The 112,713-nt window shown below is 66.5% G+C and carries 100 protein-coding genes and 1 tRNA gene (1 of these 101 running past the window's edge); 33 read left to right on the top strand and 68 right to left on the bottom strand.

The window, feature by feature from the left end; all coding sequences use genetic code 11:
• The first annotated feature begins 95 nt into the window (after positions 1–95).
• The gene (locus tag AC3WVS_RS01740; protein WP_492317107.1) at positions 96–1,001 is read left to right on the top strand and encodes a LysR family transcriptional regulator; all 906 of its coding nucleotides are present in this window, start codon (positions 96–98) and stop codon (positions 999–1,001) included.
• Positions 1,002–1,022: 21 nt separating this feature from the next.
• On the opposite strand, the gene AC3WVS_RS01735 is transcribed toward AC3WVS_RS01740, so the two are convergent.
• On the bottom strand, positions 1,023–1,586 hold the full coding sequence (locus AC3WVS_RS01735; protein ID WP_492317106.1) for a hypothetical protein: 564 nt from the start codon (positions 1,584–1,586) through the stop codon (positions 1,023–1,025).
• Between the two features lie 180 nt (positions 1,587–1,766).
• Between AC3WVS_RS01735 and AC3WVS_RS01730 the strand changes: the two genes are divergently transcribed.
• Positions 1,767–2,273 (top strand): GNAT family N-acetyltransferase, encoded by a 507-nt coding sequence (locus AC3WVS_RS01730; RefSeq protein WP_492317105.1) that lies wholly within the window; start codon positions 1,767–1,769, stop codon positions 2,271–2,273.
• An 11-nt stretch (positions 2,274–2,284) separates the two neighbouring features.
• Here AC3WVS_RS01730 and AC3WVS_RS01725 read toward each other — a convergent pair whose 3' ends face one another.
• Both AC3WVS_RS01725 and AC3WVS_RS01720 read right to left on the bottom strand, forming a co-directional pair.
• The gene (locus AC3WVS_RS01725) at positions 2,285–4,627 is read right to left on the bottom strand and encodes a cytochrome P450/oxidoreductase (protein WP_492317104.1); all 2,343 of its coding nucleotides are present in this window, start codon (positions 4,625–4,627) and stop codon (positions 2,285–2,287) included.
• Positions 4,628–4,698: 71 nt separating this feature from the next.
• On the bottom strand, positions 4,699–5,685 hold the full coding sequence (locus AC3WVS_RS01720) for a Bug family tripartite tricarboxylate transporter substrate binding protein (RefSeq protein ID WP_492317103.1): 987 nt from the start codon (positions 5,683–5,685) through the stop codon (positions 4,699–4,701).
• Positions 5,686–5,866: 181 nt separating this feature from the next.
• On the opposite strand from AC3WVS_RS01720, the gene AC3WVS_RS01715 reads away from it, so the two are divergent.
• Entirely contained in the window at positions 5,867–6,703 is an 837-nt protein-coding gene (locus AC3WVS_RS01715; RefSeq protein ID WP_011617123.1) for an IclR family transcriptional regulator, read from the top strand.
• A gap of 186 nt (positions 6,704–6,889) precedes the next feature.
• Here the strand turns inward: AC3WVS_RS01715 and AC3WVS_RS01710 are convergent, their stop codons facing one another.
• The 7 genes from AC3WVS_RS01710 to phnG are packed head-to-tail and all read right to left on the bottom strand — an operon-like array spanning position 6,890 to position 12,768.
• Positions 6,890–8,107, bottom strand: coding sequence for an alpha-D-ribose 1-methylphosphonate 5-triphosphate diphosphatase (locus tag AC3WVS_RS01710; RefSeq protein ID WP_492317102.1), 1,218 nt, complete (start codon positions 8,105–8,107; stop codon positions 6,890–6,892).
• 24 nt (positions 8,108–8,131) lie between these two features.
• The gene (gene phnL, locus AC3WVS_RS01705; RefSeq protein ID WP_492317101.1) at positions 8,132–8,860 is read right to left on the bottom strand and encodes a phosphonate C-P lyase system protein PhnL; all 729 of its coding nucleotides are present in this window, start codon (positions 8,858–8,860) and stop codon (positions 8,132–8,134) included.
• 5 nt (positions 8,861–8,865) lie between these two features.
• Positions 8,866–9,642, bottom strand: a complete 777-nt coding sequence (gene phnK / locus AC3WVS_RS01700) for a phosphonate C-P lyase system protein PhnK (RefSeq protein WP_492317100.1) — start codon at positions 9,640–9,642, stop codon at positions 8,866–8,868.
• Positions 9,639–10,541, bottom strand: a complete 903-nt coding sequence (locus AC3WVS_RS01695; RefSeq protein ID WP_492317099.1) for an alpha-D-ribose 1-methylphosphonate 5-phosphate C-P-lyase PhnJ — start codon at positions 10,539–10,541, stop codon at positions 9,639–9,641. Before AC3WVS_RS01695 ends, phnK begins: the two co-directional genes overlap by 4 nt.
• Complete coding sequence (locus AC3WVS_RS01690; RefSeq protein ID WP_492317098.1) at positions 10,538–11,662, bottom strand: carbon-phosphorus lyase complex subunit; 1,125 nt, start codon at positions 11,660–11,662, stop codon at positions 10,538–10,540. The genes AC3WVS_RS01695 and AC3WVS_RS01690 overlap by 4 nt, the downstream gene beginning before the upstream one ends.
• A gap of 1 nt (position 11,663) precedes the next feature.
• Complete coding sequence (gene phnH, locus AC3WVS_RS01685) at positions 11,664–12,281, bottom strand: phosphonate C-P lyase system protein PhnH (RefSeq protein ID WP_492317097.1); 618 nt, start codon at positions 12,279–12,281, stop codon at positions 11,664–11,666.
• A 1-nt stretch (position 12,282) separates the two neighbouring features.
• Complete coding sequence (phnG, locus tag AC3WVS_RS01680; RefSeq protein ID WP_492317096.1) at positions 12,283–12,768, bottom strand: phosphonate C-P lyase system protein PhnG; 486 nt, start codon at positions 12,766–12,768, stop codon at positions 12,283–12,285.
• A gap of 179 nt (positions 12,769–12,947) precedes the next feature.
• Here phnG and phnF point away from each other — a divergent pair, with 179 nt between their 5' ends.
• From phnF to phnN, 3 genes are all read left to right on the top strand, one after another.
• Positions 12,948–13,682 (top strand): phosphonate metabolism transcriptional regulator PhnF, encoded by a 735-nt coding sequence (gene phnF, locus AC3WVS_RS01675; RefSeq protein ID WP_492317095.1) that lies wholly within the window; start codon positions 12,948–12,950, stop codon positions 13,680–13,682.
• 130 nt (positions 13,683–13,812) lie between these two features.
• Entirely contained in the window at positions 13,813–14,538 is a 726-nt protein-coding gene (locus AC3WVS_RS01670; RefSeq protein ID WP_492317094.1) for a DUF1045 domain-containing protein, read from the top strand.
• The gene (phnN, locus tag AC3WVS_RS01665) at positions 14,535–15,125 is read left to right on the top strand and encodes a phosphonate metabolism protein/1,5-bisphosphokinase (PRPP-forming) PhnN (RefSeq protein ID WP_492317093.1); all 591 of its coding nucleotides are present in this window, start codon (positions 14,535–14,537) and stop codon (positions 15,123–15,125) included. Before AC3WVS_RS01670 ends, phnN begins: the two co-directional genes overlap by 4 nt.
• Positions 15,126–15,166: 41 nt before the next feature.
• On the opposite strand, the gene AC3WVS_RS01660 is transcribed toward phnN, so the two are convergent.
• The 6 genes from AC3WVS_RS01660 to AC3WVS_RS01635 form a co-directional block, all read right to left on the bottom strand.
• Positions 15,167–15,631: a GNAT family N-acetyltransferase gene (locus tag AC3WVS_RS01660; RefSeq protein WP_492317092.1), complete on the bottom strand. Its 465-nt coding sequence runs from the start codon at positions 15,629–15,631 to the stop codon at positions 15,167–15,169.
• Complete coding sequence (locus tag AC3WVS_RS01655) at positions 15,628–16,164, bottom strand: phosphonate degradation HD-domain oxygenase (protein WP_010809362.1); 537 nt, start codon at positions 16,162–16,164, stop codon at positions 15,628–15,630. The genes AC3WVS_RS01660 and AC3WVS_RS01655 overlap by 4 nt, the downstream gene beginning before the upstream one ends.
• 4 nt (positions 16,165–16,168) lie before the next feature.
• Positions 16,169–16,981 carry a phosphonate ABC transporter, permease protein PhnE gene (phnE, locus tag AC3WVS_RS01650; RefSeq protein WP_013952925.1) on the bottom strand — a complete coding sequence of 271 codons (813 nt, stop codon included), beginning with the start codon at positions 16,979–16,981 and terminating at the stop codon, positions 16,169–16,171.
• An 80-nt stretch (positions 16,982–17,061) separates the two neighbouring features.
• Positions 17,062–18,054: a phosphonate ABC transporter substrate-binding protein gene (phnD, locus tag AC3WVS_RS01645; protein WP_492317091.1), complete on the bottom strand. Its 993-nt coding sequence runs from the start codon at positions 18,052–18,054 to the stop codon at positions 17,062–17,064.
• A gap of 55 nt (positions 18,055–18,109) precedes the next feature.
• Positions 18,110–18,964: a phosphonate ABC transporter ATP-binding protein gene (gene phnC / locus AC3WVS_RS01640; protein ID WP_492317090.1), complete on the bottom strand. Its 855-nt coding sequence runs from the start codon at positions 18,962–18,964 to the stop codon at positions 18,110–18,112.
• A 128-nt stretch (positions 18,965–19,092) separates the two neighbouring features.
• On the bottom strand, positions 19,093–19,857 hold the full coding sequence (locus AC3WVS_RS01635; RefSeq protein ID WP_492317089.1) for an SDR family oxidoreductase: 765 nt from the start codon (positions 19,855–19,857) through the stop codon (positions 19,093–19,095).
• Positions 19,858–20,023: 166 nt separating this feature from the next.
• On the opposite strand from AC3WVS_RS01635, the gene AC3WVS_RS01630 reads away from it, so the two are divergent.
• The 6 genes from AC3WVS_RS01630 (at position 20,024) to AC3WVS_RS01605 (ending at position 27,853) form a co-directional block, all read left to right on the top strand.
• On the top strand, positions 20,024–20,956 hold the full coding sequence (locus tag AC3WVS_RS01630; protein WP_492317088.1) for a LysR family transcriptional regulator: 933 nt from the start codon (positions 20,024–20,026) through the stop codon (positions 20,954–20,956).
• A 168-nt stretch (positions 20,957–21,124) separates the two neighbouring features.
• The gene (locus AC3WVS_RS01625; protein ID WP_010809356.1) at positions 21,125–21,604 is read left to right on the top strand and encodes an Lrp/AsnC family transcriptional regulator; all 480 of its coding nucleotides are present in this window, start codon (positions 21,125–21,127) and stop codon (positions 21,602–21,604) included.
• Positions 21,605–21,769: 165 nt separating this feature from the next.
• Positions 21,770–24,466: an alpha-ketoglutarate dehydrogenase gene (gene mdeB / locus AC3WVS_RS01620; RefSeq protein ID WP_492317087.1), complete on the top strand. Its 2,697-nt coding sequence runs from the start codon at positions 21,770–21,772 to the stop codon at positions 24,464–24,466.
• A gap of 179 nt (positions 24,467–24,645) precedes the next feature.
• Positions 24,646–25,836 (top strand): class C beta-lactamase, encoded by a 1,191-nt coding sequence (gene ampC / locus AC3WVS_RS01615; protein WP_492317086.1) that lies wholly within the window; start codon positions 24,646–24,648, stop codon positions 25,834–25,836.
• 157 nt (positions 25,837–25,993) lie between these two features.
• On the top strand, positions 25,994–26,437 hold the full coding sequence (gene copM / locus AC3WVS_RS01610; RefSeq protein WP_492317085.1) for a CopM family metallochaperone: 444 nt from the start codon (positions 25,994–25,996) through the stop codon (positions 26,435–26,437).
• 36 nt (positions 26,438–26,473) lie between these two features.
• On the top strand, positions 26,474–27,853 hold the full coding sequence (locus AC3WVS_RS01605; protein ID WP_492317084.1) for a YncE family protein: 1,380 nt from the start codon (positions 26,474–26,476) through the stop codon (positions 27,851–27,853).
• A 35-nt stretch (positions 27,854–27,888) separates the two neighbouring features.
• On the opposite strand, the gene chrA is transcribed toward AC3WVS_RS01605, so the two are convergent.
• Positions 27,889–29,118, bottom strand: a complete 1,230-nt coding sequence (chrA, locus tag AC3WVS_RS01600; protein ID WP_492317083.1) for a chromate efflux transporter — start codon at positions 29,116–29,118, stop codon at positions 27,889–27,891.
• A gap of 556 nt (positions 29,119–29,674) precedes the next feature.
• Between chrA and AC3WVS_RS01595 the strand changes: the two genes are divergently transcribed.
• Positions 29,675–29,926 carry a hypothetical protein gene (locus AC3WVS_RS01595; protein ID WP_492317082.1) on the top strand — a complete coding sequence of 84 codons (252 nt, stop codon included), beginning with the start codon at positions 29,675–29,677 and terminating at the stop codon, positions 29,924–29,926.
• Between the two features lie 207 nt (positions 29,927–30,133).
• Positions 30,134–30,280: a DUF3096 domain-containing protein gene (locus AC3WVS_RS01590; RefSeq protein WP_010809333.1), complete on the top strand. Its 147-nt coding sequence runs from the start codon at positions 30,134–30,136 to the stop codon at positions 30,278–30,280.
• A gap of 109 nt (positions 30,281–30,389) precedes the next feature.
• Here AC3WVS_RS01590 and AC3WVS_RS01585 read toward each other — a convergent pair.
• The 8 genes from AC3WVS_RS01585 to AC3WVS_RS01550 all read right to left on the bottom strand — a co-directional run bounded on the left by AC3WVS_RS01585 (position 30,390) and on the right by AC3WVS_RS01550 (position 42,040).
• A tRNA-Met gene (locus tag AC3WVS_RS01585) sits at positions 30,390–30,465 on the bottom strand.
• Between the two features lie 242 nt (positions 30,466–30,707).
• On the bottom strand, positions 30,708–31,631 hold the full coding sequence (gene kce, locus AC3WVS_RS01580; protein ID WP_492317081.1) for a 3,5-dioxohexanoate:acetyl-CoA acetone transferase: 924 nt from the start codon (positions 31,629–31,631) through the stop codon (positions 30,708–30,710).
• Positions 31,632–31,676: 45 nt separating this feature from the next.
• Positions 31,677–35,138: an indolepyruvate ferredoxin oxidoreductase family protein gene (locus AC3WVS_RS01575; protein ID WP_492317080.1), complete on the bottom strand. Its 3,462-nt coding sequence runs from the start codon at positions 35,136–35,138 to the stop codon at positions 31,677–31,679.
• Positions 35,139–35,250: 112 nt separating this feature from the next.
• Positions 35,251–36,576 (bottom strand): OmpP1/FadL family transporter, encoded by a 1,326-nt coding sequence (locus tag AC3WVS_RS01570; protein ID WP_492317079.1) that lies wholly within the window; start codon positions 36,574–36,576, stop codon positions 35,251–35,253.
• A gap of 71 nt (positions 36,577–36,647) precedes the next feature.
• Positions 36,648–37,613: a fumarylacetoacetate hydrolase family protein gene (locus AC3WVS_RS01565; RefSeq protein WP_492317078.1), complete on the bottom strand. Its 966-nt coding sequence runs from the start codon at positions 37,611–37,613 to the stop codon at positions 36,648–36,650.
• 13 nt (positions 37,614–37,626) lie between these two features.
• Positions 37,627–38,223, bottom strand: coding sequence for a VOC family protein (locus AC3WVS_RS01560; protein WP_492317077.1), 597 nt, complete (start codon positions 38,221–38,223; stop codon positions 37,627–37,629).
• Entirely contained in the window at positions 38,220–40,154 is a 1,935-nt protein-coding gene (locus tag AC3WVS_RS01555; RefSeq protein WP_492317076.1) for an FAD-dependent monooxygenase, read from the bottom strand. Before AC3WVS_RS01555 ends, AC3WVS_RS01560 begins: the two co-directional genes overlap by 4 nt.
• On the bottom strand, positions 40,151–42,040 hold the full coding sequence (locus AC3WVS_RS01550) for an FAD-dependent monooxygenase (protein ID WP_492317075.1): 1,890 nt from the start codon (positions 42,038–42,040) through the stop codon (positions 40,151–40,153). Before AC3WVS_RS01550 ends, AC3WVS_RS01555 begins: the two co-directional genes overlap by 4 nt.
• A 223-nt stretch (positions 42,041–42,263) precedes the next feature.
• On the opposite strand from AC3WVS_RS01550, the gene AC3WVS_RS01545 reads away from it, so the two are divergent.
• On the top strand, positions 42,264–42,992 hold the full coding sequence (locus tag AC3WVS_RS01545; protein ID WP_492317074.1) for a TetR/AcrR family transcriptional regulator: 729 nt from the start codon (positions 42,264–42,266) through the stop codon (positions 42,990–42,992).
• A gap of 448 nt (positions 42,993–43,440) precedes the next feature.
• On the opposite strand, the gene AC3WVS_RS01540 is transcribed toward AC3WVS_RS01545, so the two are convergent.
• From AC3WVS_RS01540 to AC3WVS_RS01525, 4 genes are all read right to left on the bottom strand, one after another.
• A complete protein-coding gene (locus tag AC3WVS_RS01540; protein ID WP_492317073.1) occupies positions 43,441–45,153 on the bottom strand; it encodes a CocE/NonD family hydrolase in 1,713 nt (570 codons plus the stop codon).
• A gap of 200 nt (positions 45,154–45,353) precedes the next feature.
• Positions 45,354–46,667, bottom strand: coding sequence for a fumarylacetoacetase (fahA, locus tag AC3WVS_RS01535; protein WP_492317072.1), 1,314 nt, complete (start codon positions 46,665–46,667; stop codon positions 45,354–45,356).
• Positions 46,668–46,674: 7 nt separating this feature from the next.
• Entirely contained in the window at positions 46,675–47,478 is an 804-nt protein-coding gene (locus tag AC3WVS_RS01530; RefSeq protein WP_492317071.1) for a cyclase family protein, read from the bottom strand.
• Positions 47,479–47,583: 105 nt separating this feature from the next.
• Positions 47,584–47,790 (bottom strand): hypothetical protein, encoded by a 207-nt coding sequence (locus AC3WVS_RS01525; protein WP_492317070.1) that lies wholly within the window; start codon positions 47,788–47,790, stop codon positions 47,584–47,586.
• A gap of 175 nt (positions 47,791–47,965) precedes the next feature.
• On the opposite strand from AC3WVS_RS01525, the gene AC3WVS_RS01520 reads away from it, so the two are divergent.
• Positions 47,966–48,691 carry a TetR/AcrR family transcriptional regulator gene (locus AC3WVS_RS01520; RefSeq protein WP_492317069.1) on the top strand — a complete coding sequence of 242 codons (726 nt, stop codon included), beginning with the start codon at positions 47,966–47,968 and terminating at the stop codon, positions 48,689–48,691.
• 523 nt (positions 48,692–49,214) lie between these two features.
• Here AC3WVS_RS01520 and AC3WVS_RS01515 read toward each other — a convergent pair.
• The 9 genes from AC3WVS_RS01515 to paaA all read right to left on the bottom strand — a co-directional run bounded on the left by AC3WVS_RS01515 (position 49,215) and on the right by paaA (position 58,199).
• Positions 49,215–50,879 carry a cation acetate symporter gene (locus tag AC3WVS_RS01515; RefSeq protein ID WP_492317068.1) on the bottom strand — a complete coding sequence of 555 codons (1,665 nt, stop codon included), beginning with the start codon at positions 50,877–50,879 and terminating at the stop codon, positions 49,215–49,217.
• On the bottom strand, positions 50,876–51,184 hold the full coding sequence (locus AC3WVS_RS01510) for a DUF485 domain-containing protein (RefSeq protein WP_492317067.1): 309 nt from the start codon (positions 51,182–51,184) through the stop codon (positions 50,876–50,878). The genes AC3WVS_RS01515 and AC3WVS_RS01510 overlap by 4 nt, the downstream gene beginning before the upstream one ends.
• A gap of 156 nt (positions 51,185–51,340) precedes the next feature.
• The gene (paaK, locus tag AC3WVS_RS01505; protein ID WP_492317066.1) at positions 51,341–52,690 is read right to left on the bottom strand and encodes a phenylacetate--CoA ligase PaaK; all 1,350 of its coding nucleotides are present in this window, start codon (positions 52,688–52,690) and stop codon (positions 51,341–51,343) included.
• Between the two features lie 80 nt (positions 52,691–52,770).
• On the bottom strand, positions 52,771–54,435 hold the full coding sequence (gene paaN, locus AC3WVS_RS01500; protein WP_492317065.1) for a phenylacetic acid degradation protein PaaN: 1,665 nt from the start codon (positions 54,433–54,435) through the stop codon (positions 52,771–52,773).
• A 58-nt stretch (positions 54,436–54,493) separates the two neighbouring features.
• Positions 54,494–55,570, bottom strand: a complete 1,077-nt coding sequence (paaE, locus tag AC3WVS_RS01495; RefSeq protein WP_492317064.1) for a 1,2-phenylacetyl-CoA epoxidase subunit PaaE — start codon at positions 55,568–55,570, stop codon at positions 54,494–54,496.
• A gap of 19 nt (positions 55,571–55,589) precedes the next feature.
• On the bottom strand, positions 55,590–56,105 hold the full coding sequence (gene paaD, locus AC3WVS_RS01490; RefSeq protein ID WP_492317063.1) for a 1,2-phenylacetyl-CoA epoxidase subunit PaaD: 516 nt from the start codon (positions 56,103–56,105) through the stop codon (positions 55,590–55,592).
• 5 nt (positions 56,106–56,110) lie between these two features.
• Positions 56,111–56,866, bottom strand: a complete 756-nt coding sequence (gene paaC, locus AC3WVS_RS01485; RefSeq protein WP_492317062.1) for a 1,2-phenylacetyl-CoA epoxidase subunit PaaC — start codon at positions 56,864–56,866, stop codon at positions 56,111–56,113.
• A 10-nt stretch (positions 56,867–56,876) separates the two neighbouring features.
• Positions 56,877–57,158 (bottom strand): 1,2-phenylacetyl-CoA epoxidase subunit PaaB, encoded by a 282-nt coding sequence (gene paaB, locus AC3WVS_RS01480; protein WP_010809321.1) that lies wholly within the window; start codon positions 57,156–57,158, stop codon positions 56,877–56,879.
• A 54-nt stretch (positions 57,159–57,212) separates the two neighbouring features.
• A complete protein-coding gene (gene paaA / locus AC3WVS_RS01475; RefSeq protein WP_035818085.1) occupies positions 57,213–58,199 on the bottom strand; it encodes a 1,2-phenylacetyl-CoA epoxidase subunit PaaA in 987 nt (328 codons plus the stop codon).
• Between the two features lie 131 nt (positions 58,200–58,330).
• Between paaA and paaX the strand changes: the two genes are divergently transcribed.
• The 4 genes from paaX (at position 58,331) to AC3WVS_RS01455 (ending at position 62,604) form a co-directional block, all read left to right on the top strand.
• Positions 58,331–59,272: a phenylacetic acid degradation operon negative regulatory protein PaaX gene (paaX, locus tag AC3WVS_RS01470; RefSeq protein WP_492317061.1), complete on the top strand. Its 942-nt coding sequence runs from the start codon at positions 58,331–58,333 to the stop codon at positions 59,270–59,272.
• A 614-nt stretch (positions 59,273–59,886) separates the two neighbouring features.
• On the top strand, positions 59,887–60,435 hold the full coding sequence (locus tag AC3WVS_RS01465; RefSeq protein ID WP_492317060.1) for a DUF3304 domain-containing protein: 549 nt from the start codon (positions 59,887–59,889) through the stop codon (positions 60,433–60,435).
• Entirely contained in the window at positions 60,432–62,042 is a 1,611-nt protein-coding gene (locus tag AC3WVS_RS01460) for a T6SS phospholipase effector Tle1-like catalytic domain-containing protein (protein ID WP_492317059.1), read from the top strand. Before AC3WVS_RS01465 ends, AC3WVS_RS01460 begins: the two co-directional genes overlap by 4 nt.
• Positions 61,924–62,604 (top strand): hypothetical protein, encoded by a 681-nt coding sequence (locus tag AC3WVS_RS01455; protein WP_492317183.1) that lies wholly within the window; start codon positions 61,924–61,926, stop codon positions 62,602–62,604. The genes AC3WVS_RS01460 and AC3WVS_RS01455 overlap by 119 nt, the downstream gene beginning before the upstream one ends.
• Before the next feature lie 377 nt (positions 62,605–62,981).
• Here the strand turns inward: AC3WVS_RS01455 and AC3WVS_RS01450 are convergent, their stop codons facing one another.
• Positions 62,982–63,998 carry a 1-aminocyclopropane-1-carboxylate deaminase gene (locus AC3WVS_RS01450; protein WP_492317058.1) on the bottom strand — a complete coding sequence of 339 codons (1,017 nt, stop codon included), beginning with the start codon at positions 63,996–63,998 and terminating at the stop codon, positions 62,982–62,984.
• Between the two features lie 192 nt (positions 63,999–64,190).
• On the opposite strand from AC3WVS_RS01450, the gene AC3WVS_RS01445 reads away from it, so the two are divergent.
• The gene (locus AC3WVS_RS01445; RefSeq protein WP_422696042.1) at positions 64,191–64,706 is read left to right on the top strand and encodes an Lrp/AsnC family transcriptional regulator; all 516 of its coding nucleotides are present in this window, start codon (positions 64,191–64,193) and stop codon (positions 64,704–64,706) included.
• 151 nt (positions 64,707–64,857) lie between these two features.
• On the opposite strand, the gene AC3WVS_RS01440 is transcribed toward AC3WVS_RS01445, so the two are convergent.
• A complete protein-coding gene (locus AC3WVS_RS01440) occupies positions 64,858–66,024 on the bottom strand; it encodes an acyl-CoA dehydrogenase family protein (protein WP_492317057.1) in 1,167 nt (388 codons plus the stop codon).
• Between the two features lie 255 nt (positions 66,025–66,279).
• On the opposite strand from AC3WVS_RS01440, the gene AC3WVS_RS01435 reads away from it, so the two are divergent.
• The 6 genes from AC3WVS_RS01435 (at position 66,280) to AC3WVS_RS01410 (ending at position 74,216) form a co-directional block, all read left to right on the top strand.
• Positions 66,280–67,584, top strand: a complete 1,305-nt coding sequence (locus AC3WVS_RS01435) for an acetyl-CoA hydrolase/transferase family protein (protein ID WP_492317056.1) — start codon at positions 66,280–66,282, stop codon at positions 67,582–67,584.
• A gap of 41 nt (positions 67,585–67,625) precedes the next feature.
• On the top strand, positions 67,626–68,834 hold the full coding sequence (locus AC3WVS_RS01430) for an acetyl-CoA C-acetyltransferase (RefSeq protein ID WP_010809314.1): 1,209 nt from the start codon (positions 67,626–67,628) through the stop codon (positions 68,832–68,834).
• Between the two features lie 119 nt (positions 68,835–68,953).
• Positions 68,954–69,940: a Bug family tripartite tricarboxylate transporter substrate binding protein gene (locus AC3WVS_RS01425; RefSeq protein WP_492317055.1), complete on the top strand. Its 987-nt coding sequence runs from the start codon at positions 68,954–68,956 to the stop codon at positions 69,938–69,940.
• A gap of 48 nt (positions 69,941–69,988) precedes the next feature.
• A complete protein-coding gene (locus AC3WVS_RS01420) occupies positions 69,989–71,146 on the top strand; it encodes an acyl-CoA dehydrogenase family protein (RefSeq protein WP_492317054.1) in 1,158 nt (385 codons plus the stop codon).
• Between the two features lie 96 nt (positions 71,147–71,242).
• Positions 71,243–72,541: a CaiB/BaiF CoA transferase family protein gene (locus AC3WVS_RS01415; RefSeq protein WP_492317053.1), complete on the top strand. Its 1,299-nt coding sequence runs from the start codon at positions 71,243–71,245 to the stop codon at positions 72,539–72,541.
• Positions 72,542–72,683: 142 nt separating this feature from the next.
• The gene (locus AC3WVS_RS01410; protein ID WP_492317052.1) at positions 72,684–74,216 is read left to right on the top strand and encodes a class I adenylate-forming enzyme family protein; all 1,533 of its coding nucleotides are present in this window, start codon (positions 72,684–72,686) and stop codon (positions 74,214–74,216) included.
• Between the two features lie 13 nt (positions 74,217–74,229).
• Here AC3WVS_RS01410 and AC3WVS_RS01405 read toward each other — a convergent pair whose 3' ends face one another.
• The 5 genes from AC3WVS_RS01405 to AC3WVS_RS01385 form a co-directional block, all read right to left on the bottom strand.
• Positions 74,230–75,132 carry a LysR family transcriptional regulator gene (locus AC3WVS_RS01405; RefSeq protein ID WP_011617192.1) on the bottom strand — a complete coding sequence of 301 codons (903 nt, stop codon included), beginning with the start codon at positions 75,130–75,132 and terminating at the stop codon, positions 74,230–74,232.
• Between the two features lie 149 nt (positions 75,133–75,281).
• Positions 75,282–75,878: a helix-turn-helix transcriptional regulator gene (locus tag AC3WVS_RS01400; RefSeq protein WP_492317051.1), complete on the bottom strand. Its 597-nt coding sequence runs from the start codon at positions 75,876–75,878 to the stop codon at positions 75,282–75,284.
• 304 nt (positions 75,879–76,182) lie between these two features.
• Entirely contained in the window at positions 76,183–78,357 is a 2,175-nt protein-coding gene (locus AC3WVS_RS01395; RefSeq protein WP_492317050.1) for a xanthine dehydrogenase family protein molybdopterin-binding subunit, read from the bottom strand.
• Between the two features lie 9 nt (positions 78,358–78,366).
• Entirely contained in the window at positions 78,367–78,825 is a 459-nt protein-coding gene (locus AC3WVS_RS01390) for a (2Fe-2S)-binding protein (protein ID WP_492317049.1), read from the bottom strand.
• Positions 78,822–79,592 carry a hypothetical protein gene (locus tag AC3WVS_RS01385; protein ID WP_492317048.1) on the bottom strand — a complete coding sequence of 257 codons (771 nt, stop codon included), beginning with the start codon at positions 79,590–79,592 and terminating at the stop codon, positions 78,822–78,824. The genes AC3WVS_RS01390 and AC3WVS_RS01385 overlap by 4 nt, the downstream gene beginning before the upstream one ends.
• Before the next feature lie 237 nt (positions 79,593–79,829).
• Between AC3WVS_RS01385 and AC3WVS_RS01380 the strand changes: the two genes are divergently transcribed.
• Positions 79,830–80,735, top strand: coding sequence for an adenylate/guanylate cyclase domain-containing protein (locus AC3WVS_RS01380; RefSeq protein WP_492317181.1), 906 nt, complete (start codon positions 79,830–79,832; stop codon positions 80,733–80,735).
• Positions 80,736–80,801: 66 nt separating this feature from the next.
• Here AC3WVS_RS01380 and AC3WVS_RS01375 read toward each other — a convergent pair whose 3' ends face one another.
• From AC3WVS_RS01375 to AC3WVS_RS01305, 15 genes are all read right to left on the bottom strand, one after another.
• A complete protein-coding gene (locus AC3WVS_RS01375) occupies positions 80,802–80,999 on the bottom strand; it encodes a hypothetical protein (RefSeq protein ID WP_010809303.1) in 198 nt (65 codons plus the stop codon).
• A gap of 44 nt (positions 81,000–81,043) precedes the next feature.
• Positions 81,044–83,818, bottom strand: a complete 2,775-nt coding sequence (locus AC3WVS_RS01370) for an ATP-dependent Clp protease ATP-binding subunit (RefSeq protein ID WP_492317047.1) — start codon at positions 83,816–83,818, stop codon at positions 81,044–81,046.
• Positions 83,819–83,947: 129 nt separating this feature from the next.
• Positions 83,948–86,221 carry an FdhF/YdeP family oxidoreductase gene (locus tag AC3WVS_RS01365; RefSeq protein WP_492317046.1) on the bottom strand — a complete coding sequence of 758 codons (2,274 nt, stop codon included), beginning with the start codon at positions 86,219–86,221 and terminating at the stop codon, positions 83,948–83,950.
• Between the two features lie 143 nt (positions 86,222–86,364).
• The gene (gene fba / locus AC3WVS_RS01360) at positions 86,365–87,402 is read right to left on the bottom strand and encodes a class II fructose-bisphosphate aldolase (protein WP_479942420.1); all 1,038 of its coding nucleotides are present in this window, start codon (positions 87,400–87,402) and stop codon (positions 86,365–86,367) included.
• Between the two features lie 42 nt (positions 87,403–87,444).
• Positions 87,445–88,686, bottom strand: coding sequence for a phosphoglycerate kinase (locus tag AC3WVS_RS01355; protein ID WP_492317045.1), 1,242 nt, complete (start codon positions 88,684–88,686; stop codon positions 87,445–87,447).
• Positions 88,687–88,695: 9 nt separating this feature from the next.
• Positions 88,696–89,706, bottom strand: coding sequence for a type I glyceraldehyde-3-phosphate dehydrogenase (gene gap, locus AC3WVS_RS01350; protein WP_114133664.1), 1,011 nt, complete (start codon positions 89,704–89,706; stop codon positions 88,696–88,698).
• A 59-nt stretch (positions 89,707–89,765) separates the two neighbouring features.
• Complete coding sequence (gene gph, locus AC3WVS_RS01345; RefSeq protein ID WP_492317044.1) at positions 89,766–90,461, bottom strand: phosphoglycolate phosphatase; 696 nt, start codon at positions 90,459–90,461, stop codon at positions 89,766–89,768.
• Positions 90,461–92,470, bottom strand: a complete 2,010-nt coding sequence (tkt, locus tag AC3WVS_RS01340; protein ID WP_492317043.1) for a transketolase — start codon at positions 92,468–92,470, stop codon at positions 90,461–90,463. The genes gph and tkt overlap by 1 nt, the downstream gene beginning before the upstream one ends.
• A 40-nt stretch (positions 92,471–92,510) precedes the next feature.
• Positions 92,511–93,389 (bottom strand): phosphoribulokinase, encoded by an 879-nt coding sequence (locus AC3WVS_RS01335; protein ID WP_492317042.1) that lies wholly within the window; start codon positions 93,387–93,389, stop codon positions 92,511–92,513.
• Between the two features lie 11 nt (positions 93,390–93,400).
• On the bottom strand, positions 93,401–94,495 hold the full coding sequence (locus AC3WVS_RS01330; protein WP_492317041.1) for a class 1 fructose-bisphosphatase: 1,095 nt from the start codon (positions 94,493–94,495) through the stop codon (positions 93,401–93,403).
• A 55-nt stretch (positions 94,496–94,550) separates the two neighbouring features.
• Positions 94,551–95,276, bottom strand: a complete 726-nt coding sequence (gene rpe, locus AC3WVS_RS01325; RefSeq protein WP_492317040.1) for a ribulose-phosphate 3-epimerase — start codon at positions 95,274–95,276, stop codon at positions 94,551–94,553.
• Between the two features lies 1 nt (position 95,277).
• The gene (locus tag AC3WVS_RS01320; protein WP_492317039.1) at positions 95,278–96,042 is read right to left on the bottom strand and encodes an HAD family hydrolase; all 765 of its coding nucleotides are present in this window, start codon (positions 96,040–96,042) and stop codon (positions 95,278–95,280) included.
• A gap of 3 nt (positions 96,043–96,045) precedes the next feature.
• Complete coding sequence (cbbX, locus tag AC3WVS_RS01315) at positions 96,046–96,987, bottom strand: CbbX protein (RefSeq protein ID WP_492317038.1); 942 nt, start codon at positions 96,985–96,987, stop codon at positions 96,046–96,048.
• Positions 96,988–97,147: 160 nt separating this feature from the next.
• The gene (locus AC3WVS_RS01310) at positions 97,148–97,567 is read right to left on the bottom strand and encodes a ribulose bisphosphate carboxylase small subunit (RefSeq protein WP_010809290.1); all 420 of its coding nucleotides are present in this window, start codon (positions 97,565–97,567) and stop codon (positions 97,148–97,150) included.
• 56 nt (positions 97,568–97,623) lie between these two features.
• Positions 97,624–99,084 carry a form I ribulose bisphosphate carboxylase large subunit gene (locus AC3WVS_RS01305; RefSeq protein WP_035826739.1) on the bottom strand — a complete coding sequence of 487 codons (1,461 nt, stop codon included), beginning with the start codon at positions 99,082–99,084 and terminating at the stop codon, positions 97,624–97,626.
• Between the two features lie 167 nt (positions 99,085–99,251).
• On the opposite strand from AC3WVS_RS01305, the gene AC3WVS_RS01300 reads away from it, so the two are divergent.
• Entirely contained in the window at positions 99,252–100,205 is a 954-nt protein-coding gene (locus AC3WVS_RS01300) for a LysR family transcriptional regulator (protein ID WP_492317037.1), read from the top strand.
• A 233-nt stretch (positions 100,206–100,438) separates the two neighbouring features.
• On the opposite strand, the gene AC3WVS_RS01295 is transcribed toward AC3WVS_RS01300, so the two are convergent.
• The 5 genes from AC3WVS_RS01295 to AC3WVS_RS01275 all read right to left on the bottom strand — a co-directional run bounded on the left by AC3WVS_RS01295 (position 100,439) and on the right by AC3WVS_RS01275 (position 105,599).
• Complete coding sequence (locus tag AC3WVS_RS01295) at positions 100,439–101,449, bottom strand: transketolase family protein (protein WP_492317036.1); 1,011 nt, start codon at positions 101,447–101,449, stop codon at positions 100,439–100,441.
• Positions 101,446–102,291, bottom strand: a complete 846-nt coding sequence (locus AC3WVS_RS01290) for a transketolase (protein ID WP_492317035.1) — start codon at positions 102,289–102,291, stop codon at positions 101,446–101,448. Before AC3WVS_RS01290 ends, AC3WVS_RS01295 begins: the two co-directional genes overlap by 4 nt.
• A 44-nt stretch (positions 102,292–102,335) precedes the next feature.
• Positions 102,336–103,664, bottom strand: a complete 1,329-nt coding sequence (locus tag AC3WVS_RS01285) for an MFS transporter (RefSeq protein ID WP_492317034.1) — start codon at positions 103,662–103,664, stop codon at positions 102,336–102,338.
• Positions 103,665–103,789: 125 nt separating this feature from the next.
• The gene (locus tag AC3WVS_RS01280; protein ID WP_492317033.1) at positions 103,790–104,539 is read right to left on the bottom strand and encodes an SDR family NAD(P)-dependent oxidoreductase; all 750 of its coding nucleotides are present in this window, start codon (positions 104,537–104,539) and stop codon (positions 103,790–103,792) included.
• A gap of 172 nt (positions 104,540–104,711) precedes the next feature.
• Positions 104,712–105,599, bottom strand: a complete 888-nt coding sequence (locus tag AC3WVS_RS01275) for a LysR substrate-binding domain-containing protein (RefSeq protein ID WP_492317180.1) — start codon at positions 105,597–105,599, stop codon at positions 104,712–104,714.
• A gap of 222 nt (positions 105,600–105,821) precedes the next feature.
• Between AC3WVS_RS01275 and AC3WVS_RS01270 the strand changes: the two genes are divergently transcribed.
• Positions 105,822–106,010: a hypothetical protein gene (locus AC3WVS_RS01270; RefSeq protein ID WP_492317032.1), complete on the top strand. Its 189-nt coding sequence runs from the start codon at positions 105,822–105,824 to the stop codon at positions 106,008–106,010.
• Between the two features lie 180 nt (positions 106,011–106,190).
• On the opposite strand, the gene AC3WVS_RS01265 is transcribed toward AC3WVS_RS01270, so the two are convergent.
• From AC3WVS_RS01265 to AC3WVS_RS01255, 3 genes are all read right to left on the bottom strand, one after another.
• A complete protein-coding gene (locus AC3WVS_RS01265; protein WP_492317031.1) occupies positions 106,191–108,488 on the bottom strand; it encodes a xanthine dehydrogenase family protein molybdopterin-binding subunit in 2,298 nt (765 codons plus the stop codon).
• Positions 108,485–108,952: a (2Fe-2S)-binding protein gene (locus tag AC3WVS_RS01260; protein ID WP_492317030.1), complete on the bottom strand. Its 468-nt coding sequence runs from the start codon at positions 108,950–108,952 to the stop codon at positions 108,485–108,487. The genes AC3WVS_RS01265 and AC3WVS_RS01260 overlap by 4 nt, the downstream gene beginning before the upstream one ends.
• A gap of 308 nt (positions 108,953–109,260) precedes the next feature.
• Complete coding sequence (locus AC3WVS_RS01255; protein WP_114130898.1) at positions 109,261–109,713, bottom strand: MerR family transcriptional regulator; 453 nt, start codon at positions 109,711–109,713, stop codon at positions 109,261–109,263.
• A gap of 218 nt (positions 109,714–109,931) precedes the next feature.
• Here AC3WVS_RS01255 and AC3WVS_RS01250 point away from each other — a divergent pair, with 218 nt between their 5' ends.
• The 3 genes from AC3WVS_RS01250 to AC3WVS_RS01240 form a co-directional block, all read left to right on the top strand.
• Entirely contained in the window at positions 109,932–110,762 is an 831-nt protein-coding gene (locus AC3WVS_RS01250) for an alpha/beta fold hydrolase (protein WP_114130897.1), read from the top strand.
• A 310-nt stretch (positions 110,763–111,072) separates the two neighbouring features.
• Positions 111,073–112,308 (top strand): NADH:flavin oxidoreductase/NADH oxidase family protein, encoded by a 1,236-nt coding sequence (locus tag AC3WVS_RS01245; RefSeq protein WP_492317029.1) that lies wholly within the window; start codon positions 111,073–111,075, stop codon positions 112,306–112,308.
• Positions 112,301–112,713 carry the 5' portion of a type 1 glutamine amidotransferase domain-containing protein gene (locus AC3WVS_RS01240; RefSeq protein ID WP_492317028.1) on the top strand. Its footprint extends 106 nt past the window's final position, so the window shows 413 of its 519 coding nt (coding positions 1–413); the start codon lies at positions 112,301–112,303; its stop codon lies beyond the right edge, outside the window. The genes AC3WVS_RS01245 and AC3WVS_RS01240 overlap by 8 nt, the downstream gene beginning before the upstream one ends.

Genomic DNA, 112,713 nt, shown 5'->3' with positions numbered 1-112,713 from the left:
TCGCATTCCATTCATGATTTAATATTGGTCTTTCCATTCCCTTTGTTCATGGATGGCGAAACTGGCCTGCCGGCAGCCCGCCGTCCCTCAGCACCATGCCCATCGATATCCGCGCGCTGCGCTATTTCGTCGAGACTGCCCGGCTGCGCAGCTTTACCCAGGCCGCGGCCTCGCTGTTTGTCACCCAGTCGACCATCAGCAAGATGGTCAAGCAGCTGGAGGACGAGGTCGGCCAGCCGCTGCTGATCCGTGAAGGCAAGAGCGTGCGGCTGACCGACGTGGGCCGCGTGGTCTACGAGCGCGGGCAGGAGGCGCTGGGCGTGGTGCACCGGCTCACGCTGGAGGTGTCCGACCTGTCCTCGCTGGGCCGGGGGAAGCTGACCGTGGGGATCCCGCCGATGGTCAACCTGTTCTTTTCACCGGCGGTGAGCGCGTTCCGGCAGCGCTATCCCAACCTGTCGCTGACGCTGGACGAGCACGGCGGCCAGGTGGTGGAGCAGCTGGTGGCAAGCGGCGAGCTGGAGGTCGGCGCCACGGTGCTGCCGGGCGACAGCGGCCTGGCGCTGGAAACGCGCCAGTTCGGCCGCTACCCGATCTGGGCCGTGGGGCCGCGCAAGGCCGCCTGGGCGCGCGGGCGCACCGTCACGCTGGCGGCGCTGCGCGATGAGCCGCTGGTGATGCTGACCGATGACTTCTCGCTGACGCGCATGCTGCGGCAGGCATTTCTGGAGGCACGCATCGAGCCGCGCGTGGTGGCGCACAGCGGGCACTGGGATTTCCTGGCATCGATGGCGGCGGCGGGGCTGGGCACTACCTTCCTGCCGCAGCCGCTGGCTGAGCGCCTGCAGGGCCAGGACGCACTGGCCATGGCGCGGCTGACCGCGCCGGCAATGGACTGGACCATGGCGCATATCTGGTCGCCGGGACGCTACCTGTCGCATGCGGCGCGGGCATGGCTGGCGGTTTGCGAAGAGGTGCTGGGGGGCGGAAAGGGATCTTGAACCGGCGCGCTTGCGGCGGCCTCACTTCTTCAGGCACTGGTCCGGCGGGATATCGAGCAAGACCAGCGATTTCTGCCCGGCTACGTAGTGGTAGCGCAGCCTGACCCCCAGCTTGCCGAGCACCGGCACATCCGGGTTGCGGCAGATGCCGCGCTCCAGGATAGGCTTGGCCGTCGCCATGAACTCGCGGGTATCGTCGCGCGCCGCATCCACTCCCGAAACCTTCAGCTGGAATTCGACGATCTTGCCCGGACGCGTCATGCAGCCGTCGAAGCGGGTGGTGTCGTCCAGGTCGACCGGACCGGCGCGCATCAGCTCCTGGCAGGCCATGCGCAGCTCACGGTCGACATCGCCCGCGGTCAGGCGGGTCACGCCGTTCATGCCCGTAGGCTTGCCGCGCACCGTGCCCAGCAGCAGCGTGGCCAGCCCGGACAGTTGCGGGGACGGCGCAGGCGCGGCGGCCACGGTGGCGGAAACGGCAAGTGGCCCGGCCAGCAGGGACAGGCCCAGGCACACAGCGGCATTGCGCAAAGGATGGTGATCGGGGACGGCGGGGGCAGCGGGGGCAGCGGGGGCAGGGCGCATGACGCAACGGGAACAGGATTGCTTGGGGTTCGCGCTGCTACTTTAGCCTTGGCGCCTTGCCGCCGTTGTCAGGCGTTGTCCTACGGCGCAACGGTGGCTTGCCCTGGCGGCCGCGGCATGCCAGTGAAGGGGAGCGTAGAATTCGGGTTCCCAAGACCTGATCGAAGTCCGAGTCCCGCCATGTCCGTGCAGATCCGCCCAGAGTCGCCGTCCGACGCCGACGCCATCGCCCGGCTGACCACCGCCGCCTTCCTGACGGCGCCGCATACCAGCCACACCGAGGCGTTCGTGGTCAATGCGCTGCGCCGCGCCGGCCAGCTGACGGTGTCGCTGGTGGCACAGGCAGGCGATGAGCTGGTGGGACACGTGGCGATTTCGCCGGTTACGGTCTCATCCGGCGCGACCGGCTGGTACGGACTGGGCCCGATCTCGGTGGCGCCGGACCTGCAGGGGCAGGGCATCGGCTCGCAACTGATGCGCGCGTCGCTGGACCAGCTGCGCCGCCTTGGCGCCGCCGGCTGCGTGGTGCTGGGCGATCCCGGCTACTACGGCCGCTTCGGCTTTGCCGTTCGGCCCGGGCTGGTGCTGGACGGCGTGCCGCCCGAGTACTTCCAGGCACTGGCGTTCGACGGCGGCTATCCGGCGGGCAGCGTGCAGTACCACGACGCCTTCAACGCCACCGCCTGACGGGCGGGCGCTCAGAGCTCCAGCACCAGCCGGCCGCCGCCACAGGCGCGCGAGCAGCACGCCATCATGCGCTGGTTGGCCTCGCGCTCGCTGCGCGTGAGCACCACGTCGCGATGGTCGACCTGGCCGGCCAGCACGCGCACCTCGCAGGACCCGCACAGGCCTTCCTCGCAATCGCTCTGCACGTCGATATTGGCGCCGCGCAGCGCGCTCAGCAGGGTCTGGCCGGCCGGGACTTCCATGACCAGGCCGGAGTCCTTCAGCTCGACGGTGAACGGCAGTTCCTTCGACGCATCCAGCGTGCCCAGCTTCGATACGAAGTGCTCCACGCGCAGCGCATCTTCCGGCCACGCCGCGCAGCACCCGGCCAGCGCATCCAGCATGCGCTGCGGGCCGCAGGCGTAGATCTGGGTGCGCGGGTCCGGCCGCGCCAGCAGCTTGCCGAAGTCGGCGCGCTGGCCTTCATCGCTGGCATGGATGTGCAGCCGTGCACCGTGCAGGGCCTGCAGTTCATCCAGCATCGCCATGGCCTGGCGCGAACGGCCGCAGTAGTGGAATTCGTAGTCGATGCCAAGCGCACGGGCGCGCCGCGCCATCGCGCTGACCGGCGTGATGCCGATACCGCCGGCGATAAAGATGGCGCGCCCGCAGCTTTCATCGAAGCGGAAGTGGTTGCGCGGCCCGCGGATGCGCAGGCGGTCGCCGGCCTGGACGCTGCCATGCACCCAGGCCGAGCCGCCGCGGCTGTCGGGGTCGCGCAGCACGGCAATCTCAAGCGCCGCGGCGTCGTCCGGATCGCCGCACAGCGAATATTGGCGCGACAGCCCGGTATCGCCGCATTCCACGTCGATATGCGAGCCCGGGGCCCAGCGCGGCAGTGGCTTGCCGTCAGGCGCCGCCAGCCGCAGCCGGACCACGCCGTCGGCGGCGGGCGTGACGCGCTCGACCACCACCGTGCGGGCGATGGTGTGCGCGGACGGCTCGCCGATGCGCACCGGCTGGTGCACCTCGAGCAGGGCCGGGTCGCGGCGCTCGGGGTTCTGCGCGGGGTTCCATTCCACCAGCAGGTGCTCGGGGCCGCGGAACGAGGTGTTGGGCACGTAGGTGAAGGTCTGCCCGGCCAGGCGCATATGCGGCAGCCGGCGTGTCAGTTCCTCCAGGAAGACCTGCATCTCCATGCGCGCCAGGTTCTTGCCCATGCACTGGTGCGAGCCGTAGCCAAAGGTCAGCTGCTCGCTGGCGTTGTCGCGGCGGATGTCGAACAGGTCGGCATCGGCAAAATGGCGCTCGTCATGGTTGGCCGAGGACGTGACGATCAGCAGCTTGCTGCCCGCCGGCAGGCGGATGCCGCCGACCTCGGCGTCGCGCGTCACCAGCCGCCGCCATGCGGCGACGGAGCCGTTGTGGCGCAGGCATTCTTCCACCGCGTTGGGGATCAGCGATGGATCGTCGCAGATCTCGCGCCATGCATCCGGATGCTGCAGCAGCAGCTTGATGGCATTGGCCGAGGCATTGGCGGTGGTCTCGTGCGCGGCGACGATGCCGGCCATCATCATCGAATGCAGGTAGGAGTCGGTGACGACATCGGGTAGTTCTTTCTGCTTGCGCAGGCCGTACTGCATCCAGCCCGGGCCGGACGGGTCCTCGCGCATCTTGTCCAGGATGCGGCCCGCCAGCTGCCAGAAGTTGCCCACGGCATGCGCCACCGCCACCTGTTCCTCCGGCTTTGGCCGGCCCCAGGTGTTGACGGTATGGGCGATGGAGTACTGGCGCAGCAGGTCCATGTCCTCTTCGGGCACGCCCAGGAAATGCAGGGCCACGGTCAGCGGCACTTCCCACAGCATCTGGTCGACCAGGTCGGCGCGGCCATCGTCGATAAAGCGGTCGACATACTCGCGTGCCAGGCGGCGCACCAGTGGCTCATGGTGCGCCAGTTCCGCGGGCGTGAAGGGCGCCATCAGCGCGCGCCGGCGCGGCATGTGGGCGGGCTCGTCCTCGTTGACCAGCGTGCGGTTCATGGCATAGCCATAGGAGGCCAGCACGGCATTGGCCTCGTCGCCGGTGGGCGTGATCTTCTCCAGCGCGATCGACGGGCTGAAGGTCAGGTTGTCACGGAAGATCGCCTTGATGTCTTGATAGCGCGTGACCACCCAGTAGCCCAGCCTGGGGCTGTAGAACACCGGCTCCTGCTCGCGCGACCAGCGCACGTATTCGGGCGGGTCCTGCTGGTAGCCGTCGCCGAAGGGATCGAATTGCGCCGCGTTGTGGCTGACCGGGCAGCCGTTGGGCGCGGTCAAGGCGCTGTGGTCGATCGGGCAGCCGCTGCGCGCGGCGCTGGGGGAGGGGTTGGCCATGCTGCGTACTCCTGGCGAAAAACAGGGCCGTCCGGTCAGGGCCGGACGGCCATTCGGTGTTGCGGCCGGGCTCAGTTGTCCAGCGTGATCTTCAGGTCGCGGATCAGCTTGGTCCAGCGGGTGGACTCGCTGCGCAGCAGCTCGCTGAACTGAGCCGGCGAGTTGCCGACCGGCTCCACGCCGAAGTCCACCAGCCGCTTGTTGACAGCGGGCTCGCGGATTGCCGCGACCACATCCTTGTTCAGCGTGTTGACCACCTCCGGCGGCGTGCCGGCCGGCACCACCATGCCCACCAGCGCGGCAGCTTCCACGCGCGGGTAGCCCAGTTCGGCAAAGGTCGGCACGTCGGGCAGCTGCGGCAGCCGGGTGGCATTGGCCACCGCCAGCGGCCGGACCTTGCCGCCCTTGATAAAGCCGGCGCCGGCGGCGTAGTCCACCATCATCGCCACCACCTGCCCGGCGGCCACGTCCGACAGCGCCGGCGCGGCGCCGCGGTAGGGGGCATGCGTCATCGACAGGCCGGCTTCCACCTTCAGCAGCTCCATCGCCAGGTGGTGCGGGCTGCCCGCGCCGGCCGAGCCGTAGTTGATGCCGCCCTGGGTGGCCTTGGTCTGGGCGATGAATTCCTTGGCGCTCTTGACCGGGCTGGTCGCGCCCACCACCAGGATCATCGGGAAGCGGCCCAGCAGCGTCACCGGAGCCAGGTCCTTGCCAGGGTTGTAGGAGAGCGATTTGTACAGCACCGGGTTGAACACCAGCGTGCCGTTGTCAGCCGACAGCACGGTATAGCCGTCGGCGGCCGAGCGCGCCGTCTCGGCCGCGCCGATGGCGGTATTGCCGCCCGGCTTGTTGTCCACCACCACCGGCTGGCCGACCTTGGCCGACAGCCCCTGGCCGATGGTGCGCGCCAGGAAGTCCGAGCCGCCGCCGGCGGCGTAGGGGACGATCCAGCGGATCGGCTTGGCAGGGTAGGCGTCGGCGGCGTGCGCGGGGGCGGCGGCCAGCATCGGCAGGGCCAGCGCGCCAATGGCCAGGCGCTTGAAGTTGAGGCGGGGCATGGGGGCTTGTCTCCTTGTTGGTCAGCCCGGTGTACGGCACCGGTGTTTCTATTTTGCGTAAATCATATACGCATTGCGTAATGATTGAATGCGGGTTAACCTTGAACTGTCCTGCGGCGGCCGCATGGCTTGATCCGCCTTCCATGTGATGACCGCTCACCGTTTGCCGGATCTTCCCGCCATGCCCCGACCGAAAGCTGCCCAACCTCCGATCGAACCCGCCGACGCGCCCCGCACGCGCGAACGCCGCCAGCGCGTGCAATCGGCGGTCACCGGCATGGCCGTGCTCAAGGGACTGGCCCGGCTGGGCGGACGCGCCAGCCTGACCGCGCTGGCCGCGCATATCGACGAAAGCCCGGCCAAGGTGCACCGCTACCTGGTCAGCCTGGTGGAAGAGGGGCTGGTGGCGCAGGAGACGGGCACGCAGCAATACCACCTGGGCTTCGAGGCGCTGCAGATCGGCATGGCGGCGATGCGCCAGGCCGACCCGATCCGGCTGGCCGAAGCCTCGTTGGTACGCCTGCGTGAAGCGCTGGAGGTGACCTGCTTTGTCGCGGTGATGGGCAACAAGGGGCCGACCATCATGCGCTTTGAGGAACCGGGTTTGCCGGTGACGGTGAACGTGCGCGCGGGCTCGGTGATGCCATTGCTGTGGTCGGCCACCGGGCGCGTGTTCCTGGGCCTGCTCGATGAAAAGCGCGTGCATGCCCAGGCCGAGGAGGAACTGGCCGCGGCAAGTCCGGCGCGGCTGGCGCTGCTCGATGGCAAAGACCCCATCGGCGCGCTGCGCCGCGCGGTGCAGGCCGACGACTGCGCCTGGGTGCGCGACACCAACCTGACCGGCATCAGCGCCGTGGCGGCGCCGGTGCGCGACTACACCGGGCGCGTCTGCGCGGTGCTGACGGCGCTGGGCGCCACCGGCGGCTTTGATCCCGCCATCGACGGGCCCATCGGCAGCGCCGTGCGGCGCGAGGCGCGCGCGGTCAGCACGGCGTTGGGGTTCAACCCCGGGGCCTGATCCGATCGCTCAGCCGGTGAAGCCGCCATCGGCCAGCAGCGAACGGCCGTAGCCAGCGCTACTGTGTTGCCGGACTGACCGGCGCTGGCTCGTCCAAGCGCTGATCGAGATTGCGCTCGATTTCCTGTTCAAATCAGCAGTCTGGCGGAGGCGCAGCGGAATTTTACGAATCCCGGCCAATCCTCCTTATGCCACCTCGCGCAGCGCGGTTTCGCGCAGCAAGGCGGCATCGCCAACGTGCCGCACCGACGGATACCCCGCCGCAAACACCAGCCGCCCGCCAGACCAGGTATGCGTGACCATCGGCTGGCCTGCCACGCCGGACACGGCGATCACGTCCGCGCGCAGCCCCGGCGCCAGGCGCCCGCGGTCGTCCAGCAGGCAGGCGTCGGCCGGATTGGCGGTGACCAGCGCCAGCGCCTGGTTCAGCGGCAGGTCGGCCAGGCGCGCGGCGGCATACGCGGCGGCGATCAGCGTGGACGGCTGGTAGTCCGAGCACAGGATGGTGCCCACGCCGGCGTGAATGGCGTCGATGGCGCGCATCGAGCCGCTCTGGCTCTTGCCGCGCAGCACGTTGGGCGCGCCCAGGATGGTCGGCAGCGCCTGGGCGCACGCGGCTTGCGCGGTTTCCAGGTTGATCGGGAACTCGCTCATGCGCACGCCCAGCGCGCGCATGGCGGCGATGCGCTGCGGAGAATCGTCGTCATGGCTGGCGGTGGGGATGCCCAGCGCATGCGCGCCGGCCACCAGCCGGTTGACGCGCTCATGCGCGCCTTCCAGCGCGGCGGCCTTCTTGTCGGCCGCATCGGCGGCTTGCTCGCGGCTCATGCCGTGGTTGCCCATCATGTAGGCCAGGTAGGCATCCATGGTCTTGAACTGGCCCTGGCCCGGCGAGTGGTCCATCACGGACAGCAGGTCGACCACGCCCTCGGCCATCAGCGCTTCCAGCACCGGCACGGCGCTGGAATCGGTGACTTCGTAGCGGCAATGGATGCGGTTGTCGACCAGGCTGTGGCGGCGATACGCGGCCAGGGTGCGCACCAGCGTGGCCGCGGTGTCGACATTGCGCACGCCGAACTGGTTGCCCGCGAACGACAGCGCGTGGTACGGCGTGGTGATGCCGGCCGCGGCGTTGCGGCGGTCCACCTGGGCCACGGCAAAGTCCAGCGGGAACAGCACGCTGGCGCGCGGTTCGACTTCCTTCTCGATGGCGTCGCAATGCACGTCGACCAGGCCCGGCATCACCGTGTGGCCATGCAGGTCGATCACGGCGGCATGGGCGGGGACCGCTGCGGGTGCCGGTTCGATGGCGGCGATGCGGCCATCCTCGATCAGCAGCGCGCTGTCGTGCAGCACGCGGTCCGGCAGCACCAGGGTGGCGTGCGTCAGGTAGGTAGCAGACATGTCCGGCTCCGTTCTGGGATCAAATCAGGCGAGGGCGCTAGCGGGTTGCAGCGGCAGCAGGCGCGTGGCAACGGCATCGCGCACGGCTTCATCGTGGAAGATGCCGATCAGCGCGCGGCCTTCGGCCAGGGCCTCGCGGATCAGCTCGACCACCACGGCGCGGTTGTCGGCGTCCAGCGAGGCGGTGGGCTCGTCCAGCAGCAGGATCGGATGGCCGCCGATCAGGCCGCGCGCGATGTTCACGCGCTGCTGCTCGCCGCCGGAGAAGGTGGCCGGCGGCAGGTCCCACAGCCGGCGCGGCAGGTTCAGCCGTGCCAGCAGTTCTGCCGCGCGGGCACGGGCTTCCTCATGGCTGGCGCCGCGCTGCTGCAGCGGATCGGCCACCACGTCGAGCGCGCCGACGCGCGGAATCGCGCGCAGGAACTGGCTGACATAGCCGATCACGTCGCGGCGCAGCTTCAGCACGCGTTGTTCGGGGGCGTGGGTCAGCTCGACCCACGGCTCGTCTTCGGCGCTGGTATCGCGCAGGCGGATGCTGCCTTCGGTGGCCACGTAGTTGCCGTACAGGCAGCGCAGCAGCGTGCTCTTGCCGGTGCCCGAGGGCCCGGACAGCACCAGGCATTCGCCGCGGGCGGCATCGAAATCCATCGCGCGCAGCACCGGCAGGCGGATGCCGCCCTGGTTGTGCAGCGTAAACATCTTGCCGAGGCCGCGAACCTCGACCAGTTTCTGTGGGTGGTGTTCTGCGTGCATCGTCGTCAGCCCTGCAGGATGGAAGAGACCAGCAACTGCGTATACGGGTGCTGCGGGTCATCGAGGATCTGGTCGGTCAGGCCTTGCTCCACCACGCGGCCGCCTTGCATGACCAGTGTGCGGTGCGCCAGCAGGCGCGCCACGGCCAGGTCGTGCGTGACCAGCACGGCGGCGAGGCCAAGGTCCGCCACCAGGCGGCGCAGCAGGTCTAGCAGGCGGGCCTGCACCGACACGTCAAGCGATGCGGTGGGCTCGTCCATGAACACCAGGCGCGGGTGCGTGACCAGGTTGCGCGCGATCTGCAAACGCTGCTGCATGCCGCCGGAGAAGGTGCCGGGCACGTCGTCCAGCCGGGCCAGGTCGATCTCCATCTTCTCGAGCCAGGTGGCGGCGACTTCGCGCAGGTTGCCGTAGTGGCGCTCGCCCACGGCCATCAGGCGCTCGGCGATATTGGCGCCGGCGCTGACCTGCATGCGCAGGCCGTCGCGCGCATGCTGGCGTACGAAGCCCCAGTCGGTGCGGTCCAGCAGCCGCAAGCGCGCGCTGGACAGCGTGGCCAGGTCGGTCAGGCCGGACTCGCGCATGTCGTAGCTGACGCTGCCGCGCTGTGCCGGCGCCTGCATCGACAAGGCCTGCAGCAGCGTGCTCTTGCCGGAGCCCGATTCGCCCACCACGCACAGCACCTCGCCCGGGTACAGGTCGAAGCTGACGTCATGGCAGCCGTGCAGGCCGTCCCAGGTGCGCGTCAGGCCGCGCACCGACAGCAGCGGGGTGGCGCTCATCGGGCACCTCCGGCAGCGGCCTTGACGGCCTGGGCCGCCTGGCGGTCGGCGCAGTATTCGGTGTCGGAGCACACGAACAGGCGCGTGCCGGCGTCGTCGGTGATGATCTCGTCCAGGTAGCTGTCGGTGGCGCCGCACTGGGCGCAGCAGCTGGACCACTTTTCCACCGTGAAGGGATGGTCGGCGAAGTCCAGGCTCTTGACCGCGGTGTACGGCGGCACGGCATAGACGCGCTTCTCGCGCCCGGCGCCGAACAGCATCAGCGCGGGGCTGCGGTCGAGCTTGGGATTGTCGAACTTGGGGATCGGCGACGGCCGCATCATGTAGCGCTGGTTGACGATCACGGGGTAGTCGTAGGTGGTGGCGATATGGCCGTGATGGGCGATGTCCTCATACAGCTTGACGTGCATTGCGCCGTACTCGGCCAGTGCATGCATGGTGCGGGTCTCGCCCTCGCTCGGCTCCAGCCAGCGCAGCGGCTCGGGGATGGGCACCTGGAACACCAGGGTCTGGCCCGCGCGCAACGGCGTTTCCGGAATCCGGTGACGGGTCTGGATGATGCTGGCCTCGGCGGTGCGCTCGGTGGTCTGCACGCCGGTGACGCGGCCGAAGAAGCGGCGGATATTGATGGCGTTGGTGGTGTCGTCCGAGCCCTGGTCGATCACCTTGAGCACGTCATCCTTGCCGATGATGGCGGCCGTCACCTGGATGCCGCCCGTGCCCCAGCCGTAGGGCAGCGGCATTTCGCGGCTGCCGAAGGGCACCTGGTAGCCGGGAATCGCCACGGCCTTGAGCAGCGCGCGGCGCAGCATGCGCTTGGTCGACTCGTCCAGGTAGCCGAAGTTGTAGTGGTCGTCGCGGGCAATGCCCGTGGCCATGGTGGTGTCGGGGGTGGTCATGCCAGCGTCTCCTCTTGCGGCTGCGGTTGCGCCTGCACGGTAGCGGTCACGGCGCCATCCTGTTCCGCGCGCAGCCGGCGCAGCAGTTCCAGGTTGGCCTGGAAGTCCACGTAGTGGGGCAGCTTCAGGTGCTGCACGAAGCCGGAGGCCTCGACGTTGTCGCTGTGATACAGCATGAATTCGATATCGTTGGCCGGGGCGTCGGCGGCCTCGCCCAGTTCTTCGGCGCGCATGGCGCGGTCGGCCAGCGCCATCGACATGGCCTTGCGCTCGTTGTAGCCGAACACCAGCCCGTAGCCGCGCGTGAAACGCGGGGCTTCGTCGGCATTGCCGGCGAACTGGCTCACCATCTGGCATTCGGTCAGCTCGATCTCGCCGATGGTGACGGCGAAGCCAAGCTCTTCCACGAACAGTTCGACCTCGGCCGCGCCATAGCGGATTTCGGCCGCGAACGGGTGCGAGTTGCCGTAGCCGCGCTGGGTGGAATAGCCCATCGACAGCAGGAAGCCTTCATCGGCGCGCGCCAGGTTCTGCAGGCGCGCGGCGCGGCTGGCGGGGAAGGTCAGCGGCTCGCGCGTCAGGTCGGGCGGCGCGGGGTCGCCCGCGGGGATCTGGTCGGCTTCGACCAGTTCATCCGCTTCCAGCAGGCCGGTCACGCGCGGCATGCTCGCGGCGAGCGGTTCGGGCGAGGGCGGCAGCGGCTCGGGGTCGCGGCCGGCTTCGAGCGTGAAATCCAGCAGGCGCTGGGTGTAGTCGTAGGTCGGCCCCAGCACCTGGCCGCCCGGCACGTCCTTGAACGTGGACGAGATCCGGCGCTGCAGGCGCATCGAACCCGTATCCACCGGCTGGGTATAGCCAAAGCGCGCCAGTGTTGTGCGATAGGCGCGCAGCAGGAAGATCGCCTCGATCTGGTCGCCGGCGGCCTGTTTCAGGGCCAGCGCGGCCAGGTGCGGATCGTACAGCGAGCCCTCGGCCATCACGCGCGACACCGCCAGCGGCATCTGTTCGCGGATCTGCGCCAGCGTGAGTTCCGGCACCGCGGTATCGCCGCGGCGATAGGCATCGAGCATCCGGTAGGAATTGAGGATGGCGCGCTCGCCACCTTTGACGGCTACATACATGTCAGTCCTCCACCAGCGTGGTGCGCGTCAGGGCGCAGAATCGGTCGCCGCTGGCCAGCAGCAGGTCCACGCCGAGCGGGAAGCCGGCGTTGTTGGCGCGCCAGCCGGCGCGGAAGTCCGCGGGCAGCCCGGCCACGCGCAGCACCTGCGTGGTTTCGATGCCGGGGCCGCGCAGCGTGAGGGTGTCGCCAGCGGCAAGCGAGGCCACCTCCACCAGCAGCGTGGCCGAGCGGTCGGGGAAGGCCGGGTCGCCTTGCGCGCAATCCGCCAGTGCCGGCACGGCATAGCCGGCGGGCACGCAGACAAAGGCGGCGGCGCGGAGATCGTCGGTCAGCGGGCAGCCGCAATGGAAGCGCAGGAACGCGCGCGCCGCGGCCGGCACGCCGGCAGGCAGCCAGACCGGGGTATCGGGATCGGCCAGCGTCAGCAGCAGCGCGGCCAGCGCGGGCGACAGGCCGTCGGGCAGGCCGCTGGCCACGGGCAGCGTCTGCAGCCGGCCCGGATGGGCAAACGCCTGCAGCGCGGCGCGGAAGACCAGCTGGGCGTCGTCGACCGGGTTGTTGAAACCCGGCAGCAGCGAGGCGGCCGGGGTGGACAGGATCGGTTGCATGGCAGTCATCTCAGTCCTCTCCCCGGACCATGGTGAAGAATTCGACGCGGGTCTGGGCGGCGGTGGCCGCTGCGTGTGCGGCGCGCTGCGCCTGCGTGCTTGCCAGCGGCGCCAGCACGAGCTCCTGCACGCGCTGGTGCCAGGCCGGGCGCTGCAGCAGCGCGTCCAGCACCGCGGCCTGTTCGGCGTGGCGGGCGCTGCGGCCCTGGATATAGGCCACGCCTGCAGCGGCCCCGGCAGCGCCGTCTTCGAGCACGACCGCGCAGCGCGTGACCGTGATTTCCCCCAGGTTGAACTGGGCACCGGTACCGCCTGCGCGGGCCCGGACCATGGCCATGCCGGACTCCGGCTTGCGCAGCAGCCGGTAGGCCGGCAGCGCTTGCGCCTGGCCAAGCCGCTGGTAAGCGCCGTCGAGCGCGTCGGTGGGCGCCGTCGCCAGGATCCGGAGCCAGGCGGCGCGGGCGGCATGGGCCTGCGCGGTTTCGCTTTGCATCATCACCCCTATACGTCTATACGTTTAGATGTCACTGCTTGAACACGCAGCTACTAGACCACAGGCAGATGAACGTTTCATGACGGGGGCGGGGCATTGCTCGGGCACCCCGCCATGGCGGCGCGGTTGAGGCACAATCGCATGGCAATGGTGAACGCTTGATGACAAGAGGGCAGCGCGAGATGTCTGATCGAGAAGTGGAACGGGGTTCCGGCGTGGCGGTATGGCGCCAGATTGGCGAGGCGCTGGCGGACGACATCCGCAAGAAGCTGTACCTGCCCGGCGAGCAGCTGCCCCCTGAGCCTGAACTGGCCACGCGCTTCGCGGTCAACCGCCACACCATCCGCCGCGCCATGGGCGAGCTGGAGCTGAGCGGCCTGGTGCGGATCGAGCAGGGCCGCGGCACTTTCGTGCAGGAGCATGCGATCGACTACGCGATCGGGCGCCGCACGCGCTTCTCGCAAAACCTGGCCGCGCAGGGCATGCGCGGGCATACCGAGATCATCGACAGCCAGGTGGTGCGCGCGCCGGAAGTGGCAAAGCAACTGGGCCTTGCGCGCACGGCCGAGATCCTGCACGTGCAGATGATCGGCAAGGCCGAAGAGCGCACCATCGACGTTGCCGAGCACTACTTCGACCTCAAGCGCTTCCAGGGCATCGACGAGGTGCTGCGCACCAGGCAATCGGTGTCGCGCGCGCTCGCGCATTTCGGCATTGCCGACTACACGCGCAAGTGGTCGCGCATCACGGCGGCCATGCCCAGCGCCCCGGTGGCGCGCCTGCTGAACCAGCCGAAGACGCGCCCGGTGCTGCAGGTTGAGGCGCTGAACGTCGATATCGACGGGGCGCCGGTGCAGTACAGCGTGGTGCGGTTTGCCGGGGACTGGGTGCAGCTGACGGTTTCCGACGGTGACTGAGGCGGGGCGCCGCGGCATTGGTCTAGACATCCGGCTGTCATCTGCCTGCGCTAAGGTGTCTGCGGTCCAGACCACAAAACCAGCACAGTCGCCGCCGCCGGGCGTCAGGCGCCGCTGGTAACCTTGCCGCATGACCTTGCCAGCGCACCGTTACGCCATCTACCTGGCGCCCTCAGATCCATTCCGCACGTTTGGCAGCCAGTGGCTCGGCCGCGACGCCGATACCGGCGCCGCGCTGTCCGCGCCGGCGGGCATGACGGCGCCGCCCGCCGAATGGGTCCAGGCCCCGGCGCACTACGGCCTGCATGCCACGCTGAAGCCGCCGTTCCGGCTTGTGCAGGGCAGCAACGGGCCGATGCTCGACGCCGCCGCACGGGACTTCGCGCGTAGCCGCGAGGCATTCGACGCACCGCTGGCGCTGCGTGCGCTGCGGGGTTTTGTGGCGTGGTGCCTGGCCGATGGCGGATCGCCACCGATGCAGGCGCTGGCCGATGCGTGCGTACTGGCATTCGAGCGCTTCCGCGCGCCGCCCACGGCCGAAGAACTCGGCCGGCGCAAACCGGACCAGTTGACCGATGAAGAGCGCCGCATGCTCGACAAATGGGGCTACCCGTATGTGTTCGGCACCTTCGTCTTCCATATCACGCTGACCGGCATGCTTGACGCTGCCAGCCAGCGCGCCGCCCTCGAGCGCCTGGGGGCCGCGAGCGGCAAGCTGCTGCAGGCGCCGCTTCATGTGGACGGGATCAGCGTATTCGTGCAGCCGGCGCCGGGCGACGACTTTATCGTTGCCCGCCACTACGGTTTCAACGGCAGCACCACCGACGGCGCCGGCGCGGCGTACCTGGACGCATGAACGCACATGGCGCGGCCGACGGACACGGCCTGTTCTACCTGATGGGGCCGTCCGGCAGCGGCAAGGACTCGCTGCTGCGCGCGCTGCGCGAGCGCCTCGGGTCGGACCACCGCATCGTCATCGCGCATCGCTATATCACCCGCGAGGCCGATGCCAACGAGGCCTCCGTTGCGCTGACCACGGATGAATTCCGGCGCCGCCAGGCGCTCGGCTGCCTGGCGCTGGACTGGCACAGCCACGGGCTGCATTACGGCATCGGCATCGAGATCGAGCAGTGGCTGGCCAGGGGCCTGACGGTGATCGTCAATGGCTCGCGCGAGTACCTGCCGCAAGCCGTGGCGCGCTACCCGAAGCTGTGCGCCGTGCATGTGCGCGTGCGGCCGGAGGTGCTGGCCACGCGGCTGCGCCAGCGTGGCCGCGAGTCGGAAGAAGCGATTGCCCGGCGCCTGGCGCGCGCGACGCAGGCCTTCACCGTGCCGGCAGGGTGCCGCCTGGTCGAGTTCGACAATAGCGGCGCCCTGGAAACCGCGGCGGAAGCGTTCGCGCGGCTGGTTGGGGCTACCTCCGATAGCGCAACGTTGAGCTGATAAACCCGTGCCGAAGCGAGGCCTCCGGCACGGCCTTGCCATCAGAGTTCAATGCTGAAACTGATGCCGTGCTCGGTGAACCCGAGCCGGCGATAGAACTGGTGGGCCTGCAGGCGCCGCGCGTTGGACGACAGCGCCAGCTTGGCCGCCCCGGCCTCGCGGGCCAGGCGCATCGCTTCGCGCATCATCGCCTTGCCGACGCCCATGCCGCGCGCGGACGGCGTCACCACCACGGCCTCGACAATCGCCTCGGGACGCCCGTCGTGAACCATCACGGGAAATACCAGCAGGCTGAAGGTGCCCAGCGGCACCTCGTCCTCGTCCACCATCATGTAGCAGCGGTAGTCCGGATAGCGGCGCATGGTCGCGTAGCGCTCGCGCATGGTGGCCAGCGGCAGCGGCGCTTCATCGTCCATCGCGGCCAGCAGCGCGGACAGGTGCCTCAGTTCCGCGTCGGAACCGCGCACTTCACGCAGGGTAAGCACGGCTTCAGCGATGGTGTTCATGCGCCAGTCCGCGCGCAACGCGCGGCCATGTCCAGGTAGTGCGCCAGCCGCGGCGTGGCCAGGCCGACCACCTTGGCCAGGTCGTCGTAGCGGCGCAGCCGCACCGCGGCAGCGGCGTGGCGGCTGGCGGTGAACGCTTCGGCCTGTGCGGCGCCGAACGGTCCGCCTTGCAGCGCCAGGCTTTGCGCTGAAGCCGGTGACAAGGTGGCGAAGTACGCCGGATCGGCCGCGCACAGATAGCGCTTGGCCGCTACGTGCAGCCGCACGGGTTCTGTCACTTCGTCACCGAACAGTTCTGCCAGCGCATCGGCTGCGGCCTCCTGGTGGCGCATGTCGGTGGTGGTGCTTTCGGCCAGCAGCAGGTGGCCAACGTCGTGGAGCAGGGCCGCGACGATCAGCGGCTCGGGCTCGCCGGCCTGCTCGGCCAGTTGCGCGCATTGCAGCGCGTGCGCGGTCTGGCTGATGGCTTCGCCGCCGTACCAGGCGTTGCCATGGTCGGCAAACAGCGTTTCGATGCGGGACAGGTTCAGCATGATGTCAGACCAGTACCTTGCGGATTTGCGCGGAGATGATGTCGATGGCCGAGACGAACAGGATGATGATGATCATCACGGCACAGGTCTGCCCGTACTGGAAGCTGCGGATGATCTCCCACAGCACGGTGCCGATGCCGCCGGCGCCGACGATGCCCACCACCGAGGCCGAGCGCACGTTGGACTCGAAGCGGTACAGCGCGAACGACAGCCACAGCGGCAGCACCTGCGGGATCACGCCGTAGACGATCTCCTCGATCGGGCCGGCGCCGGTGGCGCGCACGCCTTCCACCGGGCGCGGGTCGATGGCCTCGACGGCTTCGGCGAACAGCTTGGCCAGCACGCCGGTGGTGTGGATCCAGATCGCCAGCACGCCGGCAAACGGGCCCAGGCCGACCGCCACGATGAACAGCATGGCGAACACCATCTCATTGATGGCGCGGCAAGCGTCCATGATGCGGCGTGCGGGCTGGTAGGCCCACGCCGGGACGATATTGGCCGAGCACAGCAGGCCCAGCGGCACCGCCATCACCACGGCCAGGGCGGTGCCCCACAGCGCGATCTGCACGGTGACGAGCATCTCGTCCAGGTAGTGCCGCCAGTCGCGGAAGTCGGGCGGGAAGAAATCGGCGGCAAATTTCGCCATATTGTCCGAGTCGCGCAACAGGTCCAGCGGGCGCATGTCGGCCCCCTGCCAGGACAGGGCGAGCATGGCCAGCAGGACTGCCCAGGTCAGCATCACGGCAAGGGAAGTGCGCGGCGGGCGCACGTTGCTTCGGGGCGTGGGAGGCAGGCCGGGCCTGGCGGTGACAGTCATGGGGCAATCCGGAATCAAGCGGGGGAACGGAAGCGATGCGGGGCCGGCGGCGGGGGGCCGCCGGCCTCGTCGGGGTGGGCTTATTGCGTGCTGGTGGCGTTGCCGGCGGCCTTGTCCAGCTCGGCCAGGCGGCGGGTCACCTCGGCCAGCCGCTTTTCCTTGTCGGCAGCGGCCAGGGTGGTGTCCGATTCGATCTTCGCCTTCTCGCGGGCCAGTTCGATCTGGCGGATCGGCACCAGCTGCGCATCGCTGGCGCTGCGGAAGCCCTGGTAGGTCAGGGTGGCCAGCACCTGCTTTTCACGCGCGGCGTCTGCGCCCTTGCCGTAGTTGACGAAGAAGGCCTGGATCTTCTTCTTCACCTCCGGCGGCAGGTCCTTGCGATAGACCATCGGATCGGCCGGGATCAGCGGCGACTTCCACAGCACCCGCACCTGGTCATAGGCGTTCTTGCCGGTGTTGATGCGATAGCGCTCCATGTTCTCGGTGTTGTTCACCGCCACATCGACCTGCTTGTTCAGCACCGACAGCAGGTTGGTCTCGTGGTTGCCGATGCGCACGGCCTTGAACAGCGTCTTGGGCTCGACCTTGTTGGCGGTCCACAGGTAGAAGCCCGGCACGGCCGTGCCCGAGGTGGAGTTGGGGTCGCCGGCGCCGTAGCTGAGGTCCTTGCCGCGCTTGATCACGTCTTCGACGCTCTTCAGGTCGCTGTCCTTGTTGACGATCAGCACCGACCAGTAGCCCGGGTTGCCGTCCTTGTCGATCACCGAGGCAAAGACCTCGCCGTTGGCACGGTCCACGGCCTCCATGGCCGACTTGTTGCCGAACCAGGCGATCTGCACCTTGTTGAAGCGCATGCCCTCGATGATGCCGGCGTAGTCGGACGCAAAGAAGGGCTTGACGGGTACCCCCAGCGTCTTGCTGAGATCGTCGATCAGCGGCTGCCAGGCGGACTTCAGGTTCGACGACGATTCGGTCGAGATAAAGCCGATGTTCAGGCTCTTGGCATCCTGCGCGAAGGCGGGCAGGGCGACCACGCCCGAAGCCACGACGGCGAGAAAGGTTCTGCGAAGCATGGACAACTCCGGTGGGAAGCGGTTTTGGGATAAAGCGGTCTGGACAGGCGGCCGTTCAGGCGGCCGCCAGGTTCATCGTGACCATCGCCGGTGCCGGCATGGCCGCAGTGGATACGTCTTCGTCGGGCACGGAATCGAGCAGCAGCTCGTCGGCTTCGGTGCCGTAGAGATCGCGCAGCATGCCGGGCGTGAGCGCGGCTGAGGGGCCGTCATAGACCACCTTGCCGTGGCGCAGCGCCACCACGCGGGGGCAGTAGCGCATCGCCACGTCCACCTGGTGCAGCGACACCAGCACCGCGACCTTGCGCGTGCGGTTGATCTGCCTGAGCAGCGACATCACCCGGCGCGACGATTCCGGGTCGAGCGAGGCGATCGGCTCGTCGGCCAGGATCACGCTGGCGTTCTGCACCAGCGTGCGGGCGATGGCGGCGCGCTGCTGCTGGCCGCCCGACAGCGTCGAGGCCCGTTGAAACGCATAGTCGTCTATACCAACTTGCGCAAGCGCATCGAGCCCGCCCTGGACTTCATCGGCCTTGAAGATGCGCAGCAGGCTGCGCCACCTGGGCACGCGGGCCAGCATGCCGACCAGCACGTTGGTGATGACCGGAAGACGGCCCACCAGGTTGAACTGCTGGAACACAAACCCGATCTCGCCACGCACCTTGCGCACGTTGCGGGCCAGGCGGCCGTTGCGCTGCACATGGCGGCCGTTGACGAGGATTTCGCCGGCGCCGGCATCGCCCGTGATGAATCCGGCCACGTGGCGCAACAGCGTGGACTTGCCCGATCCCGATGCACCCAGCAGGGCGACCATCTCGCCTGGCGCGATGTGCAGCGTGACATCGTCAAGCGCCTTGCGGTCCGCGCGGAACGATTTGGAAAGCCCGCGGACTTCAATTGCGTGCGTCATGTCGACTCCCTGACGTGAATGACCTGCGCATTCTGGCCGGGGCGGATGACAGAACGATGACTTGAGCGGAAGGTGGCTGAAACCGGGTGGCAGCGCCGGCGGCCATGCTGGCCGCCGGCGCCGGTGGGTCAGGTGCGCGTGATCGAGACGCCGCCATCCACCAGCGACGCCGTGCCGGTGACGAAAGCCGAATCGTCCGATGCCAGGTACAGCACCGAGCGCGCCAGTTCTTCCGGCGTGGCCACGCGCTTGAGCGCATGCAGGTTGGTGATGAACGCCTGTGATTCCGCGGTGTCGTTCATGGTGCGATACATGTCCGTGTCCACGGCGCCCGGCAGGATCGCATTGACGCGGATGCCCTGCGGCCCATACTCGGCCGCAAGCGCCTGCGTCAGGCCGATCAGGCCGGACTTGCTTGCCGCATACGCGGCCACGCCGGGAAAGGCGACGGTGTAGCCAACGAAGGTCGATGTGAAGATCACCGAACCGCCGCCGTCCTTCAGCATCTGTGCAAGCTGGTGCTTGGCGCCGAGGAATGCGCCGGTGAGATTGATGGCAAGGGTGTCGTTCCAGCCCTCCGCCGAAACCCCGGTGCTGGGCCCGCCCTCGCCGAGCGTGCCGGCGTTGTTGAAGGCGATATCCAGGCGGCCATAGCGCTCGACCGCCAGCGCCACCAGCGCGCTGGCGTAGTCCTCGCGCCGCACATCGCCGGCGAGCGCCACCGCGTCGCCGCCGGCGTCACGGATCTGCGCCACCAGGCTGTCCAGTTCGGACTGGCGGCGCGCACCGACTACCACCCTGGCGCCCTCGGCGGCAAACAGCAAGGCCGTGGCGCGGCCAATGCCGGCACTGGCGCCGGTAATGATGGCAACTTTTCCTGACAAACGTCCCATGATCGATCTCCGGTCTGGCGCGCGGGGCAACTTGCTGGTCCCCGGCGCCGGTTTTGCGGGTAGGGCAGCAGGAACCGTCCCGCTGCCTCGTGAAACCAGTATCGGCACCGCGCGCGGTTCGCACTAGACTGAAGACCGCGGAACAACTTTCCGGATATGCCGAACAATGTTCAAGCTAGAGGGTGTCGCCAGCTTTGTCGCCGTGGTGGAGGCAGGCTCCATCAGCGAGGCCGCGAGGCGGCTCAACTTGTCCAAGTCCGTTGTCAGCGAACGCCTGGCCGAGCTTGAAAAGGCGATGGGTGCCAACCTGCTGCGCCGGACCACGCGGCGGCTGTCGCTGACCGAGGACGGCGCCGCCTTTCTGGAGCGGGCCACGCGCATCCTGCATGAAGTGGAGGCGGCGGCAACCGATGTTGCCGAGCGGCGCGGCACCCTGGCGGGGTCGTTGCGGATTTCCGCGCCGGTCACATTTGGCCGGATGCACCTGGGGCCTGCCATCTATCCGTTCCTGGCCCGGCATCCGGAACTGGAGCTGAGCCTGGACCTGGACGACCGCCGCGTGGACGCGGCCACCGACAGCTATGACGCCGTGGTGCGGCACGGCCCGCTGGAGAGCTCGCGCCTGGTGGCATGGGAGCTTGCCCCCAGCCACCGCCTCCTGGTCGCATCCCCGGATTACCTGGCGCAGATGGGCACGCCGGCAACGCTGGCGGAGCTGCAGCAGCACCGTGGCATCTTCTACGCCAACCGCGGCGCGGCTGACTGGCGCCTGCACGGCCCCGACGGCACCGAAATCGCCCGTGCCGCCGTTGCGCTGCGCGTCAACAACGGCGACATGATGCGCGATGCCGCCATCGCGGGGGTCGGTATCGCGTTGTTGCCGACCTTTATTGCCGGTGATGCCATCCGGCAGGGGGCGCTGGCCGTGATCGAGGTCGGCCTGCGGGCCGAGCCGGAATCCATCTATATCGCCCACCCGGAAGGCCGGCGGGTGTCGGCGCGGCTGCGCGCGTTTGCGGAGTGCGTGCGCACGGCCATCGGCAGTCCGCCGTACTGGGACGCATGGGCGCAGGCACGCGGGGAGGGCGCGGGAACCTGATGCCGGCTGCTGGCCGGATTCCACGATCGCCATGTGGCAGCCCTGCAAGCCTGGAGGATTGCCGCCCGCGCCGCGCGGCCTGTATTCTAGTGCTGTGCCCGGCGCCCCGTTTCCGCAAGGAGGCAGGGCGCCATGCACTTCACATCGAGCCGGCCATACAGGAACCCCATGCAGGAACCCGAACTGGATGAAATCAATATCCGGATCCTCGAGGCGTTGCAGCGCGACGCCAGCCTGACCAACGTCGAGCTGGCCGCGCGCGTCAACCTCTCGCCGTCGCCCTGCCTGGCGCGCGTGCGCGCGCTGGAGCAGCGCGGGATCATCCGGCAGCGCGTGACGCTGCTCGATCCGCAGAAGCTTGGCCTCAACGTCAACGTCTTTATCCACGTGTCGCTGGAGCGGCAGGCGCGCGAGGGGCTGGATGCCTTCGAACGCGCCGTGCGCGCGCTGCCCAACGTGATGGAGTGCTACTTGATGACGGGCGACGCCGACTACCTGATCCGCGCCGTGGTGGCCGACGTCCAGGCCGTGGAGCGGCTGATCGTCGACGAGATCACGCGCATCCCCGGCGTCGCCAACATCCGCAGCAGCTTCGCACTCAAGCAAGTGATGTACGACACAGCCTTGCCGCTGCGCAATCCTCGCTAGCCTGGCGTTCGGCGTGGGATATGCCGCAGCCTCGGCATTTTCGAGTGGTTTTTATGGTGAGCGGCAGTGGATTGTGCTGCCACCTGCCGGATAGGCAGTCAACTTCAGCACCTCATGCGGGAGGGCACTCCATAGAATGGGACAAAACCCATTGGAGACTTCCCCATGACCGACCTTGCCTCCCCACACGCCCGCCTGCTCGCCCAGGCCACGCCCGGCGGTGACGACGATCCGCAGGAGACGCGCGAATGGCTGGACGCGCTGGAGGCAGTGGTGGCGCAATGCGGGCAGGAGCGCGCGCGCTTCCTGCTCGGCCGGCTGCTCGATGCCGCCCCCGCGCTGGGTGTGTCGACCACGGCGCAGAGCAACACGCCTTACCTGAACACCATCCCGGTCGAGCGCCAGCCGCCTTATCCGGGGGATCTGGCGATGGAAGAGCGCATCACCGGCATCGTGCGCTGGAATGCCCTTGCCATGGTGGTGCGCGCCAACCAGGCCTACGGTGAGCTGGGCGGGCATATCTCCAGCTATGCCTCGGCGGCGGACCTGTTCGAGGTCGGCTTCAACCACTTCTTCCAGGGCGCCGATGCCGGCAACGGCGGCGACCTGGTCTACTTCCAGCCGCACTCGGCCCCGGGCGTGTACGCGCGCGCCTTCCTGGAAGGGCGCCTGTCCGAAGCCCAGCTCGACAACTTCCGCCGCGAGGCGGGCGGGCAGGGCCTGTGCTCGTACCCGCACCCCTGGCTGATGCCGGACTTCTGGCAATTCCCGACCGGCTCGATGGGGCTGGGCCCGATCCAGTCGGTCTACCAGGCGCGCTTCATGCGATACCTGGAGCACCGGGGGCTGCAGGCCACTTCGGGCCGGCACGTGTGGGGCGTGTTCGGCGACGGCGAGATGGACGAGCCCGAATCGATCGCCGCACTGCCGCTGGCAGCGCGCGAGAAGCTCGACAACCTGACCTTTGTCATCAACTGCAACCTGCAGCGCCTGGACGGTCCGGTGCGCGGCAATGGCCAGATCGTGCAGGAGCTGGAAGCGCTGTTCCGCGGCGCGGGCTGGAACGTGATCAAGGTGCTGTGGGGCAGCGCCTGGGACCCGATCTTCGCGCGCGATCACTCCGGCGCGTTGCTGCGCGCCTTCGCCTCGACCATGGACGGCCAGTTCCAGACCTACAAGGCCAAGGACGGCCACTACGGGCGCGAGCATTTCTTCGGCCAGAACGAAGCGCTGAAGGCGCTGGTCGCGCATATGACGCCGGATGAGGTGGCGGCGCTGAACCGCGGCGGGCATGACCTGCGCAAGCTCCATGCGGCCTTTGCCGCGGCACGCGCGCACAAGGGCCAGCCCACGGTGATCCTGGCCAAGACCATCAAGGGCTATGGCATGGGCAATGCCGGCCAGGCGCAGAACACCACGCACCAGCAGAAGAAGCTCGACATCGAGGCGCTGAAGGCATTCCGCAGCCGCTTCGGCCTGGAGCTGTCCGACGAGGACCTGGAATCGATGCGCTTCTATCGCCCGGCCGAGGACAGCGCTGAGCTGCGCTACCTGCGCAAACGCCGCCAGGCGCTGGGCGGCTACCTGCCGGCGCGCCGGCGCCAGGCCGACGCCGTGGCGGTGCCGCCGCTGGCGCAATACGGCCAGTTCGCGGTGGACGCCGGCCAGAAGGAAATGTCGACCACCATGGCGATGGTGCGCATGCTGACCGGCCTGCTCAAGGACAAGACGCTCGGCCCGCGCGTGGTGCCCATCGTCGCCGACGAGGCGCGCACCTTCGGCATGGCCAGCCTGTTCCGCCAGGTCGGGATCTATTCATCGCAGGGCCAGCTGTACGAGCCCGAGGACGCCGGCTCGATGCTGTACTACCGCGAGGACATCCGCGGCCAGATCCTGGAAGAGGGCATCACCGAGGCCGGTGCGATGTCGTCGTGGATTGCCGCGGGCACCGCCTACAGCAACCATGGCACGGCCATGCTGCCGCTCTATATCTACTACTCGATGTTCGGCTTCCAGCGCATCGGCGACCTGATCTGGGCCGCCGGCGACCAGCGTGCGCGCGGCTTCCTGGTGGGCGCGACGGCCGGCCGCACCACGCTGTCGGGCGAAGGGCTGCAGCACCAGGACGGCACCAGCCACATCATTGCCGCCACCATCCCCAACTGCCGCGCCTATGACCCGGCCTATGCCTATGAACTGGCGGTGATCGTCGACGCGGGCATGCGCGCGATGATGGAGCGCCAGGAGGACGTGTTCTATTACCTGACCGTGATGAACGAGAACTACGCCCAGCCGTCGATGCCGGCGGGCGTGGAGCGCGACATCGTGCGCGGCATGTACCGGCTTGCGCAGGTGGAAGGCGGCGGGCGCGCCAGGGTGCGGCTGCTCGGCAGCGGCACCATCCTGCGCGAGGTGGAAGCCGCGGCGCGGATGCTGGCCGAGGACTGGCAGGTCGACAGCGAGGTGTTCAGCGTCACCAGCTTCTCCGAGCTGGAGCGCGAGGCGCGCGAGACCGTGCGCCAGCGCCTGCATCATCCGCAGGACAGCATCGCCCCCAGCCATGTGGAAGCGCTGCTGGCCGGCGACGCCCCGGTGGTGGCGGCCACCGACTACGTGCGCGCCTACCCGCAACTGATTGCGCCCTATGTGCCGGCTCCCTTCACGGTCCTGGGCACCGACGGCTATGGCCGCAGTGACAACCGGCCGTCGCTGCGCCGCTTCTTCGAGGTCGATCGCGCCTATGTCTGCGTGGCGGCGCTGCGCGCGCTCGCGGTGCAGGGCGCGGTGCCGGCCTCGGTGGTGGCCGAGGCGATCACGCGCTACGGCATCGACACGGAAAAGCCTGCGCCGTCCGCGCTCTGATATCGCCCGCTTCGCCCTGCAGGCCCGGCGGGGCGATTCGGTGCGGGACTCCACATGCTCCGGCTGCGGCTGTTAAGCTTTGCCCTTCTGCAGCCGCTCCAGTTGCGCGCCCATGCCACCACGGGCGCGCACCGCCATGGTCCGGCGCCGCCCCCCAGCATGATCGCCAAGCGCCGGATATGAAACGGATTCCTGTTGCCCGCATCGCCACCATCGTCATGGCCTGCAGCCTCTTCGCAGCCAATGCCAGTGCCGCCGACAGTGTCGGCCAGCGCCAGATAGAACGCGCTGTCAACGATGCCATCCGCCCCCTGATGGCGGCGCACGGCGTCCCCGGCATGGCCGTTGCCGTCACGGCCGGCGGCAAGCGCTATGTTTTCAACTACGGCGTCGCGGCGAAGGAAGGCGGGCGCAAGGTCGACGGCGACACGCTCTTCGAGATCGGCTCGGTCAGCAAGACCTTCACCGCGACGCTCGCATCCTACGGCCAGGCCCGCGGCACCCTGTCCCTGGCCGACCCTGCCGGTAAATACCTGCCGGCGCTTGCGGGAAGCAGCCTGGGCGCGACCAGCCTGCTCGATCTTGGCACCTATGCCGCCGGCGGCCTGCCGCTGCAGTTTCCGGATGCGGTCACCGATACCAGGACGATGGTCGATTATTTCCGGGGCTGGCGCCCCAGATATGCCGCCGGCACCCATCGCCAGTATTCGAATCCCAGCATCGGCTTGTTCGGCTACCTGGCTGCCAGCAGCATGGGCCAGCCCTTCGATGACCTGATGGAGAAGACGCTGTTCCCGGCGCTCGGCCTGGCCCACACCTACATCAGGGTGCCGAAAGCGCGCATGGGCGACTACGCCTATGGCTATTCGAAAGACGGCAAGCCGGTGCGCGTGACGCCCGGCGTGCTCGATGCCGAAGCCTACGGCGTGAAGACCACCGCGGCCGACATGATCCGCTTTGTCGAAGCCAACATCGACAGCGCCGGCCTGGACGACAAGCTGCGGCGTGCCATTGCCGGGACGCACACCGGATACTTCAAGGTCGGCGACATGGTGCAGGGGCTGGGCTGGGAAATGTACGCCTGGCCTACCCGGGTCGACAGCGTGCTGGCCGGCAGTTCACCGCAGGTCGTGTTCGAGGCGAACCAGGTGAAGCGGCTGGAGCCGCCGTTGTCATCGCCCGCCGATGTGCTGGTCAACAAGACCGGCTCCACCAATGGCTTTGGCGCCTACGTGGTCTTTGTGCCGGCGAAGCGGATTGGCATCGTGATGCTGGCGAACAAGAATTTCCCGGTGCCGGAGCGGGTGAAGGCAGCGTTTCGGATACTGGCGGTACTGGATGGTGTGCCGGGAGGGGCGGATACACGGTAAGGGGAGGGTGGGGCTGCGTCACGCATCGCAGGCCTGTCCAGCGGCTGGTCCGCAAAAAATCCGGCTTTCCATGGAATAGTCCACGCCTCCCATGTGTATACGCAGGTAACCCCCGGCCGCCGGCTAACGCCAGGCCCGGAAGAAAGGAGACCCTGCAATGCAACGGAGAACCCCAAGCAATGGCGTCTGCACTGCGGCACGCATCATGCCGGCGCTGTTCCTATGGGCTGCAAGCTTTGCCGCGCCAGCCCAGGAAGCCCACCACCATCACCAAACCACCGCGGGGCAGGCACCGCCGCCCTTTGTCGCCAGCACCGCAAAGCCATTCTCCGGCCTGATGGGTGACGCCATGGCCGTGATGGATCACGGCATGGCGCAGGCAGCCATGAACGGCATCCCCGACCACGACTTTGTCACCATGATGATCCCGCACCACCAGGGCGCGATCGACATGGCCAAGGCGCTGCTGCTGTATGGCAAGGACCCGGAGCTGCGCAATCTTGCCCAGGCCATCATCACCGAGCAGCAAAACGAGATCCGCCTCATGCAAGCCTGGCTCCAGCGCAGCCAGGCCAGGGCGCCTGCCGCCAATCCTCGCTAACCGGCGGACCTGCACCGCCCGAATCAGGACCGAACCATGAAAAGACATGCCCTTATCCTTGCCATGGCCGCGCCTCTGGCAATCGCCGCGCCGCAGCCACAGGATCGCGTTTACACCGCCGACCAGAACAGCAACACCGTTTCAGTGATCAATCCGGCGAGCAACACCCTGCTTGGGCAGATCCGCCTTGGCAACGCGCGGCCGGACGTGCTGTCTCCGCTTTACAAGGGCGAGCTCAATGTCCACGGCCTTGGCTTCTCGCCCGACCATCGGACCCTGATCGCGATCTCGAACGGATCGAATTCCGTCGCGTTCATCGATACGGCAACCAACAAGGTCAAGGGCATTGCCTATATCGGGCGCTCGCCGCATGAGGGCTTCTTTACCGCGGATGGAAAAGAGGTGTGGGTAGTCGTGCGCGGCGAGGACTATATCTCCGTCATCGATCCGGTGACGTTCCGCGAGACCCGCCGCATCCAGACCACGGCAGGGCCGGGCATGGTGCTGTTCCATCCTGCCGGCAAGCTCGCCTTCGTGGTGTCCAGCTTCAACCCCGTGGTGGATGTCATCGATGTCAGGGCACACAAGGTGGTCAAGCGGCTCAGTGTCACCAGCCCGTTCTCACCGTTCCTGCAGTTCACGCCGGACTTCCGCGAGGTGTGGATGACGCACAAGGACGTGGGCAAGGTCACCCGCATCGACACCGAAAAACTGGAAGTGAAGGGCGTCTTCGACTCCGGCTTCATCACCAATCACCTTGCCTTTGCCAGGACCGCGCGTGGCACGTTCGCCTATGTGACAGTGGGCGGCGAAAACGTGGTCAAGGTATTCACCACCGAGGCCGAACCGCGGCTGGTCGCGACCATTCCGGTCGGCGCGCTGCCGCACGGCATCTGGGCTGCCGATGACGGTTCACGCATCTATGTCGGCCTGGAAAACGGCGACGCCGTCGACGTGATCGACACCGCAACCAACCAGGTCACGACCCGCGTGCCGGTTGGCCAGGCCCCGCAGGCGCTGGTCTATGTCTCCAACGCCGTGCCAGGCGGCGACGGGACCGCCAACCTTGTGCAGAGAGCGAACAGCGATCCGGTCAACATCGCCCTTAAGCCGGTCCGTGGCGATGCCAAGGGCTTTGTGGTCGCGCGCAATCTCGGTGTTGTCGACGCGCTGGAAGTATCCCTGTTCAAGCTGAAGCCGCAAACCACCTACAGCGTCTATGTCGCAGGACAGGCCGCGCCCGTGGCAAGCTTCCGCACCAATGCGGCCGGCATGGCCAACGGCACCGCCATTGGCCCGCTGCGCGAAGTCGTGACGACGCTCTCGCCAAAGAGCGCCGCCCCAGCCAAGCTGATCGTCATGGAGGGCGACGCGGCGGCGGATCCGGCTACGGCGGTGTTGGTGAGCGCGCCGTGAGCTGAGCCTGGCGACCTGGGTAAGCGGATGCCCGGCTAGAGCGCCAGCATCCATCCGCCCAGCGCCGTGCCGGCCACCACCAGCACGGGGGATACACGGCCGTAGACGAGCAGGCCGAAGGCCGCCAGTGCCAGGCCGAAATCCGCCTTCGAGTGAATCGCGCTGGTCCATACCGGGTCGTACAGCGCGGCGGCCAGTACGCCAACGACGGCTGCATTGATGCCACCCATCGCGCTCTGCACCCCATCGCGCTGGCGCAGGCTTTCCCAGAACGGCAATGCGCCGGCCACCAGCAGGAACGCCGGCGCAAAGATCGCGAGAAGCAGCACCAGCGCGCCCACCCATCCACCCAGTGGCGCGGGCGAGAGCGCCCCGAGGTACGCGGCAAAGGTGAACAGGGGGCCCGGAACGGCTTGTGCCGCGCCGTAGCCCGCCAGGAATGCATCATTGCCGACCCAGCCAGGGGGCACCACGCCAGCCTGCAGCAGCGGCAGTACGACATGGCCACCCCCGAAAACCAGCGCTCCGGCCTGGTAGAAGACAGACACGGCGGACATCGTCATCGAACCAGTCATTGCGGCAAGGGCCGGGAGCAGCACCAGCAGCACGCCGAACAGCGCGAGCAGCAAAGCGCCGACCCGGCGACTCACACCGTAGTTGAGATGCTGGGCAGGAGGCAGATGGTTCAACTGCAAGGTCCAGCGCGCAACCAGGCCACCCAGCACAATGGCAGCAACCTGGCCCACCGCACTTGGCACCGCGAGAACCAGAAGCGCGGCCACGACCGCGATGCCGGCGCGCAGCCGGTCCGGACACAGCGACCTGGCCATGCCCCATACCGCCTGTGCGACAACCGCCACGGCCGCCACCTTCAGGCCGTGGACTGCCCCGGAATCCGCAACGCCGGACCAGCGCGCAACGCCAAAGGCAAACAGGACAAGTGCAATCGCAGAGGGCAGGGTAAAGCCCACCCAGGCGGCCAGCGCGCCAAGCCAGCCCGCCCGCTGCAGCCCCAGCGCCATGCCAACCTGGCTGCTGGCTGGCCCCGGCAGGAATTGACACAGCGCGACCAGGTCCGAGTAGCTCTTGTCATCGAGCCAGCGGCGGCGCTCCACGAACTCGGCGCGGAAGTAACCGAGGTGCGCGATCGGGCCGCCGAACGAAGTCAGGCCAAGTTTCAGGAACGCCCGAAGGACCTCTGGAGCCGTGCCACGTGTGGTTGCGTCAGCGGCGCGGTTTGTGTCCTGGGCGGGGTTGGGGGGCATCGGCGATTTTCTCGGTTAAGGCTTCGTCGACCGGTTCCGCGAGCCGTGGGCGCAAAGCCCCCAGCGCCTGACGGCCCTTGTCCGTGGCGACGTAATACGGCTGGAGACTACCTTAGGGGTGGCGTGCTGTCGATCGCACATCTTGCCTGCTGATGTGACCGCCTTCTACGTCACTCGCGCCCTGAAACCCCGCGCCTCCCAATGGCGGTTCCCTGGCTGGGCTCAAGGCCGTACAGGTTACCTGGGTCAACTCGGACATTTTCGACTCGGACATTTGAATCGGGCTGACCATAGATACAACTTTGCCGCTACAGATTAGTTTCGCATAATAAAGGTTATGTTAAATTTACCAACAGATGGTGACGGCCTTGGCACCAAGCGTGAACCTATGTACAAGACTCTCACCCAGAATGCTGAAACGCGCCTTCCCGATGCGTACGGCACCGGACTGACTTGAGAATCCGTCACAACTATCCTCTGGGTAGGTAACACAAGCGGCGTACGGCGACGTCAAGGCGGATATCAAGAGGCTGAGCAACAGAATCAGGAGACACCCATGCTGGAGACGATGCTGGATCAGTTCCCTCCGCTGGAACAGGAAGCTTTCCGCGAGACCTGTCTGCGTAACGGGGTCGCACCCGACGGATTTACCGTGACAGCCGTTGAAGACGCTGCAGGCGCCGCGCCGGCACGCAGGCGCACCGTCTCGGTAGGCTTCGGGAGGGAAATCCGCCAATACAACGGAAACTTGGGGGCGCAATGGACTGTCGATTTCGAGGACGACCTGAGATCGCGTGTGTTCGGCTGAGCTTTGCCTCTCTGCATCGCCGTTGCGCCCGGTACGTCAGCGGACCGACTACTTACGCCTGTGGGGACAACATTTTCGACACAGGCAATCAGGTCGGCAAGTAGCGCCAGCGGCGCGGCGCTATCGGGCCGCGCAATGCTTCATACCTCGAGCACTGGCGCGAAAGAAGCGCCGCGGCCAGATCAACCCCAATCACACAGGCCCATCATGGACTTCATTACCAGCGCCGGCCCGCTAATCTCGTTGATCGCCGGCATCCTTATTCTTGTCATTCCGCGGCTGCTTAACTATATCGTCGCCATTTACCTCATCGTCATCGGCCTGCTCGGACTGTTTGGCGGGCACCTGCGCTGAGCGAAGCCGGGGAACGGCAGCCATAAGGCGGAAGGCTATGCGTGCATCTAGAGGCGGGCACTAAAGCAAAAGCCCCGCGCGGATGGATCCGGCGGGGCTTGGGCGAATGTGGTTGCGGGGGCAGGACTTGAACCTGCGACCTTCGGGTTATGAGCCCGACGAGCTGCCAACTGCTCCACCCCGCGGGGCGAAATATACGCGGGTTGGCAGCACTTGGATACCCCTTCCCCCAAAAAAACTGTGCAGAATGCCGGGCAGCCTTCTCGGGCCGGCCGCTTTTGGCATTGGCTCCCGGAAGCTCGCTCTTGCTGGAATCTCGCTACAAGGGAGATCTACCTTTGCCAAGGCGTGTCCTGGCGCGTTGCCACGGCCGCGGTCCAGGTTGCAGGACCGATACCGCTGCCCCCTGCCCTCCGGCGTTCTGCGTTCAGAATCCAACATTCTCCCGCCCCTTGAGCTTCAGCAAGGTACGCGCCTCCTCCGGCGTGGCAACCTCCAGCGAAAGCGCTTCAATCACACTGCGCACGCGCAGGACCTGCGCGGCATTGCTGTCGGCCAGTTTCCCGGGGCCGTCCCACAGCGAGTCCTCCAGCCCGACGCGTACGTTGCCACCCATCGCCGCGGAAATTGCCGCCAGCGGCATCTGGCTGCGGCCGGCGCCCAGCACCGACCAGACGTAGTCCTTGCCGAACAGCCGGTCCGCCGTGCGGCGCATATGCATCAAGTCCTCCACATGCGCGCCGATGCCGCCGCGCAGCCCGAATACGGACTGGATCAGCAGCGGCGGCTTCAGCAGCGCGCGATCGAGAAAATGGGCGGCCGTGTACAGGTGCCCGATGTCGTAGCATTCGGTCTCGAAGCGCGTCTGGTTCTCGCTGCAGGACTGAAGGATGTAGGCGATATCCTTGAAGGTGTTCCTGAAGATGCCGTCATAGCTTTGCGCAAGATGAGGCCGTTCCCAGTCGTGTCGGAATTCCTTGAAGCGGTCCAGCAATTCGTACAGTCCGAAGTTCATCGAGCCCATATTGAGCGAGGCGACTTCGGGGCGCAATTGCAGTGCGGGCTGCAGCCGCTCCTGCACGCTCATCGACGGCGCACCGCCGGTTGTCAGGTTGATGACCACGTCCGATGCCGCCTTGATGGCTGGCGCGAACTGGCGGAACAGCGCCGGGTCCTGCGACGGGCGCCCGTCCGCGGGATTCCGCGCGTGCAGGTGGACGATGGCGGCACCGGCCCGCGCGGCGTCGATCGCGCTCGCCGCGATGTCATAGGGCGTAACCGGCAGGTGGGGTGACATGGACGGGGTGTGGATCGAACCGGTGATGGCGCAGGTGATGATGACTTTGTTCATGGTGTTTCTGCTTTCGGTGATGGCATCGCACGGATGCCGTTGTCGCTACCGGCTGGCATCGCCGTCCCACTCCTTGCGTGCCCGGTCCCGTCTGGCAAAGCCCGCCTGCGCCTGCCGTTCGCGCACGTGGCCGTAGCCGCGCACGCTGGCCGGCCAGCCAAGCAAGGCCAGCAAGCGTTCGGTCGGCCACTGCGCCGCGGCTTGGCCGAGCAGGTCAAGGTCTGCCTCATAGGCCGCCAGCACGCGGCGATTGAGCTGTGCTTCGGCGCCCCGCGCGAACGGATCGAGCCGGCTGCCGCGCAGGAAGCGCGCACCGGCCAGCAGGCGGAACGCGGGCCGGATCCACGCTCCGACGGCGGTCTTGCCGATCTTCCCGGTCACCTTGTCCAGCTTGCCGAAGGGACCGCCCGCGAGATGGAAGCTGACCTTGAAGTCGCCGTCGAAACCGTCGCGCAGGGACTGCATGAACGCCGGGCGTGAATACAGGCGCGCCACTTCATACTCGTCCTTGACCGCCAGCACGCGGTAGTACTGCGTTGCCACCTGCCGCAGCAGCGCCTGCGCATCGCTGCGGCCCGCCAGCACCCGGCGCAGTGCCTCGATCCGAGTGCGGTAGCGTGTGGCCAGTGCCGCGTTCTGGTAGTCGGCGAGGCGCCGGGCCCGGTCGTCGATCAGTTCGCCCAGCGGACCGTCAGCCTTCTTCGGGAACTGGACCACCTGCGCCGGCGCCAGCAGGCGCCGCACTGCGGCGTGGTCGTGCGCCAGCCATCGGCCCAGCGCGAATGCCTTGTGGTTGGTGCCGGTCGCCACGCCGTTGAGTTCGATGGCTTTCTCCATCGCCGCGCGCCGCACCGGGATCACGCCCTTCTGCCAGGCATAGCCGAGTAGCAGCATGTTCGAGAGGATGGCGTCGCCAAGGAGCTGCTGTGCGAGCGCCGCCACATCGACGAACTCGGCGCGCACTCCCAGCGCCCCGCTCAACCGCTGCCTCAGGCCTGCCTCATCCGCCGACCAGTCCGGCTGGCTGGTGAAGTCGCTGGTGGGCACGATCCCAGTGTTGACGAAGGCGCGCGCCTGTCCCGGCCGCAGTCGGGACAGCGCGTCCGCGCCCGCGGCGACGATCAGGTCGCATCCCAGCAGGACATCGGCCTCCGCATTGCCGATGCGCGCTGCGTGCAGCAGTTCCGCGCGCGGCGCAATGCGGATGTGGGAGCCGACCGCACCATACTTCTGCGAGAGCCCGGTGACGTCGAGCGAGCTGCCGGCCTTGCCGTCCAGGTGCGCGGCCATGGTCAGCACGGCGCCAATGGTGACGACACCGGTGCCGCCGATGCCCGCCACCAGGATTGCCGTCGGCGCGAAATCGCCCGGGATCTCAACGTCGGGCAGCGCGGGAATCGTCAGCTCGCCGTCCTTGCCGCCCTGTGGCCGGCGCGGCCTGGCGCCATCGAGCGTGACAAAGCTGGGGCAGAAGCCGCGCACGCACGACAGGTCCTTGTTGCACGAAGACTGGTTGATCTGCCGCTTGCGGCCCAGCGGCGTCTCCAGCGGTTCGATCGCGAGGCATCCGGACTGTTCGCCGCAATCGCCGCAGCCCTCGCAGACTTCCGGGTCGATATAGGTACGGACCTGCGGGTCGGGCAGCTTGCCGCGCTTGCGCAGGCGCCGCGCCTCGGTGGCACACGCCTGGTCGTAGACCAGCACCGACAGCCCGGCATGTTCGCGCAGCCCGCGCTGTACGGTCTCCAGCTGCGCGCGGTCGTACACCGGCACGCCCAGCGCCGCGCGCCTTGGCCCGTCGTAGGTGGTCACGTCATCGGTGACCACCACGATCTTGCCGATCCCTTCCGCCCGCAGCTGGGCCACTGCCTTGTCCACGCTCAAGTCGCCGTCCACGGGCTGGCCGCCAGTCATGGAGACAAAGCCGTTGAAGAGCAGCTTGTAGGTCATGCGCAGATTGGCCGCCTGCGCCTGGCGGATAGCCAGGTAGCCGGAATGGAAGTAGGTGCCGTCGCCCATATTGGCAAAGACGTGGGGTTCGCGCGTGAACGGCGCCTGCCCCATCCACATCACCCCCTCTCCACCCATATGCGAAGCCGTGTGGGTCTTGGCCGGGTCGTTCAGCATGGCAATCGTATGGCAGCCGATGCCGGCCAGCGCCCGGCTGCCGTCCGGCAGCCGGGTCGACGTGTTGTGCGGACAGCCCGCGCAAAAGCTGGGGCGGCGCAGCGGCGCGCCCTGCCCCGCCTCGCACGGGACCGGGGCATTCGCGTCCGGCGCGGGCGGCAGGCCCAACAGCTCGCGGATCGCTTCGGCGACCTGGAGCACCGTCAACTCGTTGCAGATCGGCAGCACCGGCGTGCCGCGCGACGCCGACCATTCGGTCGCGCCGTCGAACTTGCCACGCACCACCGGTGGCCGCGCGAGGCGCGCATCGAACAGGATGGACTTCAGTTGTGACTCAAGCAGCGGCCGCTTCTCCTCGATCACCAGGATGGTATCGAGACCTTGCGCAAAGGCGCGCACGATCTCGTCGTCGAGCGGCCACACCATGCCGATCTTGAGGATGCGCAGCGCGGCGCCGTGCGGGCCGTCGGCATCGATCCCCAGCCGCTGCAAGGCCTGCATGGTGTCGGCATACGACTTGCCAGCGGTGACAATGCCCACCGTCGCTGCCGGTGCGGCCCATGTCAGGCGGTTGAGCCCAGCCGCCCTGGCAAACTGCACGGCCGCCGGCAGCTTGTGCGCGTACAGGCGCTCCTCCGCGGCCGGCGCCATCTCGAAGGCGCGGATATGCAAAGGCCCGTTGGCGGTGGGCAAGTCGCCGACCGGTGCCTGCCGGCCCACGTCGACCTCGGCGGCGGACTCCACCACATCGGTCACCAGCTTCATCCCCACCCAGCAGCCGCTGTGGCGCGACATCTCGATGCCGCGCAGGCCGAAGTCGATGATGTCCTGGACGTTGGCCGGATACAGCACCGGGATACCTGCCGCGATCAGCGAAAAATCCGACTGGTGCGCGGTGGTGGAGGACTTGGCGCTATGGTCGTCGCCCGCCAGCACCAGTACGCCGCCGGCGGCGCTGGTGCCGGCGAGGTTGCCGTGCTTGAACGGGTCGCCGCTGCGGTCCACACCCGGTCCCTTGCCGTACCAGATGCCGAACACGCCGTCCACGGTTGCCCCTGGGAAGGTGCCGACATACTGCGTGCCCCAGACCGCGGTGGCGGCCAGGTCCTCGTTCACGCCGGGCTGGAAACGGATGTTGGCCGCCTGCAGCAGCGGCGCGATCCGCCACAGCTCCATATCGAGCCGGCCCAGCGGCGAGCCGCGGTATCCGGAGATAAAGCCACCGGTATTCCTACCCAGGGCACCATCGATACGGCGCTGGTCCAGCGCGATACGCACGATGGCCTGGTTCCCCGTGAGAAAGACCTTGCCGGCCAGCTGCTCGAAGCGGTCGTCCAGCCGTGGCGACTGCAACGCCGATGGCTCCGTGCGTGCGTTCATGCCTGAGCGCCCGTGATGACGCGGTTACCGCTGTGGTACAGAGAAAGACAAGCCTGCATCGAATGTACTCCGTGATGAATGAACCGATAGGTCAGATAGGTGCCGAAGACAGTCAGAAGCGTTGCGTGTACTGCACGCCGATGCTCTGCTGCCGCGTGGCCAGGGACTCCTGGCCCGCCACGGTGGGACTGCCTGCAAGCTGCGTGGCAACGGCCGATGCCAGGGTCGAACTGCCGGCGGTGGTGTGCCCCGGAGACAAGGAGTAGAAGACCGACCACTTGCTGTTGTGCCCGGTCGCGTAGCCAAGCCCGATGGTGTAGTGCCGGCGGAAGGTGGCGGGCGCGGTGACGTTGTTCGCCGTGTCCGCGTCCGCATAGGCCGCGCTGTTGAACGACACGCCGCCCGAGACATTGAGGGCCGGCGTCACCTGGTAGCGCACGCCGACCTTGAACACGTTCATGTCCTTCCAGCCATTGCCCGGCCCGCCACTGCTGCCGCGCAAGGCGGTGCCATCAAAGGATGGGTTGCCCAGGCCGGAGGTGCCCGAGTAGTTGATGCGCTGGTAGTCGAAGAGAAAGGAAAGATCCTGCGTGGGTGACCACTGCAAGCCCAGCAACATGTTCTCAGGGATATCCAGCCGGCCCTGGTCCGCCAGCAGACCCTCATACTCCTTGAGCCGTCCCATCCGGATACGGGGCGAGTAGGCGGCACCGAAAGCCAGCGCGTCGCTGGCGCGCCAGTACGCTCCCACGCGCACGCCCACGCCGAACGAGGACGCACTGCCCTGGTTGGTCAGGTGGTCTGGTGCCGCCGACTGCGGCGCCAGTGCCTGCAGGCCCTCGGCGCTGAACAACTGGCCGGTCAGCAGCACCGAGAAGCCGACGGAGACGCTCGGGGAGACCCGCGCCGACACCGTCGGCGCGATCGTCAGCTGCTGGATCGTGGTGCTGGCCCTGCCGCTGCCGCACAGCAGGTTGCCGCGATAGGTGGTGCCGGCGCCCGCCGGCGGCGGCGCCAGGCAGGTCGTGGTGCCATCCGGGAAGTAGGTGCCTGCGCCATTGCTGTAGCCGACGATGCTGAGCGACAAGTCGGGCGTGACCATCTTGCTCACCGCGATGTCGGCAAGCGGCACCCAGCGGCTTGCGCTGGCCGTGTACGTGTCGAGCACCCCGCTCAGCGGCGGCGGCAATCCCGCGGCGCGGCTCATGCTGGTGCGGCCGTTGGTTGCGATCAGGTTGCCCTCGAAGCTGTTGCCAGCCCACACCGTGGTGGCTGGGTTGCTGGCACCGCCGAACGCGTCGCGGGTCGACGCCGCGGCCGCACCTGCCACGCCACGCGCTTCGGCACCGTAGCCGATCTGGAAGTAGCCGTTGTCGGCGAGGCCAAGCACTGGACGCACGGCTAGCGCGGATAGGACCATCCACTGTTTCGGGTTCACTGCTGTCTCCGATGTCATTGTTATTGGCGCGGGAAGCTCTGGGGCCGCCTCGCGTGGGGGCTGAGGTACGGCTAATGGCCGGTGATCGAGTTGGTCAGGACGCCCAGCCCGGCGATCTCCACATCAACGCGGTCGCCGTCCTCCAGGAAGCGCCATTGCTCGATGCCGGCGCAGTTCGGCACGCAGCCGGTGGCGAGCAGCTCGCCGCCGTGCAGCGTCTCGTTGGACGACGCGTAGCTGACGATGCGGTCGATGCGATGGGTCATCCCCGCAGTGCTGCCCTGCCCGCGCACTTCACCGTTGACGCGCACGGTGACATCGAGCGCGTGTGGATCGGCGATCTCGTCGGCGGTGACGATCCAGGCGCCGAGGCTATTGCTGCCGTCGAAGTCCTTGCCCTTGGCCGGGCCGGCACTCGGGCGGGCGCGCATTTCTTTCATCAGCTGCGCGCGTTCGGAGAAATCGTTGAAGATCACGTAGCCGAAGATGTGCGACATCGCCGCCGAGCGGTCGATGTTCTTGCCGGGGCGGCCAATCACGACAGCAAGTTCGGCCTCGTAGTCGAGCTTGCTGCCGGGATCGGGCCGGGCCACCTTGCTGCCGTGGCCGGACAGATTGAGACGCGCCCCTTTGTAGTACATCGGCGTTTCGTAGAAGGCCTTCGGCACCCTGCCCGCACCCAGCGCCCGCATCAGCAGGCCTGTGGCCGGGCTGACGCCATGGGCCATGACCTGCCCGTAGGCATTGCGCAGATGCTGCTCGTAGACGCTGAAGCAACGGATCTGCGGCGGACGGTAAGGGAGCTGGAGCTGAATCGAGCGCAGCGCGTACACCTGGTGCGCGCCGTCCCGGGTGCGGTCTTCCAGCAACGCCCGCAAGGCCGGCAGCGTGTCATGCTGATGCTCGATGAGCGCCAGCAGGCAGGCAAAGCGCGCGTCACCCGCGAAGGTCGCGGTCACATCGAGTAGCCGGCCGTCGGCCAGGCCCAGCCCGACATGGCCCTTCACCTGAGCGGCGGAGAATGTGCACAATCTCACCGGCTCTCCCCTTTCAGCGCAGGGTCAGGAACTGGCGGCTGGTCACCGCGCCGGGCTGCTTCAGGCTGGCTTCCGGCGCGCCAGCCTTGTAGCGTTCGAGCAGATGCTCCGGATCGAACTCGACTCCGACCGCGTTCTCCGCGAAGGCCCCCGAGCGCAGCCACACTTCCAGCGCCTCCGGCGTCTCGAAGTTGTCCACCTGCAGTTCCGCCTGGATGCCGTCGGGGTCGCGGTAGTACAGCGAGGTCGTCGGTCCGTGGTTGATGCACCATACCGGGCGAACGTCATGGCCCTTGAGCCGCTCATAGGTGTGGAGCAGGTCGCCCAGCGAGCTGTAGGTGAAGGCCACGTGGTCCAGGCCCGTGCTCTCGCGCCGGCGGGGCGAGAAGTTCGCGGCATTGATCAGCGCCAGGCGGTGATGCTCCTCGTCAAACGACAGGAAGCAGAGCAAGGCATTGCGATACATCACGCGGGCGCCCAGCACGATGCTCCACCAGTGGATCGTTTCGTCAAACCGGCGCGTGGCCAGCACGATATGCGCGAGCTTTTGCGGCGGGCGTGCGTCCGGGTCTGGGCAGGGGATAGGGAACTGGTCCATGCTGTCGCTCATTGCATCTCCTTGATAGGGTGTGCCGCGCTCGTGGCGCGGGTCGTGCTGGATTGGGAAACCATGCGCGCCATCACCGCCTGCAGCGCCGCGCCGGGATCGGCGCACTGGCGGCGGCTGCGCCAGGCCACGATGCCGTCGCCGCGCAGCAGCAGCGCGCCGGACACATCGATCTGCAAGGCTTCGGCAAACGCCGGCGCACCGATGCGGAACTGCGCATCGTCGCCGGTGCCGACCTGCGGACACGCCACGTCGATGCCCCAGGCGTCGCGCAGTTGCGCCAGCGCTGCCTGCCAGCGCACGCGCTCCTGCTCGTGGACCAGCAGCGTCATAGGCGCACGCCGGGCCAGGTCGCGCGTCGACAGCGATGCGCCATCTGTCTCACTCCACAGATGGGGAACCAGCGCGCCGGGGCTGGTCTCCGGCCAGTAGTCGGTGCCCGCGTGAGGCGATTTCGCTTGCGGATGGGGCTCGCGGCAGAGGAAGCCCGTCGCATGCGCATAGCCAAGATCGGTGCCCAACGTCACGAACACTTCCCGCTGCCGGTCGATCGCCCTGCGCACGCGGGCGCGGATGTCGGCCCCTGCCTGGCCAGGGTCGACGAGCCGGCCCAGCTGCTTCAGGCCGGCGCCGGTCGCGGCCCGGAACAGCTTGCGCGCGGCAGGCCCGGGCAGCAGCCGGACCCAGCGGGACCGGGACAGCGCGGACAAGGTCTGGAAACCGTCCGGATCCACGCCGGTGGCGCGCAACACCTGGTCGGCCAGGTCGCTCAGTTGCTGCGTACGGCTGGCATGCGCCTGGGCGCTCGCCGCTCTCTCCCCGGCATAGCTGGACAACAGCGCCTGAGCAAGGTCGTCGGGCACAAAGCTGCCCAGCAGGATCTGCAGCCGCCACGCCAGGCTCGCCGCGTCCTCGATACCGTGGTTCATGCCGAAGCCGCCGATGGCGGAGAAGCCCGCTGCGGCGTCGCCAAGCAGCAGCACGCGCCCGATCCGGGTCACTTCCGCACGGCGCAGCGCCATGGTCCAGGGGCGGACGGACTGCACCCTGACCTCAACGCTGTCGTCGCCGATCGCGGCCTGCACCAGCGACAGCGCCTGCGCGGCCGGCATCCCGCCGGCGGGCTCGAGCGCAGGCAGCACCGCGGTCGTCAGCACCCAGTCCTGTTCATCGGCGGTGTGGGCGGTAAGCGTGCCCACCACCCTGGGATTGAAGATCCAGTACAAGGGGCTTGGCCGCGCTACGGTCAGCTTGCCCAACTGCGCGCGGAAATGGATTTGCGCCACCGCCTGCAGCGGCGTCTGGACAGATGGCACGCCCAGCAGGCGCCGCACCGTGCTCTGCGCGCCATCGGCGCCGGCCACGAAACGCGCGCTGCGCCGCACGCTGAGGCCGCTGCGAAGTTCGCGCAGCGTCAACGTGCAGGCATGCTGGTCCTGCGACAGCGACTCCAGTTCGTAGCCGGGCAGGAACTCGATCAGCGCGTCGCGTGCCACGCGCTCCCGCAGAATCGGGTCGGTCACGTTCTGGGACAAGTGCAATGGGCGGCAAGGGCCGCTACCCAGCAGGCTGGCGGTATGCGCGGGGTCATTCCCGAGCGGCACGCAGCGGCCCAGGTCGGCCCCCGCCAGCGACGTGCACCAGGTGATGTAGCGCAGCCTGAGCGGCGGCGAACTGATCTCGCGCAGCTGCTCGGCAAGTTCGACATCGATGGCGCGGATCACCTCCATCGCGCGGGCGGACCAGACGTGTCCGCGCGGATGCGTATCCGCATCGCCCTGACGCTCGACCAGCACGCTGCGGATGCCGCGGCTGGCCAGGAGCAAGGCCAGCACGGAGCCGGCCGTGCCCGCGCCGATGATCGCCACGGGAATCGGGACCGGAACGGAATGCCCATCCTGGCGCGGCGGCGCGGCTTCGGAATCGTGTGTCACTGGTGAACCTTCGCAAGTGTGTTGAAAGGTGGCCGCGTTGCGGCGAGGGGCGACGGCACGGGAGCCTGAAGCACCCGGCAGAGGGCAGCGAGCACGTCCTCCGCCTGCACATCGGTGGCCGATGCATGGCGCCAGGCAATATGGCCATCCGGACGCACCAGGATGACGCCGTCCGGCAGGCCCCGGTTCCATAGGGACAGTTGCTGCTTGTCGGCGCAATGGATGACTGCGCCAATGTCCACGCCGTGTACCGGCAGGGCGCCAAGCCGCTGGCTCGCACCCGCGGCAAGCCCGGCGCATGCCTTGCCATGCCGCCCGAAGCCCGCGAGCAGGAAGTGCCCGTTGCCAAGCAGGTCATGCGAAGTGGCGGACGCGCCGGAAGCGTCCTGCAGCCGGAAGTGCGGCAGGCGCGCGCCCGGGGTGAACGACTGCGCCACCTCCAGTACGGAACTTGTCGCCATTGAAGGCCCCGAGGGCATCGCCTCACTGCCGCAGACAGCCGCGCTCCGGTACACGTAGCCCAGGTCAAGCCCGAGCGTGTTGAAATGCTCCATCTGCGCCTCAGCAGCCTGTTGCACGTTGCGCTGGATGGCCGCGAACCGCGGCGTTGCCGCCAGTTGCACGCGCCGGGTGCGCGCGTCGACGGGCGCCACCAGCATCCGCTTGACGGCGGACCGCAGCGCAGCGGGCAGCGCGCGGGCCGGTGCGCTGGCGCGCAATCGCGCCAGCGTCGGCAACTTGTCGTCATCGAGGCCCAAGGCAGCGGTGACCTCCCGCATCTTCCAGTGGTTTGCCACGCTGACGCCGCAGTTCCTCTCGGCCACCGGCTTGCGCTCGTCACCATAGGTATCGAGCAGCCCCGGACCCGCCCTGCCCCGGATGACGTTGGCCAGCTTCCATGCCAGGTTGTGCGCGTCGGCAGCGCCTGTGTTCAACCCGAGTCCGCCAGTGGGCGGAAAGCGATGCGCGGCATCGCCCACGAGGAAGGTGCGCTGCTTGCGATAGGACGCAGCGATGTGCGCCTGCATCGTCCAGTTCGACAGCGACGTGATGCGCAAAGGCATGTGGCGATCCCCGAGCGCGGTCCGAAGCAGGCGCTCGCAGCGCGCCAAGGGGAAGTCCGCCGGCGATTCATGCTGCGGAAAATACGGCGTCATGAACACCGAGTAGCGCGCCGAATCGTGGACGATAAACGTGCCGGGCGCCGCGGCCGACAGGACCCAGAAGAGGATCGACGGACTGTCCTTGACCAGATGGCGGATATCCGCCTCGAAGTTGATGGTGATGAGATGTGCCAGGTTGGTCTCGCCAACCATGGGCAGCCCCAGGCTGCGCCGTACCGGACTACCGGCACCGTCGGCCGCGATCAGCCATTCGCTGCGCACGCGGTACACCGCGCCAGTCGCGGCCTCGCGCACGGACGACACGACGCAATGCTCGTTGTGCTCCGCGCCCTGCCAGGCATGGCCGAAGCGCGCCTGGCAGCGAACCCGGCGCGACACCTGGGCGAACAGCAGCCGCTCCAGATGATGCTGGGGAATGTTCGCGGTGCGCTTGCCGCTGGCGGCCGCCATGCCGGCAAGATAGCCGGGGCTGCCGATATCGATGCGGGCCAGGTCGCCCTCGGCAAGGTTGCGCCGCCACGTCACGAAGCGTGCATCGCCGCTATGGGTCGTGATACCGGCCAGCGCCTCGTCGGTGACGCCGATGCCGGCCAGGATTTCCTGCGTCCGGGTGTTGATGACATGCGCCTGCGGCGCGAGATGCAGGTCATCACGACGCTCGACCAGCAGCGATTCAATGCCCTGGTCCGCCAGCAGCGCTGCCATCAGCATGCCCACCGGGCCAGCGCCCACGATTAATACCGGAACTTCCACCACGCGCATCCTGCCCCCAATGTTGCTCGCCGCCTCAATGGCCGCCCTGGAACGCAAATTTATATAAGTATAAGTCAAGCTCACACTAGTATTTATACTTATATAAGGACGCCGGGCGAGCGCGCGACCGGACGGCCCCGCAAAGCCGCCGCCCCCGGATGGGCTGGAGGTCAGGTGCCATGTGGGAGAATGGCGACATCGCTACCGTGTGTGAAACGCGTCCCAAACCACCATGACAACTGTTGAGAGCCGACGCTCGCGGACTCCTGCCCGAAAGCGCGCCACCGAAGCCTCCGCCGCCCCGACACCAGTCGCCCGCGCCGCCGAGGTGCCGGGGCGTCAGCGCCTGATCGACGCCGCCGAAATCGAGTTCACGCAAAAGGGATTCGACGGGGCGTCAGTACTGTCGATCGCAAACCGCGCGGGCGTAAAGCAACCGCTGCTGAACTACCATTTCGGCAGCAAGGAAGGGCTCTGGCGCGCGGTAGTGGAGAACGCGTACACGGGATTGCTGGCCGCGTCCAGGCAGGCAGCGGCTGCCCTCGACCGCTCCGACCCGCTCGCCCGCCTGCAGGCAGCGCTAAGGGCCTTCGCGGTGAGCAATGTCCTGCATCCGGCGGCGCACTCCCTGGTCCTGATGGAAGTCGCGCAGGATGGTCCAAGGCTGGACTGGCTGGTGGACAACTATATGAAGCCGTTTCACGACGAGCTCGATGCGCTGATCGCGGAGTGCCATGCCGCGCAACTACTCAAGCCTTACCCACCGGAACGGGCCAGCGTCACGATGACGGCCATGCTTACGGCCGTGCAGTCAGCCACGCATTTGCTGAAGCGCCTCTATGGCGTCGGGCCCATGACACCCGCCCAGGCGGAACAGCACGCGGAACAGGTCATCGATGTCCTGATGAATGGCATGGCCGCCCGCAGGCCCGGCCGACGGCGGGCGGCAGACCCGGTCTAGTTCTGGTCAGCGCAAGGCTGCAGCGGCGTGCGCAACCAGGGGTCGCTTCAGAAAACGGAAAAAAATTGCACGCTAAGCGATCGCGAGCCCACCGCCAGGCGCCAACCACTGAGCCCATGCGGTGACGAAGGCCGGATCCGTAGAATTCGGAGATACTGCAATCTCTTCACTTCCGAGCCACCCGCGGTCGCTGCGGAGGCACAGGCCCTGGCGCGCTCCTTCCACTGCCGGCTACCGCGTCGAGCCGTCCTTTGCGAGCCTGTCCGCGTAAATCCGCGCGTAGGTGTCTGGCGGGGAACCGGGAGGCCCCATGCTGATCAGTTTGATGGGCTTGACCGGCCATGCCTGTTGTGCGTTGGCGGCGTGCCATGGCAGGGGCCAGCGGCCGCAAATGCACCAGCGGTGCGGGCGAGGAACGTTCGACGCGTCGTGCTCATGGTGCCACCGGTCAGCGTGTTGCGGGAATGACGGGCAGAAGCAGGAATGACGGATACTTCCCGCCCGTGTGAACGGTGGTCTGACCGGCGAATCGTTCAGACCTGCGGTCCTCGGGGTGATCGTGCAGCAGCACCGACGAGCCGCGCATCGACTTGCCATAGATCTGCGGGTAGGGTCCAGGCAGGTCGTGCTCGAAGTCCGAGCTGCCGACAGTCAACACCAGCCGGTAGCCCTTCGGGAACACGAAGCACATTGGCCAGATCTCGACCTGCAACTCGTAGGTCTCGTTCGGTTCTAGAAGTTGGATCTCCTGATGCGTGTGCACGGGCTGATACGGCCTAGAGGCTTGAGGATTCAGCTTCCGGTGCGACGCTCTAAGCCAGCCTTGCCCGAGAGGTGCGTTGGGTTCAACCGCCCCCAAGATCAGGTGCTCCTTGCCGTCGGGAGTGAAAGCCCGCAGCGTCAGGAACAGGTCCGCATCCCGGCCTGTCGTGGAGATCCAGAGCGTGGCAGCCAGCGGACCGGTCACCTCGGTGTCGCGCTCGAACGGTGCAGTGCAGAAGCTCACCTTGCCTGCCATGCCGTCAAACGAGAGGCGCGAAACTGTCCCGGTTGGCTTCGATCGCAGGGTCTGTGCGCTAGCGTCCAGGTACATGGGCGTCCAGACGGTGCGCGCCAACGGCCATTCATACTCGTCGCGCTCCACGAAACGATCCACGTGGCGCACCTGCATCTTGATGGGCGGTTGCCGGTCCCAGCCGTTGTCCTCGCCCCTCAAAAAGTGATCGAAGAACCGCTTCTGTAGCGCTACGCCGTAGTCCGTATAGAACTCCGTCCAATGCTCGAGCCCGTGCAATTCGAGCCATTTCTGCTTCGAGCCGGCCCCCAGGTAGCCTTGGACATTGCCGCGCAGGTGCAGGCCATGGCCACCCCAGTTGCCGCAGGAAAGGACCGGTACCTCGATCGCACCCAGGTCCGCACGGCGGCCGTCGAAGTAACTATCCGTGATGAGCTCCGCGCTCAACTGCGTCGCGTTGATATCGACGCGATTGGCGAGCAATTCTTCGTCGCTGAGCTCTGCCGGTCCGGAGATCGGCAACCCGCTGTTGGGGTTCACACCCGCGCGCAGCCCCAGACCGTGCTGCACGGCTTCCACCTGCTTCGGATACCAGGCCACCATGAACGTGTTGAGGATGCCGCCGTGCCGGCAGGCGTCGCGATAGTAGTCGGAGAACCCCTCGAACGGGCAGATCGCGGCCAGATGCGGAGGACGTTTCGCCGCCACCAGCCATTGGGTGGCGCCGTAGTAGGAAACGCCGGCGAGGCCGACCTTGCCGTTGCTCCACGGTTGTTTCGCTGCCCATTCAATGCACTCGTAGAAGTCCTGCGCCTCGCGCGGGGAGAAGCAATCGATGACGCCCGGCGAGCGGCCAGCGCCGCGCGAGTCCACGCGAATGCAGATGTAACCCAACGGCACCCATCTCTCCGGATCCGCGGTTTCCCAGTTCGCGTACTTGCCGCTGCTGCCCTTCAGAATTTCCGGGTGCTTAGTCGTGAGTGATTGCCATTGTGCGGGGAATCCCACCTGGAATGGCAGACCCTTGGCGTACGGTCCGTAGGACATCAATATGGGGTAGCGTCCTTCCTCTTTCGGGCGAAAAACGTCGGCCCGAACTACCAAACCATCGTCCATGGGGATTTCAACGTCCCAATCGATTTGCATGTCTGTCTCCTGATCGGTTTATCTTGTACCGCGGCTAAAACTTGTGGCGCATGCCAAGCGCAAAGCTGATGCCACTTCCCTTTCCGGTGACCTTGTCGAACATCGCCACAGCGTACGCGTCCGTGCGCTTTAACAGGGCATAGCCATAACCCACCGCAAGTCCGTCGGAAGTGGCGCGCGCCGGTATGGGTAAGAGACCGTCAGGCAGGCACAGGGGCCGGCAGCACGGTCGCATTGTTGACGCCGAAGCCGATCCGAGCGTAGTTCTGGCGCTCACACCAGCCGCGGAATACGACGGTGTCGCCGTCCTCAAGGAAGCCGCGTTGTTCGCCGTTGCCGATGTCTACCGGTTGCGTCCCGGATACTGTGAGTTCGATCAGCGCGCCGGCCTCGCCCGGCGAGGGACCCGAGATCGTGCCGCTGCCCAGTAGGTCGCCGCTCTGAAGATTGCAACCTCCCATGGCGTGGTGAGCAATCATCTGGCTCAGCGTCCAGTACTGGTGGCGAAAGTTGGTACGGGTCAGCGTGCGTGGTTGCCGGCCCTGTGCCAACTGACGCGCGCTGAGTATCGAAACCTCTAGTTGGATGTCAAAGGCGCCGGCTGCGTCATTCTCCGCCGAACGAAGGTAGTCAAGCGGCTGTGGGCGCTCTGGGTCGCGTGTCCAGCTTGCGCGGTAAGGCAGCAGTGCTTCGAGCGTGACGATCCAGGGCGATAGTGTGGTTGCGAAGTTTTTAGCGAGAAACGGCCCGAGCGGTTGCATTTCCCAGGTCTGGATGTCGCGCGCGGACCAATCGTTGAGCAGGCATAGGCCGAAGATGTGCTGCTGTGCCTTTGCCAGCGGGATAGGCGTGCCACGTTCATTGCCGATGCCAATCACCGCGCCCACTTCCAGTTCGTAGTCGAGACGCTGGCACGGTCCATACACAGGTACTCCGCCCGGATCAGGGCGGTACTGCCCCATCGGTCGGTAGACCTGCTGGCCACTGACCCCGATGGAAGACACGCGGCCGTGATATGCGATCGGCAGCCAGTCAAAGTTGGGGTTCACCTCCAGCCCGAACTGGCGACAGCAGTTCACGGCGTGGTCGAGCGAAGTATAGAAATCCGTGTAGTCGCCGATGCGTACCGGGACCGCAAACTCGGCGGCCGCCTGTGGCACCAGCGTTTCGCGTACTTGACGCTCATGCACACCTTCTGCCGCCAGCAGCGCAAAGATTCCGTGGCGCAATGCCCGCCAGGCGCTCGGACCCAAGTCCAGCAGTGCATTTAGCGTCGGCGCTGCGGCGGCCCGCGTGGCCTCGGCGGCCAGGTCTTGCAGGCAGCCTGTGCCATGCAATGCTGCCAGGTCGACGATCTGGTCGCCGATCGCTACGCCGCCACGCCAGGCCGCGCCGCTGCCAAGCCGACGGAATATGCAGAGCGGAAGATTCTGCAGCGGAAAATCGCAGCCTGCAGCATTGGCGGAGTCCAGCCAGCTATGCCGGGAGGCATCATGGGTGTGGTTCAGTTCCATGGTGGTATCAGGCGGCATTCAGGGCATCGTCGAAGATGGCAACGGCGCGGGTCCAGCCGGCCGAGGCCCCGCGAATCTTGTGCGGGAAGCAGGAGATGTAGAAGCCATGCGGCGGCAGCGCCTCTAGGTTGTGCAGCTTCTCCAGATGGCAGTAACCGATGTTGCGGCCCGCCTTGTGGCCTTCCCAGATCAGCGAGGCGTCCTGTGTCTGGGCATACTTGGTGGCCGTGTGCACAAACGGCGCGTCCCAACTCCACGCGTCGGTACCGGTCAGCCGCACACCACGTTCGAGCAGGTACATGGTGGCGTCGAACCCCATGCCGCAGCCGGACGAGACGTAGTCAGGCTGGCCGTAGCGCTTGCCCGCACGCGTGTTGACCACCACGATGTCCAGCGGCTTGAGCACGTGCCCGATTCGGGCGAGTTCGGCCTCGACATCGTCGGCGGTGACCACATAACCGTCGTCCAGCCCGGTGAAGTCGAGCTTCACGCCCGGCTGGAAGCACCACTCCAGCGGCACCTCGTCAATGGTGATGGCGCGCTCGCGCTGCCCCAATGACTCATTCATGGTGCTGTGGAAGTGATAGGGAGCATCCAGGTGGGTGCCATTGTGCGTATTGAGCTGGACGCGCTCGATCGCCCAGCCTTCGCTGTCCGGCAGGTCGGACGGCCTCAGCCCCGGGAAAAAAGCCGTGACCTGCTCGGCGGTGGAGCGGTGCGACAGGTATTCGATCTGAGGGCCATAACCGGGAGGGTCGGAGACGACATCGTTTTCCAGGTAGATCGAGAGATCGACGAAGCGTCGAGTCATGGTGGAAGGTCCTCTGTGGAGATGCGTAAAAAGGGGGAGTTGCGGACTCAGCCGGCATCCAGCGACGGTGCGGTGCGCGGCGCGTTGGTCGCGCACGCACCGGCTTCAGGCCCGGCGGTGGGGCGCGGCAACAGCGCTACGACGGCAGCGGACAGCAGGGAAGCCGCCGCACAGCGCGATGCCGGGAGCAAAGCCGAACGCCGTCGCCGCCGAGCCCAGTGCCAGCGGAGCGAAGGCGAAGATCGGCCCCAGCACAAGCAGCGTGGCATGGTCCGTGACGAGAGCGTAGAGCGGCAGTAAGTTTGGGGGCATGATGGATCTCCTGATTTGGCGCCCCTGTCCGAAGCAGGTGACGCTCATGCTTTTCCCTGACTGTACGATCGTGCAGTGGTAAGCCATGAGGACTGTACGCTCGTACAGTCAAACGCTACAGTAGGGTAAACGCGGGTGTGAGGTTCGCTACAATGGCGCATCTATTGGAGGCAGCATGGAAGGCAAGGAAGCGCGAAAGTCAGCGGTCGGGGCACGGGCCATGGCGCGAGAAGAAGCTCAGGGGCTGCCGATCCCGGAAGCGAGCAAGCGCGAACGCGTGCTCGATGCAGCGGAGCGCCTCTTCGCCGAGGGCGGCTTCGACGGCGTGTCGATGCGTGATATCGCAGCAGCCGCGGAGGTTGGCTTGCCGCTGATCGTTTACCACTTCGAGACCAAGCGAAATCTGTACCGCGCGCTGTTCGACCGGCGCAAGACGCTGTTCGAGGCCCGGCTGGCGGCCCTGCGCCAACCACTCACCGCTGGCGAGGACTCGGTGGAGCACATCGTGCGTGCATTCGTGGAGCCGGTAATGCGGATTCAGGACACTGAGGCCGGCATTGCCTATGCCAAGCTCGTCGCACGCGAGGCCTCTGATCCAAGAGAAGCCGAGCGCGGTATTGTTGCCGACTATTTCGACCCGCTCGCCATGGAATTCGTCAAGGCAATCCGCAAGGCTCTGCCAGGCAACAGCACCAGATATGCCCATTGGGCCTATCTGTTTGCCGTGGGAGCGCTGGTGATGAGCGTGTTCGACAGCCGTATCGAGCGTATCTCCGGCGGCAAGTTCAAGGCCGGCGACGTGGGTCACAAGTCCGAGTACCTGGTAACTTTCATCGCAGCGGGCATTCGCGCCGGGGCCGACCGGACGTCATCTAGGCGTTCCAGAGAATCATCTTTATGATGCGATTCGCCTGGAGTACAGATGTGTTCGGGGCTGGAGAAAACGTAGCTTCGCCACGATCTCTAGGCCTATCGCGGTGACTTGGCCAGCCATCTCCGGGAAGCGCTCGCCCAGCAGGCCTGCAGCCGGCATCCTCCTGACGCGCTCAGGCTGTTTGTCCGCGAGTGGGCGGGGCCACCGGTGGGACTAACGAAGCCTTCTGTCGTCGTTGCGCGCAACCCCGCTGATGCAATACAAGCGAATTTGTCCAACCGTGACCGGGGGCAGCACTCGCCCGATGTCTTCGCGCTCCCAGCCGCGGATTGATGTGGTCGATGATGGCGACCATATCGTCGGCATGCGGGTGTTGCCGCAGGAGGAAGGCGACGTCTATGCAATCCTGCATCTGTCGAATGGCGACAAGCAGAACCTTACCCACGGCGAGTTCACCGCCATTACGGAGGAAGAGCCGCGCCCGCCGGCGCGGCTGCCGCAGAAACCACTGGCCGAAGAGCGTTGCTGCCGCGCTGCCCCGCCCCCGGGATCAATGCTGACTTGCCCCCGCAGCGCCGATCCCGGTCATCGCGCGCACGAACTGCGCACCGTAGCGCTGGCGCTCGGTGCCGGCCCGGGCGGAGCGGTCCAGCACCGACGCTAGCCAGGCGCCGGCGAAGGCCAGCGTCATCGAGAACAGCGCCGGGTTGGCATACGGGAAGATCGGCTTGTCATGATGCAGGATCCCCACCCAGACCGTCGGGCCCAGCACCAGCAGTGCCACCGCTGACACCAGCCCGGCCAGGCTGCCCGCCACGGCGCCGCGCGTGGTCAGGCCTTTCCAGAACATCGACAGGAACAGCACCGGGAAGTTGACGGAGGCCGCGATCGCCAGCACCAGGCCGGACAGGAAGGCGATGTTCTGCTTCTCGAACATCACGCCCAGCACCATGGCCAGCACGCCGATCACCAGGGTGGCCGCCTTGGACACCCGGATCTCGTCCTTCTCGTTGGCCTGCCCGCGGCGGAACACGTTGGCGTACAGGTCATGCGAGACCGCGGAAGCACCCGACAGGGCCAGGCCCGCCACCACCGCGAGGATGGTCGCGAACGCCACCGCTGAGATAAAGCCCAGGAAGAGATCGCCGCCGATCGCGTGCGACAGGTGCACCGCCACCATATTGCTGCCGCCGATGATCTTGCCGGCCGCGTCGCGGTAGGCCGGATCCGCGCCCACCATCACGATCGCACCGAAGCCCACCACCAGGATCAGCACGTAGAAGTAGCCGATGAAGCCGGTGGCGTAGAGCACGGACTTGCGCGCCTCGCGGGCGTCGGCCACGGTGAAGAAGCGCATCAGGATGTGCGGCAGGCCCGCGGTGCCGAACATCATGCCCACCCCCAGCGAAATCGCATCGATGGGATTGGACACCAGCCCGCCCGGCGACAGGATCGCCAGCCCCTTGTCATGCACCTTGGCCGCGCCGGCGAACATGGCTTCCGGGCTGAAGCCGAAGTACGCCAGCACCATCACGGCCATGAACGTCACGCCGCCCAGCAGCAGCGCGGCCTTGATGATCTGCACCCAGGTGGTGGCGAGCATGCCGCCGAACATCACATACAGCACCATCAGCAGGCCGACGATCACCACGGCGGACTCATAGCTGGTGCCGAACAGCAGCTCGATCAGCTTGCCGGCGCCGACCATCTGCGCCACCAGGTACATGATCACCACCGTCAGCGTGCCGCAGGCGGCGGTGATCCGCACCGGCTTCTGCGCCAGCCGGTATGACACTACGTCGGCAAAGGTATAGCGGCCAAGGTTGCGCAGCCGTTCGGCGACGATGAACAGGATGATCGGCCAGCCCGCCACCACGCCCAGCGCGTAGATCAGCCCGTCATAGCCCTTGTCGAACATCATCGCGGAGATGCCGAGGAAGGAGGCAGCCGAGACCATGTCGCCGGCGATGGCCAGGCCGTTCTGGAAGCCGCTCAGCCCGCCCCCGGCGGCATAGAAGTCGGATGCCGAGCGCGTGCGGCGCGCGGCCCAGCGGGTAATGCCGAGCGTGAACAGCACGAACAGCAGGAACATCACGATGGCGCTCCAGTTCAGCGGCCGCGGCGCGGCATCGCCCTGGATGGCGGGTGCCGCCGCGGCAGCCATGCTGGCAAGCCCGAGCAGGGCCGCGCACAGGTAACGGTTGGCGGGCTTCATGCCAGGCACTCCTTGCGCACGCGTTCGTTGAGCGGATCCAGGTCGCGGTTGGCCCGGTACACGTAGATCCCGGTCAGCAGCACGGCCGCGACGATCACCGCCACGCCGACGGGAATGCCCACGGTCATCACACCCGCGCCAAGCGGTGTGCCGAGCGTGGCCGGCGAGAACGCCAGCAGCAGGATAAAGCCGAAGTAGATCGCCAGCATGACCAGCGTCAGCGACCAGCCCAGGCGGGTGCGCCCGTTGGTCAGCCGGATGAAATCGGGGTGGTTCTGGATGGTTTCCAGTTGTCGCGCGTCCATGGTGGTCTCCTTTGGCGCAGGGGGGCGCGGCGCCTCTGGGTGGGCGCCATCGTTGGGTGGTTCGTTGAGACTTGAACTCTTCCGGCGGTGTGCTCCCTCTCCCCGCACGGGGAGAGGGAGCACACATGCAGCGGCTTGTCAGTTCATGCGATACGTTCAGATCGCCCCGACCGGCTGCTCGTGCGTGACCTTCGGCCGCATGTCAAGCACGCGCCGCGCCTTGCCGACAGTGGTGCGCTCGATGCCGTCTGCATCCACTACCTGCACGCGCGTGGTCACGCCCACGTAGGTTTTGATCTGGTCCTTCAGCTCGCGCTCCAGCGTCGCGCGGTCGTCGGCGCAGAGGGTGGCCGATGGTCCGGGCCGCGCCTCAACGCGCACTTCCAGTTTGTCCAGGTGGCCGTCTCGGGTCACCACCAGCTGGTACTGCGGCGCCAGCGCCGGGGTCTTCAGGATCAGCTCCTCGATCTGCGACGGGAATACATTGACGCCGCGGATGATCAGCATGTCGTCCGAGCGGCCGGTGATCTTGCCGATGCGGCGCATCGAACGCGAGGTGGGCGGCAGCAGGCGCGTCAGGTCGCGCGTGCGGTAGCGGATCACCGGCAGCGCTTCCTTGGTGAGCGAGGTGAACACCAGTTCGCCCTCTTCGCCATCCGGCAGCACCTCGCCGGTCACCGGGTCGATGATCTCGGCGTAGAAGTGGTCTTCCCAGATCACCGGACCGTCCTTGCTCTCGATGCATTCGCAAGCGACACCCGGGCCCATGACTTCAGACAGGCCGTAGATGTCCACCGCGTCGATGCCGGCACGTGCCTCGATCTCCGCGCGCATCGCATCCGTCCACGGCTCGGCGCCGAAGATGCCCACCTTGAGCGAGCTTTCCGACGGATCCATGCCCTGGCGCTCCATCTCCTCGATCAGGTTCAGCATGTACGACGGCGTCACCATGATGATGTTGGGCTCGAACTCGCGGATCAGCTGTACCTGTTTCTCGGTCTGTCCGCCGGACATGGGGATCACCGTGCAGCCGGCCTTCTCGGCGCCGTAGTGGGCACCCAGGCCGCCCGTGAACAGGCCATAGCCATAGCTGACATGGACCAGGTCGCCGGCGCGGCCGCCGGCGGCGCGGATGGAGCGCGCCACCACGCTGGCCCAGGTATCGATATCCTTCGCGGTATAGCCGACCACGGTCGGCTTGCCCGTGGTGCCGCTCGACGCATGCACGCGCGCCACCTTCTCGCGCGGCACCGCGAGCATGCCAAAGGGGTAGTTGTCGCGCAGGTCCTGCTTGGTCAGGAACGGGAACTTCGACAGGTCCGACAGCGACTGCAGGTCGTCCGGATGCACCCCGGCCGCATGGAAGGCCTTGCGGTAGTGCGGCACGTTGTCGTAGGCATGGCGCACGCTCCATTTCAGCCGTTCCAGCTGCAGCGCCTGCAGTTCGTCGCGGCTGGCGCGCTCGATCGGCTCCAGCTCGTTGGGGTTGGGGATGCGTTGAACCATTGTCTACTCCATCATCGTTATGATTGCGCCGCATTTCTATTGGGGGCCGGCGCCGGGTGCTGCGACTGCTAGCTAGTGCATCAGATATGGGAACGGCTCTGCACCACGCGGAAGCGGTTGGCGACGAAAGCCGCATCCGACAGCGAGGCATTGGCTGCCGGGTTGGCGCCGGTGGCATGGAAGTCGCTGAACGCGGCCGACTGGTTGACGAACACGCCACCGGTCAGGTTCAGCGACAGGGCCACGCCCGCGTCCTCGGCGGCTTCGCGGATGCCCTCGGACACGCCGGCATCGGTGGTGTAGGCCGACAACGTCAGTGCGCCATGCTCCTTCGCGCCGCGGTGCGCCAGCGCGATGCTGTGCGCGGTGTTGTCGGTGGCGACGATGAACGAGATCGGGCCGAACAATTCCTGCATGATCTTGCCCTCGTCGCTGGCGTCCACCTTGAGCACCAGCGGCGTGCGGATGCGCGCGCCGGGGAACTCCGGGTGCTCCAGCACGCGGCTGTCGGCGACGATCTCGCCCAGTGCGCGCGACGATTCGATGCGCTGCACCACCCCGTCGTTCTGGATCGCGCCGAGCAGCTCCACCGCCTTGGCTGCATCGCTGGTGAGCCTGGCCACGCCTTCCCCGATCGCCGCGGCCACCTGGTCGAAGCCGAGGTGCCCTTCCGGCGTGTCGATGCCGTCCTTCGGCACGTAGATGTTCTGCGGTGCCGTGCACATCTGACCCGAGTACAGCGCCAGCGAGAACGCGATATTGCGCACCATGCCCTTGAAATCGCTGGTGGAGTCGATCACGATCTGGTTGACGCCGGCCTTCTCGGTATAGACCTGGGCCTGGTGCGCATTGCGCTCCAGCCATTCGCCATTGGCGCTGCTGCCGGTGAAGTCGATCAGGCGCACTTCGGGGCGCAGTGCCAGCGTCGAGGCCATGCGCTCGCTCGGGTCGTTGGCCACCAGCGTGACCAGGTTGGGATCGAAGCCGGCTTCCTGCAGCACCTCGCGCGCCACCTCGACGCTGATCGCCAGCGGCAGGATCGCGCCCGGGTGCGGCTTGACCACCACCGCGTTGCCGGTCGCCAGGCTGGCGAACAGGCCGGGATAACCGTTCCAGGTCGGGAAGGTGCAGCAGCCGATCACCAGGCCCACGCCGCGCGGCACCACGCTGTAGCGCTTCTCCATGCGCAGCGGCTCGTTCTTGCCCTGCGGCTTCTCCCAGATCGCCTGCTTCGGGATGCGGCGCATCTCGTCCCAGGCGTAGGCCACCGCTTCCAGCCCGCGGTCCTGCGCGTGCGGGCCGCCGGCCTGGAAGGCCATCATGAAGGCCTGGCCGGTGGTGTGCATCACCGCGTAGGCAATCTCGAAACTGCGGCGGTTCAGGCGCTGCAGGATTTCCAGCGAAACGCCGACCCAGGCTTCCGGCCCGGCCTTGCGCCAGGCCGGCATGCCTTCGGCCACGCCGGCGAAGAGCTGGTCGAGGTCGGGCTTCGGATAGGTGATGCCCAGTTCTGCGCCATAGGGCGAGACTTCCTTGCCGGCCTGGCCGACGGTGCCCGGCTGCGACAGCGCGAACGGGCGGTTCAGGCGGGCCTCGAACGCAGCCTTGCCGTCGGCGTTGGCGGTTTCGCCGTAGACCCTGGGGCTCGGCATTTCGGTGAACGGGCTCCAGTAGCCGCGCTCGGCAATGGCTTGGGTGGCTTGTTCCAGCAGCGCCTGGTGGCGTTCAAAAAACAGATGGGACACGGCTTGCTCCGGGGGCAGAATGGTTTGTGTATGGGTCGGGACAGCAGCAGGAAACGCTTCAGGTTTCCTGGTCGAAGTCGATCACCAGCTTGTCGCTGACGGCGTAGCTCTGGCAGCTGAGGATGAAGCCGCGCGCGACTTCGTAGTCCTCCAGCGCAAAGTTGACGTCCATGTCGACCTCGCCTTCGATGCGCTTGCAGCGGCAGGTCGAGCAGACCCCGCCCTTGCATGAGTAAGGCAGCTCGATGCCTTGCGCCAGCGCGGCATCCAGCACCGTCTCCTTGTTCTTCTCCAGCGTGAAGGAGCGCGTGCGGCCGTCCTGGATCACCGTGACCTCGCACTGCTGCTGACCCACCTGCTTGTGTGCATGCGCCGCCGGGCGGGCCGCGGGGATGCTGGTGGCAAACAGCTCGCGCTTGATGCGGGCCTTGTCCACGCCGTTGTCGAGCAGCGCCTGCGACACCTCTTCCATCATCGAATGCGGGCCGCAGATAAAGGCGATGTCGATGTCCTGCGGCTTGACCCAGTGCTTGAGCAAGGCATTGACCTTCTCGCCGTCGATGCGGCCGTTGAAGAGGTCGATCTCCAGCTGCTCGCGGCTGAGCACGAACACCAGGTTGAAGCGCTGCAGGTAGGAGTCCTTCAGGTCTTCCAGCTCTTCCTTGAACAGCACTGAAGACGAGGCGCGGTTGCCGTAGAACAGCGTGAAGCGGCTCTGGGGCTCGGCTTCCAGCGTGGTCTTGATGATCGACAGCATCGGCGTGATGCCGCTGCCGGCGGCGAAGGCCACGTAGTGTCTCGCCTGCGTGGCAGACAGCGGCACGTGGAAGTGGCCGGATGGCGGCATCACCTCCAGCTTCATGCCGGGCTGCAGTTGTTCGTTGGCCCAGTTGGAGAACAGGCCGCCGTCGACGCGCTTGATCGCGACGCGCAGCTGTGCGTCCTGCACCGCCGAGCAGATCGAGTACGAGCGGCGCACGTCCTCGCCGCCGATGCCGGTGCGCAGCGTCAGGTGCTGGCCCTGGATGTAGCGGTAGGTGTCGGCCAGTTCATCCGGCACGGCAAAGGTCACGGCCACGGCATCGCGGGTTTCGCGGGTGACCGAGGCCACGGTCAGTTCATGGAATTTGCTCATCTCACTACCCCGGTCAGGCTCAGTGCGCCTTGAAGTAATCGAACGGTTCCTTGCAGTCGCCGCAGCGGTACAGGGCCTTGCAGGCGGTCGAGCCGAACTGGCTCACCAGCCGCGTGTGCCGCGAGCCGCAGTACGGGCACGCCACCACCAGCGCCGGCGCCGCCCTGCGGCTGATGCCGCTGATGTCGATCACCTGCTGGGCCGGCGGCGCAATGCCGTAGCCGCCCAGGCTGGCCTTGCCGCGCGGCGTCATCCAGTCGGTGGTCCAGGCCGGCGCCAGTTGCGTGCGCACGCGCACGCTGGCGATGCCCTGCGCGGCCAGCGTGCGCTCGATCTCCTCCCGGATCACCGTCATGGCCGGGCAGCCGGAGTACGTCGGGGTGATGGTGACGACGCAGGCGTCGTCCTCCCATGCCACGCCGCGCACGATGCCGAGGTCCACCACGGAGATCACCGGGATCTCGGGATCGGGCACGGTATCGAGCCAGGTCCAGACCTGCCCGATGGCCGGGCGTGCGATCGCTTGCGCAGTCATGGCGTTCACCAGCTGGCGCCCGGATAGGCGCGCTGCAGGAACTGCATTTCGGCCAGCAGGTAGCCGAGGTGTTCGGTATGGCGGCCGTGGCGGCCGCCGCTCTGCGACCACGTACCGGCAGGCAGCTGCAGCGTGGCCTCTTCCAGCACCGCGGCCACGTGGCGCTGCCACGGTTCGGCCAGTGAGGCGGGGTCGGGCACCACGCCGGCCTGCACCAGCGCGGCGTCGCCCGCGTCGGACTCGAACAGCTCACCGCTGAACATCCACAGGTCGTCGAACGCATCCTGCATGCGGCGGTGGCTCTCTTCGCTGCCGTCGCCCAGGCGCACCACCAGGTCGGCACTGCGGCGCACGTGGTAGGTCACTTCCTTGAGCGACTTGGCGGCGATCTCGGCGATGCGGGCATCGGTCGAGCGCTGCAGCCCGTCGAGCAGGAAGTAGTGCCAGGTGTCGAACAGGAACTGCCGTGCCAGCGTATCGGCATAGCTGCCGTTGGGCTGCTCCACCAGCAGCGGGTTGCGGAACTGGTGCGCGTCGCGCAGGTAGGCCAGCTGGTCGGCGCTGCGGCCGGCGCCCTCCACTTCCGCGGCGTAGCCCAGCCACAGCCGGGTCTGGCCGATCAGGTCGAGCGCGACATTGGTCAGTGCGATGTCCTCTTCCAGCGCGGGGCCGCGGCCGCACCATTCCGACAGGCGCTGGCCGAGGACCAGCGTGGAGTCGCCGAGGCGCAGCAGGTATTCGAGCTTGTGGTTGTCCATCATGCGGGCCGTATCAGATGTGCTTGACGGCTTCCGGCATCGGGAAGAACGTCGGGTGGCGGTAGACCTTGCTGTTGGCCGGCTCGAACAGCGGGCCCTTGTCGCCGGGGCTGCTGGCGACCACATCGCCGGCCTTCACCACCCAGACGCTGACGCCCTCGTTGCGGCGCGTATAGACGTCACGCGCGTTGTTGATCGCCATTTCGCCGTCCGGCGCGTGCAGGCTGCCCACGTGCTTGTGGGCCAGGCCGTGCTGGCTGCGGATAAAGATCTCCCAAAGCGGCCACTCTTTCATGGCAACCTCCTGTGTCATTGCGTTGGATGGATGGCGGCGCCGCGCGCCGCGGTGTCAGGCGGCGGCGCGCTGCGCCTGCTTGTCGGCGTGGGTCACCAGGGCGTCGCGGAACCACGCGCCCTCTTCCCAGGCCTTGACGCGGGTGCGCAGGCGGTCGCGGTTGCAGGGGCCGTTGCCCTGGATGACGTTGTAGAACTCGGACCAGTCGATCTCGCCGAAGTCATAGTGGCCGCGCTCCTCGTTCCACTTCAGCTCGGGATCCGGAATGGTCAGGCCCAGGTACTCGGCCTGCGGCACGGTCTGGTCGACCATCTTCTGGCGCAGCTCGTCATTGGAGAACAGCTTGATGCGCCATTGCATGGATTGCGCGCTGTTGGGCGAATCGCCGTCGGACGGGCCGAACATCATCAGCGCCGGCCACCACCAGCGGTTGAGCGCGTCCTGCGCCATCTGCTTCTGCTCGGGGGTGCCGTTGCACAGCGACAGCAGGATGTCGTAGCCCTGGCGCTGGTGGAACGACTCTTCCTTGCACACGCGCACCATGGCGCGCGCATAGGGCCCGAACGAGCAGCGGCACAGCGGCACCTGGTTGATGATGGCCGAGCCGTCGACCAGCCAGCCGATCATGCCGATATCGGCCCAGCTCAGCGTCGGGTAGTTGAAGATGCTGGAATACTTGGCCTTGCCGGTGTGCAGGTCGCCCAGCATCTGGTCGCGCGACACGCCCAGGGTTTCGGCCGCGCTGTAGAGATACAGGCCATGGCCGGCCTCATCCTGGATCTTGGCCAGCAAGACTGCCTTGCGCTCCAGCGTCGGCGCGCGGGTGACCCAGTTGCCTTCGGGCAGCTGGCCCACGATCTCCGAATGCGCATGCTGCGAGATCTGGCGGACCAGGGTCTTGCGATAGGCCTCGGGCATCCAGTCCTTGGCCTCGATCTTGATCCCGGCATCGACGCGCGCCTGGAACTCGCGCTCCTGCGGCTCCATTTCTTCCATGGCGCGAAGCCTCGTCGCTCCTGTCTCCACCAGCTGTGCGTACATCCTTTGCTCCGCTCTTGGTTGCTCTGAATCGGGGTCTTGACCTGCATCAACATCGTCAGTTGCAACGGATGGTAGTGATACAATTTGATTCAATCAATCTGCATTTGTGTATCACTTCAGGGAGCAGGCCGATGGCGACGCCAGGCACCGATCCGGTTTCTCCCCGCGTGGCGCGGCTGGCACGCGGGCTGAAGCTGGGCGCCAATTCCATGCTGGTGACCTTGTTCGGCGATGTGGTGGCGCCGCGGCCCCAGGCAATCTGGCTGGGCAGCCTGATCCGGCTGGCGGCGCCGTTCGGCATCAATGACCGGCTGGTGCGCACCGCCACCTTCCGCCTGACCGCCGACGACTGGCTGGCCGCGACCAAGATCGGGCGGCGCAGCTACTACGGGCTGTCAGAAGCCGGTTTGCAGCGTGTACTGCACGCCGGCAAGCGCATCTACGCGGGTGAGGCATCCGAATGGGACGGCCGCTGGACCCTGGTGATGGTGCGCGGTGACGTACGCGCCACGGTCCGGCAGAAGCTGAAGCGGGAATTGCTGTGGGAGGGCTTCGGCGCCATCGCGCCAGGGGTGATGGCCCACCCCAATGCGGACCTCGCCTCGCTGCGCGAAATCGTCCAGGCCGCACGCGCGCAGGACGATGTGGCGGTGATGGAGGCAAGCAGCCTTGACGCGTTTTCCATCCGGCCGCTGCAGGCGCTGATGCACCAGACCTTCAAGCTCGGCGACGTGGCCGCTGCCTGGCAGGCGCTGCTGCGCCGCTTTACGCCGCTGGCCGGAGAGGCCGCCGGGCTTGCTCCGGCCGATGCCTTCTTCGTGCGGACGCTGCTGGTGCACGAATACCGGCGCGTGCTGCTGCGCGATCCCAACCTGCCCGAGGCGATGCTGCCGCAAGACTGGCCCGGCCGCACCGCGCGCGGCTTGTGCCACACCCTGTATGGGGCGCTGCTCGACGCCAGCGAAGACTACCTGCACCGCGTGGTGGAAGTAGTGGACGGTTCGCTGCAGGATGCCAACCGGAGCCTGCGCCTGCGCTTTGGGGCCGGCGCGCAGGCGGCCAACGGCAATTAACCGGGCAACCGGGTAATCCCGGCTGCGCAACTGCGCAAATGGCTTGCGCCGGGTTTCGCGCAGAATGAACTCGCCAGCTTCAGGAAGTTGCGTGGACAGCTGGTCATGATCCTCACGAGTGGCTTCCGTGTGCGTCCGCCCAGGCCCGATTTCGCGTTCTTTGCAGAATCCGGATAACGGCAAGGATGCTCCCGCACCGATACTCACTCCAACGTTCATGACTCAGCCCGCAGCCTTCCGATGCCAGCCATTTTCCGCCCTCTTTCCTTCCGTCCGCCGAAATCCCGCGCCATCGGTCTTGCCCTGGTACTGGGCCGCACGGTTGTCAGGGTCGCGCCCTGTTCGAGGGAGTGCCACTGACGGCGTGACGCCTTGAAGTTCTTGGCCGATCCATTGGTGGCCACGCCGAAAAATGCAAATCTTTGTCAAGAATCATCGAATTTAGGAATCGTCCCATAGTATTTGCGCTTTTGTCGGGGTAGCGTCTTCGGCTACCCCGCGCCTTGTCGTTGGCTGAAGCGTCGCTGTGCGCGGACCTGGTGACTTTCACTGGAGCATCGCCCGTGCACACTTTTCCACCGACTATTTCCTTTAAGACACGACGATATGGCATCGTGGCCGCCTTGCTGGCCGGCTTCGCGCTGGCGCTCGCCGGCTGCGCCAGCTACGGCGACTGGCTCGAAGATGCCAAGCCGAAATCAAAATTGATCGCGGGTGACGCCCAATCCCTGAACTACACCCCGTACTACATTCACTCCTTCAACGTGACGGGGCCAAATGGTGTTGGCGGCGGTGGCTCCAATATCCTCCCCGCTTACCCGGACGGTCGTCCGTCCTCGGGTGGTGTGCGCTGCTGCATTAGTTTCCCACGCCAATGGCAGCCAGAGCTACGCGTCACCGTGCGCTGGCTGATGGATAAAGTCCAGGACGGCAAGACCCCGGGCTACTGGTACAAGGCCGAGAACGTGCGCATCGCGCAATACGATGGCTCCCAGACCGGCGGAGCTTACGCGATATTCCTGCCAAGTGACCGCGTCCGGCTCTTGATCATCGATGGGACGACCAGCCCACGTGAAAAATTACCTGACGACAGCCCCTTCATTGCTCAAGGCGTGCGCGACGACGAGTGGAATCTCAAGTACCGCCGTGGAGGTCTGCAATGAGCGTGGTGCAATGGCCTGAACACATGCCGGAAGGCGGGCGACTGGCGCAGGGCAAGGACGCCTGGACCTGGGGCCGGGGCAATGTATGCGATCCGCTTGCCGGGTGTACCCAGACCCTGCACATCAGCCTGTTCTTCGACGGCACCAACAACAACGACGACGAAGACAACACAAAATGGCGGGATTCGCTCTCCAAGACCCACACTAATGTGGCACGTTTGTTCAGCGTGTCAAAGCACCTGCCTGATGACGGGTTGTTTTCCTACTACGTAGCGGGTGTCGGTACGCCCTTTCCAAAGCTCGGCGAGTTGGACTACTCCCAGGACGGCAAGGCCACCGCTGCGGGCTTCGACCAGCGCTGCGTCTGGGGCATGATTCGCGTGCTCAATGCCGTGCACTACGCGATCACGCGAGATGACAAGAGGCCGTTTGTTCTTGACGAGGAAGCCAAGGCCATCTGCGACGCCGCTGCCAAGGGTAATCCGTCCAAGCTGATGGACAAGATCCGCATCCTGGGGATCACGCACAGCAACCGCTTCGACGATGGCCCGCAAAGCCGGATGGTCAGGCAGATCTGGATCAACGTGTTCGGCTTCTCACGCGGCGCTGCGTGTGCACGCGTCTTTGTGAACAAGCTGCTCAAAGAATGGGGGCCTGGCGGCCAGCTCAGCGAGCAGACCGGACGGCGGGCCTTGCCCTACCAGGTCAACTTCCTGGGGCTCTTTGATACGGTGGCCTCCGTCGGCCTCCCGGACTCAACCCGCTCGGTCGTCAACTGGGACCGGTTTGCAGGGCACTCGGGATTTACGAAGGATGGCGGCCTGAATGTGGCAGGCACCGACAAGGTCCGGGCCTGCGCGCATTTCTACTCGATCCACGAGCAGCGCATGAGTTTTCCGCTCGACACCATCCGGATCAAGGAGAACTACCCCGAGACGTTACGCCGCTGGGAAATCGGTTATCCCGGTGTGCACTCCGATGTGGGCGGTGGCTACGGTCCCAACGAGCAAGGCAAGGCCCGCGATGGCGACAGCAGCAAGCTCAGCCAAATTCCGCTGCATGACATGTATATCGCAGCCCTCAGGCAGGGCGTGCCGCTCATGCTGGAGGATGCCATTGCGAAGCGCGATGATCTGCGGGCAAATTTCGCAATCCACCCGGCAACCGTGGCGGCTTTCAACGAATGGCGTCGCAGCCTGTACGCGGTCTCCACCGTGGAAGAGGCACTGCGGTTCGGGATGGGCCAGATGCTGAGCTGGCGCACCCTGCGGGCCCAGGTCGGCACCGGGCAGTATGTGACCGAGCGTACGTTCTACCACGCCGCCCCGGAGGACGCCAAGACACCGCGCAAGATCACCCTCGATGTCAAGAAGGCCGAACGCGATGATCCGGAATGCCAGCGCCTGAAGGCCGAGATCTCCCGACTTCAGCAGGAGCGGTCCGAAGCTCGCAATCCGCGCGACTACCCCGCCCAACCACCGGGACGTCATGGAACTCTCCGCAGCGATCCTGGAGAAAAAGGTCTTGTTGCAGCGTCGACGGGAGGTCTTGTATGGCGAGCAGGCCGGCAAGGACGAACCAGCCCGGCCAGGGGAAGGCGCCGATGAGATCGTGACCAACGACCGCAGCGACCTGCGCGAGGGGGCCGAACAGATGCGCTTGCTGCTTGGCGTCCTGTATCCGGATCAGTTGGCAAGGTGGCAGGTGGACAAGCAGGAGTTTGTCTCACATCCTGGGGAGAATCGGCCCCAGCGGCCCCCAGTGCTATCCGTCAAGCACGACCAGTCTGGAGCAGACACGCCCCGTGTCACACTGACCAGCAGCGGCTTTATCTTCCATGCGACACGGACTTCGCTCGTGCAATCCTGGAATCCGGATGACGATTTGATGGCCGCTCCGGATGCAGGGGTGGTGAGCTTTCTGCGACTGCACACGTCCCCGGAAGCCGTGGCCCGTCTGGACAAGGCGGTCATCGCCCTCTATGACGACCACGTGCACGACAGCAAGATTTGGTTCCGCATCCCGTTCTTTAACGAATATGCGCCGGGCGGCTACGGCTGGCCCCGCGTGATCTTTACCGGAAACGATGACCGTAAGCCCTATCTGGCACTGGCGCCAGCGGCAAACCAGGCCGAGGAAAGCGTCGTCGGGAACTTCGCGATCGCATGATCTTGCAAGAACTTCCGGCGATCTCACGCTGGCGTTAGTCCCTGGCAGGTGCGAGAGCCGACCGTCAATTGACGGTCGGCTCTCGCGGCCCGGGTACACTTGGCCAGCAAGGCATTGCAGACAATTTAAGCGGCCGGTGCAGCATCACATGTCGATGAGTGACGTGATTAGTTTCACCGCTAGACAGATAACCGAAGGGGAATGGGCGCTGGTACGCGCGATTGCCGACGGCCTGGAATGGTCCTCGGCTGGTCCGAACCTGCGGCCCAGCTGCTCCGGTTCCTGCTCGACTTTGGTTATGCGACAGGCTTGCGCGCATGCAGCCAGGGTGCCGCCCCCAGGCCGGCACTCCCTTGCCATCAATCGCTTGCGCGTTATCACCCGTCCTTGAACAGGAAGCTGTAGGCGTTCAGTGCCGGTACCCCACCCAGGTGTGCGAAGAGGACTCTCGATCCTTGCGGAAACTCGCCGCGACGGACCATGTCGATCATGCCCTGCATGGACTTGCCCTCATAGACCGGGTCGGTCATCATGCCCTCCAGCCTGGCGCTGAGGCGGATGGCTTCCAGGGTGCCCGCCGAAGGCAGGCCGTATTCGGGGCCGCCATAGCGGGTGTCCAGCACCACGTCCGCTTCAGTGATGTCGCGGCCGAGGCCGACCAGCTCCGCGGTATGGCGTGCGATGCGCAGGATCTGCGCGCGCGTCGGTTCCGGCCTGGCCGATGCATCGATGCCGATGACCCGGTCCGCGCGGCCGTCGGCAGCGAATCCCACCACCATGCCTGCCTGCGTGCTGCCGGTGACCGAGCAGACGACGATGTAGTCGAAGCTGAAGCCGAGTCCGGCTTCCTGTGCCCGGACTTCCTCGGCGAACCCTACGTAGCCGAGGCCGCCGAGCGGATGCTCCGAGCAGCCTGCCGGAATCGGGTAGGGCTTGCCGCCCGCCTTGCGCACGCTCTCCATGGCATCTTCCCAGCTGGGACGAATGCCGATGTCGAAGCCTTCGCTGACCAGGCGCACGTCGGCCCCCATGATGCGCGACATCTGGATGTTGCCCACGCGGTCATAGACCGCGTCGGAGTAGTTGACCCAGTTCTCCTGCACCAGCACGCACTTCAGCCCCAGGTGGGCCGCGATGGCGGCAACCTGGCGCGTGTGGTTCGACTGGATCCCGCCGATCGAGACCAGCGTATCGGCGCCCTGCGCCAGCACGTCGGGAATGACGTATTCGAGCTTGCGCGTCTTGTTGCCGCCAAAGGCAAGGCCGCTGTTGCAGTCGTCGCGCTTGGCATAGAGCTCGACCTTGCCACCCAGGCTTTCGCTCAGCCGCGATAGCGGATGGATCGGCGTCGGGCCGAAGGTCAGGGAATGACGCGGAAATTGCTTCAGGTTCATGACTGGCTCCAGGTTGTGGCGGGCATGCGGGCGCGCGGCAGCCGCAAAGCCCGGCATTCGCACGGACGCTGCGCGACGCCGTACCTGGAATCATCATAAGAAAGCTGAGACGAAAGGTGCTTGCAAAGATCTGCGACTTCTTGCACGATAAAAAGCCTGGAAGCATCACGAAATTCTCTTTATTCCGTAGAAATGGCAACATCCAGAATAAAATTTCGTACAAAATCCGAGACCTCCGCCCAGCCCGCGCCGGTGCTGGATCGCACGGACAAGGCCATCCTGCGCGCCTTGCAGCGCGATGCGTCCATCTCCAACCTGGCCCTGGCGGGCAAGGTCAGCCTCAGCCCGCCCGCATGCCTGCGCCGCGTGGAACGCCTGAAAGCGGATGGCCTGATCCGCGGCGTCGTGGCGCTGCTGAACCCGGCTCCCCTGGACGCGGGCATGCTGGTCATCATCGGGGTCGTGCTGGACCGGTCTACGCCCGAGTCGTTCGCCGCCTTTGAGAAGGCGGCGCAGAAGGTATCAGGCTGTATGGAGTGCCATGAAGTCACCGGCGAGTTCGACTACATCATGATGCTCAGGACCAAGGACAGCGAGAGCTTCAACCGCCTCCACGCGGAGCAGTTGCTCTACCTGCCGGGCGTGCGGCAGATTCGCTCGTTCATGGTGCTCAAGCAGGTGCTGTCGACGACGCAGTTTCCGATCTGAAGGTCGGCCTGGATCCGGCTGCGCGGACGAAGAGAGGAGACAGGGAGGGGAATTTTGGGGCTTGGGGCGAAGCGGAACCCCCGGCGCCGTTGCTGCCGGGGTTCCATCCGGCCAGCCCCTTGAGCGTTGGGGCTGGCGCGCCGTCCATCGCTCAGAATGAGCGCGGCAGGCCCAGGACGTGTTCGGCGACGAAAGAGTAGATCAGGTTGGTGGAGATCGGTGCCACCTGGTACAGCCGCGTTTCGCGGAACTTGCGCTCCACGTCGTATTCGCAGGCAAAGCCGAAGCCGCCGTGGAACTGCAGGCAGGCGTTGCCGGCCTCCCAGCTGGCCTTGGCTGCCAGGTACTTGGCCATGTTGGCCTGGGCCCCCATGGGCTCGTGCTTGTCAAACAGTTCGCAGGCTTTCCAGCGCATCAGATTCGCCGCTTCCAGCTCGATAAAGGTCTCGGCGATCGGGAACTGCACGCCCTGGTTCTGGCCGATGGGGCGGCCGAAGACCTCGCGTTCCTTGACATACTTGGTCACGCGGTCGATGAACCAATAGCCGTCGCCGATGCACTCGGCCGCGATCAGCGTGCGCTCGGCGTTCAGGCCGTCGAGGATGTACTTGAAGCCCTTGCCCTCTTCACCGATCAGGTTTTCCTCGGGGATTTCCAGGTCCTCGAAGAACAGTTCATTGGTCTCGTGGTTGACCATGTTGGGGATCGGGCGCACGGTCAGGCCCTTCTTCTGCGCTTCATGCAGGTCCACCATGAAGATGGACATCCCCTCGCTCTTCTTCGTCACCTCGGCCAGTGGCGTGGTGCGCGCCAGCAGGATCATGAAGTCGCTGTGCTGGACGCGGCTGATCCAGACCTTCTGGCCGTTGATGACGTAGCGTCCGTCCTTCTTGACCGCCGAGGTCTTGATCTTGGTGGTGTCCGTGCCAGTGGTGGGCTCGGTCACGCCCATGGACTGCAGGCGCCATTCCCCCGAGGCAATCTTCGGCAGGTACTTTTCCTTCTGCGCCCTGGAGCCGTGCCGCAGCAGCGTGCCCATGTTGTACATCTGGCCGTGGCAGGCGCCGGAGTTGCCGCCGCAGCGGTTGATCTCTTCCATGATGACCGAGGCTTCGGTCAGGCCCAGGCCGGAACCGCCGTACTCCTGCGGGATCAGGGCCGCCAGCCAGCCCGCCGCGGTCAGCGCATTGACGAAGGCCTCGGGATAGGCGCGCTGCTCGTCCACCTTGCGGAAGTACTCATCGGGAAACTCGGCGCAAAGCGCGCGGATGGCGTCGCGGATTTCTTGGAAGTTGTTCGATTGGGTCTGTTCGATCATGGCGCTTGGCTTGCGTTCGGTCTCTGGCGGACGGCCGCCTCCTTGTGATGACCGCAATGTTCGCGGCGTTCGGCCGCGTGGACAATCAGCCTTTCCGAAAGCGCGCCTTCCACCGCGGTTAAGTCCCGGCGACGGCCAGGTCCTTTCGCTTTCGCCAAAGTCCGCCATTGGCATTGTCAAATAGCGCAAACCACGCTTTGGGAACATGCTCCGGGCTATCCGGCGCATGCGCCGACTGACCGCTGCCCCGTGGACATGCACACCCTCGCCTCCCGCCTGCAAGCCCTGATCCGCCCCGGAGACCATATCTGGTGGGGGCAAGCGACCGCCGAGCCGCTGACGCTGACGCGCGCACTGGTGGAACACCGCCACGCCATCGCCCAGGGCGGACGCCTCAGTGTCTTTGTCGGCATCGGGCAGTCAGACACGCTGCAGCCGGCCCAGGCGGATGTGCTCGACTTCTTCGGCTACGCCGCCAGCGGCCCGCACCGGCAACTGGCCAGGGCCGGCGTGCTGGACATCGTGCCCAGCCACTATTCGCACCTGCCCGGGCTGATCCGCGACGGCACGCTGCGGGCGGACGTGGCGCTGGTGCAGGTCTCGCCCGCCGACGAGCAGGGGCGCCACAGCCTGGGGCTGGTGCATGAATACCTTCCCGCGGCGCTCGACCGCGCCCGCGTCATCATCGCCGAGGTGAACCCGGAGGTGCCGTGGACCCACGGCAGCCGCTACCTGAGCGCGGACGATATCGACCTGCAGGTCGAAGCGCTGCACCCGCCCATCAGCCTTGACCGCAGCGCGCCCGGCCCGGCCGAACAGGCCATCGCCCGCCACATCGCCGGCTGGGTGGAGGATGGCGCCACCCTGCAGATGGGCATCGGCAACCTGCCTGAGGCCGTGGTCGCTGCGCTGAATGGCCACCGCGACCTGGGGCTGCACAGCGGCGCGATCGGCGACGGCATTGCGGCGCTGGCCGAAGCCGGGGTGCTGACCAACGCACGCAAGAGCATCGATACGGGGGTAGGCATCGCCGGCATCCTGATGGGCAGCGAACGGCTGCGGCGCTGGGCCCACCGCAATCCGCAGCTGCAACTGCGCGAGACCGCCTATACCCATCACCCCGAGGTGCTGGCCAGCGTCGACAAGCTGACCGCCATCAACTCCGCCATCGAGGTCGACCTCACCGGCCAGGTGAACGCCGAAGTCGCCGGCGGCGTCTATGTCGGCGCCGTCGGCGGTGCCGTGGACTTCCTGCGCGGTGCCGCGCGCAGCCGCGGCGGCTTGCCCATCGTCGCGCTGCCGGCGACCGCCAAGGGCGCGAGCCGCATCGTGGCGCAGTTGTCCGGCCCGGTCAGCACGCCCCGCTCGGATGCGGGCCTGATCGTCACCGAGCACGGCGTGGCCGACCTGCGCGGCCAGACGCTGTCGCAGCGCGTGCGCCGCATGCTGGACATTGCCGCCCCCGAACACCGCGCAGACCTGGAACGCCAGGCCCACGCCCTGCTGCGCCAGTGCGGCGCGGTCTTCGTGGCCCTTCCCGGGCACACGCTGGCCAACTGACTTACTTGCTCATCCCAACACAGAGTTCCAAGGAGACTTCCATGCGCAGAGCTGCAATCGTCACTCCCCTCCGCACGCCCGTCGGCACCTTCGGCGGCAGCCTGCGCCCGGTGCCCGTGGAGGAACTGGCCGCCACCGCCGTGCGCGCCGTGGTGGAACGCAGCGGCATCGATCCCGCGCGTATCGATGACGTGGTCTTTGCCCAGTCCTACGCCAACAGCGAAGTGCCCTGCGTCGGCCGCTGGGCCGCGCTGCAGGCCGGCCTGCCGGTCGAGGTGCCGGGCATGCAACTGGACCGCCGCTGCGGCGGCGGCCTGCAGGCCATCGTCACGGCCTCGATGATGGTGCAGAGCGGCGCCGCCGACGTGGTGATCGCGGGCGGCGTCGAGAGCATGAGCAATATCGAGTACTACACCACCGACATGCGCTGGGGCGCGCGCTCGGGCAATGTGCGCTTCTTCGACCGCCTCGACCGCGGCCGTGAACGCTCCCAGCCGGTCGAGCGCTTCGGCAAGATCTCCGGGATGATCGAGACGGCCGAGAACCTGGCGCGCGACTACGGCATCAGCCGCGAGGCGGCCGATGTCTTCGCCGCCCGCAGCCACGCACGCGCCGCGGCAGCCTGGGAGGCCGGCCGCTTCGATGCCGAAGTCGTTCCCGTGCAGGTGCCCCAGCGCAAGGGCGATCCGGTGCGGTTCGCGCGCGACGAAGGTTTCCGCCCCGAAACCACGCGTGAAAGCCTGGGCAAGCTGCGCACGCTGATGCCGAACGGTACCGTCACCGCCGGCAACGCCAGCCAGCAGAACGACGCCTCGGCCGCCTGCCTGATCGTGGCCGAAGACAAGCTGGCCGAACTGGGCCTCACCCCCATGGCCTCGCTGGTGGGCTGGGCGGCGGCCGGCTGCGAGCCCTCGCACATGGGCATCGGCCCGGTGCCCGCGGTGAAGAAGCTGCTGGCGCGCCTGAACCTGACGCTGGACCAGATGGACCTGGTCGAGCTGAACGAAGCCTTCGCCTGCCAGGTGCTGGCCGTGCTCAAGGGCTGGGAATGGCATGACCAGGATGCGATCGAGCAGAAGCTCAACGTGAACGGCTCGGGCATCTCGCTAGGCCATCCGATCGGCGCCACCGGCGTGCGCATCCTGGCCACGCTGCTGCACGAACTGCAGCGCCGCGGCGGCCGCTATGGCCTGGAGACCATGTGCATCGGCGGCGGCCAGGGTATTGCCGCGGTCTTCGAACGCTACTGAGTAAGCCCACTTCATTCACCATACAGCCCCCGCGCGCGACGGCGGGGGCTGCGCCCGCCTTTTGCCTTTTGCTTTTCGGCTTTTGCCTTCGGCACTTTGCTTTACGTAGGAGAAGTATCTTGATTTCCACCTCACGCCGCCACGCCATGCTGGCCGCCCTGGCCCTGTGCGGCGCAACCCTGGCCACTCCCCCTGCCTCGGCGCAGCCCAACGGCCAGCCGGTGCGCCTCGTGGTCGGCTACGCCGCCGGCGGCCCCGCCGATCAGGCCGCGCGCCTGTTCGCGGTGGCGTTGGGCAAGGCGCTCAGCGCCAACGTCATCGTCGACAACAAGCCCGGCGCCAATGCCACGCTGGCCGGCTATGAAGTGGTCCGCGCCAAGCCCGATGGCGCCACACTGTGGTTCGCCGCCAGCGCGGCGCTGACGGTCGCGCCCAACATCATGAAGAGCCTGCCGTACGACCCGGCGAAGGACCTCGCCCCGGTGGCACCGGTGGCGCGCTACTACAACATGCTGGTGGCCAACGTCAAGGAGCCGTTCAAGGGCACCCAGGACCTGGTTGCCTACGCCAAGGCGCATCCCGGCAAGCTTAGCTACGGCTCCTCGGGCGTGGGCAGCTCCAACCATGTCGCCATGGCCCTGTTCGCCCGGCAGGCGCAGGTCGAGCTGAACCATATTCCCTACAAGGGCAATGCCCCGGCCATGACCGATACCATCGGCGGCCAGATCGACGTGATGTTCGACATCATCAGCACCGCCAGCGGCTATGTGCAGAGCGGCAAGGTCAAGCCCATCGCCGTGGGCTCGCCCAAGCGCAGCGCATCGCTGCCCGGCGTGCCCACCTTCCGCGAATCCGGGATTGCCGGCCTCAAGGACTATGAAGCCGGCGGCTGGTACGCCATCTACGCCCCCAAGGGCGTGACCTCCGAGCAGACCCAGAAGCTGGCCGCGGCAGTGCGGCAGGCCGTGGAAGATGCGGAACTCAGGAAGCGCTATGCCGAGCTGGGCTACGAACAGTGGAGCGGCACCACGCAGGACGTCGTGAACACCGCCGCGCGCGAGCGCACGCAGTGGGCCAGCGTGCTCAAGGGCGTGACGCTGGACTGATGGCCCCGCCTCGAACCGACACCGACCCGACACCCAGGAAGAACTGACATGATCCGCGATAACGAAACCCTCGAAGCCCTGCTCGACAGCGTGCGCCGCTTTGTGCGCGAGCGCCTGGTTCCCGCCGAGGCGCTGGTCGCCGAGACCGACGAAATCCCGCAGGACATCGTGCAGGACATGCGCGAGATGGGCCTGTTCGGCATGACCATCCCCGAGCGCTTTGGCGGCCTGGAGCTGACCATGGAAGAGGAAGCGCGCGTGGTCATGGAGCTGTGCCAGACCTCGCCGGCCTTCCGCTCGCTGCTGGGCACCACCGTGGGCATCGGCTCGCAGGGCATCCTGATGGACGGCACGCCTGAGCAGCAGGCCGCGTGGCTGCCCCGCCTGGCCACCGGCGAGATCCTGGCCTCGTTTGCCCTGACCGAACCGGAAGCCGGCTCGGACGCCGGCTCGCTGCGCACCACCGCGGTCAGGGATGGCGACCACTACGTGGTCAACGGCACCAAGCGCTTTATCACCAATGCGTCACAGGCCGGCATGTTCACGCTGATGGCGCGTACCAACCGTGAGATCAAGGGCTCGGCCGGCGTCTCGGCATTTATCGTCGATGCCAGGACGCCGGGCATCAGCTTCGGCAAGCGCGACGTGAAGATGGGGCAGAAAGGCGCGCACACCTGCGACGTGATCTTCGACAACGTGCGCGTGCCGGCCGAGAACCTGATCGGCCTGAAGGAAGGACAGGGCTTCAAGACGGCGATGAAGGTGCTCGACAAGGGCCGGCTGCACATTGCGGCGGTCAGCGTCGGGGTGGCCAGGCGCGTGCTGCGCGACGCGCTGAACTACGCGCTGGAGCGCCAGCAGTTCGGCCAGCCGATCTGCGAGTTCCAGTTGATCCAGGCCATGCTGGCCGACAGCCAGGCCGAGCTCTATGCTGCCGAATGCATGGTGATCGACGCCGCGCGCCGCCGCGACGAAGGCAGGAACGTCTCCACCGAGGCCTCATGCTGCAAGATGTTCGCCACCGAGATGGTGGGCCGCGTGGCGGACCGCGCGGTACAGATTCTCGGCGGTTCCGGCTATATTTCCGAGTTCGGCATCGAGCGCTTCTACCGCGATGTGCGCCTGTTCCGCCTGTATGAGGGCACCACGCAGATCCAGCAGGTCATCATCGCGCGCAACATGATCCGTGAAGCCCGCGGCGCGTAAGCACCGCGCCCCGCGCCAATACGCCTGACCCATGCCTGCGCGCAATGCTGCCCGTCCCCAGGACGGGCCGCCTGCCTTGAGACCGCCTGACCTGACATGACAGATTCCACCGCTACGCCGGCCGCTGGCCTTCCTCCCCCCTCCCCCCGCACCGGCGCCCTGAGCCACCTGCGCGTGCTCGATCTCTCGCGCGTGCTGGCCGGACCGTGGTCCACCCAGAACCTGGCGGACATGGGCGCCGACGTGATCAAGATCGAAAAACCCGGCGAAGGCGACGATACACGCCACTGGGGGCCCCCTTTCCTCGCCGACGAGGCCGGCGCGCCGACCCGGCAGGCCTGCTATTTCACCGCCGCCAACCGCAACAAGCGCTCGGTCACGGTGGACATGGCCACGCCGGAGGGGCAGGAGCTGATCCGCGAGCTGGCCCGGCAGAGCGATGTGGTGGTGGAGAACTTCAAGACCGGCGGCCTCAAGCGCTACGGGCTGGACTATGACAGCCTGAGCGCGCTCAACCCGCGCCTGATCTACTGCTCGGTCACGGGCTTTGGCCACACCGGTCCCTACGCGGCGCGGCCCGGCTACGACCTGCTGATCCAGGCCATGAGCGGCCTGATGAGCATCACCGGCCACGCCGACGGCGAGCCCGGCGGCGGCCCGATGAAGGTAGGCGTGGCCGTGATCGACCTGTTCACCGGCATGTACGCCACCACCGCGATCCTGAGCGCGCTGGAAGCACGCCACTTCACCGGCCGCGGCCAGCATATCGACATCGCCCTGCTGGATGTGGCGATGGCGGTGCTGGCCAACCAGGGCGCGGGCTTCCTGAACGCCGGCGACGTGCCCCGGCGCCAGGGCAATATCCACCCCAGCGTGGTGCCCTACCAGGACTTCCCGACCGCCGACGGCAATATGCTGCTGGCCATCGGCAACGACGGGCAGTTCGCACGCTTCTGCGACGCCGCGGGCGTGGACTGGGCGCGCGACGAGCGCTATGCCACCAACACCGGCCGCGTCAACAACCGCAAGACGCTGATCGCGATGATGATGGAGCTCACGCGCACCCGCTCCACGGCGCAATGGGTCGCGCTGCTGGAAGCCAATTCCGTGCCTTGCGGCCCCATCAACAATATCGCCCAGGCCCACGCCGACCCCCATGTGCAGCACCGTGGCCTGCGCGTCGAGCAAGAGCGCTATCCGGGAGCCCAGCCGCCCGCCGGCGAGCCCGTGAACCACGTGGTCACCACGGCCAGCCCGCTGCGCCTGTCGGAGACGCCCCCGACGCTGCGCTACGCCCCGCCCGCGCTGGGCCAGCACACCGACGAGGTGCTGCGCGACTACCTGAAGCTGAGCCCGCAGCAACTGGAAGCACTGCGCGCCAGGCGCGTGGTGTAAGCGGCCAGGGGGCTTTCGGCAGACAAGAAATCCGCCTTTGCCGATTACCGATTGCACCGTGCAACGGGCGCACATACACTGGCGCCGTTCGGCTGGCCCCCGCCTTGCCGAACGGTTTTTCCAGCACAAGGACTCCCGCGAGATGCCACCGGACCGAGACACCCCACCACGGATCAGCGACATCCCTCGCCGCTGGGCCGCCGAGACCCCCGGCCATGTGGCCGTCTTCGAGGAAGGCCGGACCACCACCTACGCGCAGCTGTGGGCGGGCATCGAGGATGCGCAGCGCTACCTGCAAGCGCAGGGCGTGGGCACCGGCGATCGGGTGCTGATCACGGCCGAGAACTGCCTGGCGGTGATCACGCTGGTGTTCGCCTTGTCGGAACTGGGCGCGTGGCCGGTCATCGTCAACGCCCGCCTGTCGGAGCGGGAAATCGAGGTGATCCGCGCCCACTGCCAGCCGAGCCTGATGCTGTTCACCCACGCGGTGTCGCCCGATGCCCTGCGGCACGGCGTGCGCTACCGGGCCAGGGAGATTGTCCCGGCCGGCCTCGGCCCGCTGATGGCGGGCGCTGTCGACGAGGCCGGCGAGCGCGAGCCTGAAGCGCTCGCGCGTGACGTCGCCGCGTTGATCTACACCTCCGGCACCACCGGACAGCCCAAGGGCGTGATGGTCACTCACCGGGGCCTGCTGCACTTTGCGCGCGTCACGGTCGAGTCGCGCCGCATGCAGGCAGACGACTGCGCCTATGCGGTCATGCCGATGTCGCATGTGTTCGGACTCGGGACGCTGCTGGTCTCGACCCTGCAGGCCGGTGCCAGCCTGTACCTGAGCGCGCGCTTCAATGCCGCGGACGTCACCGCCGCGATCCGGCAGGGTGCGATCACGCTGCTGCAGGGCGTGCCGACGATGTTCAACCGCATCCTCGCCCATGTGCGGGCAACGGGAGCGCCCCTGCAGCCGTCGCCGCGGCTGCGCTATCTCTACACCGGCGGCGGGCCGCTTGATCCGACGCTCAAGCACGACGTCGAGGCGATGTTCGGCCAGCCGCTGCACCACGGCTACGGCATGACCGAATATGCGGGGTCGCTGTTCGTGACCCGCATGGACCGGCCGCGCACCGATTGCTCGGCGGGCGAGATCGTCGAAGGCGCGGAACTGCGGGTAGTCGGGCCGGAGGGCAAGCCGGTGCCGCAGGGGGAACCCGGCGAGCTATGGATCAGGGGGCCCGGCGTGATGCGCGGCTACTACCGCGCACCGGACCTGAGCGCCGAGGCCCTGCGGCCCGACGGCTGGCTCAATACCGGCGACATCGGCCGGCTGGACCCCGACGGCGCGCTGTTCATCGTCGGCCGCACCAAGGACCTGATCATCCGCTCGGGCTTCAATGTCTACCCGATCGAAGTCGAATCGGTCATCAACACGCATCCGTCCGTGCGCGTATCGGCCGTCATCGGGCAGCCGACCGCGGACGGCAACGAGGAAGTGATCGCCTTCGTCGAGATCAGGGATGGCGAGAAATTCGACGCGCAGGCGCTGCACGACTACCTGGTCGACCGCCTGTCGCCGTACAAGCGCCCGGAGCGGATCCTGCGCGTGGCCTCGATCCCCACCACGGCCAGCGGCAAGCTGCTCAAGCACCAGCTGCGGCAGATGTTGGCGGACAAGGCCTAGTCCGCCGGCGCCCTCAGTCCTGGCGCCCGAGGCCGTCCTCGACCAGCAGGTCCACCAGCTTGCGCGCGAACAGCGGCAAGGCGCCGAGGTCGGCCACGCATATCTGCAGCTTGCGCTCGGCCCATTCATCGTTGAGCTGGACGATGCGCAGCGCCATCGTCTTCGCATGGCGGCTGGCGGTAGTCTCCGGCAACACGCCGACGCCGACATTGGCCTCGATCATCCGGCAGGCGGTCTCGAAATTGCTGACCTGCACGCGCCAGCGCAGCGTGCGCTGCAGGTCGGTCGCGGCCCGCAACAGGAAATTGTGGATCGCGCTGGCCTCGGGCAGGCCGATGAAGTCGTAGTCCAGCGTATCGATGAAATCCACGCTGCCGCGCTCGGCCAGCGGATGGCTCAGCGCGGTGGCCAGCACCAGGCGGTCGCGCCGGTACGGCATCACCTCCAGCCCTTCCGTGCGCACGTTGCCGGCAATGATGCCGATATCCACCATGCCCTCCTGCACCGCGCGCACGATATCCGGGCTCAGGCGCTCGTGCATGTCGATGGTCACGTCCGGATGGCTGACGAGGTAACTGCGCAGCACCGCCGGCAGGAACTCGCTCATCGCGGTGGTGTTGGCGAACACGCGCACATGGCCTTTCACGCCCGCCGCATATTCCTGCAGATCGCCGCTCAGTTGCTCCAGCTGGCGCAGCACGCGGCGCGCGTGGGCGAGCAGGGTCTCCCCCGCCCCGGTTACCTTCACGCCCTGGCTGCTGCGGCTCAGCAGCTTGACGCCGACGTGTTCCTCGAGGTTCTTGATGCGCGTGCTGGCCGCGGCCAGCGACAGGTGCGAGCGTTGCGCACCGCCGGTCAGGCTCTGGGCCTCCGCAATATGCGTGAACAGTTTCAGGTCGACCAGATCAAAGCGCATGACATCATTCCGCAGCGTAAGGGCGGATTATCTCGCAAAGCGCGGCGCTCAGTACACTCTGGCGGGCGCAATTCGCAGGGGCCGCCACCCTGGCATCCGGGACCTGATCCCGGAAGCTTGCGAACGTCAGGTAGATTCTTGGGAACGAGTCAGGCGACCGAGCGCTGCCGCCGCGCTGCGCGCGCCACCGCCAACCGGCTGGCAGCTTCCATCGATAAGCCGAAGCGGTCGTAGAAAGCGCAGTCCAGATCACTGCTGGCTGGCCAGCCGACGCGCCGCCGGGCATCGCCAATGCCGGCATCACCGGCCATGACCTCGAACAGCAACCGCATCAGCCGTTGCGTGCGGCACAGCTCGGTGAGCGCCGTGCCCTGAGAAAACAGCATGCGGCGCAGCTGTGCCGTGGACATGCCCAGCCGTTCCGCGATAAACGCAGCATTCCAGGCGTAATGGGGTTGCAGGAAGACCCGCTTGCAGATGCGGTGGTGCAGGCATTCCTGCTGCGCCGCGGGGATCATGCGCTGGATTTCGAGGGTGCACGCGGCCGGCTGAGCGCTGCTGCCATCCAGGTGCAGCGCAAAGGTTTCAAACGGTTCGATGGTGAGCTGCTGGCCCGGCAGCAGCAGACGCTCATAGCCGCGGCGCCTGAGCACCAGCCTGCCGTGGGCCGCAGAGACCGCCAGCGGGAAGGCCAGCAACAGCCGCTGCAGGCTGACGTGCATGTGGGACTGCAGATGGACGTGCATGGTGGCTCGGGATGCGGACAGGATCAGACTGCATGATCGCCGCTAACCGGATTGCCCGCCTCTGCCATTTCCGAATGCACCGTTCACCGCCACCCCGTGGCCGTTCGTGTACGATGGACTCCCGCACTGCCGGGGTGCTTGCACCCTCTCCGGTCTGTACACCCATGAGGGGAGAGGGAGAACATCTTGCTTAGGCTAGTTCGGGCGGATTTGGCGCACCCAAAACCGTTGGCAATCTGTCTGGGTGCTCCCCCCGCTTGGGGGAGAGATCACCGCACGCAGGCCATGCCGACTTGCTCGAAGATCACGCGGTGAACGGCAGGCTGCGATGCCGCTTGCCGGTGAGCGCCGCGACGGCATTAGCCAGTGCCGGTGCGATCGGCGGCACCGCGGTCTCGCCAATGCCGGTCGGCGGATCGGCCGACGGCACGATGTGCACCGCGATCTGCGGCGGCGTGTCCGCATGCGTGGCCAGCCGGTAGTCGTTCCAGTTGCCTTGCTGGACCACGCCATCCTTCAGCGTGATCTGCGCTCCGGGCAGCGTGGTACCCAGCCCCATCATCATGCCGCCCTGGACCTGCGCCTCGACCGTGCGCGGATTGATCGGCATGTTGCAGTGGACGGCCGCGGTGACCCGGTGCACCACCGGCTGGTTGCCACGCATCGAGGCCTCGACGATGTAGGCGACCACGGTGTCGAACGATTCATGCACCGCCACGCCCCAGGCACGCCCGGCCGCGAGGCGCCGCTTGCCGTAGCCCGAGCGCTCGACCGCCAGGTCCAGCGCCGCCAGGTGACGCTTGTGCTCACGCAGCAGCGTGCGGCGGTACGCCACCGGATCGATCCCGCCGGCGCGCGCCAGTTCATCGACCAGGGTCTCCATCACATAGGCCGTGTGCGTGTGCCCCACCGAGCGCCACCACAGCACCGGCACGTTGACCTTGGGATGATGGATCTCGAGCGCGATCGGGAACGGATAAGGGCTGTCGCTCACGCCCTCGACCATGGTCGAGTCGACCCCGTTCTTCACGGTGAAGGACTCGAACGGGGTGCCGCTGGTGATGGACTGGCCGACGATCACGTGCTTCCAGGCCAGCACCTTGCCCTTGCCGTCGTGGCCGATCTCAACGCGGTGCAGGTGCATCGGGCGGTAGTAGCCGCCGCGCACGTCGTCTTCGCGTGTCCAGATCATCTTGATCGGCTCGCGCCGGCCCGCCGCATGGCGCGCCTTGGCCACCTGCGCGGCCTCGAACAGGTAGTCGGAGGTGGGCACGGCACGCCGGCCGAAGCCGCCGCCGGCCATCATGGTGTTGAATGTCACCTGTTCCGGCTTCAGACCGAGCACGGCTGCGACGTTGGCCTGGTCGACGGTCTGGAACTGCGAGCCGGCCCACACTGTGCATTGGTTGCCGCGGAAGTCGATGGTGCAGTTGAGCGGCTCCATCGGCGTGTGCGCCAGGTAGGGGAAGACATACTCGGCGGTGAGCTTGTGTGGCGCGGTGGCAAGCGCCGAAGTGTCCGCCGCCTTGGCCTGCACGCCGGGCCGGGCCGCCAGCTCGCGGTAGCGCGCCAGCAGCGCATCGCTGTCCGGCTTCTCGACGCCGCTGGTGTCCCATTCCACCTGCAGCACCTCGCGCGCCGTGCGCGCCGGCCAGAAGCCATTGGCCACGATCGCCAACCCGGTCGCGCCGCCGGCCAGCGGCACCTGGTAGACCTCTTCCACGCCGGCGATGGCCCTGGCACGCGCGGGGTCGAAGCGCGCGACCCTGGCGCCGAACACGGGCGGATGCACCATGACCACGGTGCGCGTGCCGGGCAGCGCCGTGTCGATGCCGAACTGCTGCCTGCCGGTGGACTTGTCGCGCGCATCGAGCCGGCCGGTGGGCTTGCCGATCAGCCTGAACTGCTGCGGCGACTTCAGCTGCACGCTCGCCGGCACCGGCTCGGCCAGCGCTGCGGCAGCCAACTCGCCGTATGTGGCCCGGCGGCCGTCGGGCGCGGTCACCACGCCGGCCTCGGCCTTCAGCTGCCCGGCCGGCACCCCGAAGCGCCCGGCGGCCGCCCCGAGCAGCATGGCGCGCATGCGCGCGCCGACCTCGCGATACTGCGTCCACGAGTTCTTCATGCTGGTCGAGCCGCCGACCATCTGGATATGGAACACCGGGTCCTTATAGGCCTCGCCGGCCGGGGCCAGCTGGCAGCGCACCTTGCTCCAGTCCGCGTCCAGTTCCTCGGCCACCAGCATCGGCAGTGCCGTCTGCACGCCCTGCCCGAACTCAAGCTTGCCGATCGTGACCATCACCGTGCCGTCGGCATCGATACTGACGAAGGCCGATGGCTGCACCGGCGCCTTGGGCTGCGCCGCCGCCTCCGTCTGCGCGCCAAGCGGAACGGCACAGAGCGCGAAGCCCGAGCCGAAGCTCAGTTTCAGGAAGGTCCGCCGGTCGATGCCGCCGCTTGCCTGCTGCATGAGTCTCATGGCATCTCCTCAGCCGATCGCCTTGGCTGCATCCTTGACCGCGGCATGGATGCGCGCATAGGTGCCGCAGCGGCACAGGTTGGCGCTCATGGCCCGTTCGATGTCGGCATCGGTCGGGCGTTGGTTGACCTTGAGCAGCGCCACCGCCGACATCACCTGGCCGCTCTGGCAATAGCCGCACTGCGTGACGTCGTTGCGCACCCAGGCCTCTTCGACCGCGCGCCCGACCCAGTCCTCGCCGATGCCCTCGATGGTGGTGAGCTGCCGGCCGGCGATGGAGGACACCGGCGTCACGCACGCGCGGCGCTGCTGGCCATCGACATGTACCGTGCATGCGCCGCATACCGCGATGCCGCAGCCGAACTTGGTGCCGGTCAGCCCCAGCGTGTCGCGCAGTACCCACAGCACCGGCGTGTCGCCGGGCACGTCGACCTGCTGGGTCTTGCCGTTCAGTTGAAAGGAAATCATGGCTGGCTCCCGTTGCTGGTGCCCTTCGTCTGGGTCAAGGCGCCTGATCCGGCGATGGCGCGCAGGTTCTTCAGCAAGGCTTCATCGGCGGCGGCGCGTGTAGGCCCCGCAGAGGTGCGCAACGGCTCGCGCGTATCGCATGGCGCGCCATTGCGTATCCACTGGCGCACCTGCTCGTCGAACGCGGGCTTGTCCAGCGGCGGCAATTCACGCCCCGGCCCCGGTTGCCAGCCCCAAGCCACCAGGTGGTCGGTCACCATGTGTTCTTCGAGCATTGCCAGCGAACGGCCGCCATTGGTCCTGGTGTCGCGGAAGACCTTGCATAGGGCCGGCCCGGACAGGCCCAGCCATGACATCTTCATCTTCGCCGGCGGCATGTGCCAGCCTGGCTGGCCATTGGTATCCAGCCCGGGCGGCGCATGCGCGAGCGGGCTGTTCTGGGTGCCATGGCAGGTGGCGCATTGCAGCGGCGGCACGCCCTTGCCGTCAGTGCCTCGCTGCACCGGTGGAAAATGCACACGTTTCGCATCGCCCTGCAGCGGGCCGTCCGGCACGTGGCAATTCAGGCAGCGGGCATGCAGCAGCACACGCTCGATCTGCGCGAAGGCCTGCAGCCCGACGTTGCGGTCTGGCGTGCCGGACACCTGGGTGGGCTGGAAGGATCCGCCGGGACCGGCAGCAAAGGCAAGCACCGGAAGCGTCAGCACAGACCCCGCCAAATGCTGGCGAAGAGCGGCGGCGAGAGGGTTGCGGGCGTCATGCTTCATGGGGCCTCCTCCTTCACCGTCGTCGGCGTGCTAGATCGTTGTAGTGCCTGATGCGATCCCTGGCAAGACGAAACGGCAGGAGAGGCTCCAGGCGCCCGGATCGGCAAGCAGCACTTTTGCGGGATGGTCACCAGGGCTGCAATGTCGCAATGAAGTTCTATGATGCAGAATCATGCAGACGAAGCGCACTGCCGATCGAAGGCATGGCGCGCTCCGATCAAACGGCCTGTGATGCATATGGACCAAGATTCGCGACAAGACGCCTCTGATGGATCGGTGATGTTCGCGGACGTCTGCGACAGCACCAGGCTCTACGAGCAGGCCGGCGATGCGGTGGCGCTTGGCGCAATCCGCCAGTGCCTGGCGCTGATGAAGTCCCACTCCGCGGCCGCGCAAGGCCGGGTCGTCAAGACCATCGGTGACGAAATCATGGTGCTGTTTCCCGCCGCGGAGAATGCGATGCGGGCGGCACTGGACATGCAGGAGGCCGTCGCCGGGCTGCCGCCGATCATAGGCGCTCCGCTGGCGATCCATATCGGCTTTCACCATGGCCCGATCCTGTCGGACGAATCCGGCGACCTGTTCGGCGACACCGTCAACCTTGCCGCCCGACTGGCCAGCCTGGCTTCGCGGGGCCAGATCATCACCAGCAAGAACGCGGTGGAGCAGCTCTCAGCAGGGCTGCGCCAGATGACACGCTACCTGTATCCGATACAGGTACGCGGCAAGCACCAGGTGATCGAGCTGTACGAAGCGATCTGGCAGCAGAGCATCGACCTGACCCTGGTGGCCCCGGTGGATCTTGCATTGGCCCGCTCGGCACTGCTTTCGCTACGATATCGGGAAACCGTCTTCGAAATGAACACTGCCTCACCGCCTGTCACCATCGGCCGGGACACGACCATGAGCATCGTTGTCACGGACCGGCAGGTTTCGAGATTCCAGGCCACGGTGGAGCCGCGCGGCGGCCGCTTTGTCCTGATCGACAGAAGTTCGAACGGCACCCACGTGAAGATCGATGGCGAAGGCGCGCTGATCCTGCGCCGTGACGAAATCACGCTCAGGGGTCATGGCTGGATTACCTTTGCCCAGCCAAAAGAATGCATCGACGAGGGTATCGAGTTCTTTGTCGACGAGAAGTGATGCCGGCAGGAAGAAAGCCGCACGGCCGCAACCCATCCGGAGCAGGTCGCGGCCGCGCGTGGCTGCTTACCCTCCCAGTTCCTGGAAGGCGTGACCGTTGGCTTCCAGACCCTTCAACATGCCGGGTGGCAGTGCGCTCTCAGGAACCGTCCCTTCAAGTTGCCACTCCTTTGCGTCGGCGAGGTCCTGAAGTCCTTCGCCCTTGCGCACATAGAGCCCCAGCGTCGGTTTCAGCAGATTGATGTAAAAGTCGTACTCCTGCATTTGCGAACCTCCCACGAAAATCGTGATTGCCCTGGCTCTTGCGCTCAAGCGCTGGAGTCTCCTGCTGCGACGGTGCTGTCCGCCTTCCTGGGTGCAGCGCCCTTGGCCGTCGCTTTACCTGCCTTCGGCTTCTTGACGGCTTCCATCCTTCTGAAGACTACGGCTTCGCTTGCCTTGTCGTAGCCAAGCTCGACGCTGTCGCCTGATTTCAGCTTGTCACCGAGAATCTCCTTGGCCAGCCCGGTCTCGACCGACTGGCGGATCTGCCGCCGCAGCTCCCGCGCACCGAACTCAGGCTGGTATCCCACCTCCACCAGGTGCTCGACCAGCTCATCGTCGGGCTTGACCGTGATGTCCTGCGCGGCGGCGGTGCGCACCACGCGCTCCAGCTGGATCTGCACGATCGCGCGGATGTTGTCGCGCGACAGCGCATGGAACACGATGATGTCGTCGATACGGTTCAGGAACTCGGGTCGGAAGTGTCCTTTCAGCACCTTCATCAGCGCCTCGCGCAAGTCCTTCTCAGGCATGCGCTTGTCCTCGGGCTGCTCCAGGTTGTCCATGATGATCGGCGCGCCCAGGTTGCTGGTGGCGATGATGACGGTGTTGCTGAAGTCCACCACGCGGCCCTTGCCGTCGGTCAAGCGGCCGTCGTCGAAGACCTGCAGCAGCACGTTGTTCACGTCCGGGTGGGCCTTCTCGATTTCATCCAGCAGGATCACGCTATAGGGCTTGCGCCGCACGCGCTCGGTCAGCTGCCCGCCTTCATCGTAGCCGACATAGCCCGGGGGCGCACCGATCAGCCGGGCCACCGCATGGCGCTCCATGTACTCGGACATGTCAATGCGGATGATGGCCTGCTCGTCGCCGAACACGGTTTCCGCCAGCGCCTTGGCCAGCTCGGTCTTGCCGACGCCGGTCGGCCCGAGGAAGAGGAAGGTCGCGATCGGGCGGTTGGCCTGCCCCAGGCCCGCACGCGACAGGCGCACCGCATCGCTGACCGCGACCACCGCGTCGTCCTGCCCCACCACCCGCTCGCGCAGCCGCGCTTCCATTTTCAGCAGCTTCTGGCGCTCTTCCTGGGTCAGGTCGGTCACCGGGATGCCGGTCAGGCGCGACACCACTTCGGCAATGGCCGCAACCGTCACCTCCAGGGTCTCCGATCCGGTCTTGCGCTGCCAGGCCTCGGTCAGCTCATCAAGCCGCTTCTGCTTGTCGGTGATGCGGTCCTCGAAGCCCTTGGCCTCGTCAAAGCGCTTGCGCGACGACGCATAGTCCTGCTCGCGCTTGAGCTGGGCGATCTCGGCCTCCAGTTCCTGGATATCGGCGGGACGCGAGGTGGCGCCGATGCGCACGCGCGCCGCGGCCTGGTCGATCAGGTCGATGGCCTTGTCCGGCAGGAAGCGCGCGGTGATATAGCGGTCCGACAGTTCCGCCGCGGCCACAAAGGCATCGTCGGCAAAGGTGACCTGGTGGTGCACCTCAAGCTTGTCGCGCAGGCCGCGCAGGATGACGATGGTCTGCTCGACGGTTGGCTCCGGCACCAGCACCGGCTGGAAGCGCCGCTCCAGCGCCGCGTCTTTCTCGATGTACTTCTGGTATTCGTTCAGCGTGGTGGCGCCGATCAGGCTCAGTTCGCCGCGTGCCAGCGCGGGCTTGAGCACGTTGGCGATATCGAGCCCGCCCTCGCCGCCGCCCTGCCCCGCGCCGACGATGGTGTGCAGTTCATCGATAAACAGGATCAGTTCGTCGTTCTTGGCGGTCACCTCGTCAATCAGCTGCTTGGCACGCTCCTCGAACTCGCCGCGGTATTTGGCCCCGGCCACCATCGAATTGATATTCACCTCGACCAGGCGCTTGCCACGCAGCACCTCCGGCACGTCGCCATTGACGATGCGCTGCGCCAGCCCTTCCACGATCGCGGTCTTGCCCACGCCCGGCTCGCCGATCAGCACCGGGTTGTTCTTCTTGCGCCGCGCCAGCACCTCGATCGTGCTCTCGATCTCCTGCGCTCGGCCCAGCACCGGATCGAGCTTGCCCTGCCGCGCAATCGCGGTCAGGTCGCGCCCGAACTTGTCGAGCGTGGGCGTGCCGGTGGGCGTATCGACGCGGCCATCCTCGGCGCCCTTGCCGACCACCTTCACCACCTTCTGGCGCAGTGCCTCGGGGGTGACGCCATACTTCTTGAGCAGCGTCCCGGCGATGCTTTCCGGGACCGAGGCCAGGCCGATCAGCAGGTGCTCGGGGCCAACGTAGGAATGCCCGAGGTCGCGCGAGGCCTGGAAGGCATACTGGAAGGCTTTCTTCAGCCGCGGCGAGATCGTCATCCGGTCGATGGCCGCGTCAGGCCCGGCGGCTCCGGTCTGCGCGTGCTCGTCGATATAGCCCTTGATGTCCTGCGGCGAGAGCTTGAGTTCCTTGATCAGCGCCGTGCAGACATCGGTATCGGCGAGCACGTAGAGAAGGTGCTCGGTGTCGAGCTCATTGCGCCGCAGCTCGTGCGCCTTCTCCGCGGCACGCTGCAGCAGTTCCATGGTCTGCTCGCTGAAGGCATCGGTGGGATCGACGGATTCGCGCGGGACTTCGGTGGAGAATCCGGGATGCTCGTCGTCATTCATCCCGCCTCCCATCCCCCGGAAGAAGCGGGACAGGCCGCCCCCACCCAGCAGGGAATCGAACGGGTTGAGCATGTCCTGGTGGCGCAGCAGCTGCCGGTAGTCGTAGTCGCAGATCGACATGGTCTTGCGCTCGCCGTCCTGAACCACGGTCACCCGCGCCACGGCGGGACGTGCGTTGCAGATTTCGCAAAGGGTCGGCATGATGGACTTTCCTCCACAGGTAGGTCGCATTGCTTCAACAGAGGGCCGTTGCGCGCGCTCAGGGCCGCGCGCAACGGCGCTGGAAAGCGGGCATGAGCCGTGCTTACGTGATGGTGGGCTGGCCTGCCATTACGTCACCTCCGAACGCACCACGCGCACGGGCACTGACTTGTAGGACGGGGTGCCGCTGTCCTCGTCGATGTAGTCGAGCGGCACCAGCCTGTTTGCTTCGGGATAGTAGGCAGCGACGGAGCCGGGTGCAATTTCGTACTCGATCGCAGTGATCTTCTCGAAACGCAGCTGCCGGCCCGCTGCGATGGTCTCGATGTCGACCAGGTCGCCATGCTCCAGGCCGCGCGCGGCCAGGTCGGCCGGGTTCATGAACATCACGTCGCGCCGCCCGAACACGCCCCGGTAGCGGTCGTCCATGGCATAGATGGTGGTGTTGTACTGGTCATGGCTGCGGATGGTCACCAGCCGCAGGACATCGTCGGCAAGGACTTGCTTGTCTTCGTGCAGCCCCTTGAACACGTAGAACTCGGCCTTGCCCGACGGCGTTTCCCATTTGCGCTCGGTTGGCGGCAAGGGCATGCGGAATCCGCCAGGGACCCGCACGCGCGTGTTGAAGTCCTCAAAGCCGGGCACCGTCTTCTCGATCAGATCGCGGATCCTGTCGTAGTCGGCAACCAGTTCCAGCCATGGCACCTTGCTGTCGGGCAGGGTCGCGGTGGCAATGCCCGCCACGATGGCCGGCTCGGAGCGCAGGAACTCGGACGCCGGCCCGAGCTTGCCGGCCGAGGCATGCACCATCGACATCGAATCCTCCACCGTCACCGATTGCGGCCCGGTCTCCTGCACATCCAGTTCGGTGCGGCCCAGGCAAGGCAGCACATAGGTCTCCCTGGCCACCAGCAGGTGCGTACGGTTGAGCTTGGTCCCGACATGCACGCTCAGGTCGAGCTTGCCCATGGCGGGGAAGCACTGCTCGGGATCGGGCAAGGCGACCGCGAAATTCCCGCCCAGGCAGAACAGTGCCCTGGACTTGCCATCGATCATCGCCTGCATCGCGTTGACGGCATCGTGCCCGTGTCCGGCAGGCGGGCTGAAGCCGAAGGTGTCCTCGATCCGCTGCAGGAAACCGGCGGACGGCTTCTCGGTAATGCCGACAGTGCGGTTCCCCTGGACATTGGAGTGGCCGCGCAACGGGCAGATGCCGGCGCCGGGCTTGCCGAAGTTGCCGCGCAGCATCAGCAGGTCGCACAGCAGGCGCACATTGGCCGTGCCTTCGTTGTGCTGGGTCACGCCCATGCCGTAGGTGACGATGGTGGCATTCGACTTGGCATAGGCCGCCGCCACCAGTTCCAGGTCCGCACGGGTCAGCCCACTGGTCTTTTCAATATCCGCCCATTCGGTCGACCGCAGATCGTCGGCCAGCCCCTCGAAGCCCTCGGTGTGGACCGCGATGAAGTCGTGGTCCAGCACATTGCCCTGGCGGGCTTCCAGGTCCAGCAGCGCCTTCATCACCCCCTTGATGGCGGCGGCGTCGCCACCGGCGCGGACCAGGAAGTAGGACGACGCAATCCGGGTGGAACCATAGGTGGCCATCTCCACCATGTTCTGCGGGTCGGCAAAGCGCTCGAGCGCCCGTTCGCGCAGCGGGTTGAACACCAGGATCGGCACCTTGCGGCGCGACGCCTCATGCAGCGTCCCCATCATGCGCGGGTGGTTGGTGCCCGGGTTGTGGCCGATCGAAATGATCAGCTCGCAGGTGTCAAAGTCTTCCAGCGACACCGTGCCCTTGCCGATGCCGATCGAGCGCGGCAAGCCCACGCTGGTGGGCTCGTGGCACATGTTCGAGCAGTCGGGGAAGTTGTTCGTGCCATACTCGCGCGCGAACAGCTGGTACAGGTAGGCGGCTTCGTTGGAAGCCCGGCCCGAGGTATAGAACTCGACCTGGTCGGGCGATAGCCCGCGCAGGATTTCGCCGATGCGGGCGAACGCAGCCTCCCACTCCACCGCGCGGAAGGTGTCGGTGGCGCGGTCGTAGACCAGCGGATGCGTCAGCCGGCCAAAGTCTTCGAGCTCATAGTCGGTCCGGTTCAACAGCGACGACACCGTATTGGCTGCAAAGAACTCGGGAGGCACCCGTTTGGTGGTTGCCTCCCACGTCACGGCCTTGGCGCCGTTCTCGCAGAACTGGAAGGTCGACCGGTGCTCCTTGTCGGGCCATGCGCAGCCGGGGCAATCGAAGCCGTCGGGCTGGTTGGTCCGCATCAGCGTGATCGGCGCCCTGACGGTATCCATCTGCGTGCGGATCGCCGTGGCGGTTGCCTTCAGCGCCCCCCAGCCGCCGGCGGGACCGTCGTACTTCCTGATACCGGGCACTTCGCGTCGATTGGCCATGTTTGCTCCTTGTGCCGCGCCAGGTTGCTGGTGACGGCGTTGGGGTTAGTCACGCGAACAACTCCTGCTGCCGGTTTGCTCCCCTCGCCCGCTTGCGGGAGAGGGGAGCGTGTGCCTGGGCTCGTGGTGCTGCAGATGCGCCTTCAGGAATAGAGCTTCGCCACCCGCTCCAGCGGCACCGGCTTGATCCGCGAGGCCTGCCCTGCGCAGCCGAAGGCCTCGAAGCGCAGCTTGACCACGCTTCTCGCCCCTTTCTTGGCCGCCAGCAGCGCCTTGCGCGGATCGAACTCGCTACGGTCGTCGGACAAGGACTTGCGGATCGCCCCGGTCATGGCCAGGCGGATGTCCGTGTCGATATTCACCTTGCGCACCCCCATCTTGATGCCGCGCAGGATCTCCTCGACCGGCACGCCGTAGGTCTCCTTGATGTCGCCGCCGTACTGGCGGATGATCTCCAGCCATTCCTGCGGCACCGAACTCGAGCCGTGCATCACCAGGTGGGTGTCAGGAATCTGCTCGTGGATCTCGCGGATGCGGTCCATCGCCAGGATGTCCCCGGTGGGCTTGCGCGAGAACTTGTAGGCGCCGTGGCTGGTGCCGATGGCGATCGCCAGCGCATCCACGCCGGTGCGGGCGACGAAGTCGCGCGCCTGGGCCGGGTCGGTCAGCATCATGTCGTGCGACAGCGTGCCCGCCGCGCCCACGCCGTCCTCTTCGCCGGCCTGGCCGGTTTCGAGCGAGCCCAGGCAGCCCAGTTCACCCTCCACCGACACGCCGATCGCATGCGCCATCTCGCATACGCGCCGCGTGACGTCGACGTTGTAGTCGTAGTCGGAGGGGGTCTTCATGTCTTCGCGCAGCGAGCCATCCATCATCACGCTGGTGAAGCCGGAGCGGATCGAGGCCTGGCAGATCGCCGGGCTGGAGCCGTGGTCCTGGTGCAGCACGATGGGGATGTCCGGATGGGTCTCGGCCGCGGCCAGCACCATATGGCGCAGGTAAGCCTCGCCGGCGTACTTGCGCGCGCCGGCCGAGGCCTGCAGGATGACCGGGCTGTCGGTTTCCTGGGCCGCTTCCATGATGGCGTGGATCTGTTCCAGGTTGTTGACGTTGAAGGCCGGCACGCCGTAGCCGAACTCTCCCGCGTGGTCCAGCAGCTGGCGCAAGGAAATGAGTGCCATGATGAAGCTCCTTTACTGATTGCAGAATCGGTGAGGTCGGGTTCAGGCAGCGGCGCGCTGTGCCAGCACGGCCAGCGCGGGCAGCGTCTTGCCCTCCAGGAATTCCAGGAACGCGCCCCCGCCCGTGGAGATATAGCCCACGCGATCGGCGATGCGGTACTTGGCAATCGCGGCCAGCGTGTCGCCGCCGCCGGCGATCGAGAACGCCTTCGATTCGGCGATGGCCTGGGCCAGCACCCTGGTGCCGTTGCCGAACTGGTCGAACTCGAACACGCCCACCGGACCGTTCCAGACGATGGTGCCGGCGGCCTTCAGTTGCTCGGCCAGCATCGCTGCCGTCTTCGGGCCGATGTCCAGGATCATGTCATCGTCGGCCACGTCCTTGACGTCCTTCACGGTAGCCTCGGCGGTGGCGCTGAACTCCTTGGCGCACACCACGTCGACCGGGATCGGCACCGAGGCGCCGCGGGCAGCCATGATGTCGATGATGGCTCTGGCATCGGCCAGCAGGTCAGGCTCTGCCAGCGACTTGCCGATCTTCAGGCCGGCGGCCAGCATGAAGGTATTGGCAATGCCGCCGCCGACGATCAGGTTGTCGACCTTGTCGGCCAGCGACTTCAGGATGGTCAGCTTGGTCGAGACCTTGGAGCCGGCCACGATTGCCACCAGCGGGCGCGCCGGCTGGCCCAGCGCCTTGCCCAGCGCATCGATCTCGGCGGCCAGCAGCGGGCCGGCGCAGGCAATGGGGGCGTATCTGGCGATGCCATGCGTGGTCGCCTCGGCGCGGTGGGCGGTGCCGAACGCGTCGTTGACGTATACATCGCACAGCGCCGCCATCTTCTGCGCCAGATCGTCGCTGTTCTTCTTCTCGCCCGTGTTCATGCGGCAGTTTTCCAGCAGCACCACCTGCCCGGGCGGTACCTGGAAACCGCCCTCGGTCCAGCCGGACAAGAGCGGCACCTGGCGGCCCAGCAGTTCAGACAGGCGGCGGCCCACCGGCGCCAGGCTGTGGCGCGGGTCGGGCGCTCCCTCCTGCGGCCGGCCCAGGTGCGAGGTGACCATCACCGCGGCGCCCGCCTGCAGGCAGGCCGCGATGGCAGGCACGGAAGCACGGATGCGGGTATCGTCGGTGATAGCACCCGCTGCATCCTGCGGGACGTTGAGGTCGGCGCGGATAAAGACCCGCTTGCCAGCCAGTCCACCGGCTGCAAGCAGTGCGGCCAGCGTGTGCGGCGCCGCCGCGGGTTTCGGTTGCGGGTTCGTAGCATGGGATAGGCTCATCATGGCAACCTGCTAGCGTGCGTGGGCCAGCGCCACCGCGGTGTCCAGCATGCGGTTGGAGAAGCCCCATTCGTTGTCATACCAGGCCGACACCTTGACCAGCGTGCCGTTGACCTTGGTCAGGGTGGCGTCGAAGGTGGACGACGCAGGGTTGTGGTTGAAGTCCACCGAGACCAGCGGCGCGGTGTTGTAGTCCAGGATGCCCTTGAGCTCGCCTTCGGCGGCTGCCTTCAGGATGCCGTTCACTTCCTCGACGGTGGTCGGCCGCGCCGCCACGAAGGACAGGTCGACCAGCGACACATTGATGGTCGGCACGCGCACGGCAAAGCCGTCCAGCCGGCCGTCCAGCTCAGGCATCACCAGCCCGACCGCGGCGGCGGCGCCGGTCTTGGTCGGGATCATCGACATGGTGGCCGAGCGCGCCCGGCGCAGGTCTTCGTGGTAGACGTCGGTCAGCACCTGGTCGTTGGTATAGGAGTGCACGGTGGTCATCAGGCCGTTCACCACGCCCAGCTTCTCGTGCAGCGGCTTGACCAGCGGCGCCAGGCAGTTGGTGGTGCACGAGGCGTTGGAGATCACCGTGTCGGTCGCCTTCAGCACGCCGTGATTGACGCCGTAGACGATGGTGGCGTCCACGTCCTTGCCGCCGGGGGCGGAGATGATCACCTTCTTCGCGCCGCCCTTCAGGTGGGCCGATGCCTTTTCCTTGCTGGTGAAGAGCCCGGTGCATTCCATCACCACGTCCACGCCCAGCTCGCCCCACGGCAGCTCGGCCGGGTTGCGCTGCGCCAGCACGCGGATGCGGTCGCCGTTGACGCGGAAGGCATCGCCGTCGACCGAGACCTCGCCCGGGAAGCGCCCATGGACTGTGTCGTACTGGGTCAGGTGCGCATTGGTGGCCGCGTTGCCGAGGTCGTTGATGGCGACGATCTCGATATCGTGCCGCTTGCCGCCTTCATAGTGGGCGCGCAGCACATTACGGCCGATGCGTCCGTAGCCGTTGATGGCAACCTTGATAGTCATGCTGTCTCCTTTACTTGTCTTGGTATCCTTGCCGGTCGCGCTGGCGCGCCGGCGCAACATCAGGCGGCTGGGGCCAGCCGCGCCGGCGTCAGCAGCGCCGGCAACGCCTCCAGCGAATCGAGCAACGCGTCGGCGCCCAGCGCCGCGGGTCCGCCGGGGCCGGCGTAGCCATAGCGCACCAGGCAGACCGGGATGCCGGCCGCGCGCGCCGCCGCCACGTCCACCGCCGAATCCCCCACCAGCACGCCCTGCGCCGGATCGACGTCGAGCAGGTTGCAGGCGTGGCGCAGCGGTTCGGGGTCCGGTTTCATCTGCGCGATCGAGTCGCCCGCCACCAGCACTTCCAGGTACTGCGACAACCCGGTCAGCGCCAGCAGCGGCACGGCCAGCGCGCGCGGCTTGTTGGTGACGCAGGCAAGCCGGTAGCCTTGCCGCCTGAGCACCTCCAGTCCTGCCGCCACGCCCGGAAACACCGATCCGAGGCGGCCATTGGTCTCGGCATAGTGGCGGTGGAACATCGCCACGGCTTCGGCAGCCTCAACCTGCGCTGCAAGCCCTCCGGTCTCGAGCACGCGCCGCACCAGGTTGGGCACGCCGCGGCCGATGAAGCCGGCCACGGTGTCGAACGGCAATGCCGGGGTGCCGAGGTCGGCCAGCATGCGGTTGGCGGCCTCGACAATGTCGGGCGCGCTGTCGACCAGCGTGCCGTCCAGGTCGATCAGCACCGCGGTGCAGGGCATGGATACGGTAGTCATCACGCTTCCTCCAGCAGCACGCGCGCGGCCGCCGCGACATGCGCCGGGGTCAGGCCGAAGTGCTGGTACAGCGCCTCGGCCGGCGCGGATTCGCCGAAGGTGTCGATGCCCAGCGCCAGGCCCTGCTCGCCCACCACGCCGCGCCAGAACCAGGTGCCGCCCGCCTCCACGCTGACGCGCGGCAGGCCTGGTGGCAGCACGGTGTCGCGGTACGCCACGTCCTGCGCGTAGAACAGCTCCACGCAGGGCATGGACACCACGCGCGCGGCGATGCCGGCATCGGCCAGGTCCAGCGCCGCGCGCATGGCGATTTCCACCTCGGAGCCAGTGGCAATCAGCACCACGCGCGGCGCCGGCACATCGCGCAACACATAGCCGCCGCGCGCAATCTCCGCGCGCTGGGCCGGATTGCGCTCGAACGGCATCAGCGCCTGCCGCGACAGCACCAGGCAGCTCGGGCCATCCTCGCGCCGCAGCGCGGCCAGCCACGCGTACGCGGTCTCGGCGCCGTCGCAGGGACGCCAGACCTGGTTGTTGGGGATCAGCCGCAGGCTGGCGGCATGCTCCACCGGCTGGTGAGTGGGACCGTCCTCGCCGAGTCCGATCGAGTCATGGGTCAGCACGTGGACCACGCGCAGGCGCATCAGCGCCGCCATGCGGATGGCATTGCGCGAATAGTCCGAGAAGGTCATGAAGGTGCCGCCGTAGGGAATCAGCCCCCCATGCAGCGCAACGCCGTTCATCGCGGCGGCCATGCCGAACTCGCGCACGCCGTAGCTCACGTAGTTGCCATGCCCGGCATGGTTGACCCAGACCGACGCCTTGACATTGGTCAGGTTGGACCCGGTCAGGTCGGCCGAGCCGCCCAGCAGCTCGGGCAAGGCGGGCGTGAGCGCCTCCAGGCACAGCTGCGATGCCTTGCGCGTGGCGATCTTGCCTTGCAGCGGCGACGGCGCATCCAGCAATGCCATCAGCTCCGCATCGAAGCCTTCCGGCAGGCGGCCATCGGAACGGCGCAGGAATTCTTCGGCCAGTTCCGGATGTGCCGCGCGATAGCTGGCGAAGCGCGCCTCCCATTCGGCTTCGCGCGCGGCGCCTTGCGCGCGCGCGTCCCAGGCATCGGCCACGTCCTCCGGCACTGTGAAAGGCTCGGCTTCCCAGCCCAGCGCCGTGCGCATGGCGGCGATTTCCGGCGCGCCCAGCGGGGCGCCATGCACATCGTGCCCGCCGGCCTTGGCCGGCGCGCCCTTGCCGATCACGGTGCGGCAGCAGATCAGCGTGGGCCGGTCGCCCTCTGCCTTGGCCTCGTGCAGCGCAGCGTCGATGGCCTGCACATCGTGCCCGTCGACGGCGATCACATGCCAGCCGTAAGCGGCAAAGCGCTTCGGGGTGTCGTCGGCAAACCAGCCGGCGACCTCGCCGTCGATGGAGATGCCGTTGTCGTCGTACAGGCAGATCAGCTTGCCCAGCCTGAGCGTGCCCGCCAGCGAGCAGGCCTCGTGGCTGAGGCCTTCCATCAGGCAGCCATCGCCAAGGAAGACGTAGGTGTGGTGGTCGACGATGTCGAAGCCGGGCCGGTTGAAGGTGGCGGCCAGCAGCTTCTCCGCCAGCGCCATGCCGACGGCATTGGCCAGGCCCTGCCCCAGCGGCCCGGTGGTGGTTTCCACGCCCGGCGTCACGCCAAGCTCCGGATGGCCGGGCGTGGCCGCGTGCAGCTGGCGGAACTGGCGCAGCTGCGACATCGGCAGGTCGTAGCCGGTCAGGTGCAGCAGTGCGTACTGCAGCATGGAGGCATGGCCGTTGGACAGCACGAAGCGGTCACGGTCGGGCCAGGCCGGGTTGGCCGGGTTGTGGCGCAGGTGGCGCCGCCACAGGGCTTCGGCCATCTCGGCCATGCCCATGGGTGCGCCGGGGTGGCCGGACCTGGCCTGCTCCACCGCGTCGGCGGCCAGGAAGCGCAGCGCATTGGCACAGCGCGCTGCGGAGTCGATGCGTTCTGGTGCGTTCATTCAGAAGATCCTCGAGAGTCGGCGTTTCACGGTCGAGCCCTTACAGCGCGGCGCGCTTGCGGCGCTCCATCATGCGCAGCACAAAGGGCGTGAAGATCAGCTGCATGGCCAGTTCCATCTTGCCGCCGGGCACCACGATGGTGTTGGCGCGCGACATGAAGGAGTCGTGGATCATGCTGAGCAGGTACTGGAAGTCGATCCCCTTCGGGTTGGCAAAGCGGATCACCACCATGCTTTCATCGGGCGCGGGGATTTCGCGCGAGATAAAGGGGTTGGACGTATCCACGCACGGCACGCGCTGGAAGTTCACATGCGTGCGCGAGAACTGCGGGCAGATGTAGTTCACGTAGTCCGGCATGCGGCGCAGGATGGTGTCGGTCACGGCCTCGGTGGAATAGCCGCGCTGCTTCTTGTCGCGCCAGAGCTTCTGGATCCATTCCAGGTTGATGACCGGCACCACGCCGATCAGCAGGTTGGGATACTGGGCGACATTGACCGCGTCGGTGACCACCCCGCCGTGCAGGCCTTCGTAGAACAGCAGGTCGGTATCGGCCGGCAACGGCTCCCACTGGGTGAAGGTGCCGGGTTCCTGCCCGAACGGCGCGGCCTCCTCCGGGCTATGCAGGTAGTGCCGGTGCATGCCCGTGCCGGTTTCGGCGTAGGAGCGGAACAGGCTCTCCAGCTCGGAGAACAGGTTGTTCTCCGCGCCGAAGTGGCTGAAGTTCATATTGCCGGTGCGCTCGGCCTCGGCCATCTTGACCTTCATCTCGGCGCGGTCGTAGCGGTGGAAGCTGTCGCCTTCGATCACCACTGACTTCACGCCTTCGCGGCGGAAGATGTTCTCGAAGGTACGGGTCACCGACGTGGTACCGGCGCCCGAGGAGCCGGTGATGGCGATAATGGGATAACGTTCTGACATGGCCAGGCACCTCAGGCAGACGCGCGGAACAGGCTGCGCTCGTTGAACAGGGGACTCGGAAGGTCGGGATCGGTCTGGTCGGTGTGGTAGCCCTCGATCCGTTCCACTTCATTGCGCGAGCCGAAGATCACGCCGATGCGCTGGTGCAGCGCGCCCGGCGCCACCGACATCAGCGTCTGCCGGCCCGTGCTGGCGCGCCCGCCGGCCTGCTCCATCAGGAAGGCGATCGGATTGGCCTCGTACAGCAGGCGCAGGCGGCCCGGCTTGGCGGGATCCTTGGAGTCGCGCGGGTACATGAAGACGCCGCCACGCATCAGGATGCGGTGCGCCTCGGCCACCATCGACGCGATCCAGCGCATATTGAAATCCTTGCCGCGCGGCCCGCTCTTGCCGGCCATGCACTCGGCGATATAGCGCTGCACCGGCGCTTCCCAGAAGCGGCTGTTCGACGCATTGATGGCAAATTCCTGGGTATCGGCCGGCACCCGCAGGTTGGGGTGCGTCAGGAAGAACTCGCCCAGGTTGGGGTCGAGCGTGAAGCCGTTGACGCCGTTGCCCACGGTCAGCACCAGCATGGTGGTGGGACCGTAGAGCGCGTAGCCTGCCGCCACCTGGGCGCTGCCGGGCTGCAGGAAATCCTGCTCGGTGACGCCGCTTGCACCCTCCGGGGCGCGCAGCACCGAGAAGATGCTGCCCACCGAGACATTGACGTCGATGTTGGACGAGCCGTCGAGCGGATCGAACACCAGCAGGTACTTGCCGCGCGGGTAGTGTTCCGGGATCTGGTAAGGCGCCTCCATCTCCTCCGACGCCATGCCGGCCAGGTACCCGCCCCACTCGTTGACGCGCAGGAAGGTGGTATTGCTCAGCACGTCCAGCTTCTGCTGGATTTCACCCTGCACGTTGACGGCCCCTGCTTCACCAGCTTGATTGCTGGCCTTGCCGTGCAAGCCCCCCAGCGCGCCGAAGGCAACCGCGCGCGCAATTTCCTTGCAGGCCATGGCGACGTTGAGGATCAGGCCGTTGAAGCCGCCGCTGGCATCCGGATAGCGGCGGCGTTCCTCGATCAGGAACTGCGTCAGGGTCATCCTTTGGACTTCAGGCATGACAGGTCTCCTATAGATTGGCTATGTGTTCTTGTGTGGTGCCGGTGCGTGCGGGCTACGTGATCGTGGCGGCCTCGCGCAAGCGGTGCAGGATGCTCGAGTAGCCGCCGTCGGCATCGGGCGCGCCGAACACGGCGCTGCCGGCGACGAAGGTGTCGGCGCCCGCGCGCGCGATCGCGGCAATGTTGTCGGCCTTGACGCCGCCGTCGATCTCCAGCCAGACCGGCCGCCCGCCGGCTTCCACCTGCCGGTCGATGCGCGCGCGTGCCTGGCGCACCTTGTCCAGCACGCCCGGAATGAAGGCCTGGCCGCCAAAGCCCGGGTTCACGCTCATCAGCAGCACCAGGTCGAGCTGGTCCAGCGTATGGTCCAGCCAGCCCAGCGGCGTGGCCGGGTTGAGCACCAGGCCGGCCTTGCAGCCGTGGTCGCGGATCAGGCCGATGGTGCGGTCGACATGGCGGCTCGCCTCCGGGTGGAAGCTGATGATGTTGGCGCCGGCCTTGGCAAACAGCGGGATCAACGCATCGACCGGTTCCACCATCAGGTGCACGTCGATGGGGATGGAGACCAGCGGCCGGATCGCCTCGCACACCAGCGGGCCGATGGTCAGGTTGGGCACATAGTGGTTGTCCATCACATCGAAGTGCACCAGGTCCGCGCCGCCGGCCTCGATCGCGCACACCTCTTCGCCCAGGCGCGCGAAATCGGCCGACAGGATGGACGGCGCCAGGCGGATGCCGCGCTGGCTGCCATGGCCGGTGTTGGGTTCAGTGGCATGCATGTCAGGTCGCCTCGATCAGGGTGCCGTGGTGCCAGGCGCGCAACGCGGCAAGGTCGGCCCAGCGGTTTGCCGCGCCGGGCACGTGGTGGGGCATGGGCTCGCCGGGATCGCCAAGATGCGGCAGCACCAGCAGCGCGCCCTCGAAGGAGTCCTGCGCGCTGAATGCGGTGGGCGTGACCACGGTGGGGATGCCGGCCGCCCGGGCGGCGCGCAGGCCGTTCGCCGAGTCCTCGACCGCCAGGCAGTCACCGCCTTCCAGGCCGAGCCGCTCCAGCACCGCCAGATAGACATCGGGCGCCGGCTTCTTGATGGGCGTGGTACCGGCGTCGCCAATGGCGGCAAAGCGACGGCGCCAGTCCGCGCCAAGCGGCGCCTGCAGCAGCGCGTCGAGGTTGGCCGGCGTGGTGGTGGTGGCAATCGCGAGCGGCAGCCGGGCCTCGCCGGCCTCGTCGATCAGGCGGGCAATGCCCGGGCGCAGCGGCAGGCCGCCCGCCCCGACGCGCTCGGCATAGTGGCGGGTCTTGATGGCGTGCACGGCGTCGATGGTTTCCTTCACCTTGCAGCCACGGGCCTCTTCCGGGTCGACCATGCGCCAGTAATGCATCAGGCGCTCCTTGCCGCCGGCCACCTTGAGCAGGCGCGTGTAGAGCGGCGCGTCCCAGTACCAGTCCAGGCCGACCTCGGCGAAGGCGGCATTGAAGGCTTGCAGGTGCGCGCTTTCGGTATCGGCCAGCGTGCCGTCGACATCGAAAATCAGGGCTTGCATGGCTTACTCCTTGGCCGGCGTCTGCGCGTCCGGCGCGGCCTTCGAAAACACGCGGCTGGCGAGCAGGTCAGACGCCGTGATGGTGGTCAGGGTATGGTCGTCGACGACCGTGCCGGCATCGTCCAGCAGGCGCGAGGCATGGCGCAGCCGCGCGCGGTCCAGCGCATTGCGCACGCTGCGGGCATTGGCAAAGTGCGGCTGTGCCATGCGCCGGGCCAGGTAGTCGGCAAACACGGCCCGGCTTTCGTCGTCGAAGCGGTATTGCATCTCGGACAGCATCAGGTCGGCAATCTGGCGCAGCTCGTCGAGCTGGTAGTCGGGGAAGTCGACATGGTGGGCAACGCGCGAGGACATGCCCGGGTTGGACTCGAAGAAACGGTCCATGCGGTCCTTGTAGCCGGCCAGGATCACCACCAGGTCGTCGCGGTTGTTCTCCATCACCTGCAGCAGGATCTCGATGGCTTCCTGGCCGTAGTCGCGCTCGTTCTCCGGGCGGTAGAGGTAGTAGGCCTCATCGATGAAGAGCACCCCGCCCATGGCCTTCTTCAGGATCTCCTTGGTCTTGGGCGCGGTGTGGCCGATGTACTGGCCGACCAGGTCGTCGCGGGTCACCGCCACCAGGTGGCCGCGGCGCACGTAGCCCAGCTGGTGCAGGATCTGCGCCATGCGCATGGCCACGGTGGTCTTGCCGGTGCCGGGATTGCCGGTGAAGCACATATGCAGGCTGGGCGCACCGGCGCTGAAGCCGCGCGCGGCGCGCAGCTTGTCCACCAGCAGCAAGGCGGCGATATCGCGGATGCGCGCTTTCACCGGCTTCAGCCCGATCAGCTCGCGGTCAAGCTGGGCCAGCAGCTCGGTGATGCCCGAGCTGGCCAGCGACTCGGCCAGCGATCCGGCCGGAGCGGCTGGCGGCTGCAGCGGTGCGGTCGTTTCAGGTGCGGACATGGCAGGCTCCGTGAGGATCATTCGAGCATCCGGCTCGAAAGATTCGAGGCGCAGCTCCCCCGGTGCGCGGCCTTGCGGCGGCGCAACCGTGGGATTGCACAGTCAGGAAATCGCCGGCGGCAGCGCCATGGCGGCGCTGCGCCGGCTCAGCCGGTGCCGCTCAGTAGCGGCTGCCCTCGGGGCGTGCCTGCACGGCGTAGCTCTCGATCGAGTAGCGCATGGTGCGGCCGGGCTCTTCCTGGCGCACCAGGCGGAAGCCGGGCTCGTCCGCAGGACGGTTGACGATGAACGACATCACCACCGACTCCACCGTATGCGTCGAGTCGAAGGCCGTGACGCGGATGTAGTGGTTGGGGAAGGTGCTGCGCGCGTTGTTGATCTCCAGCAGGATGCCGGCGGCATCGCGCAGGTCGAACATCGGCAGGCCGAACATCTCCCAGTAGGTATTGCGCGGATGCGGGTCGTCGGTGTACTCGATGCCGACCGCCCAGCCCTGGTTCAGGCAGTATTCAAGCTGGCTGGTGATCTGCGCGTCGGTGAGGTCGGGCAGGAAGGAGAAAGTGCCTTGAGTAATACGCATGATGTCCTCTCGTTCTTTGGGTTCGCTCGTCGTGCTGTGATGGCGTCTCGCCGGGCTCAGGCCACCGACGCGGTGGGCGCGAAGTCCGAGGTGTCGGTCGGCGTGTAGTTGAAGCTGATGTCGCCCCAGGTATCGAGCGCAGCCCGCAGCGGTCCGCACCAGCGCGCGGCATCGCGCAGGATCTCCGGCCCTTCGTTGAGGATGTCGCGGCCTTCGTTGCGCGCCAGCACCATCGCTTCGAGCGCAACGCGGTTGGCGGTGGCGCCGGCCTGGATACCTTGCGGGTGGCCGATGGTGCCGCCGCCGAACTGCAGCACCACGTCGTCGCCAAAGAGGTGGATCAGCTGGTGCATCTGGCCGGCGTGGATGCCGCCCGAGGCCACCGGCATCACCTTGCGCAGCGAAGCCCAGTCCTGGTCAAAGAACAGCCCGCGCGACAGGTCGGTATGGGTGTAGGCATCGCGGCAGACGTTGTAGTAGCCCTGCACGGTCAGCGGATCGCCTTCCAGCTTGCCCACCGCGGTGCCGGTGTGCATGTGGTCGACACCGGCCAGGCGCAGCCATTTGGCAATCACGCGGAACGACACGCCGTGGTTCTTCTGCCGGGTGTAGGTGCCATGGCCCGCGCGGTGCAGGTGCAGGATCATGTCGTTCTGGCGGCACCAGTTGCTCATGGACTGGATACAGGTCCAGCCGACGATCAGGTCGATCATGATGATGACCGAGCCCAGCGACTTGGCGAACTCGGCACGCCGGTACATCTCTTCCATGGTGCCGGCGGTCACGTTGAGGTAGCTGCCCTTGACCTCGCCGGTGGCGGCCGAGGCCTTGTTGACCGCGTCCATCACGAACAGGAAGCGGTCGCGCCAGTGCATGAAGGGCTGCGAGTTGATGTTCTCGTCATCCTTCATGAAGTCCAGCCCGCCCTTCAGGCCCTCGTACACCACGCGGCCGTAGTTGCGGCCCGACAGGCCCAGCTTGGGCTTGGTTGTGGCGCCCAGCAGCGGGCGGCCGAACTTGTCCAGGCGCTCGCGCTCGACGATGATGCCGGTGGACGGGCCAGCGAAGGTCTTCACATAGGCCACCGGGAAGCGCATGTCCTCCAGGCGCGCCGCCTTGATCGGCTTGAAGCTGAAGACGTTGCCGATGATCGACGCGGTCAGGTTGGCGATCGAGCCTTCCTCGAACAGCGACAGGTCATAGGCCACGTAGCAGAAGAACTGCTCGGGGTTGTTGGGCACCGGATCGACCCGGTAGGCCTTGGCGCGGTACATGTCGCAGGCGGTCAGGCGGTCGGTCCACACCACCGTCCAGGTGGCGGTGGAGGATTCGCCGGCCACCGCGGCGGCGGCCTCGACCGGATCCACGCCGTCCTGCGGCGTGATGCGGAACAGCGCCAGCAGGTCGGTATCCTTGGGCTCGTAGTCGCCGTCCCAGTACCCCATTTCCTTGTACTTCATGACGCCGGCGTCGTAGCGCTTGCGCGGCTTGGCTTGGACCGATTCAGGTGCGTTCATGCTTGTCTCCTTGCGTGGTTGAGCGTCTTGGCTGCTGCGTTGATGCAAAGATATAAGCCCACCCACATAAGGTAAATTCAGATATTCTTAGCCCCTGTATAAGCAATCCCTTAAGTGCGGATCAAACTGCACATCACGGGACCATCCAAAGCCGCCCCCAACCGCCCATGTCGTCCTTCCTGCGCGCCCTCACCCTTCGCCAGTTGCAGATCTTCGTCACCGTGGCCAGGCACGCCAGCTTCGTGCGCGCGGCCGAGGAACTGCACCTGACCCAGCCTGCGGTCTCGATGCAGGTCAAGCAGCTTGAATCCGTGGTCGGCATGGCGCTGTTCGAGCGGGTCAAGGGGCAGCTCACGCTGACCGAGCCCGGCGACCGCCTGCTGCACCATGCGTCCCGGATCCTCGGCGAGGTCAAGGACGCCGAGGAAGGCTTGCAGGCGGTCAAGGACGTCGAGCAGGGCTCGATCACGATCGGGCTGATCAGCACGTCGAAGTATTTCGCCCCCAAGTTGCTGGCCGGCTTTACGGCTCTACATCCGGGCGTGGACCTGCGCATCGCCGAAGGGAACCGCGAGACGCTGCTGCGGCTATTGCAGGACAACGCCATCGACCTCGCGCTGATGGGCCGCCCGCCGCGCGAACTGGATGCGGTGTCGGAACCCATCGCCGCGCATCCGCACGTGCTGGTGGCCTCGCCGCGGCACCCGCTACACGATGCAAAGGGGTTCGACCTGCAGGAACTGCGTCACGAGACCTTCCTGCTGCGCGAACCGGGTTCCGGCACCCGCACCGTGGCGGAGTACATGTTCCGGGACCACCTGTTCACGCCGGCCAAGGTGATCACCCTGGGCAGCAACGAGACCATCAAGCAGGCCGTGATGGCCGGCATGGGCATCAGCCTGTTGTCGCTGCACACGCTGGGACTGGAGCTGCGCACCGGCGAGATCGCGCTGCTGGACGTGGCCGGCACGCCGATCGAGCGCATCTGGCATGTCGCGCACATGTCCAGCAAGCGCTTGTCGCCGGCCAGCGAGAGCTGCCGCGCCTATCTGCTGGAGCACACGGCGGAGTTTCTGGGGAAGGAATATGGGGGGCTGATGCCGGGGCGGCGGGTGGCGTGAGGTGGTCCCCGCCGGATTTTCCGCATTGCCCTCGAATAACGCCGACGGGACCTCAGGGTAAGCCAGTCGACATTGATGGAGCTATGCGCCAGACCTGAACGTGGCGTTATTCAGGTCTGGCGGCAAGCAATGGCGCTTCAGAACTTCAGATAGCCGTTCAACCAGACCGCCAAAAGCAATCACCAGCTGCGGGCATTGTCCCGGCAGATAACGTCTCGGTCCGGCACTGATCGCTACTCAATCCACCGCTTGATGGCATCGGCCATGACGTTCGCCGAAATTCCATAGCGATCGTGCAATGTGGGCAGCGCCCCGGCATCCAGGAACGCATCCGGCAATCCCACCTGCCGAAACGGCACAGGGATGCCAGCTTGCATCAGCGTCGTCGCGACCGCTTCCCCGAGGCCGCCGATTACGGTGTGATTCTCGGCGACCACCACCAGGCGCCCTTTTCGCCTGGCCTCGCGCAGGATGGTCTCGGTGTCCAGCGGCTTGATCGTCGGCACGTGCAGCACCGCCACGCCGATGCGGTCGGCCTCCAGCGCCCTGGCCACCTCCAGCGCGCGCATGGTCATGATGCCCGACGAGATCACCAGCACTTCGGCGCCGTCGCGCAGCAGCTTGGCCTTGCCCAGCTCGAACTTGTAGTCGTACTCGTCAAGCACGACCGGGACATTGCCGCGCAGCAGGCGCGCGTACACCGGGCCGTTGTGGGCGGCAATGGCCGGCACCATCTGCTCGATGTCGATGGCATCGCACGGGTCGATCACGGTCATGTTGGGCATGGCGCGCATCAGCGCCAGGTCTTCCGCGGCCTGGTGGCTGGGGCCGTAGCCGGTGGTCAGGCCGGGCAACGCGCAGACGATCTTCACGTCGAGGTTGTCCTCGGCGATGGCCTGGTGCATGAAATCATAGGCGCGCCGCGTCGCAAACACTGCATAGGTGGTGACGAAGGGCTGCGCGCCCTCATGGGCGAAGCCGGCGGCGGCGCCCATCAGCAGCTGCTCGGCCATGCCCATCTGGTAATAGCGCTCCGGGACGGCCTGGGCAAAGAGATGCAAGTCGGTGTATTTGCCCAGGTCGGCCGTCATGCCGATCACGTCCTGCTTGTGCCGGCCCAGTTCTACCAGCGCGTGGCCGAACGGGGCCGATCTGGTCGCCTGTCCTTCCCCGGCGATGGAGGCGATCATCGCCGAGGTCTTCAGCTTCGGCTTGGCGTTGGTGGTTGCGTTGGTCTTGCTCATGCTTGTCTCCCGGCTTCCAGGGCCTGCAGTGCGAGTTGCCATTCGTGGGCATCCACGCGGATAAAGTGGTTCTTCTCGCGCTGTTCGAGAAACGGCACGCCGCATCCCATGCGCGTATCGCAGATGATCATGCGCGGCTGCGCGCCGCGGTGCTCGCGCGCCGCGCGCAAGGCAGCGGCCACGGCGTCGATGTCGTTGCCGTCCACGCGCTGGGTGAACCAGCCGAAGGCTTCCAGCTTGGGGACCAGGGGCTCGAACGCCATGATCTGGGTGGAGGGCCCGTCAGCCTGCTGGTTGTTGACATCGACCACGGCGATCAGGTTGTCCAGCTTCCAGTGGGCGGCGGACAGAATGCCTTCCCAGATCGCACCTTCATCCAGCTCGCCGTCAGAGAACAGGGTGTAGACGAAATTGTCCGAGCCCTTGCGCTTAAGCCCCAGGCAGCGGCCCACCGCAATGGTCAGGCCCTGCCCCAGCGAGCCGCCGGACATCTCCATGCCGGGCGTGTAGCTGGCCATGCCCGACATCGGCAGGCGGCTGTCGTCGCTGCCGTACGTCTCCAGCTCTTCGGCAGGCAGGATGCCGGCTTCCAGCAGCGCTGCGTACAGCGCGATGGCGTAATGGCCGTTGGACAGCAGGAAGCGATCGCGCCCTTCCCATTCGGGGTCTTCGGGGCGGTAGCGCATGGCGTCGAAGTAAGCCACGGCGAGCACGTCGGCGATGTCGAGTGCCTGGCCGATGTAGCCCTGGCCCTGCACTTCGCCCATCAGCAAGGCGTTGCGGCGGATGCGGTAAGCGCGTTCCCGCAAGGACACGGCCTTGTCGGTGGTTTGGTGTTGCATGGTGTCTCCTGCAAGCAATGGATCGGAATTCAGGGAAAGGGGTATCAGCGGTTCACGCTCCTGGCCGGGACCAGGAACACCAGCATGGCGCCGAACACCACGGTGGCCGAGATAAACACCAGCCCGGCGGTGGACTTGCCGGTCAGGTCGTTGAGCCAGCCCACGATGGCGGGCGAGAAGAAACCGGCCAGGTTGGCGACGCAGTTGACTGCGGCAATCCCGGCTGCGGCGGACATGCCGCCCAGCAGCGCGGTAGGCAACGCCCAGAACTGCGAGGACGAGGCCAGGATGCCGGCCGCGGCGATGCACAGGCACACCAGCGATGCGCTGACACTGCCCAGCATCGGCAGGATGGCGAACCCGGCGGCGGCAGTGACCATCGGCACGATCAGGTGGAAGCGGCGCTCGCGGCGGCGGTCGGCGCTCATGCCGACCAGCGGCAGCGCCACGATGGCGCACAGGTACGGCAGCGCGGTGTAGATGCCCACCCACAGCGGATCGGCCACGCCGGCCTTGCGAATGATGGTGGGCAGCCAGAAGGTCAGGCCGTACTGGCCCAGCACCACGCAGAAGTAGATCCCGGCCATCAGCCACAGCCGACGGTCGCTCATGAAGGACCGGATCGACATGTGTTCCATCTTCTGCGCGTTGTCGCCTTCGATATTGCGCCTAAGCAGCGCCTTCTCGGCGTCGGTGAGCCAGTGCGCCTGGTCGATGCCGTTGTCCAGATAGAACAGGATGGCCACGCCCAGGAACAGCGACGGCAGCGCCTCGATCAGGAACAGCCATTTCCAGCCGGCCAGGTCGCCCACGCCGTGGAAGGCATGCATGATGTAGCCCGACAGCGGCCCGCCCACGATGCCCGCCAGCGGGATCGCCATGAAGAACAGGGACAAGGCCTTGGCGCGGCGCTCCGACGGGAACCAGTAGGTCATGTACAGGATCACGCCAGGCGCAAAACCGGCTTCGGCCACGCCCAGCAGAAAGCGCAACACGTAGAACTGGGTCGGCGTGGTGACAAAGGCAAAGCAGGCCGAGATCACCGCCCAGGTCAGCATAATGCGCGCCAGCCAGCGCTTGGCACCGACCTTGTGGAGGATGACGTTGCTCGGCACTTCAAAGATGAAATAGCCAAGGAAGAAGATGCCGGCGCCCAGGCCGTAGATGGTCTCGCTGAACCGCAGATCGCTGAGCATCTGCAGCTTGGCAAAGCCGACATTGACCCGGTCCAGGTAGGCGCCCAGGTAGCACAGCATCAGGAACGGGATCAGCCGCTTCACCACCTTGGCGTAGGTGCGGGTCTCGAAGGTGGCGGAATCGGCGTGCAGCGTCGCTTCGCCGCCCATGGGCGAAGCCGCGTATTTGGTCTTCATCGGTTGTCTCCTGCCTGGTGGCGCCGCCCCGCGGTGCACCGGCTGTCAGATGTTCCGCCTCTGCGGGCGGCCTGAATTCAGTCCACTGAATCAGTGAAATCGGTCGGTGCCTGCCATGTCAATGACTAGTGGATCAGCATGCCCCCGTTGACGTCGAGCGTGATGCCGGTCAGGTAGGCGGACATGTCGCTGGCCAGGTACACGCAGGCATTGGCCACGTCGGCGGCATTGCCCAGGCGGCCCAGCGGGATGCCCTTGATGATGCCGGCGCGCATCTCGGGGGTGAGCTTGTCGCCGGTGATATCGGTCTGGATCAGGCCCGGCGTGATCGCGTTGACGCGGATGCCGTCCGGCCCGAACTCGCGTGCCATGGCGCGCGCCAGCCCCAGCACGCCGGCCTTGGCGGCGCTGTAGTGCGGACCGCCGAAGATGCCTCCGCCGCGCTGCGCGGACACCGACGACATGCAGACGATGCTTCCGCGCTTCTGTTCGCGCATCTGCGGCAGCACGGCCTGCGACATGTACAGGGTGCCGCGCAGGTTCACGTCCAGCACGGCGTCGTAGTTGGCGGCCTGGATATCCAGCGTGCGCACTGGCTGGGTGATGCCGGCATTGTTGACGAGCGCATCGATGCGCCCATAGCGCTGCAGCACGGCCTGGACCGCGCGCTCGCAGGCGGCCTTGTCCGTCACATCGCAGGCCAGCCCGAGATGCTGGTCGCCCAGCTCGCCGGCGGCGGCCTGGGCATCTTCCAGGCGGAGGTCCAGGATGACCACGGCGGCGCCCTGGGCGGCGAACGCCTTGGCGGTGGTTTTGCCGATGCCGCGTGGGGAGGCGGCCCCCGTGATGATGACTACATTGTTCTCGACCAGCATCTTTGTCTCCTTTGACATTGGATTTGATGGGTCGAGTTTTGCCCCTGGCGGCGTTCCGATCAACGCGGTCTGCCTCAGGTATTGCTGAGAAATTTTCAGGGAATGGCGGGAGGCGCTTCAGGTCAGGCGCCGCTGGCGGCACTTTCCTGCCCCGCATTGTCGCCTGTGGCCCTCAGCCCGGCGCCGGCAGCTGGCGCTCCATCCAGGCCAGGAAGCGCGCCACGCGCGGCAGGTCGGCGTTCTGCGCGGGATAGACGAGATGGTGACTGCCAACCTCGATGGCATGGGAGTCGTCGAACACGGGTACAAGGGAACCCTTACCGATCAGAACCGACGCCAGCAGCGTGCTTTCCAGCGCCACCCCAAGCCCCAGTGCCGCTGTCTCGAGCGACATATACGAGCGGTCGAAGGTGAAATCGAACGTCTTGTGGGCGGCCGGGATGCCGAATCTGGCAAACCATTGCTGCCATTGGACCAGCGGGGTCTCCGAATAGATGAGGCGGTGCGCGAGCAAATCGGCCGGTGACGTTATCGGATGCTTTTCAAGGTAGGCCGGCGAGGCGAGCGGCGCTATGGTTTCCCGGCGCAGGGTTTTGACCTGGATATCGCGCCAATGTGCGTAACCGTGGCGGATGTCCACATCGTAGTACCCGCTCGTAAAAGAAACGTCCTCATAGGAGCAGGACAGATTCAACTGGATATCGCCATTGTCTGCCTGGAACGATTCCAGTCGCGGCAACAGCCACATCAGCCCGAAGCTGGGGCTCGAATGGACCCGGAGGATCTCGACGTTCGCCGGGCTGGAAGCACGCTCGGTCGCGCGATTCAGGTCAGCAAGCACACCCGTGATGTCCCTGAGGTACTGCTCACCCACAGGGGTCAGGACCAGTCCACGTCCCTGCCGGAAGAAGAGGGCCTGGCCGAGCGCATCCTCCAGATTGCCGATCTGGTGGCTGACAGCGGATGCCGTCAAGCCCAATTCCTCCGATGCCCGGCTGACGCTCTTTGTTCTGGCAACGCTCTCGAAGGCGATGATTGCCTTCACCGGTGGAATCCGCATGGCTGGGGGAATGGCTGGTGGATCGGGCCAGAATTGCCCAGTCCGATCCCGGTCATGAACATTCGGGAATTCTACTTCGACTCGATGTAGAGGCATCACCGAAACAACGGTGATCGGGCGTTGCAACCTGAAACTCGCTAATGGTGGCCGCATCACGCGGCCAAGTTCACGCGTTTAGGAGCTCGCAATGCAAAAAAACGAACCACGTCGAAACATGAAACCATGCTGGCCGCCAATCCAGCAGACTGCCTCGAATCGCTCGAGCACATCAGCCCCAGCCTTAGTTGCGTCCTGTCCCTGCTGGAAGTGGAAAGCGAACGTTCCGAGGCATGCCACGGCATTCACTGCCTGGTGGTCATGATCAAGTTGAAGCTTGATCGGACTGCTGCGGAGCATTTCCCCTTGGACTGAGGCGGATGTCTGGCGCGGCCGCTACGAGGGCAGCCTTGATGGCGATTGGTCATACTGGAGAATGAAGGATAACCGCGGCTTCGGCTGCGGTTGTTTACTTTGAACGCCTGATACAAGGTTGGGGCTGGCTGGACCGTCGCTTGTCGGTTGCGGATTCAACCGGCCAACCTTGTTATTGCCTTACATCATTGGCAGCTGCCGCACCGACTTGCCGGTGAGCTGGGCGACGGCATGTGCCACGGCCGGCCCGATCGGCGGCACGGCAATTTCACCGACGCCGCTGGGCTCAGCCGTGCTGGGCACGATGTGGGTTTCGATCACCGGTGCCTCAGCCATCTTCAGCATCGGATAGTCGGGGAAGTTGCTCTGCACGACCTGCCCGTCCTTGATCTGGACCTGGCCGTACAGCGCCGCAGTCAGCCCGAAGATAATCCCGCTTTCCACCTGCTGCGCAACGATGTCCGGATTCACCACCGTGCCGCAGTCCACGGCGCAGACAACGCGATGCACGCGCGGCTTTCCGTCCTTGAGCGACACCTCTGCCACCTGTGCCACCACCGAGCCGAACGAGTTGTGCAGCGCGAGCCCGCGCGCACGCGGCGCGCCGTCCGCAGCCGGTGCCAGCGGCTGGTTCCAACCTGCCGCCTGCGCTAAGGTGTCGAGCACCTTCAGCTCACGCGGGTGCGCCTTGAGCAAGTCGCGCCGCATCGCTAGCGGATCGAGTCTGGCGGCCGCTGCCACGTCGTTCAGAAAACCTTCCAGGAAGAAGCCGTTGCAGGAGTGACCGACGCTGCGCCAGAATCCGATCGGTACCGGCAAATCGACCACCACGTGCGCAATGTGCTCGTGCTCGATCTCGTATGGCAGGTCGAACAGGCCCTCGGCGGTATAGCGGTCGATGCCGAGCGACGGCGCGCCAAACAGGCGCTCCAGCTCGCCGGCCAGGATCGACTGCCCGGCACTGCGCGAGGCGATGGCCGTCACCCTGCCATTCTCGACGCGCGCCTTCAGCCGTGCGATGGCCTGCGGACGATAGAAGTCGTGGCGAATGTCGTCCTCACGCGACCAGATCACCTGTACCGGGCGGCCCTCGGTCCTGGTGGCGATCGACACGGCCTGGCCGATGAAATCCGACTCCAGTCGCCGTCCGAAGCCGCCGCCAATGAGCGGGATGTCGATATGCACCTGGTCCCGGCTCACACCTGCCGTGCGCGCCGCGACCAGTTGCGCAAGCGTTGCCACCTGGGTGGGCGCCCAGAGTTGCACGCGATCCCTGGTCACCCGCGCCGTGCAGTTGATCGGCTCCATGGCGGCATGCGCCAGGTACGGCACACTGTATTCGGCCTCGACGATGGTTGCGCCGCCCGTCTTGTCAAAGGCCTTCAGGCCATCGCCCATCGAACGGTACGTGAAACCGCCCTTGTCGCTGTCGAGCGCGCTGACGAGCTGCTGCCGGATGCCGGCGGAATCGAGCGTGGCATGCGGCCCGTTGTCCCAGACCGGTTCGAGCGTCGCCAGGGCCTGCCGTGCCTGCCAGTAGTGGTCGGCCACCACGGCCACGCCCGGTGCGCCGCCTGCCGAGCCCTCGAACGGCACGACATAGCGCACGCCGGCCATGGCAAGCGCCGCCTTCGACTGGAAGGTCTTGAGTTTGCCGCCAAACACCGGGCACATGACGACCGCCGCGTACAACATGCCGGGCGGCCGCGCATCGATGGCAAAGCGTGCGCTGCCATCCGTCTTGCTGGCGATGTCGTTGCGCGGTGCAGGCTTGCCAATCAGCTGGTATTGCGAAGCCGGCTTGAGTGTGACGTTCGATGGCGGCGCAATGTCGCGCGCCTTCCGCGCGACCGCGGAGAAAGGCATCTGCTTGCCGCCCGGGCCAATGAGCTGGCCTTCCCGCACCGTCACCTGTGCCGCCTGCACGCCCCATTCGCGCGCAGCAGCTTCCACCAAGGCGGTGCGCGCGGTCGCGGCGGCCTCGCGCACTGGCTGCCAGCCGTCGGCCACGCTGCTGCTGGCGCCGGTGATGATAAGGCCGACCTCTCGCGCGCTCTTGGCCATGATCCAGTGCAGCGCGCGCGCCCAGGTCTTGTCGGCATCGTCAGGATGCAGCGGCAGCGAGCTGTCGCCCATGGTGACGACATTGCCATAGATTCGTTCGATGGGCGACGACTCGATGCTCACCCTTGCCAGCGGAATATCGAGTTCCTCGGCAGCCAGCATCGACAGCGCGGTGTGGATGCCCTGCCCCATCTCCACTCGCGGCATGGCGAGGATGACATTGCCTTCCGGCGTGATCTTGATCCAGCCGTTCAGGGCAATCTGGCCGGTCGCTTCAGGAAACGCCGCAGGATCGCCAAGCCGGCTGCGAGGGGGCATCACGCCCCAGCCGACCACCAGCGCACCGCCAAGCCCTAGCGCCCCAAGCAGAAACCGGCGCCGTCCGCGGCGCGGGGTGGTTGCCTTGGCGCTCATGCGCGCCCCTCGCGCAGCGCCTTCGCTGCACGCATGATGGCGGTACGCACGCGCGGATACGTGCCGCAGCGGCACAGGTTGGTGATGGCGGCATCGATGTCGGCATCACTCGGGTCTGGCTGTCGGGCCAGCAGGTCCGCCGCCGCCATCAGCATGCCTGACTGGCAGTAGCCGCATTGCGGAACTTGTTCGTCAATCCAGGCCTGCTGCAGCGCGTGGCGCTGGCCCGGCGCGTCGGCCAGCCCTTCGATCGTGGTGATGCGCTTGCCGGCCACCGCCGCGACGGGCAAGACGCAGGACCGCACCGCCGCGCCATCCAGATGCACGGTACACGCGCCGCAAGCCGCGACGCCGCAGCCAAACTTCGTGCCCGTCAGGTTCAAATGGTCCCGCAGCACCCACAGCAAGGGGGTGGCCGGATCGCAATCGACGCTGACCGGCTGGCGGTTGACGTCCAGATTCATGTGTTATCTCCTTGCCCTTACCGAAATTCATGCTGGCTTGTCACGTATGCCAGGCGCTTTGGCCGCGCTGTGCACAGACCATGCCAGCCAGTGCCTGAGGCAAGCCGATTAACGGCCGGCAGCCAGCACTTTAAGGTTAAACTCAACTTGAAGGTCAAGCATCCAGATGCGGATAGTTCAGATTGGACTCATTCCGATCACCTTGTGGATCCCAACGCGGATACTGAAGGGATCGGGACCGAAGTAGACCGACTCATTGGGAGACACGTGCGCCAGTGGTTTCCGGCGCTGCCCAGCACGTTCCGGCATCAGCTCGCTGCGGGGCGACGGGTCTTGCCCCGAACTGGCACGACGGCCCCTTCTTCGCGGAGGCGGTCCAGCACCCACTTCGTCCTGTCAGAGCACGGCATATCCGCAGGCCGGTTTTCGATGTTTCGGATGGCGGCGAGCAAATGGGTCTTGTTTTGTTTGAGGCGCTTCTGCATGTCCTCGATTTCTGCGACTTTCCGCTTGAGGGCATCCAGTAGCTCATCGTGCTGCCAGTTCCCCGAACCGAGCGGTAGCAGATGGCGGATCTGATCGAGCGAGAACCCCGCGCTCTGCGCGCTGGCGATGATTTCCAGAATCCATACCGCCTCCGGCGGGTAGTCGCGATAGCCATTCGCCTGGCGCTCGACCGCCAGGATCAATCCGGCCGCCTCGTAAAAGCGAATGCGGGAGGCCGTCAGACCGCTGAGCCTAGCCAGTTCTCCAATTCTCATACGGCACCTAAGAAAGCATTGACATTAAGGTTCACTTTAATCCTACAGTGAATCTCGGCCCGGCAAGGCAGGCCGACCTGGCTAGCGTGGTGGCCCCGGCCACATTCCCTCCCCCTCATCTACCTATCTGGAAAGGAGCAGGACTCGACCTCCGCGCAGCAAATATCAGCGCGCACATCGCCGATTGCAGGCTTATGCATTACACAGGAGAAGCAAAAATGGCATACGTGACAACAAAGGATGGCGTTGAGATCTTCTACAAGGACTGGGGTCCACGTGACGCACAGGTTATCTTCTTTCATCACGGTTGGCCGCTCAGCGCTGACGACTGGGATGCCCAGATGCTTTTTTTTCTGGCGCACGGCTATCGGGTTGTCGCCCATGACCGTCGCGGCCATGGACGATCCAGCCAGGTCTGGGACGGCCATGACATGGACCACTATGCCGATGATGTTGCGGCAGTCGTAAACCACCTCGGCGTGCAGAAGGCAGTCCATGTCGGGCATTCCACGGGCGGTGGCGAGGTCATTCATTACGTCGCGCGTCATGGGGAGGACCGCGTCGCCAAGGCGGTACTCATCAGCGCCGTTCCGCCGCTGATGGTGAAGACCGAGAGCAATCCGGGAGGTCTCCCCAAGGATGTCTTCGATGGCCTCCAGGCCCAGCTCGCGGCAAATCGTGCACAGTTTTATTACGACATCCCCGCGGGCCCTTTCTACGGCTATAACCGCCCTGACGCGAAACCGTCGGAAGGCGTCATCTGGAATTGGTGGCGGCAGGGAATGATGGGCAGCGCCAAGGCCCACTATGACGGCATCGTCGCCTTCTCGCAGACCGACTTCACCGAAGACCTGAAGAGCGCAACGATTCCCGTTCTGGTGATGCATGGCGACGACGATCAGATTGTCCCTTATGCAAACTCGGGGCTCTTGTCGGCAAAGCTGCTCAGGAACGGCACCCTGAAGACCTATCCGGGTTTTCCACACGGGATGCCAACTTCGAACGCCGAAACGATTAACGCCGATCTCCTCGCGTTCGTGCGAGGCTAACAGCCACAGGTGCCGGACGAATAGCTTTCTGGCACCTGGCTGTCCCCTCGCGATGCCATTCAGGTCGCTCGAGCGCGCGGCAGTGAAGAAGAAGGAAATCGCAGTCCTGCTCGCCACGTTTTGTGGCCAGCCTTTTTCGTTTAACAGGTCCCGTCAGCGCTAAAAAATGCCACGGACTGCAATTGCCGCCGTTCGGCGTCCATGTCTCGCTGCCATGCATGGCGCCACTCATACATCACCTCACAAAGGGTCTTGACATTAAAGTTGACTTCAACCTTAAAGTCGAGCCACGATCAAACGAGGTGACCCCATGAACGTGTTCGACAAGTTGATTCTTCGTAACGGTTCAAGTGTTCCGAACCGAATCGCCAAAGCCGCCATGGAAGAGAACATGGCGGACGCTGACCACGCGCCCTCGGAGGAACTGATGAGCCTGTACAGGGCTTGGGCAGAGGGGGGTGCCGGCCTGCTGATTACGGGCAATGTGATGGTGGACAGCCGTGCCATGACGGGGCCAGGCGGCGTCGTGCTGGAAGACGCCAGGCATCTGGACCGGTTCAAGCGCTGGGCGCAGGTCGGGCGATCCAAGGGAGCGCAGTTCTGGCTGCAGATCAACCATCCCGGCCGCCAGATGCCTGCCAACCTGGGGCAACCCACCTGGGCCCCCTCTGCCGTGCCAATGAACCTGGGCAACATGTCCAAGCACTTCAACACGCCGCAGGCGATGACGCGGGAGGTCATCGAGGACGTGATCCGGCGTTTTGCCCGCACGGCGCAGCTGGGGGAACAAGCGGGTTTCACTGGCGTCGAGATTCACGCGGCGCACGGCTATCTGCTGAGCCAATTTCTCTCGCCTTTGAGCAACCAGAGAACGGATGCGTGGGGTGGCCCGCTGGAGAACCGCGCTCGCCTGCTCTTTGAGATCGTCAAGGCCGTACGCGCCGTGGTTTCGCCCGGCTTCGCGGTTGCTGTCAAGCTGAACTCTGCCGACTTCCAGCGTGGTGGCTTCAGCGAGGATGACGCCCGCGAGGTTGTGAAGATGCTCAACGAGCTGGCCGTTGACCTAGTCGAGTTGTCGGGAGGCAGCTACGAGGCCCCGGCCATGCAGGGTGAAGCCCGCGACGGCCGCACGCTCGCCCGCGAGGCCTACTTTGCAGAGTTCGCTCGCGACCTCCGCGCAGTGGCGAAGATGCCAGTGATGGTCACAGGCGGCATTCGCCGTCGGCCGGTGGCCGAGCAAGTGGTCAAGAGCGGCGTGGACATGGTTGGCATCGGTACTGCTCTGGCCATCGACCCCAATCTGCCGCGCGATTGGCGTGCCGGCAAAGACAGTGCGCCTGCGTTGCTCCCGATCCGCTGGAACAACAAGCCGCTGGCCTCGTTGGCCAACATGGCGGCAGTCAAGTTTCAACTGCGCAACCTTAGCCGAGGCAAGGCCACTGATCCCAAGGTCTCACCGCTGCGTGCGCTGATCCTGCAGCAGATGTCCAACGCCTGCCGCGTCCGTCGATACCGGCGCTGGGTGGGGCAGCGCGCCCATGGCTGACCAGACAACTCCGCAAGCTGATGTCGAGACCTTTCGGACCCCGTGCATCCATGAACTCACTGCTGAAGAACTTGCTCACCTTCGCGATGACGTTCTTGCTAGCGCTTCCCGTGCTGGCGAGAGCAGGGATTTCCGTGACGCCCCGGACCTCAAGCGCCTGGCCGAGGCGATCTACCAGCAGGGAGGCATCGTTTCAGCGGTCTGCCACGGCAATGCAGCACTGGTTCAACTTCAGGGGGCAGATGGCAAGCCGCTCATCAGTGGTCGGCGCGTCACGGGCTTCTCCAACTTCGAGGAACAACTGTCGGGCATTCGGGATCAAGTCCCGTTCTATCTGCAAGACGCCATGGGAGCTGCTGGGGGGAAATACGAGAAGGCGTTTCTGCCCTTCACCTCCCATGTCGT

This window comes from Cupriavidus sp. CPT47-8839-RL05A (assembly GCF_058792255.1).
Note: the sequence above shows the minus strand (reverse complement) of the source record. Positions and strands in the feature narration are given on the sequence as shown.

What these genes read in the sequence shown, in the direction of transcription:
- AC3WVS_RS01740 (WP_492317107.1), top strand. Translation starts at nt 96, where the DNA reads ATGCCCATCGATATCCGCGCGCTGCGCTATTTCGTCGAGACTGCCCGG.
- AC3WVS_RS01735 (WP_492317106.1), bottom strand. Translation starts at nt 1,586, where the DNA reads ATGCGCCCTGCCCCCGCTGCCCCCGCTGCCCCCGCCGTCCCCGATCAC.
- AC3WVS_RS01730 (WP_492317105.1), top strand. Translation starts at nt 1,767, where the DNA reads ATGTCCGTGCAGATCCGCCCAGAGTCGCCGTCCGACGCCGACGCCATC.
- AC3WVS_RS01725 (WP_492317104.1), bottom strand. Translation starts at nt 4,627, where the DNA reads ATGGCCAACCCCTCCCCCAGCGCCGCGCGCAGCGGCTGCCCGATCGAC.
- AC3WVS_RS01720 (WP_492317103.1), bottom strand. Translation starts at nt 5,685, where the DNA reads ATGCCCCGCCTCAACTTCAAGCGCCTGGCCATTGGCGCGCTGGCCCTG.
- AC3WVS_RS01715 (WP_011617123.1), top strand. Translation starts at nt 5,867, where the DNA reads ATGCCCCGACCGAAAGCTGCCCAACCTCCGATCGAACCCGCCGACGCG.
- AC3WVS_RS01710 (WP_492317102.1), bottom strand. Translation starts at nt 8,107, where the DNA reads ATGTCTGCTACCTACCTGACGCACGCCACCCTGGTGCTGCCGGACCGC.
- phnL (WP_492317101.1), bottom strand. Translation starts at nt 8,860, where the DNA reads ATGCACGCAGAACACCACCCACAGAAACTGGTCGAGGTTCGCGGCCTC.
- phnK (WP_492317100.1), bottom strand. Translation starts at nt 9,642, where the DNA reads ATGAGCGCCACCCCGCTGCTGTCGGTGCGCGGCCTGACGCGCACCTGG.
- AC3WVS_RS01695 (WP_492317099.1), bottom strand. Translation starts at nt 10,541, where the DNA reads ATGACCACCCCCGACACCACCATGGCCACGGGCATTGCCCGCGACGAC.
- AC3WVS_RS01690 (WP_492317098.1), bottom strand. Translation starts at nt 11,662, where the DNA reads ATGTATGTAGCCGTCAAAGGTGGCGAGCGCGCCATCCTCAATTCCTAC.
- phnH (WP_492317097.1), bottom strand. Translation starts at nt 12,281, where the DNA reads ATGACTGCCATGCAACCGATCCTGTCCACCCCGGCCGCCTCGCTGCTG.
- phnG (WP_492317096.1), bottom strand. Translation starts at nt 12,768, where the DNA reads ATGATGCAAAGCGAAACCGCGCAGGCCCATGCCGCCCGCGCCGCCTGG.
- phnF (WP_492317095.1), top strand. Translation starts at nt 12,948, where the DNA reads ATGTCTGATCGAGAAGTGGAACGGGGTTCCGGCGTGGCGGTATGGCGC.
- AC3WVS_RS01670 (WP_492317094.1), top strand. Translation starts at nt 13,813, where the DNA reads ATGACCTTGCCAGCGCACCGTTACGCCATCTACCTGGCGCCCTCAGAT.
- phnN (WP_492317093.1), top strand. Translation starts at nt 14,535, where the DNA reads ATGAACGCACATGGCGCGGCCGACGGACACGGCCTGTTCTACCTGATG.
- AC3WVS_RS01660 (WP_492317092.1), bottom strand. Translation starts at nt 15,631, where the DNA reads ATGAACACCATCGCTGAAGCCGTGCTTACCCTGCGTGAAGTGCGCGGT.
- AC3WVS_RS01655 (WP_010809362.1), bottom strand. Translation starts at nt 16,164, where the DNA reads ATGCTGAACCTGTCCCGCATCGAAACGCTGTTTGCCGACCATGGCAAC.
- phnE (WP_013952925.1), bottom strand. Translation starts at nt 16,981, where the DNA reads ATGACTGTCACCGCCAGGCCCGGCCTGCCTCCCACGCCCCGAAGCAAC.
- phnD (WP_492317091.1), bottom strand. Translation starts at nt 18,054, where the DNA reads ATGCTTCGCAGAACCTTTCTCGCCGTCGTGGCTTCGGGCGTGGTCGCC.
- phnC (WP_492317090.1), bottom strand. Translation starts at nt 18,964, where the DNA reads ATGACGCACGCAATTGAAGTCCGCGGGCTTTCCAAATCGTTCCGCGCG.
- AC3WVS_RS01635 (WP_492317089.1), bottom strand. Translation starts at nt 19,857, where the DNA reads ATGGGACGTTTGTCAGGAAAAGTTGCCATCATTACCGGCGCCAGTGCC.
- AC3WVS_RS01630 (WP_492317088.1), top strand. Translation starts at nt 20,024, where the DNA reads ATGTTCAAGCTAGAGGGTGTCGCCAGCTTTGTCGCCGTGGTGGAGGCA.
- AC3WVS_RS01625 (WP_010809356.1), top strand. Translation starts at nt 21,125, where the DNA reads ATGCAGGAACCCGAACTGGATGAAATCAATATCCGGATCCTCGAGGCG.
- mdeB (WP_492317087.1), top strand. Translation starts at nt 21,770, where the DNA reads ATGACCGACCTTGCCTCCCCACACGCCCGCCTGCTCGCCCAGGCCACG.
- ampC (WP_492317086.1), top strand. Translation starts at nt 24,646, where the DNA reads ATGAAACGGATTCCTGTTGCCCGCATCGCCACCATCGTCATGGCCTGC.
- copM (WP_492317085.1), top strand. Translation starts at nt 25,994, where the DNA reads ATGCAACGGAGAACCCCAAGCAATGGCGTCTGCACTGCGGCACGCATC.
- AC3WVS_RS01605 (WP_492317084.1), top strand. Translation starts at nt 26,474, where the DNA reads ATGAAAAGACATGCCCTTATCCTTGCCATGGCCGCGCCTCTGGCAATC.
- chrA (WP_492317083.1), bottom strand. Translation starts at nt 29,118, where the DNA reads ATGCCCCCCAACCCCGCCCAGGACACAAACCGCGCCGCTGACGCAACC.
- AC3WVS_RS01595 (WP_492317082.1), top strand. Translation starts at nt 29,675, where the DNA reads ATGCTGGAGACGATGCTGGATCAGTTCCCTCCGCTGGAACAGGAAGCT.
- AC3WVS_RS01590 (WP_010809333.1), top strand. Translation starts at nt 30,134, where the DNA reads ATGGACTTCATTACCAGCGCCGGCCCGCTAATCTCGTTGATCGCCGGC.
- kce (WP_492317081.1), bottom strand. Translation starts at nt 31,631, where the DNA reads ATGAACAAAGTCATCATCACCTGCGCCATCACCGGTTCGATCCACACC.
- AC3WVS_RS01575 (WP_492317080.1), bottom strand. Translation starts at nt 35,138, where the DNA reads ATGAACGCACGCACGGAGCCATCGGCGTTGCAGTCGCCACGGCTGGAC.
- AC3WVS_RS01560 (WP_492317077.1), bottom strand. Translation starts at nt 38,223, where the DNA reads ATGAGCGACAGCATGGACCAGTTCCCTATCCCCTGCCCAGACCCGGAC.
- AC3WVS_RS01550 (WP_492317075.1), bottom strand. Translation starts at nt 42,040, where the DNA reads ATGCGCGTGGTGGAAGTTCCGGTATTAATCGTGGGCGCTGGCCCGGTG.
- AC3WVS_RS01545 (WP_492317074.1), top strand. Translation starts at nt 42,264, where the DNA reads ATGACAACTGTTGAGAGCCGACGCTCGCGGACTCCTGCCCGAAAGCGC.
- AC3WVS_RS01540 (WP_492317073.1), bottom strand. Translation starts at nt 45,153, where the DNA reads ATGCAAATCGATTGGGACGTTGAAATCCCCATGGACGATGGTTTGGTA.
- fahA (WP_492317072.1), bottom strand. Translation starts at nt 46,667, where the DNA reads ATGGAACTGAACCACACCCATGATGCCTCCCGGCATAGCTGGCTGGAC.
- AC3WVS_RS01530 (WP_492317071.1), bottom strand. Translation starts at nt 47,478, where the DNA reads ATGACTCGACGCTTCGTCGATCTCTCGATCTACCTGGAAAACGATGTC.
- AC3WVS_RS01525 (WP_492317070.1), bottom strand. Translation starts at nt 47,790, where the DNA reads ATGCCCCCAAACTTACTGCCGCTCTACGCTCTCGTCACGGACCATGCC.
- AC3WVS_RS01520 (WP_492317069.1), top strand. Translation starts at nt 47,966, where the DNA reads ATGGAAGGCAAGGAAGCGCGAAAGTCAGCGGTCGGGGCACGGGCCATG.
- AC3WVS_RS01515 (WP_492317068.1), bottom strand. Translation starts at nt 50,879, where the DNA reads ATGAAGCCCGCCAACCGTTACCTGTGCGCGGCCCTGCTCGGGCTTGCC.
- AC3WVS_RS01510 (WP_492317067.1), bottom strand. Translation starts at nt 51,184, where the DNA reads ATGGACGCGCGACAACTGGAAACCATCCAGAACCACCCCGATTTCATC.
- paaK (WP_492317066.1), bottom strand. Translation starts at nt 52,690, where the DNA reads ATGGTTCAACGCATCCCCAACCCCAACGAGCTGGAGCCGATCGAGCGC.
- paaE (WP_492317064.1), bottom strand. Translation starts at nt 55,570, where the DNA reads ATGAGCAAATTCCATGAACTGACCGTGGCCTCGGTCACCCGCGAAACC.
- paaD (WP_492317063.1), bottom strand. Translation starts at nt 56,105, where the DNA reads ATGACTGCGCAAGCGATCGCACGCCCGGCCATCGGGCAGGTCTGGACC.
- paaC (WP_492317062.1), bottom strand. Translation starts at nt 56,866, where the DNA reads ATGATGGACAACCACAAGCTCGAATACCTGCTGCGCCTCGGCGACTCC.
- paaB (WP_010809321.1), bottom strand. Translation starts at nt 57,158, where the DNA reads ATGAAAGAGTGGCCGCTTTGGGAGATCTTTATCCGCAGCCAGCACGGC.
- paaA (WP_035818085.1), bottom strand. Translation starts at nt 58,199, where the DNA reads ATGTACGCACAGCTGGTGGAGACAGGAGCGACGAGGCTTCGCGCCATG.
- paaX (WP_492317061.1), top strand. Translation starts at nt 58,331, where the DNA reads ATGGCGACGCCAGGCACCGATCCGGTTTCTCCCCGCGTGGCGCGGCTG.
- AC3WVS_RS01460 (WP_492317059.1), top strand. Translation starts at nt 60,432, where the DNA reads ATGAGCGTGGTGCAATGGCCTGAACACATGCCGGAAGGCGGGCGACTG.
- AC3WVS_RS01455 (WP_492317183.1), top strand. Translation starts at nt 61,924, where the DNA reads ATGGAACTCTCCGCAGCGATCCTGGAGAAAAAGGTCTTGTTGCAGCGT.
- AC3WVS_RS01450 (WP_492317058.1), bottom strand. Translation starts at nt 63,998, where the DNA reads ATGAACCTGAAGCAATTTCCGCGTCATTCCCTGACCTTCGGCCCGACG.
- AC3WVS_RS01445 (WP_422696042.1), top strand. Translation starts at nt 64,191, where the DNA reads ATGGCAACATCCAGAATAAAATTTCGTACAAAATCCGAGACCTCCGCC.
- AC3WVS_RS01440 (WP_492317057.1), bottom strand. Translation starts at nt 66,024, where the DNA reads ATGATCGAACAGACCCAATCGAACAACTTCCAAGAAATCCGCGACGCC.
- AC3WVS_RS01435 (WP_492317056.1), top strand. Translation starts at nt 66,280, where the DNA reads ATGCACACCCTCGCCTCCCGCCTGCAAGCCCTGATCCGCCCCGGAGAC.
- AC3WVS_RS01430 (WP_010809314.1), top strand. Translation starts at nt 67,626, where the DNA reads ATGCGCAGAGCTGCAATCGTCACTCCCCTCCGCACGCCCGTCGGCACC.
- AC3WVS_RS01420 (WP_492317054.1), top strand. Translation starts at nt 69,989, where the DNA reads ATGATCCGCGATAACGAAACCCTCGAAGCCCTGCTCGACAGCGTGCGC.
- AC3WVS_RS01415 (WP_492317053.1), top strand. Translation starts at nt 71,243, where the DNA reads ATGACAGATTCCACCGCTACGCCGGCCGCTGGCCTTCCTCCCCCCTCC.
- AC3WVS_RS01410 (WP_492317052.1), top strand. Translation starts at nt 72,684, where the DNA reads ATGCCACCGGACCGAGACACCCCACCACGGATCAGCGACATCCCTCGC.
- AC3WVS_RS01405 (WP_011617192.1), bottom strand. Translation starts at nt 75,132, where the DNA reads ATGCGCTTTGATCTGGTCGACCTGAAACTGTTCACGCATATTGCGGAG.
- AC3WVS_RS01400 (WP_492317051.1), bottom strand. Translation starts at nt 75,878, where the DNA reads ATGCACGTCCATCTGCAGTCCCACATGCACGTCAGCCTGCAGCGGCTG.
- AC3WVS_RS01395 (WP_492317050.1), bottom strand. Translation starts at nt 78,357, where the DNA reads ATGAGACTCATGCAGCAGGCAAGCGGCGGCATCGACCGGCGGACCTTC.
- AC3WVS_RS01390 (WP_492317049.1), bottom strand. Translation starts at nt 78,825, where the DNA reads ATGATTTCCTTTCAACTGAACGGCAAGACCCAGCAGGTCGACGTGCCC.
- AC3WVS_RS01385 (WP_492317048.1), bottom strand. Translation starts at nt 79,592, where the DNA reads ATGAAGCATGACGCCCGCAACCCTCTCGCCGCCGCTCTTCGCCAGCAT.
- AC3WVS_RS01380 (WP_492317181.1), top strand. Translation starts at nt 79,830, where the DNA reads ATGGACCAAGATTCGCGACAAGACGCCTCTGATGGATCGGTGATGTTC.
- AC3WVS_RS01375 (WP_010809303.1), bottom strand. Translation starts at nt 80,999, where the DNA reads ATGCAGGAGTACGACTTTTACATCAATCTGCTGAAACCGACGCTGGGG.
- AC3WVS_RS01370 (WP_492317047.1), bottom strand. Translation starts at nt 83,818, where the DNA reads ATGCCGACCCTTTGCGAAATCTGCAACGCACGTCCCGCCGTGGCGCGG.
- AC3WVS_RS01365 (WP_492317046.1), bottom strand. Translation starts at nt 86,221, where the DNA reads ATGGCCAATCGACGCGAAGTGCCCGGTATCAGGAAGTACGACGGTCCC.
- fba (WP_479942420.1), bottom strand. Translation starts at nt 87,402, where the DNA reads ATGGCACTCATTTCCTTGCGCCAGCTGCTGGACCACGCGGGAGAGTTC.
- AC3WVS_RS01355 (WP_492317045.1), bottom strand. Translation starts at nt 88,686, where the DNA reads ATGATGAGCCTATCCCATGCTACGAACCCGCAACCGAAACCCGCGGCG.
- gap (WP_114133664.1), bottom strand. Translation starts at nt 89,706, where the DNA reads ATGACTATCAAGGTTGCCATCAACGGCTACGGACGCATCGGCCGTAAT.
- gph (WP_492317044.1), bottom strand. Translation starts at nt 90,461, where the DNA reads ATGACTACCGTATCCATGCCCTGCACCGCGGTGCTGATCGACCTGGAC.
- tkt (WP_492317043.1), bottom strand. Translation starts at nt 92,470, where the DNA reads ATGAACGCACCAGAACGCATCGACTCCGCAGCGCGCTGTGCCAATGCG.
- AC3WVS_RS01335 (WP_492317042.1), bottom strand. Translation starts at nt 93,389, where the DNA reads ATGTCAGAACGTTATCCCATTATCGCCATCACCGGCTCCTCGGGCGCC.
- AC3WVS_RS01330 (WP_492317041.1), bottom strand. Translation starts at nt 94,495, where the DNA reads ATGCCTGAAGTCCAAAGGATGACCCTGACGCAGTTCCTGATCGAGGAA.
- rpe (WP_492317040.1), bottom strand. Translation starts at nt 95,276, where the DNA reads ATGCATGCCACTGAACCCAACACCGGCCATGGCAGCCAGCGCGGCATC.
- AC3WVS_RS01320 (WP_492317039.1), bottom strand. Translation starts at nt 96,042, where the DNA reads ATGCAAGCCCTGATTTTCGATGTCGACGGCACGCTGGCCGATACCGAA.
- cbbX (WP_492317038.1), bottom strand. Translation starts at nt 96,987, where the DNA reads ATGTCCGCACCTGAAACGACCGCACCGCTGCAGCCGCCAGCCGCTCCG.
- AC3WVS_RS01310 (WP_010809290.1), bottom strand. Translation starts at nt 97,567, where the DNA reads ATGCGTATTACTCAAGGCACTTTCTCCTTCCTGCCCGACCTCACCGAC.
- AC3WVS_RS01305 (WP_035826739.1), bottom strand. Translation starts at nt 99,084, where the DNA reads ATGAACGCACCTGAATCGGTCCAAGCCAAGCCGCGCAAGCGCTACGAC.
- AC3WVS_RS01300 (WP_492317037.1), top strand. Translation starts at nt 99,252, where the DNA reads ATGTCGTCCTTCCTGCGCGCCCTCACCCTTCGCCAGTTGCAGATCTTC.
- AC3WVS_RS01295 (WP_492317036.1), bottom strand. Translation starts at nt 101,449, where the DNA reads ATGAGCAAGACCAACGCAACCACCAACGCCAAGCCGAAGCTGAAGACC.
- AC3WVS_RS01290 (WP_492317035.1), bottom strand. Translation starts at nt 102,291, where the DNA reads ATGCAACACCAAACCACCGACAAGGCCGTGTCCTTGCGGGAACGCGCT.
- AC3WVS_RS01285 (WP_492317034.1), bottom strand. Translation starts at nt 103,664, where the DNA reads ATGAAGACCAAATACGCGGCTTCGCCCATGGGCGGCGAAGCGACGCTG.
- AC3WVS_RS01280 (WP_492317033.1), bottom strand. Translation starts at nt 104,539, where the DNA reads ATGCTGGTCGAGAACAATGTAGTCATCATCACGGGGGCCGCCTCCCCA.
- AC3WVS_RS01275 (WP_492317180.1), bottom strand. Translation starts at nt 105,599, where the DNA reads ATGCGGATTCCACCGGTGAAGGCAATCATCGCCTTCGAGAGCGTTGCC.
- AC3WVS_RS01270 (WP_492317032.1), top strand. Translation starts at nt 105,822, where the DNA reads ATGCTGGCCGCCAATCCAGCAGACTGCCTCGAATCGCTCGAGCACATC.
- AC3WVS_RS01265 (WP_492317031.1), bottom strand. Translation starts at nt 108,488, where the DNA reads ATGAGCGCCAAGGCAACCACCCCGCGCCGCGGACGGCGCCGGTTTCTG.
- AC3WVS_RS01260 (WP_492317030.1), bottom strand. Translation starts at nt 108,952, where the DNA reads ATGAATCTGGACGTCAACCGCCAGCCGGTCAGCGTCGATTGCGATCCG.
- AC3WVS_RS01255 (WP_114130898.1), bottom strand. Translation starts at nt 109,713, where the DNA reads ATGAGAATTGGAGAACTGGCTAGGCTCAGCGGTCTGACGGCCTCCCGC.
- AC3WVS_RS01250 (WP_114130897.1), top strand. Translation starts at nt 109,932, where the DNA reads ATGGCATACGTGACAACAAAGGATGGCGTTGAGATCTTCTACAAGGAC.
- AC3WVS_RS01245 (WP_492317029.1), top strand. Translation starts at nt 111,073, where the DNA reads ATGAACGTGTTCGACAAGTTGATTCTTCGTAACGGTTCAAGTGTTCCG.